Annotated in this window: 105 protein-coding genes and 1 tRNA gene (1 of these 106 running past the window's edge); 11 read left to right on the top strand and 95 right to left on the bottom strand. The window is 34.5% G+C overall.

Annotation, left to right across the window (positions count from 1 at the left end):
* From dprA to ylqF, 6 genes are all read right to left on the bottom strand, one after another.
* A protein-coding gene (gene dprA / locus HMPREF3267_RS01460) for a DNA-processing protein DprA (protein WP_002491838.1) crosses the window boundary here: on the bottom strand, nucleotides 1–686 show its 5' portion. 187 nt of this gene lie to the left of the window's left edge; only the first 686 of its 873 coding nucleotides appear in the window; its start codon is at nucleotides 684–686; its stop codon lies off the left edge, out of view.
* Nucleotides 687–1,287: 601 nt separating this feature from the next.
* Nucleotides 1,288–2,523, bottom strand: coding sequence for an aminoacyltransferase (locus HMPREF3267_RS01450; protein WP_062077553.1), 1,236 nt, complete (start codon nucleotides 2,521–2,523; stop codon nucleotides 1,288–1,290).
* A gap of 164 nt (nucleotides 2,524–2,687) precedes the next feature.
* Nucleotides 2,688–3,596: a succinate--CoA ligase subunit alpha gene (gene sucD, locus HMPREF3267_RS01445; protein ID WP_062077551.1), complete on the bottom strand. Its 909-nt coding sequence runs from the start codon at nucleotides 3,594–3,596 to the stop codon at nucleotides 2,688–2,690.
* A 21-nt stretch (nucleotides 3,597–3,617) separates the two neighbouring features.
* Nucleotides 3,618–4,784: an ADP-forming succinate--CoA ligase subunit beta gene (gene sucC / locus HMPREF3267_RS01440; protein WP_002478290.1), complete on the bottom strand. Its 1,167-nt coding sequence runs from the start codon at nucleotides 4,782–4,784 to the stop codon at nucleotides 3,618–3,620.
* A 110-nt stretch (nucleotides 4,785–4,894) separates the two neighbouring features.
* Complete coding sequence (locus tag HMPREF3267_RS01435) at nucleotides 4,895–5,662, bottom strand: ribonuclease HII (RefSeq protein WP_070823893.1); 768 nt, start codon at nucleotides 5,660–5,662, stop codon at nucleotides 4,895–4,897.
* Complete coding sequence (gene ylqF / locus HMPREF3267_RS01430) at nucleotides 5,646–6,530, bottom strand: ribosome biogenesis GTPase YlqF (RefSeq protein WP_002493074.1); 885 nt, start codon at nucleotides 6,528–6,530, stop codon at nucleotides 5,646–5,648. Before ylqF ends, HMPREF3267_RS01435 begins: the two co-directional genes overlap by 17 nt.
* Nucleotides 6,531–6,786: 256 nt before the next feature.
* Between ylqF and HMPREF3267_RS01425 the strand changes: the two genes are divergently transcribed.
* A complete protein-coding gene (locus tag HMPREF3267_RS01425; protein WP_062077549.1) occupies nucleotides 6,787–9,378 on the top strand; it encodes a YfhO family protein in 2,592 nt (863 codons plus the stop codon).
* Between the two features lie 4 nt (nucleotides 9,379–9,382).
* The gene (locus HMPREF3267_RS01420) at nucleotides 9,383–11,989 is read left to right on the top strand and encodes a YfhO family protein (RefSeq protein WP_081095636.1); all 2,607 of its coding nucleotides are present in this window, start codon (nucleotides 9,383–9,385) and stop codon (nucleotides 11,987–11,989) included.
* Nucleotides 11,990–12,235: 246 nt separating this feature from the next.
* Here HMPREF3267_RS01420 and rplS read toward each other — a convergent pair whose 3' ends face one another.
* The 21 genes from rplS to HMPREF3267_RS01315 form a co-directional block, all read right to left on the bottom strand.
* Nucleotides 12,236–12,586, bottom strand: a complete 351-nt coding sequence (rplS, locus tag HMPREF3267_RS01415) for a 50S ribosomal protein L19 (RefSeq protein WP_002459304.1) — start codon at nucleotides 12,584–12,586, stop codon at nucleotides 12,236–12,238.
* 105 nt (nucleotides 12,587–12,691) lie between these two features.
* Nucleotides 12,692–13,429, bottom strand: a complete 738-nt coding sequence (gene trmD / locus HMPREF3267_RS01410; RefSeq protein ID WP_062077545.1) for a tRNA (guanosine(37)-N1)-methyltransferase TrmD — start codon at nucleotides 13,427–13,429, stop codon at nucleotides 12,692–12,694.
* Nucleotides 13,429–13,929: a ribosome maturation factor RimM gene (gene rimM, locus HMPREF3267_RS01405; RefSeq protein ID WP_002478295.1), complete on the bottom strand. Its 501-nt coding sequence runs from the start codon at nucleotides 13,927–13,929 to the stop codon at nucleotides 13,429–13,431. Before rimM ends, trmD begins: the two co-directional genes overlap by 1 nt.
* 129 nt (nucleotides 13,930–14,058) lie before the next feature.
* Complete coding sequence (gene rpsP, locus HMPREF3267_RS01400) at nucleotides 14,059–14,334, bottom strand: 30S ribosomal protein S16 (RefSeq protein WP_002459307.1); 276 nt, start codon at nucleotides 14,332–14,334, stop codon at nucleotides 14,059–14,061.
* A 214-nt stretch (nucleotides 14,335–14,548) separates the two neighbouring features.
* Entirely contained in the window at nucleotides 14,549–14,809 is a 261-nt protein-coding gene (locus HMPREF3267_RS01395) for a hypothetical protein (protein ID WP_002459308.1), read from the bottom strand.
* A complete protein-coding gene (locus HMPREF3267_RS01390) occupies nucleotides 14,799–15,173 on the bottom strand; it encodes a hypothetical protein (RefSeq protein ID WP_062077543.1) in 375 nt (124 codons plus the stop codon). The genes HMPREF3267_RS01395 and HMPREF3267_RS01390 overlap by 11 nt, the downstream gene beginning before the upstream one ends.
* Complete coding sequence (locus HMPREF3267_RS01385; protein ID WP_062077541.1) at nucleotides 15,142–16,287, bottom strand: acetyl-CoA C-acyltransferase; 1,146 nt, start codon at nucleotides 16,285–16,287, stop codon at nucleotides 15,142–15,144. The genes HMPREF3267_RS01390 and HMPREF3267_RS01385 overlap by 32 nt, the downstream gene beginning before the upstream one ends.
* Nucleotides 16,284–17,660, bottom strand: coding sequence for an AMP-binding protein (locus HMPREF3267_RS01380; protein ID WP_062077539.1), 1,377 nt, complete (start codon nucleotides 17,658–17,660; stop codon nucleotides 16,284–16,286). Before HMPREF3267_RS01380 ends, HMPREF3267_RS01385 begins: the two co-directional genes overlap by 4 nt.
* A gap of 302 nt (nucleotides 17,661–17,962) precedes the next feature.
* The gene (gene ffh, locus HMPREF3267_RS01375; RefSeq protein WP_002459312.1) at nucleotides 17,963–19,330 is read right to left on the bottom strand and encodes a signal recognition particle protein; all 1,368 of its coding nucleotides are present in this window, start codon (nucleotides 19,328–19,330) and stop codon (nucleotides 17,963–17,965) included.
* Nucleotides 19,331–19,347: 17 nt separating this feature from the next.
* Nucleotides 19,348–19,680, bottom strand: a complete 333-nt coding sequence (locus HMPREF3267_RS01370) for a putative DNA-binding protein (RefSeq protein WP_002459313.1) — start codon at nucleotides 19,678–19,680, stop codon at nucleotides 19,348–19,350.
* Nucleotides 19,673–20,896 (bottom strand): signal recognition particle-docking protein FtsY, encoded by a 1,224-nt coding sequence (gene ftsY, locus HMPREF3267_RS01365; protein ID WP_002478299.1) that lies wholly within the window; start codon nucleotides 20,894–20,896, stop codon nucleotides 19,673–19,675. The genes HMPREF3267_RS01370 and ftsY overlap by 8 nt, the downstream gene beginning before the upstream one ends.
* Entirely contained in the window at nucleotides 20,893–24,462 is a 3,570-nt protein-coding gene (gene smc, locus HMPREF3267_RS01360; RefSeq protein WP_002478300.1) for a chromosome segregation protein SMC, read from the bottom strand. Before smc ends, ftsY begins: the two co-directional genes overlap by 4 nt.
* An 85-nt stretch (nucleotides 24,463–24,547) precedes the next feature.
* Nucleotides 24,548–25,255: a ribonuclease III gene (gene rnc / locus HMPREF3267_RS01355; RefSeq protein WP_207754609.1), complete on the bottom strand. Its 708-nt coding sequence runs from the start codon at nucleotides 25,253–25,255 to the stop codon at nucleotides 24,548–24,550.
* A 142-nt stretch (nucleotides 25,256–25,397) separates the two neighbouring features.
* Nucleotides 25,398–25,631 (bottom strand): acyl carrier protein, encoded by a 234-nt coding sequence (locus HMPREF3267_RS01350; protein WP_001830184.1) that lies wholly within the window; start codon nucleotides 25,629–25,631, stop codon nucleotides 25,398–25,400.
* 182 nt (nucleotides 25,632–25,813) lie between these two features.
* A complete protein-coding gene (fabG, locus tag HMPREF3267_RS01345; protein ID WP_002459317.1) occupies nucleotides 25,814–26,548 on the bottom strand; it encodes a 3-oxoacyl-[acyl-carrier-protein] reductase in 735 nt (244 codons plus the stop codon).
* The gene (gene fabD / locus HMPREF3267_RS01340) at nucleotides 26,541–27,467 is read right to left on the bottom strand and encodes an ACP S-malonyltransferase (protein ID WP_062077537.1); all 927 of its coding nucleotides are present in this window, start codon (nucleotides 27,465–27,467) and stop codon (nucleotides 26,541–26,543) included. The genes fabG and fabD overlap by 8 nt, the downstream gene beginning before the upstream one ends.
* Nucleotides 27,460–28,446, bottom strand: a complete 987-nt coding sequence (gene plsX, locus HMPREF3267_RS01335) for a phosphate acyltransferase PlsX (protein ID WP_062077536.1) — start codon at nucleotides 28,444–28,446, stop codon at nucleotides 27,460–27,462. Before plsX ends, fabD begins: the two co-directional genes overlap by 8 nt.
* A complete protein-coding gene (gene fapR, locus HMPREF3267_RS01330; RefSeq protein ID WP_002492927.1) occupies nucleotides 28,439–29,008 on the bottom strand; it encodes a transcription factor FapR in 570 nt (189 codons plus the stop codon). The genes plsX and fapR overlap by 8 nt, the downstream gene beginning before the upstream one ends.
* Before the next feature lie 115 nt (nucleotides 29,009–29,123).
* The gene (gene recG, locus HMPREF3267_RS01325; protein WP_062077534.1) at nucleotides 29,124–31,169 is read right to left on the bottom strand and encodes an ATP-dependent DNA helicase RecG; all 2,046 of its coding nucleotides are present in this window, start codon (nucleotides 31,167–31,169) and stop codon (nucleotides 29,124–29,126) included.
* Nucleotides 31,170–31,445: 276 nt separating this feature from the next.
* Nucleotides 31,446–33,101: a fatty acid kinase catalytic subunit FakA gene (gene fakA / locus HMPREF3267_RS01320; protein WP_002478304.1), complete on the bottom strand. Its 1,656-nt coding sequence runs from the start codon at nucleotides 33,099–33,101 to the stop codon at nucleotides 31,446–31,448.
* A gap of 13 nt (nucleotides 33,102–33,114) precedes the next feature.
* Nucleotides 33,115–33,489, bottom strand: a complete 375-nt coding sequence (locus HMPREF3267_RS01315; RefSeq protein WP_002459323.1) for an Asp23/Gls24 family envelope stress response protein — start codon at nucleotides 33,487–33,489, stop codon at nucleotides 33,115–33,117.
* 388 nt (nucleotides 33,490–33,877) lie between these two features.
* Here HMPREF3267_RS01315 and rpmB point away from each other — a divergent pair, with 388 nt between their 5' ends.
* A complete protein-coding gene (rpmB, locus tag HMPREF3267_RS01310; RefSeq protein WP_002459324.1) occupies nucleotides 33,878–34,066 on the top strand; it encodes a 50S ribosomal protein L28 in 189 nt (62 codons plus the stop codon).
* 137 nt (nucleotides 34,067–34,203) lie between these two features.
* Here rpmB and HMPREF3267_RS01305 read toward each other — a convergent pair whose 3' ends face one another.
* From HMPREF3267_RS01305 to gmk, 13 genes are all read right to left on the bottom strand, one after another.
* Entirely contained in the window at nucleotides 34,204–34,845 is a 642-nt protein-coding gene (locus HMPREF3267_RS01305; protein ID WP_062077532.1) for a thiamine diphosphokinase, read from the bottom strand.
* 6 nt (nucleotides 34,846–34,851) lie between these two features.
* Entirely contained in the window at nucleotides 34,852–35,496 is a 645-nt protein-coding gene (gene rpe, locus HMPREF3267_RS01300; RefSeq protein WP_062077530.1) for a ribulose-phosphate 3-epimerase, read from the bottom strand.
* Nucleotides 35,496–36,371: a ribosome small subunit-dependent GTPase A gene (rsgA, locus tag HMPREF3267_RS01295; protein WP_062077528.1), complete on the bottom strand. Its 876-nt coding sequence runs from the start codon at nucleotides 36,369–36,371 to the stop codon at nucleotides 35,496–35,498. The genes rpe and rsgA overlap by 1 nt, the downstream gene beginning before the upstream one ends.
* A gap of 183 nt (nucleotides 36,372–36,554) precedes the next feature.
* Nucleotides 36,555–38,558 (bottom strand): Stk1 family PASTA domain-containing Ser/Thr kinase, encoded by a 2,004-nt coding sequence (gene pknB / locus HMPREF3267_RS01290; protein ID WP_002459328.1) that lies wholly within the window; start codon nucleotides 38,556–38,558, stop codon nucleotides 36,555–36,557.
* Nucleotides 38,555–39,298 carry a Stp1/IreP family PP2C-type Ser/Thr phosphatase gene (locus HMPREF3267_RS01285; protein WP_062077526.1) on the bottom strand — a complete coding sequence of 248 codons (744 nt, stop codon included), beginning with the start codon at nucleotides 39,296–39,298 and terminating at the stop codon, nucleotides 38,555–38,557. Before HMPREF3267_RS01285 ends, pknB begins: the two co-directional genes overlap by 4 nt.
* A 6-nt stretch (nucleotides 39,299–39,304) precedes the next feature.
* Nucleotides 39,305–40,399 (bottom strand): dual-specificity RNA methyltransferase RlmN, encoded by a 1,095-nt coding sequence (gene rlmN, locus HMPREF3267_RS01280; RefSeq protein WP_002459330.1) that lies wholly within the window; start codon nucleotides 40,397–40,399, stop codon nucleotides 39,305–39,307.
* Nucleotides 40,400–40,401: 2 nt separating this feature from the next.
* Nucleotides 40,402–41,709, bottom strand: coding sequence for a 16S rRNA (cytosine(967)-C(5))-methyltransferase RsmB (rsmB, locus tag HMPREF3267_RS01275; protein ID WP_062077524.1), 1,308 nt, complete (start codon nucleotides 41,707–41,709; stop codon nucleotides 40,402–40,404).
* Nucleotides 41,706–42,638 (bottom strand): methionyl-tRNA formyltransferase, encoded by a 933-nt coding sequence (gene fmt / locus HMPREF3267_RS01270; RefSeq protein WP_002493087.1) that lies wholly within the window; start codon nucleotides 42,636–42,638, stop codon nucleotides 41,706–41,708. Before fmt ends, rsmB begins: the two co-directional genes overlap by 4 nt.
* Nucleotides 42,631–43,119, bottom strand: coding sequence for a peptide deformylase (locus HMPREF3267_RS01265; protein WP_037545894.1), 489 nt, complete (start codon nucleotides 43,117–43,119; stop codon nucleotides 42,631–42,633). The genes fmt and HMPREF3267_RS01265 overlap by 8 nt, the downstream gene beginning before the upstream one ends.
* A gap of 351 nt (nucleotides 43,120–43,470) precedes the next feature.
* Nucleotides 43,471–45,879: a primosomal protein N' gene (priA, locus tag HMPREF3267_RS01260; protein WP_002478314.1), complete on the bottom strand. Its 2,409-nt coding sequence runs from the start codon at nucleotides 45,877–45,879 to the stop codon at nucleotides 43,471–43,473.
* Nucleotides 45,879–47,078: a bifunctional phosphopantothenoylcysteine decarboxylase/phosphopantothenate--cysteine ligase CoaBC gene (gene coaBC, locus HMPREF3267_RS01255; protein WP_062077522.1), complete on the bottom strand. Its 1,200-nt coding sequence runs from the start codon at nucleotides 47,076–47,078 to the stop codon at nucleotides 45,879–45,881. Before coaBC ends, priA begins: the two co-directional genes overlap by 1 nt.
* A gap of 226 nt (nucleotides 47,079–47,304) precedes the next feature.
* The gene (gene rpoZ, locus HMPREF3267_RS01250; RefSeq protein ID WP_002459336.1) at nucleotides 47,305–47,517 is read right to left on the bottom strand and encodes a DNA-directed RNA polymerase subunit omega; all 213 of its coding nucleotides are present in this window, start codon (nucleotides 47,515–47,517) and stop codon (nucleotides 47,305–47,307) included.
* Nucleotides 47,517–48,140: a guanylate kinase gene (gene gmk / locus HMPREF3267_RS01245; RefSeq protein WP_002459337.1), complete on the bottom strand. Its 624-nt coding sequence runs from the start codon at nucleotides 48,138–48,140 to the stop codon at nucleotides 47,517–47,519. The genes rpoZ and gmk overlap by 1 nt, the downstream gene beginning before the upstream one ends.
* 159 nt (nucleotides 48,141–48,299) lie before the next feature.
* Between gmk and HMPREF3267_RS01240 the strand changes: the two genes are divergently transcribed.
* Complete coding sequence (locus tag HMPREF3267_RS01240; RefSeq protein WP_062077520.1) at nucleotides 48,300–49,997, top strand: Rqc2 family fibronectin-binding protein; 1,698 nt, start codon at nucleotides 48,300–48,302, stop codon at nucleotides 49,995–49,997.
* Between the two features lie 187 nt (nucleotides 49,998–50,184).
* Here HMPREF3267_RS01240 and HMPREF3267_RS01235 read toward each other — a convergent pair whose 3' ends face one another.
* The 30 genes from HMPREF3267_RS01235 to bshC form a co-directional block, all read right to left on the bottom strand.
* A complete protein-coding gene (locus HMPREF3267_RS01235; RefSeq protein WP_037545897.1) occupies nucleotides 50,185–50,607 on the bottom strand; it encodes a VOC family protein in 423 nt (140 codons plus the stop codon).
* Between the two features lie 330 nt (nucleotides 50,608–50,937).
* Entirely contained in the window at nucleotides 50,938–51,168 is a 231-nt protein-coding gene (locus HMPREF3267_RS01230) for a hypothetical protein (RefSeq protein WP_037545898.1), read from the bottom strand.
* 27 nt (nucleotides 51,169–51,195) lie between these two features.
* Nucleotides 51,196–51,807 (bottom strand): orotate phosphoribosyltransferase, encoded by a 612-nt coding sequence (gene pyrE / locus HMPREF3267_RS01225; protein ID WP_002459341.1) that lies wholly within the window; start codon nucleotides 51,805–51,807, stop codon nucleotides 51,196–51,198.
* Entirely contained in the window at nucleotides 51,808–52,500 is a 693-nt protein-coding gene (gene pyrF, locus HMPREF3267_RS01220) for an orotidine-5'-phosphate decarboxylase (protein ID WP_002459342.1), read from the bottom strand.
* 176 nt (nucleotides 52,501–52,676) lie between these two features.
* The gene (gene carB / locus HMPREF3267_RS01215; protein WP_002459343.1) at nucleotides 52,677–55,850 is read right to left on the bottom strand and encodes a carbamoyl-phosphate synthase large subunit; all 3,174 of its coding nucleotides are present in this window, start codon (nucleotides 55,848–55,850) and stop codon (nucleotides 52,677–52,679) included.
* The gene (locus HMPREF3267_RS01210; protein ID WP_002478321.1) at nucleotides 55,843–56,943 is read right to left on the bottom strand and encodes a carbamoyl phosphate synthase small subunit; all 1,101 of its coding nucleotides are present in this window, start codon (nucleotides 56,941–56,943) and stop codon (nucleotides 55,843–55,845) included. The genes carB and HMPREF3267_RS01210 overlap by 8 nt, the downstream gene beginning before the upstream one ends.
* A gap of 1 nt (nucleotide 56,944) precedes the next feature.
* Nucleotides 56,945–58,219: a dihydroorotase gene (locus tag HMPREF3267_RS01205; RefSeq protein ID WP_002459345.1), complete on the bottom strand. Its 1,275-nt coding sequence runs from the start codon at nucleotides 58,217–58,219 to the stop codon at nucleotides 56,945–56,947.
* Complete coding sequence (locus HMPREF3267_RS01200) at nucleotides 58,219–59,115, bottom strand: aspartate carbamoyltransferase catalytic subunit (RefSeq protein WP_062077518.1); 897 nt, start codon at nucleotides 59,113–59,115, stop codon at nucleotides 58,219–58,221. Before HMPREF3267_RS01200 ends, HMPREF3267_RS01205 begins: the two co-directional genes overlap by 1 nt.
* A gap of 23 nt (nucleotides 59,116–59,138) precedes the next feature.
* Nucleotides 59,139–60,449 carry a uracil-xanthine permease family protein gene (locus HMPREF3267_RS01195; RefSeq protein ID WP_070823894.1) on the bottom strand — a complete coding sequence of 437 codons (1,311 nt, stop codon included), beginning with the start codon at nucleotides 60,447–60,449 and terminating at the stop codon, nucleotides 59,139–59,141.
* Nucleotides 60,450–60,737: 288 nt separating this feature from the next.
* Entirely contained in the window at nucleotides 60,738–61,265 is a 528-nt protein-coding gene (pyrR, locus tag HMPREF3267_RS01190; protein WP_002459348.1) for a bifunctional pyr operon transcriptional regulator/uracil phosphoribosyltransferase PyrR, read from the bottom strand.
* A gap of 304 nt (nucleotides 61,266–61,569) precedes the next feature.
* A complete protein-coding gene (locus HMPREF3267_RS01185; RefSeq protein WP_002478324.1) occupies nucleotides 61,570–62,487 on the bottom strand; it encodes an RluA family pseudouridine synthase in 918 nt (305 codons plus the stop codon).
* Between the two features lie 13 nt (nucleotides 62,488–62,500).
* Nucleotides 62,501–62,974, bottom strand: a complete 474-nt coding sequence (gene lspA, locus HMPREF3267_RS01180; protein ID WP_002459350.1) for a signal peptidase II — start codon at nucleotides 62,972–62,974, stop codon at nucleotides 62,501–62,503.
* A 306-nt stretch (nucleotides 62,975–63,280) separates the two neighbouring features.
* The gene (locus tag HMPREF3267_RS01175) at nucleotides 63,281–64,078 is read right to left on the bottom strand and encodes a VOC family protein (RefSeq protein WP_002478325.1); all 798 of its coding nucleotides are present in this window, start codon (nucleotides 64,076–64,078) and stop codon (nucleotides 63,281–63,283) included.
* Nucleotides 64,079–64,453: 375 nt separating this feature from the next.
* A complete protein-coding gene (gene ileS, locus HMPREF3267_RS01170) occupies nucleotides 64,454–67,204 on the bottom strand; it encodes an isoleucine--tRNA ligase (RefSeq protein WP_062077517.1) in 2,751 nt (916 codons plus the stop codon).
* Nucleotides 67,205–67,432: 228 nt separating this feature from the next.
* Nucleotides 67,433–68,065, bottom strand: a complete 633-nt coding sequence (locus HMPREF3267_RS01165) for a DivIVA domain-containing protein (protein WP_062077515.1) — start codon at nucleotides 68,063–68,065, stop codon at nucleotides 67,433–67,435.
* A 23-nt stretch (nucleotides 68,066–68,088) separates the two neighbouring features.
* Nucleotides 68,089–68,883 carry a YlmH family RNA-binding protein gene (locus HMPREF3267_RS01160; RefSeq protein WP_002459355.1) on the bottom strand — a complete coding sequence of 265 codons (795 nt, stop codon included), beginning with the start codon at nucleotides 68,881–68,883 and terminating at the stop codon, nucleotides 68,089–68,091.
* Nucleotides 68,884–68,945: 62 nt separating this feature from the next.
* Entirely contained in the window at nucleotides 68,946–69,242 is a 297-nt protein-coding gene (locus tag HMPREF3267_RS01155; RefSeq protein WP_002459356.1) for a YggT family protein, read from the bottom strand.
* Between the two features lie 11 nt (nucleotides 69,243–69,253).
* Nucleotides 69,254–69,832, bottom strand: a complete 579-nt coding sequence (locus HMPREF3267_RS01150; RefSeq protein ID WP_002459357.1) for a cell division protein SepF — start codon at nucleotides 69,830–69,832, stop codon at nucleotides 69,254–69,256.
* Between the two features lie 13 nt (nucleotides 69,833–69,845).
* Nucleotides 69,846–70,514: a YggS family pyridoxal phosphate-dependent enzyme gene (locus HMPREF3267_RS01145; RefSeq protein WP_002478328.1), complete on the bottom strand. Its 669-nt coding sequence runs from the start codon at nucleotides 70,512–70,514 to the stop codon at nucleotides 69,846–69,848.
* A gap of 18 nt (nucleotides 70,515–70,532) precedes the next feature.
* Entirely contained in the window at nucleotides 70,533–71,324 is a 792-nt protein-coding gene (gene pgeF, locus HMPREF3267_RS01140) for a peptidoglycan editing factor PgeF (RefSeq protein ID WP_002459359.1), read from the bottom strand.
* Nucleotides 71,325–71,480: 156 nt separating this feature from the next.
* On the bottom strand, nucleotides 71,481–72,662 hold the full coding sequence (ftsZ, locus tag HMPREF3267_RS01135) for a cell division protein FtsZ (RefSeq protein WP_002459360.1): 1,182 nt from the start codon (nucleotides 72,660–72,662) through the stop codon (nucleotides 71,481–71,483).
* Nucleotides 72,663–72,691: 29 nt separating this feature from the next.
* Nucleotides 72,692–74,101 carry a cell division protein FtsA gene (ftsA, locus tag HMPREF3267_RS01130; RefSeq protein ID WP_002459361.1) on the bottom strand — a complete coding sequence of 470 codons (1,410 nt, stop codon included), beginning with the start codon at nucleotides 74,099–74,101 and terminating at the stop codon, nucleotides 72,692–72,694.
* Nucleotides 74,102–74,203: 102 nt separating this feature from the next.
* Nucleotides 74,204–75,478 carry a cell division protein FtsQ/DivIB gene (locus HMPREF3267_RS01125; protein WP_070823895.1) on the bottom strand — a complete coding sequence of 425 codons (1,275 nt, stop codon included), beginning with the start codon at nucleotides 75,476–75,478 and terminating at the stop codon, nucleotides 74,204–74,206.
* 15 nt (nucleotides 75,479–75,493) lie between these two features.
* A complete protein-coding gene (gene murD / locus HMPREF3267_RS01120; protein WP_002478330.1) occupies nucleotides 75,494–76,843 on the bottom strand; it encodes a UDP-N-acetylmuramoyl-L-alanine--D-glutamate ligase in 1,350 nt (449 codons plus the stop codon).
* Between the two features lies 1 nt (nucleotide 76,844).
* Nucleotides 76,845–77,810, bottom strand: coding sequence for a phospho-N-acetylmuramoyl-pentapeptide-transferase (mraY, locus tag HMPREF3267_RS01115; RefSeq protein ID WP_002493096.1), 966 nt, complete (start codon nucleotides 77,808–77,810; stop codon nucleotides 76,845–76,847).
* A gap of 359 nt (nucleotides 77,811–78,169) precedes the next feature.
* Nucleotides 78,170–80,464 (bottom strand): penicillin-binding protein, encoded by a 2,295-nt coding sequence (locus tag HMPREF3267_RS01110; RefSeq protein WP_070823897.1) that lies wholly within the window; start codon nucleotides 80,462–80,464, stop codon nucleotides 78,170–78,172.
* The gene (gene ftsL / locus HMPREF3267_RS01105) at nucleotides 80,445–80,846 is read right to left on the bottom strand and encodes a cell division protein FtsL (RefSeq protein WP_002459366.1); all 402 of its coding nucleotides are present in this window, start codon (nucleotides 80,844–80,846) and stop codon (nucleotides 80,445–80,447) included. Before ftsL ends, HMPREF3267_RS01110 begins: the two co-directional genes overlap by 20 nt.
* Nucleotides 80,847–80,859: 13 nt before the next feature.
* Entirely contained in the window at nucleotides 80,860–81,795 is a 936-nt protein-coding gene (gene rsmH, locus HMPREF3267_RS01100) for a 16S rRNA (cytosine(1402)-N(4))-methyltransferase RsmH (protein ID WP_002459367.1), read from the bottom strand.
* 14 nt (nucleotides 81,796–81,809) lie between these two features.
* Complete coding sequence (gene mraZ, locus HMPREF3267_RS01095) at nucleotides 81,810–82,241, bottom strand: division/cell wall cluster transcriptional repressor MraZ (RefSeq protein ID WP_002459368.1); 432 nt, start codon at nucleotides 82,239–82,241, stop codon at nucleotides 81,810–81,812.
* Nucleotides 82,242–82,384: 143 nt separating this feature from the next.
* The gene (gene bshC, locus HMPREF3267_RS01090; protein WP_002478334.1) at nucleotides 82,385–83,998 is read right to left on the bottom strand and encodes a bacillithiol biosynthesis cysteine-adding enzyme BshC; all 1,614 of its coding nucleotides are present in this window, start codon (nucleotides 83,996–83,998) and stop codon (nucleotides 82,385–82,387) included.
* A 173-nt stretch (nucleotides 83,999–84,171) separates the two neighbouring features.
* Between bshC and HMPREF3267_RS01085 the strand changes: the two genes are divergently transcribed.
* Complete coding sequence (locus tag HMPREF3267_RS01085; RefSeq protein WP_002478335.1) at nucleotides 84,172–84,618, top strand: N-acetyltransferase; 447 nt, start codon at nucleotides 84,172–84,174, stop codon at nucleotides 84,616–84,618.
* Between the two features lie 468 nt (nucleotides 84,619–85,086).
* Here HMPREF3267_RS01085 and HMPREF3267_RS01080 read toward each other — a convergent pair.
* Nucleotides 85,087–85,160 (bottom strand) — tRNA-Arg (locus HMPREF3267_RS01080).
* A gap of 246 nt (nucleotides 85,161–85,406) precedes the next feature.
* On the opposite strand from HMPREF3267_RS01080, the gene HMPREF3267_RS01075 reads away from it, so the two are divergent.
* A complete protein-coding gene (locus tag HMPREF3267_RS01075; RefSeq protein WP_062077511.1) occupies nucleotides 85,407–86,099 on the top strand; it encodes a YjjG family noncanonical pyrimidine nucleotidase in 693 nt (230 codons plus the stop codon).
* A 168-nt stretch (nucleotides 86,100–86,267) separates the two neighbouring features.
* Here the strand turns inward: HMPREF3267_RS01075 and HMPREF3267_RS01070 are convergent, their stop codons facing one another.
* The 12 genes from HMPREF3267_RS01070 to zapA all read right to left on the bottom strand — a co-directional run bounded on the left by HMPREF3267_RS01070 (nucleotide 86,268) and on the right by zapA (nucleotide 99,440).
* On the bottom strand, nucleotides 86,268–86,777 hold the full coding sequence (locus HMPREF3267_RS01070) for a YfcE family phosphodiesterase (protein WP_002459372.1): 510 nt from the start codon (nucleotides 86,775–86,777) through the stop codon (nucleotides 86,268–86,270).
* Nucleotides 86,777–87,358: an XTP/dITP diphosphatase gene (locus HMPREF3267_RS01065; RefSeq protein ID WP_002459373.1), complete on the bottom strand. Its 582-nt coding sequence runs from the start codon at nucleotides 87,356–87,358 to the stop codon at nucleotides 86,777–86,779. Before HMPREF3267_RS01065 ends, HMPREF3267_RS01070 begins: the two co-directional genes overlap by 1 nt.
* An 11-nt stretch (nucleotides 87,359–87,369) precedes the next feature.
* Entirely contained in the window at nucleotides 87,370–88,170 is an 801-nt protein-coding gene (racE, locus tag HMPREF3267_RS01060) for a glutamate racemase (protein ID WP_002478338.1), read from the bottom strand.
* A 399-nt stretch (nucleotides 88,171–88,569) separates the two neighbouring features.
* Nucleotides 88,570–89,406 carry a succinate dehydrogenase iron-sulfur subunit gene (sdhB, locus tag HMPREF3267_RS01055; protein WP_002459375.1) on the bottom strand — a complete coding sequence of 279 codons (837 nt, stop codon included), beginning with the start codon at nucleotides 89,404–89,406 and terminating at the stop codon, nucleotides 88,570–88,572.
* Nucleotides 89,406–91,172, bottom strand: a complete 1,767-nt coding sequence (sdhA, locus tag HMPREF3267_RS01050; protein ID WP_062077509.1) for a succinate dehydrogenase flavoprotein subunit — start codon at nucleotides 91,170–91,172, stop codon at nucleotides 89,406–89,408. The genes sdhB and sdhA overlap by 1 nt, the downstream gene beginning before the upstream one ends.
* Nucleotides 91,173–91,223: 51 nt before the next feature.
* Entirely contained in the window at nucleotides 91,224–91,838 is a 615-nt protein-coding gene (gene sdhC / locus HMPREF3267_RS01045) for a succinate dehydrogenase, cytochrome b556 subunit (RefSeq protein ID WP_002478339.1), read from the bottom strand.
* Nucleotides 91,839–92,182: 344 nt separating this feature from the next.
* Nucleotides 92,183–93,961: an excinuclease ABC subunit UvrC gene (gene uvrC, locus HMPREF3267_RS01040; protein WP_070823896.1), complete on the bottom strand. Its 1,779-nt coding sequence runs from the start codon at nucleotides 93,959–93,961 to the stop codon at nucleotides 92,183–92,185.
* Nucleotides 93,962–94,050: 89 nt separating this feature from the next.
* Complete coding sequence (gene trxA / locus HMPREF3267_RS01035) at nucleotides 94,051–94,365, bottom strand: thioredoxin (protein ID WP_002459379.1); 315 nt, start codon at nucleotides 94,363–94,365, stop codon at nucleotides 94,051–94,053.
* A gap of 162 nt (nucleotides 94,366–94,527) precedes the next feature.
* Nucleotides 94,528–96,879 carry an endonuclease MutS2 gene (locus HMPREF3267_RS01030; RefSeq protein WP_002478341.1) on the bottom strand — a complete coding sequence of 784 codons (2,352 nt, stop codon included), beginning with the start codon at nucleotides 96,877–96,879 and terminating at the stop codon, nucleotides 94,528–94,530.
* Between the two features lie 9 nt (nucleotides 96,880–96,888).
* A complete protein-coding gene (gene polX, locus HMPREF3267_RS01025; protein ID WP_062077507.1) occupies nucleotides 96,889–98,601 on the bottom strand; it encodes a DNA polymerase/3'-5' exonuclease PolX in 1,713 nt (570 codons plus the stop codon).
* A gap of 55 nt (nucleotides 98,602–98,656) precedes the next feature.
* Nucleotides 98,657–99,178 (bottom strand): CvpA family protein, encoded by a 522-nt coding sequence (locus HMPREF3267_RS01020; RefSeq protein WP_002478343.1) that lies wholly within the window; start codon nucleotides 99,176–99,178, stop codon nucleotides 98,657–98,659.
* 1 nt (nucleotide 99,179) lies between these two features.
* Nucleotides 99,180–99,440 (bottom strand): cell division protein ZapA, encoded by a 261-nt coding sequence (gene zapA / locus HMPREF3267_RS01015; RefSeq protein ID WP_002459383.1) that lies wholly within the window; start codon nucleotides 99,438–99,440, stop codon nucleotides 99,180–99,182.
* Between the two features lie 230 nt (nucleotides 99,441–99,670).
* On the opposite strand from zapA, the gene rnhC reads away from it, so the two are divergent.
* Nucleotides 99,671–100,603, top strand: coding sequence for a ribonuclease HIII (gene rnhC / locus HMPREF3267_RS01010; RefSeq protein WP_062077505.1), 933 nt, complete (start codon nucleotides 99,671–99,673; stop codon nucleotides 100,601–100,603).
* A gap of 543 nt (nucleotides 100,604–101,146) precedes the next feature.
* Here the strand turns inward: rnhC and pheT are convergent.
* From pheT to HMPREF3267_RS00985, 5 genes are all read right to left on the bottom strand, one after another.
* The gene (pheT, locus tag HMPREF3267_RS01005; protein WP_062077502.1) at nucleotides 101,147–103,549 is read right to left on the bottom strand and encodes a phenylalanine--tRNA ligase subunit beta; all 2,403 of its coding nucleotides are present in this window, start codon (nucleotides 103,547–103,549) and stop codon (nucleotides 101,147–101,149) included.
* Nucleotides 103,549–104,607: a phenylalanine--tRNA ligase subunit alpha gene (gene pheS, locus HMPREF3267_RS01000; RefSeq protein WP_062077500.1), complete on the bottom strand. Its 1,059-nt coding sequence runs from the start codon at nucleotides 104,605–104,607 to the stop codon at nucleotides 103,549–103,551. The genes pheT and pheS overlap by 1 nt, the downstream gene beginning before the upstream one ends.
* Nucleotides 104,608–104,998: 391 nt before the next feature.
* Complete coding sequence (locus HMPREF3267_RS00995) at nucleotides 104,999–105,739, bottom strand: TrmH family RNA methyltransferase (protein ID WP_062077499.1); 741 nt, start codon at nucleotides 105,737–105,739, stop codon at nucleotides 104,999–105,001.
* Between the two features lie 254 nt (nucleotides 105,740–105,993).
* Nucleotides 105,994–106,167 (bottom strand): 50S ribosomal protein L32, encoded by a 174-nt coding sequence (gene rpmF, locus HMPREF3267_RS00990; protein WP_002435373.1) that lies wholly within the window; start codon nucleotides 106,165–106,167, stop codon nucleotides 105,994–105,996.
* Between the two features lie 85 nt (nucleotides 106,168–106,252).
* Nucleotides 106,253–106,804, bottom strand: coding sequence for a YceD family protein (locus HMPREF3267_RS00985; RefSeq protein ID WP_002459389.1), 552 nt, complete (start codon nucleotides 106,802–106,804; stop codon nucleotides 106,253–106,255).
* A 126-nt stretch (nucleotides 106,805–106,930) separates the two neighbouring features.
* Here HMPREF3267_RS00985 and HMPREF3267_RS00980 point away from each other — a divergent pair, with 126 nt between their 5' ends.
* Nucleotides 106,931–108,064: a nucleotidyltransferase gene (locus tag HMPREF3267_RS00980; protein ID WP_062077497.1), complete on the top strand. Its 1,134-nt coding sequence runs from the start codon at nucleotides 106,931–106,933 to the stop codon at nucleotides 108,062–108,064.
* Between the two features lie 71 nt (nucleotides 108,065–108,135).
* Here the strand turns inward: HMPREF3267_RS00980 and coaD are convergent, their stop codons facing one another.
* Together coaD and rsmD are read right to left on the bottom strand one after the other, a co-directional pair.
* Nucleotides 108,136–108,618, bottom strand: a complete 483-nt coding sequence (coaD, locus tag HMPREF3267_RS00975; RefSeq protein WP_002459391.1) for a pantetheine-phosphate adenylyltransferase — start codon at nucleotides 108,616–108,618, stop codon at nucleotides 108,136–108,138.
* Nucleotides 108,611–109,162: a 16S rRNA (guanine(966)-N(2))-methyltransferase RsmD gene (rsmD, locus tag HMPREF3267_RS00970; RefSeq protein WP_002478348.1), complete on the bottom strand. Its 552-nt coding sequence runs from the start codon at nucleotides 109,160–109,162 to the stop codon at nucleotides 108,611–108,613. The genes coaD and rsmD overlap by 8 nt, the downstream gene beginning before the upstream one ends.
* Before the next feature lie 68 nt (nucleotides 109,163–109,230).
* On the opposite strand from rsmD, the gene HMPREF3267_RS00965 reads away from it, so the two are divergent.
* Entirely contained in the window at nucleotides 109,231–109,620 is a 390-nt protein-coding gene (locus HMPREF3267_RS00965; protein WP_002478349.1) for a DUF7147 family protein, read from the top strand.
* Nucleotides 109,621–109,636: 16 nt separating this feature from the next.
* Here HMPREF3267_RS00965 and HMPREF3267_RS00960 read toward each other — a convergent pair whose 3' ends face one another.
* Nucleotides 109,637–109,888 carry a YlbG family protein gene (locus tag HMPREF3267_RS00960; RefSeq protein WP_002459394.1) on the bottom strand — a complete coding sequence of 84 codons (252 nt, stop codon included), beginning with the start codon at nucleotides 109,886–109,888 and terminating at the stop codon, nucleotides 109,637–109,639.
* Between the two features lie 158 nt (nucleotides 109,889–110,046).
* Between HMPREF3267_RS00960 and HMPREF3267_RS00955 the strand changes: the two genes are divergently transcribed.
* Nucleotides 110,047–110,973, top strand: a complete 927-nt coding sequence (locus tag HMPREF3267_RS00955; RefSeq protein WP_062077496.1) for a glycerophosphodiester phosphodiesterase family protein — start codon at nucleotides 110,047–110,049, stop codon at nucleotides 110,971–110,973.
* Between the two features lie 87 nt (nucleotides 110,974–111,060).
* On the opposite strand, the gene HMPREF3267_RS00950 is transcribed toward HMPREF3267_RS00955, so the two are convergent.
* The 4 genes from HMPREF3267_RS00950 to cyoE form a co-directional block, all read right to left on the bottom strand.
* The gene (locus tag HMPREF3267_RS00950; protein WP_037545946.1) at nucleotides 111,061–111,495 is read right to left on the bottom strand and encodes a YlbF/YmcA family competence regulator; all 435 of its coding nucleotides are present in this window, start codon (nucleotides 111,493–111,495) and stop codon (nucleotides 111,061–111,063) included.
* 16 nt (nucleotides 111,496–111,511) lie between these two features.
* The gene (locus HMPREF3267_RS00945; RefSeq protein WP_037553653.1) at nucleotides 111,512–112,567 is read right to left on the bottom strand and encodes a CAP-associated domain-containing protein; all 1,056 of its coding nucleotides are present in this window, start codon (nucleotides 112,565–112,567) and stop codon (nucleotides 111,512–111,514) included.
* Between the two features lie 186 nt (nucleotides 112,568–112,753).
* The gene (locus HMPREF3267_RS00940) at nucleotides 112,754–113,215 is read right to left on the bottom strand and encodes a DUF420 domain-containing protein (RefSeq protein WP_002478353.1); all 462 of its coding nucleotides are present in this window, start codon (nucleotides 113,213–113,215) and stop codon (nucleotides 112,754–112,756) included.
* Nucleotides 113,216–113,240: 25 nt separating this feature from the next.
* A complete protein-coding gene (gene cyoE, locus HMPREF3267_RS00935; RefSeq protein ID WP_062077494.1) occupies nucleotides 113,241–114,152 on the bottom strand; it encodes a heme o synthase in 912 nt (303 codons plus the stop codon).
* A gap of 235 nt (nucleotides 114,153–114,387) precedes the next feature.
* Here cyoE and HMPREF3267_RS00930 point away from each other — a divergent pair, with 235 nt between their 5' ends.
* Nucleotides 114,388–115,299, top strand: coding sequence for a COX15/CtaA family protein (locus tag HMPREF3267_RS00930; RefSeq protein WP_002493108.1), 912 nt, complete (start codon nucleotides 114,388–114,390; stop codon nucleotides 115,297–115,299).
* Nucleotides 115,300–115,343: the final 44 nt, after the last annotated feature.

Raw genomic sequence — 115,343 nt, 5'->3', positions numbered from 1 at the left:
TCAGCTTCGGTAATCAGTACACCTTTAGAAATACCGCTTATTAAGCGATTTCGTTGTGGAAAATGATATTTCGTTACTGGTTCGAAAGGTAAATATTCACTGATTGATAAGTGATGAGCTTCAATTTTTTGACGTAAAATATATGTTTCTTTAGGATAATGTGTGAGATGTCCAAATCCAAGCACTGCGATTGTCGCATGATGGTGTTGTATAGCTAATTCGTGTGCCATGCTATCGGCTCCTTTGGCTAAACCTGAAACAATCGTGAAACGACGATTAAATTGGCTAAATAAAAAGTCTAAAGCTTTGTAGGAATAACTTGTGGCTTTACGAGAACCGACAACGGCTAATGTAGTGTTTGAATTAAGGAGTGAAATATCACCACGATAAAATAGGATTGGTGGAAAATCATAAATTTCTTTTAATAAGGTAGAATAACATTGGCTATTGATAGTGATAAATTTGACAGAGGCATCGTATAATGATGTTAAAATATAATCTTCAGAAATCCGTTTGTATTGTGCAGCTATGTCTCCGAACCATTTTTTAATTTCTGTCTTCGATAATAAATTAAGTAAATCATCCTCTGAAAATGATAAAAAGTTAGGATACGCATGTATAAGCCGTTGAAATTGAGGCGCTTGTATACCACTATAACGTAATTTTAATAAAACAATATCGTCCACTAGGCCACTTCCTTTTTTACTCATTATAACTTGCCAATGCAACAATCTATATCTCAATTGTTTAACAATTCTAGCTTTAATTTAATCTAATTGAAACGAGTAAAAATGCTTATTTCTATATCAGTTTGTTCTATATAAATGACTGATTGTGATGCATCTACATAAAATAAACAGTCTAAAAATAAAAGTAACAGATTAAAATTGTGATGCCAAAACCTTTTCTTCAATATTATCTCCACAATATAGTTAATATGATATGAAACATCATTTGAAAGTATTAAAATTGAAGTTTCTATTGGCAGCCTATATTGACTCTTATTCATAAAACACCTCATTCATTTAGTTTATAAATGAGACAAAAAGGCCTTATTTAAAGGGGCCCCAACAGAGAGGATTTCGAGAAGAAATTCGACAAACAAAGCAAGTTGGGGTTCGGCTATCTTCTATACAAGTCGATAATTCAAAGTCTTGTAAATAAAGAAGAACCTAAAACATAATGATTGTGCTTTAGGCTCTCAACTCCATATTGGCAGTAGTTGACCGGATTGAAAATGCGCTTATAATAAGCTTATTTTAATTCTAGTCCATTTTATAAATTATCCTATTTTCTTAAATAGAATTTATACAACCATGGTCGCAAAGGCTTAATGAAATCGCCAATATATTCCTCTACAAACGCATTAAAGCCTTTTTTAAATTGTTGCACACCATAATCCTCCGCCTGTGAACTAAAATCACCTGTTATACCATAAAAATTATAACGATGAATATGATGAGACTTGGCAAAACAAATCATATCCCATTGTAAACGATATGCCCCCATATATTGGTTGTATTTAGGATTTGAACCACTTAATAAATAATACATCTCATGATTGTTATAGACATATAATGCAGCTGCTAAATCAAGAATATTACCATCTTCCTGTTGTAAATCTTGAGTTTTAGCAATATTTTTATCGATACTTGCTAATTGTTGTGTTAACTGTTGATATTTTGTTTTACTTTTTTTAGAATTTGGATTAATTTCTAAAGTTTCTTTTACATCGTTTAATAATATTATTAACTTTTGTCGTTGTTTTTCAAGCCGCGTCAAATAATCAGCTAAATTGATATACGCTAATTTAATACATCCATTGTCATGATAAATCTTTTGCATTTCTTCAAAGTATGACTCTTCTCTGAAATTGAAGCCATGTTTTTCTTCAGCCATTTTAAACAATCGATAAAATCTATCCGTCTCTTCTATAGGTAAGGTAATGACTTCAACACCCATTTCAAAGGTTTTGTTAATATTACGTCTTGTTTGATAAGACATTTCTTTTAACAATTGATCTTCAGATTTTTGTTGTAAATTAAGTACTGAATGCCATCTAATTTGGCTCATATAGGAGTATCCAACGCTAAAACCTTGATGTTCATATCCTAAACGATGCATCGTATCAATCAACTTTTCATTGTTATACGTATGAATAATTTCCCCCTCTGCATTACGAATATTTTCTAAAATATAAGGGTCAATAAGAACAAATAAACCACGCTGTTTCTTTAGGTAGCGCGTAAGATGCTTAAAGAAAAATTTAACAAGCGATAAGTCATTATAATCCATCACAGGTCCACGATGACTATAAAAATATTTAAATATTTTGAGTACCCGTGCTTCTGTTAATAGACATGCGGCTATAACTTCCCCATAAATATTTTTCACACCAACGAGATGAACGCCTTTATGCTGCTGCTTACGATATTCATATAGTTGTATTGATTGAGTATAATGTGAAAAGTGTTTTGATACATAGGTATTAAACTCCTCACAAGTCAAAGTTGTAAAATTCATGCTGCACCTTCTTAATTATCGTTATATATATATATATATATATATTACTATATATTCAAAAATTAATACATATACATATTTAATTAAAAAATGCCCAACAAAAAAACAGATAGATGGCTTATTAGTCATCTATCTGCTAATCAAATATTATCTTTATTAGACAGTTATTTATCTATTGTTAATAATTGTTCATAAATGCCTGCTTCTTTAGCAGCTGCAATTAATGTTGTACCAATTTCAGATGGTGTATCAGCTGTTTTCACGCCACATCTATTTAATGTTTTAATTTTTTCAGCTGCAGTTCCTTTTCCTCCTGAAATAATTGCACCAGCATGTCCCATACGTTTTCCTGGAGGGGCCGTTTGACCACCAACAAAACCAACAACTGGTTTAGTCATATTTGCTTTAATCCATTCTGCTGCTTCTTCTTCCGCAGTACCACCGATTTCACCAATCATAACAACCGCTTTAGTTTCTTCATCATCATTAAATGCCTTAAGTACATCGATAAAGTTTGTTCCATTAACTGGGTCACCACCAATGCCTACAGCAGTTGTTTGACCAATACCTTCTTCAGTTAATTGATGAACTGCTTCGTAAGTTAATGTCCCAGACCGTGATACGACACCAACATGACCTTTTTTATGAATATAGCCTGGCATAATACCAATTTTACATTCATCAGCAGTAATAACGCCTGGACAGTTTGGTCCAACTAGACGCGTTTTTCTGCCTTCTAAATATCGTTTCACTTTGACCATATCCACTACAGGAATATGTTCCGTGATACAGATTACCATATCTAAATCGGCATCTGCTGCTTCTAAAATAGAGTCTGCTGCAAATGGAGCTGGTACGTATACTACAGATACGTTAGCACCTGTCTCTTGTTTAGCTTCAGCTACAGTGTTATATACTGGTACGCCTTCAACAACTTGTCCACCTTTACCTGGTGTTACCCCTGCGACAATTTGTGTACCATAATCAAGCATTTGTTTTGTATGGAAAAGGGCAGTAGACCCTGTAATACCTTGCACCATTACTTTAGTATTCTTATCTATAAATACACTCATCTTAGTGTTCCCATCCTTTCCTTACGCTTCTTTAACAAGCTTAACAATTTTTTGAGCACCTTCAGCCATAGTAGCTGCTGGCTCGATTGCTAAACCTGAATCATTTAAAATCTCTTTACCGCGTTCAACATTCGTACCTTCTAAGCGCACAACTAATGGTAAAGTTAATTCTACTTCTTTCACTGCTGCTACAATACCTTCTGCAATAACGTCACATTTCATAATTCCTCCGAAAATGTTTACAAAGATACCTTTAACATTGTCATCACCTAAGATAATTTTAAAAGCTTCAGTAACTTTTTCTTTCGTAGCACCGCCACCTACGTCTAGGAAGTTAGCTGGATTTCCACCAAAATGATTAATTGTATCCATTGTTGCCATTGCTAAACCAGCACCGTTAACCATACAACCGATATCTCCATCTAATGCGATGTATGATAAGTCATATTTAGATGCTTCGATTTCTTTTGGATCTTCTTCTTCTAAATCACGCAATTCTTGAATATCTTTATGTCTGAATAATGCATTATCATCAAAGTTAATTTTAGCATCTAAAGCTAATACTTCACCGTCTCCAGTTGTTACCAACGGGTTAATTTCCACAATAGAACAATCTTTTTCTACAAATACGTTATATAAAGAAATTAAAAATTTTGCAGCTTTGTTGATAGATTCTTTAGGAATATTAATATTAAATGCAATTCGACGCGCTTGGTAAGGCGATAAACCTACCACTGGGTCAATCGTTTCTTTAAAGATTTTTTCTGGTGTTGTTGCAGCTACTTCTTCAATTTCAGTACCGCCCTCTTCAGAAGCCATTAAAGTGATACGATCGGTTGCACGGTCAATAACAAAACCGACATAATACTCTTTTTGAATATCGCAACCTTGTTCTATATATAAGCGTTTCACTTCTTTACCTTCTGGACCAGTTTGATGCGTTACCAATTGTTTACCTAATAATTCATTTGCGTATGTTTCAACTTCAGAAAGTGATTTAGCAATTTTAACACCACCTGCTTTACCTCTACCCCCAGCGTGGATCTGTGCTTTAACCACATATACATCTGAATTTAATTCTTTCGCTTTTTCCACCGCTTCTTTAGCAGTAAATGCGACACGTCCTTCTGGAACAGCTACGCCCATAGAACGAAATATTTCTTTACCTTGATACTCGTGGATATTCATCTTCCATCCTCCTGTTTCTTAGGTTAAGTTCTACTCAATTATAAAAAATGAAAGCGCTATTGTAAACTGTAAGTCATTTACTTTTTGCAATTTATTTAAAATTCTAATAATTATAACATAGATTTAACTGGTTCAAAGGTTCTTCGGTGTATAGGTGTGACACCATATTGTTTTAAACCTGCTAAATGTGCTTTTGTACCATATCCTACATTTTTATCAAATCCATAATATGGATATACTTGTGCGTAGTCACGCATTAAATGATCACGATATTCTTTTGCCATAATACTCGCTGCAGCAATGGATACACTTTTGGCATCTCCTTTGATGATAGCTGTTTGTGAAATCGTACTATCTATTGACATTGCATCAATTAATAAATGTGTTGGACGAACTTGTAGTTGATTAATAGCACGTTGCATCGCTACTTGCGTTGCTCTATAGATGTTTAATTGATCAATTTCAGCTGCTGAAGCAATTCCATAGGCATAACCCCTAACATTAGCCATTAAATCTTGATTCAGCTGTGCTCTATTAACCGCCGAAACTTTCTTTGAATCATTTAATCCTAAATAATGATGATTTGCATTTAAAATAACCGCACATGCAACTACTGGCCCAGCTAATGGACCTCGACCTACTTCATCGATACCACATATTATAGCGTCTGGTTGTTGCTGCAATATTTCTTGTTCATACTTCATCATTCTTTGATAATTCTGCTCTAACTTTAACTCTTTTTCAAGTTGGCGCTGTCTAACACGAATTGCTTGCTTTACACCTTTACGTTCATCAAGGTGTAAAGCATGATTTGAAAGTGCTTCTAATGTTGTTACCTTATTTAACTGAGCTTTAGCTTCTTTAATCGTTATTTTCATGTGCAATATCCCTTTTCATTTCTGAATATAAATCAAAACAGTAGGTACCCATTTTGGCATTACGTAAATCATTAATGAGCAATTCAATTACCGCTTCATAATCAACCTCGTTCCCTTTTTGTAATAATCCTCGACGCCGTCCAATTGCATCAAACCATTCCAAAATTGCTGCGTCTTCTTCTACAGAAATATGATAATGTTGGCGCAGTGTTTCGATATCATGTTGGATAAGAAAATTAAGTCCGAAGATAGCTACATCATCTAAATGTACAATACTATCTTTGATTGCACCTGTTAAGCTGAGCTTTTTACCTACAAGTTCATCTTCAAATTTTGGCCATAAAATACCTGGTGTATCAAGTAATTGCAATACTTTTCCAACTTTAATCCATTGTTGTTGCTTTGTAACACCTGGTTTATTACCTGTTTGCGCAATATTTTTGCGCGCGAGTTTATTAATTAATGTCGATTTCCCTACATTAGGTATGCCTACAATCATTGCCCTTATTGCTCTTGGTTTAAGACCTTTAGCTTGTTCTTTCGCAAATTTATCTTTGGTTGCTTCGATCGCTGCTGCTTCAACACCTTTTAAATTTTTACCATGTTTTGCATCTACAGCAACTGGATAGAATCCTTGTTCAACAAAATAGTGTTCCCACTTTGACATTTCTTTTAAGTTAGTCATATCTTTTTTGTTTAAAATAACCACACGTGGCTTTTGTTTGATGACATCATCTATCATTGGATTTCTTGAGCTATATGGTATTCTTGCATCTACTAATTCAAACACCACATCTACTTTTTTTAGTTGTTCCGTCACTTCCCTTTTTGCTTTTGCCATGTGTCCTGGATACCATTGTATTGCCATCATTGTCACCTTACTTCCTATGTATTGTTAACTGTTTGATTATACTGTATATTCACAGTGCTTCCCAACATTGAGAAAGAATTTATGTCAACTATCACTTTTATTTTATAGAATTTAACTGTAATAGTAAAAATTTAATGTTATGTTTAAATGCATACTCCTAAGTACAAATACTTTTCATCGTAACCAGCATCCCCTACAATTTAAACAGAGTCACAAAATCACAATAACAAATTGACTTAATCGAGGCTAAGTTATGACAAAAAAGTTACTCATGATTATGCTATTTTTAACACTTGCTATTATTGGACATACATATATTCTTTACCGCTTCATTCACGATGGTATTTTGTTTACTGGTCCAAATGATGGCATAGAACAAATGATTCCAATGCAAATGTATCTATATGACAAATGGAGTCAAGGTCAATTTTTCTATGCTACTGACTTTGGTCTAGGAGGAGACTTTTTTAGCGATTTAAGTTACTATTTTTCAACTAATTTATTGTTCATTATAAATGCCATCATAATATATATTACTAACTTAATAGTATCGTTACCTACCGGAAATGTTACTTTTTGGACCATAAATGCAATTGTTATATCAATTGTCAAAGCTACAATTGCGATGCTTGTTACATATTTATTTAGTATGCGAATTGTTAAACATCGAGTGAACAGTAGTTTAATTGCTTTTCTCTTTGTTATGTCACCATTGTATTATCGTTTTACTGTCTATTGGCCATTCTTTAGTGATGTATTTATCGGATTACCTTTATTACTTTATGCAATCGAACACATGCTACAACAAAAAAAGATAGGTCTGTTAATTTTAGCCATTACCATCATCATGATAAATAACTTTTATTTCGCCTATTACTTTTTACTCATTGGTGCAGGTTATTTGCTTATTCGCATCACCTTTCCACATAAAGATGATAGGATGAAACGCATAACAGCTTTATGGTTATCTGTATTGTGCGCGTTTCTAGGTTTAGCTAATGCCTTATTTATGTTTTATTATAGTGCTCAAAGTTATATTAACAATCGCCGTATTCCGTATAAAGATCATGTTCCTGTATTCGAATCTTTAAATATTAATAATAATATCTTTATTGACAATTACTTAATCATCTTGTTATTTATCACGATACAAGCATTGCTAACATTTAAACTATATAAGCACTATTATTTTAGACTTTTTGCATTTTTAACGTGTATTACTATCCTTTTTAATTTTATGCCTATCGTAGATCAAATATTTAATGGTTTTTCGGCACCACAAAAACGTTGGCATTTTTTACTAGCGTTTAATTCTGCGATGGTTATCGGGCTGTTTATAAAATATTTTAGTACAATTCGTATAAAAACGTATATATGGACAAATATTGTAGCACAATTAGCTGTTTTTATTAGCGTCATTGTTTATCATCAATATGTCCCTTGGTTAGTTTTAGTGCCCATAGTTTCTTTGATTGGATTATTCACTCTAATCATAAAAGATGCTACATCACGTTTAATAATAAAGCAGATTTATGTATTTTCCATTATTTCATTAAGCATTCTTGTTTCTGCTGTTTTTATTAAAAATCAAATTTATTTTAAAGATCACGAACAGCGTGCGAATAATATGTATATCCATTCTAGCCTATACAATTCTGAGTTACAACGGCAGCTTTTATCATATATGACACATACAAAAGAGCCATGGGAGCGTATTGATTGGCGTGTCAATGAGCAAGATAATACACCTATGTATCAGAAGTTTAAAGGCTTAAGTCTGTATTCAAGTATTTTTCATCATAATATTTTAGATTTATATTATGATGACTTGAAAATTAATTTAGCCGAAGAATCATTAAGTCGTTATCAATCTACTAATGGACGTCAAAATATTGCAAGTTTATTCTCTGTTCGTTATATGATGTTAAAAGATTATCAAAATAATTTACCTGCCTATTTTCAAAAGATAAAATCAAGTGGACAATATGCCATATATGAAAATAAATTGAATTTACCTGCAGTGAAAGTGACCAACCATCTTTATAATGACCAGTCAATAAAAACTTCGATTGATAGAGAACATGCCATGTTAGATGGTGTCATTGTACATAATGGTGGAAACAATTATCATAAGCACAGTAAAAATTTATTAAATAAAGTTTCACAATCATCCCAACATATTCAATGCTTATCTAATAAACATATAAAAGTAAACAGCCAACAAGGTGGCACGATTAAATTACATTTACCCAAATCAATACGTCAACACTACACTGATTTTTATCTCACTATGTATATTAAACGTGGTCAACCCGATAGTAATTATAGTGTAGCTATCAATGGTTATGTTAATCACAGGTTGTATAATCAATCTACGTATCGCACAGGCGTCAACACACAATTGTATCGCACGCAACCTGATGAGAATGGTAATATTAGCATTCAGCTCACACCTTCTGGTACATTTGATATGAAGTTAATTTCGTTACATGGTGAAAATTATCATAAGTTAGTTCAGACGCATCGTCAAGCTAATTTTGACCATCGTTATCAAGATATTCACGATGGCGTTCGTATTACTTTAGCTCCACATTCACAAGGAATGGCGGTTGTTAATATACCTTATCGTAAAGGTATGATGGCGTATGTAGATGGTAAACGTATCAATCCAATCAGAGTAAACACCATGATGACAGGTATTCCTGTTAAGAAAAGTACAACTTCAATTATCATTAAATATTTACCACCACATTGGATAGTCATGCTGCTGTTATCATCAATAAGTATCCTTTGTAGCATAATGATCACACGTATTTTCACTAAAAAAAGGAAAGATGAGGAATAACGTGATGCAAAAAAGAACTGTTCAAGCGATGAAGACATTTGTAATGATCACTTTAATCTCATTTATAGCAACACTAATCATTTATTTTCCTTTTATTAAAGATTGGATAAGTAAGGGATATGTATTTAGTGGTGTTGGTGATGGTTTTAGACAAATGATGCCTTTTCAAATGTATTTATATGAACATTACACACAATTAAAAGGATTTTATGATCACTCATTTGGTTTGGGTGGCGATTATGTTAAAAGTCTTGCCTATTATTATTCGCTATCGCCAACAATGTGGTGTAACTTTATCATGATATGGTTGGGCGAACGCTTATTACATTGGAATCCTCATGTCATTGGATTTTGGCCATTCAATCAACTTATTGTTGCTTTAGGTCGTTCACTATTGACATTTATTTGTGCATTTTATTATTTTAGATATTTAAAATTAAAACAAGCACCCTTGATGATAGCCACGATTTTATATGGCGCATCAACTGTTGGTCTTTATTATAATTTCACGTGGTCATTTTATGGAGATTTATTAATTTTTTTACCACTCTCATTGTGGGGGATGGAAAGATTTTTTCAACGTGGTAAGATAGGCGTTTTTATCGTCGCAATAGCTATAACATTATTTTCTAATTTCTATTTTAGTTATTATCAAGCGATTGTTTTAGGAATATATTTCTTATTACGTATTATTTTTGAATATCGCTATGATATCGTTACACGTTGGCAAAAGTTTTATCTACTTATGTTTGGTACGATACTAGCACTATTTTCAAGTATCATTGGCTTTTATACGGGAGTATCATCCTTTTTAAATAATGACAGACAACAAAACTCTGATTTTAAAATCAGTCTGTTTACTGATTTAACACAGGATAATTATTATATTTTTTCTAATGGCTTTTACATCACAATTTCGATTATTGCACTTGTCGCTTTGTTGAGCTTCAAGTTGTATAAGCATTATTATTATAAATTATTCGCAATCATCACTTGGTTTTTATTAATCGGATCATTAACACAATATTTTGATAGCGCATTTAATGGCTTTTCATTGCCTCAAAGGCGTTGGGTATACTTCTTAGTGCTTTCAACAAGTGCTTTAATAGCTTTATATATCCAACATATATCAGAATTATCGATAAAACAGTATTGCTTTGCTGCTATTCCTGTATTTATCTTTGGCTTATGTCGATATCTATTTGCGGAACATTTTGTCAATTGGATGCTAATCTCACTCATACTTATTATTATCTTAGCCTTGTTAGTTTGGAGAAAAAAATGGCTTTATCATCCATTGGTTTTACTTGGTATCGTTGTCATCTTCTTTGTTCAACAAGTCGTGATGACAATTGAATCAAGTAAACGTACGATAGGTCCATACTCAACGACGATGTCAACGATCACAGATCCAAGTTATTATAATACGAAGCTTGCAAAAGTAATTCAGCAGATTAATCACAAAAATAACAATCCACTACATCGTATTGATTATATGTCATTCTATGCTTTAAACTCACCATTTATTTATCATTATAACGGCATATCCTTATATTCAAGTATTTTTGATGGAAGTATCTTAAACTACTATGATCATCTTATGCAAATCAATATGCCGGTTGATAAAAATAGTACATATCGTTATTTGAGTAATCGTGCGAATTTAGAAGCACTCTGGAATGTTCAAGATCGTTTTAGACATCCAAATGATCTCAATATACCCTATGGATTTAAAAAGATAGACACTATTAAAAACGGTAATGATACATTAATCCATTCTAAAAACACAATAAATTATCCTGCAACTCATGTAACAAATAAAGTATTTAATGCGTCAGATTTAAAATCACCGTTAGATAGAGAGCAAGCCATGTTACAAGGCATCGTCCCTAGCGATGGTTCAATTAAAGCAAACACAGCGTTTAAAGCTAATCAAAATTTAATAGATGAAGCAAAGCGGTCTACTCATAATGCAACTTGGCTAAATCATTCTCGTTTAAAAGTAGATAAAAATAACGGTGGCGTTACGTATACTTTACCTAAAAACGTAGCTAAAAAATATAAAGATTTATATGTTGAAATGGATGTTGAGTTGCTCACACCTGATAAAAATCATGAAGTTGGTGTAAATGAATATGTCCAAGATCGTAATGAATTAACTTACAAATATCGTCGCTTTGTTACACCGGTCACGATGCGTATAAAAGCGGCTGATAAGCTAAATATACATCTATCTCAAGGAACTTATCGCTTATCAGTTAAAGGAATATATGGCGAAGATTATTCGTCCATGCAACAATCAGCAAAAGACTTAAAAGCTGTTAGTGTAAAAGAAAATAAAAACGGTTATACGATTTCGAAATCAAAATCAACATCTGGCTATGTCGTTCTCCCTATGGTTTATGCAGATGGCATGAAGGCTACTGTGAATGGTCGCAACGAAGATGTTAAGAAAGTAAATGGTATTATGACAGCAATTCCAGTTAACAAAGGAGACACACATATCAGATTAACCTATACACCTCCACACTGGCATTTACTTTTCATCATGAGTATACTTGGAATATTTTTAAGTATTGCATTTCGTTTTTGGGTTAAAAGAAAAGTATAACAAACCGGGACAGAAAACCTAAAATTTATAAGGAGCGGCACAGATTCATAATCAAGTCTGTTCCGCTCCTTATTATAGGACTAAATATTAACATGTATCTGTGACTTTTTATTCTATGAGCACTTTTATAGCCTATTTCAAATTGAAAAACTTCCAGCCTCTGCAAACCATACATGAGGCTGGAAGTTCTTGTATATGACAAGCATTACACTAACCCTTGTCTTATCATTACCTTCGATATGCTGATTAACGAATTTCTTGGATTCTAGCAGCTTTACCACGTAAATTACGTAAGTAGTATAATTTAGCACGACGAACTTTACCACGACGTTTAACTTCGATTTTTTCGATTTTTGGCGTGTGTAATGGGAAAGTACGTTCCACACCAACACCTGAAGAAATTTTACGAACTGTAAATGTTTCAGAAATTCCTCCACCACGGCGTTTAATTACAACACCTTCGAAAACTTGGATACGTTCACGTGAACCTTCAATAATACGTACGTGTACACGTAAAGTGTCACCTGTACGGAATGAAGGTAAATCTGTACGTAATTGTGATTTTGTTACTGCTTCAATTAACTTATGATTACTCATTATAATTTCTCTCCTTCAACCTATGTTCTTGCCTAGACAAAAGTATAGCAGCGGATCATAGTGATTTTTAGTGTCTTTTCACACTTAAACTATGTTAGCACATGGTCAGCCTTTTTTCAATTGCTTTTTAAAGCTTTCTATTATTTCTTTATCTTGTTCACTTAGAGGATAAGCCGTTAATAAATCCGGACGCTTAAGATATGTGCGTATAAGTTTTTGTTTGTGTCTCCATTTTTCAATGTGTGCATGATTTCCTGATAATAATACGTCGGGTACAGTCATACCTTGAAATTCTCTTGGACGCGTGTATTGCGGGAATTCTAGTAAGCCATCTGAAAACGAGTCGTCTTGATGAGATTGTTGGTTACCAAGGACACCAGGAATTAAGCGCACAATAGCGTCCGTCATAGTCATAGCTGGTAGCTCACCACCTGTTAAGACATAATCACCCATAGAAATTTCATCTGTAACAAGATGTTCTCGAATACGTTCATCATATCCTTCGTAATGACCACAAATAAAGACAATATGCTCAGTCGAGCTTAGTTCTTGCGCAATCTTTTGTGTAAATGGACGCCCTTGAGGACACATCAGGATAACACGTGTCTCATCATTATGCTGAATATCTTTCATTGCATTGAACACAGGTTCTGGCTTCAGCACCATACCTTGCCCACCACCAAAAGGGTAGTCATCAACTTGATTATGTTTATTGACTGCATAATCTCTAAAATTAATTGTATTCACATTGATGATTCCTTTATCCTGTGCACGTTTTAAAATCGAATGGTTAAGCACGCCTTCAAACATTTCGGGGAATAACGTTAAATAATCAATTTTCATTAATCTAACAACCCTTCTAACGGTGTAATCATAATCGTTTTATTTTCAATATCAACATCTTTAACTACATCAGCAATATAAGGAATCATATATTCCTTATCGCCTTTTACTACCCAGACATCATTCGCACCGGTTTCAATAATATTTGTGACACGCCCAATAGGTATTTCTCCATTAAAAACCGTACATCCTATGATGTCAGAATAATAAAATTCATGCTCTGCTAATTCAATGCCTTCATGATCTCGCTCTTGATACAAATAGTCACCTTTATATGATTCAACATCATTGATATTATCAAATCCTTCAAATTTTAGCATGTGGAAGCCTTTATGAATACGATATGATGTCACTGTTAACTCAACATTGTCGTTATTGTGCTTTAAGGTTAATACTTCTCCTGGTTGAAAACGCGTATCTGTAAAATCAGAATGAGATTTTACTTTTACTTCGCCCTTAATACCATGCGTATTTACAATCTGTCCAACTTCAACTTGCATTATCTTCGCTCCCTCGGTCATTAAAGTTATGAATGCCGCTAACTATATACTTTTACCTTTTTAAAATAGGCCGAGACAGTTATGTTTGTCCCGGCCTTTATAAAATTCAGCAATTATAGTACAAGCTAATTATTTAGCGTGTTTTTGTTCGTCAAATTTTTTCATAATACCTTCTTTTGATAAAATATTATGAACTGTATCTGTTGGTTTTGCACCATCTTTTAACCATTTTAATGCTAATTCTTCATCGATTTTAACTTCTGGTGCATTAACATGTGCTGGATTGTAAGTACCGATTTGTTCGATAATACGTCCATCACGTGGTGCACGTGCATCTGCTACTACGATACGATAAAATGGATTTCTTTTAGAACCTAAACGTGTTAAACGAATTTTAACTGCCATTGATAAAACGCTCCTTTAAATTTCAATATTTATTTTCTACAAGAATAAATATTAACAGGTCTATTATACTTTGTAAAGAGTTTTTTCTTTACCAATTTTAACTCTGTAAATGTATCTCACTTTTTTGACCAATGTGCTATTAAAAGTGTTGTTATCATAAAGCTTAAATCATCTGTTAAATTTGAAGATAATATTATCTCAATGCCATCGCTTATTAAAGTCTATTATAAATGATTAATTTTAGTTCGTGTTGCTGATTGAATACTTTTACCGATTGCTGCTCTTTTTGTATATATAATTTTTCATTAATCTGAATAGGTCGTTGATATTTTACTTTGAAGGAAGACCATGTCAGTTGATAATTTTGAAAAATATATTCACAAACAAGTTGTCCTGGCACAATATGTGAGTGTAATGGATTTTTATCATGAACAAGCCTTAAATATGTGTGTACCATCTTTGAATCAAACTGCACCGCTACCACCTTCTTTAATAAAGGTTTGCTCAATTTCAACACATACCTCTTCTTGTATAATAAGCTGTAAACAAAACTGATATTTTGTAATATTCTTGATTTGACGTTGTGATATACACGTTAAATGTGCATGGTATGACTGATCGACAATTAACTCTTTATTTTTAGCCACACGAGTTTCAGTTAATATGATTTTATCGTTAAGAAACTGGCTAAATAAATCAAAATGAGGCCATAGTTGTGCACACATCAATACAGGTACTTTGCCGGTATATTGTTGTTGGAATAAAGCGCAATATGCACGTACATCCCCTTCAATAAATTGAATGGTTTTAAAAGTGTTCTCGTTGTAAGAGGGCCGCATTACCCATTCCTCCTCCAATGCCCATTGTAGCAATGCTCGTCATCTTATCTTCCATATTAAATAAGCGTGTTATTAGCGCTGCACCACTCGCTGCGTATGGATGACCAGTCGCTATCGCACCTCCCCAAATATTGAGTTTATCTATAGGTATATGTAATTGTTGCTGACAAGCTAATACCTGTGAACTAAATGCCTCATTAATTTCAAATGTATCAATATCATTTATAGAAAAAGGCGTTTGTGTTAATAATTGTTGGACAGCAGCAACTGGACCAATGCCTAGCATGGTTGGATCAACACCTTTTGTTACAGCTTGCTTAAAGACGAGTCCTTCGCTAAATCCAAATCGTTTTGCGAGTTGTTTCTCTAAGACCAATATCAAAGCTGCACCATCATTTTTCATACAACTATTTCCTACAGTTACCGTTCCTCCTGGCAAAAGTGGCTTAAATCGACTAAATTTAGCTGGTGTTAATCGTGGTTTTAAACTTTCATCTTGCGCAAAAGTTTGTCCTTTTGAGTGAATCGGAACAATCTCTTTCTTAATTTTACCGTTTTGATAAAAGGATGCAGTCTTCTGATGACTGCGAAAAGCAAATTCATCTTGTTCATCACGGCTTATATGATAATGTTGCGCTACATTTTCAGCCGCTTGAATCATTGAAACATCTTGATTATCAGGTGCAAAAGAAGCACGCTCATAAAATTGAGGTAAGTTAGTATCATAAACTGATTGAGGTCTTTTAATTTTCCAAGGCGCACGACTTGTACTTTCAACGCCACCAGCTAGATATACTGACCCTGCACCACATTGAATCATCCGACATGCATAAATGACACTTTCCAACCCCGAACCACATTGGCGATCCAATGTTAAACCAGGTATGCCGTATTCTAAATTTGCCGTCAACAATGATTTACGTGCCACATTACCTCCATTCCCTACTGTATTACCAATGATAACATCCTGAATATGACCACATATATTGGGATATTTATTCTGATAAAATTGAAATAGTGGAAGTAATAATTGTTCTGGTTCTAAATGTTTAAGTTGACCCGCATATTTACCAAATGCTGTGCGTTTGGCTGCAACAATAACGGCTTCTCTCATGTAGATAATTCCCCTTTTATGTATTTTTCTTGCATCATATGCCGTGCTATTTTACCGCTTTCTGTATAAGTCATTTCTTTAACACGTTGTACGATTGAAGGTATTTCATATCTTGTCACTTTTGAAATTAAATACTGTCGAATATCTTGGTAAGTTAATGCAACCTCTCCCGTATAAAGCAAAACTGCTACTTCACCAAATTTAGCATGCGGTCTACCAATGATGATTGCTTCATCTATATCCGGATGATTATGTAACAGCCGTTCAATACGTGCCGGATAAATATTGTTACCACCAATGATTAAACGTTCATTGTGCCGACTCATTAAATAGAGAAAGCCTTGTTTATCCACATAAGCAAAATCTCCCGTCTCTAGCCAATCAATATGATTGTAGTTTGTATGATCTATATAGCCACTGAAAGCCATTTTACTATTAATGGATAACATACCAATGCCTTGTTTATCTACGTGTGTCAACTTTATATCAACACTTTCACATATCTTTCCAACCGAATCTAATGGCGCATGACGGTTATAGTTATAACTGATAAAACTTGCTTCAGAAGTACCAAAGAATTCTACAACATGAACCGATGGCATTATATCTTGAATACGACGATAAAGTGATGTAGATAATTTTGCGCCACTGCTCAATATCGTGCCTATTGAAATATGCGACAAGTCATAAGTAAGGATTGTCGACAACATGGTAGGTACAACAAATAAGGCCATTGTTGACTGATTTGTGGATTCAAGTGATTGAATTAATTGCTTAGCATCAAAATCATCTTGCCCGCTAAAAGTACGCCCACTATAAAGTGCATACATACATGTGTAAAGTGTTAATGAGTGCTCTATTGGCCCAGGTGCCACTAAAACATCATGATTTTGACTGATGAGTGTTTCGTTCATTTTATAAGACGCTATCCAAGAAGGTTCATTTCTGTAATAAGCTTTTGGTAACCCTGTTGTCCCTGAAGTAAAACCAATGTGCAATAACTGATTAGGCTGTTGTATTAACGTATCATCATCATAGTATTCCGTTTTATGATAGCCTGAAGCATCAATAATCATATGAATATGACATTGAGTTGTTACATCAACAACCATAGACTGGTGCCATTGCGAATTCATCATTACTGGAATACCTCCAAGTTGATGCACCATAAAATAATGTACTATTCTCACCATTGACGATGGGTGCATTAAGCCTACTCTTTTATTATGTATCGAGTAAGGCATCTCACCACATGCTTGTATTATTTTATGATTAAGTTCTTTATATGTTAAATGATTATTATTTATGATTAATGCACGATTATGAGGTTGTGTTTTACTATATTGCGTTATTTTTGTCATTGTTTCAATCATTATCATCACCATATTGTTAACTATAAATAATTTCGTGTTTACAATTATACATGATGCTATTACTTTTTGGCTAAAAAAACATACTAAGATTACAAATGGGGACATAATTCCAAAATAAGCGCATAAAATGATTTGAAATTAAAAATCGTCTTTATGCTCCTATGATAGTAGTTAAAAGCACTGAACATTGTTTTAATAGCGGTTAATATAAAAAAAGCAGGCAATTTCTATTGAAAATTAATAGAAATTGCCTGCTTCAACTTGTTAACAATTATTTATGTTCCAGACTGATTTTAATCGGTTTAAAATGGTAAATTCATACCTTTTAGCATATTTTGCATTTGGCTACGTTTACCCTTTTTACCCTTGCCACCACCAGTAAATTGTTTCATCATTTTCTTCATATCATTAAATTGTTTCATTAAACGATTGACCTCTTGTAATGAACGTCCAGAACCTTTGGCAATTCGCTTTTTACGTGATACGTTTAACGTTGCAGGATTTGCTCTTTCCATTGGCGTCATGGATTGAATAATTGCTTTAATATGGTCAATTTGCTTATCGTCCATATTTAACTTATTCATACCTTTCATCTTGTTCATACCAGGAATCATTTTCATAATATCATCTAGCGGTCCTAAGTTTTTTACCTGATCTAATTGGTCTAAGAAATCCTCTAACGTAAATGAGGAATCACGCATTTTTTTCTCTAAATCTTTCGCTTTTTCTTGATCAACATCTTGCTGCGCTTTTTCTATTAAACTTAGAACATCACCCATACCTAAAATACGTGAAGCCATACGTTCAGGATGGAACAGCTCTAGTCCATCCATTTTTTCACTCATACCGACAAATTTAATTGGTTTTTGTGTCACTGAACGAATAGATAACGCTGCACCACCGCGTGTGTCCCCATCTAACTTTGTTAATGTCACACCAGTTACATCTAGCTGTTCATCAAATGATTGTGCTACATTAACTGCATCTTGACCTGTCATTGCATCGACAACTAACATGACTTCATCTGGTTTAGAAATCGCTTTAACTTCTTGTAATTCATTCATTAATGCTTCATCGATATGCAAACGACCAGCTGTATCGATAATGACAAAATCTAAATGTTCCTCTTTGGCATGTTTTAAAGCATTTTCAACAATTTGTTGTGGCTTAACTTGATCACCTTCACTGTATACTGGAACATCTAGTTGTTTACCCACTGTTTGTAACTGATCTATAGCAGCTGGACGATAAATGTCTCCTGCTACAAGCATTGGCTTTTTATTGTATTTTTTACGCATTAAAAGGGCTAATTTACCAGCAGTAGTTGTTTTACCTGCACCTTGTAAACCTACCATCATCACTACAGTTGGTGGTTTGTTTGCCATTTTAATCGTCGTATTTTCACCACCCATGAGCTGTGTTAACTCATCTTGGACTATTTTTATTACCTGTTGACCAGGCGTTAATGACTGCATGACATCTGAGCCTAATGCGCGTTCTGACACAGTATTAATAAATTGTTTTACAACCTTAAAGTTAACATCTGCTTCTAACAATGCGAGTCGTACTTCACGCATCATTGTTTTAATATCAGCTTCTGTTACTTTTCCTTTACCACGCATTTTTTGCATCGTGGCTTGCAATCGCTCGGACAATCCTTCGAATGCCATGATATTGCCCTCCTTATTTATTCTAGTTCTTCTAATTGTTCAATATAGTCTTTTACTTTATCTGGTTGATGTATGACTTGCTTCATTTGATAGTATAGTTGACGTCGTTGTTCAAATTTTTCATATAGTTTAAGCTTCTGCTCATAATCTTCTACTAGATCACCAGTTCTTCTTATATTATCATAAACTGCTTGCCTGCTCACTTCAAATGTATCCGCAATTTCGCTTAATGAAAAATCTTGTAAATAGAAGAGTTCCAAGTAATTGCGTTGTTTTTTGGTTAATAATGCTTGATAGAAATCAAATAAATAATTCATGCGTAACGTTTTGACTAAATCATAATCACTCATGGTTATTTCCCTCATTAGCTGCTGTTTCTTGTTGTTGCTCAGGTATTTCTTCATTTTGTTCAATCATATCGGCAAATAAACCATATACATAGCTTTCAGGATTGAAAGGTTGTAAATCGTCAAGTTGTTCACCTAGACCCACGTATTTCACTGGAATATGCAATTCATTTCTAATGGCTAAGACGATACCACCTTTAGCAGTACCATCAAGTTTCGTAAGCACAATACCTGATACATTTGTAACTTCTTTGAATGAACGGGCTTGTGATAACGCATTTTGTCCTGTCGTAGCATCCAGACATAGTAATGCTTCATGCGGTGCACCTGGCACAGCTCTACCAATAACACGTTTCATTTTATCTAATTCTTGCATCAAGTTCGCTTTGTTTTGTAAACGTCCAGCCGTATCACAAATTAAAATATCCACGCCTTTATTTTTCGCTGCATTAATAGCATCATACATGACAGCTGCAGGGTCTGAACCTTCACTTTGGCTTACAACATCAACGCCAACACGCTCTCCCCATACTTTAAGTTGTTGAATAGCGCCGGCTCTAAATGTATCTCCAGCAGCGAGCATTACTTTTTTGCCTTCCATTTTATAACGATATGCTAATTTACCAATAGTTGTTGTTTTACCAACACCATTAACACCAACCATTAAAATAACATTCAAGCGACCATCTTCGAGATTCATCACTTCTGATTGGTCATCCTCTTGATGATAAATTTCGACAATTTTTTCAACAATTACTTCTCTTAAATCAGCTGTGTCTTGAATATTACGTCGTTGTGCTTCCGTACGCAATTCATCAGTTAACTGCATTACCGTATTGAAACCAACGTCAGCAGTGATTAGCATTTCTTCTAAAGCTTCAAAGAAATCTTCATCTACTTTACGATAGCGTGCTATAAGATTATTTAATTGTTCTTGGAAATTTTGTCGTGACTTTTCAAGACCAGCTTTAAATTTAGCACCAATTTTTTGTGCCTCAATTTCTTCAAAGTCTTCAATTGATATTAAGCCATCTTCATCAAAATCAGCTTCGCTCAATTTTCTCGGTTTCTTTTTAGCTGGTTCTGAATCAGCTGGACTATCGGCCGATGTATCTGATGAGAGTTGTTGTTCCTCATCACTTTTATCTGTTAAATCTCTTTCTTTATCATCATTAGGCTTACTAGAAAACTTATCTTTTAATTTTTTAAAAAAACTCATTCTAGTTCCTCCTTCATTACTTCATCTATAGTGTTTAAGTTTACGCTAACTAAATTCGATACCCCAGATTCTTGCATCGTAACACCGTATAGTCTATCAGCATATTCCATCGTACCTTTACGATGTGTAATAACGATAAACTGTGTTTCATCTGATAATTCATTTAAATACCGGGCATAGCGAATAACATTAGCTTCATCAAGCGCTGCTTCAACCTCATCTAAAATAACAAAAGGTGCAGAACGAACTTTCAATATTGCAAAGAGTAAAGCAATCGCACTTAATGCACGTTCACCACCACTAAGTAAAGATAGATGTTGTAAATTCTTACCTGGCGGTTGCACAATAATATCTACACCTGCTGCTAAATAATCATCTTCGGTCAATTCTAACTTAGCATGTCCACCACCAAATAGCGATTTAAAGACGTTTGTAAAATGTGTTTGTACTTGATGGAATGTTGCTTTAAAGCGTCCTGCAACCTCTTGGTCCATTTCTGAAATAATTTGTTCCAGTGTTTCTTTAGCTTCTCTTAAATCGGTACGCTGCTCATTTAAAAAGGTATAGCGTTCATTGAGTTCCTCAAATTGTTCAATTGCATTGATATTGACATGTCCTAGTTCATCGATAGACATTTTTGTAAGTTTAACCTTTTTACGCAATGACTCAATCGGCTCTTCAGCTTTATATAAATCACGTGCACGCTCAACAGTCAATTGATACTGTTCATTAAGGTGTTCAATTGCGTGATTAATCAGCACATCAAGTTTAGATTGCTTTGCTTTAATATCTTGGTAATAACTCTCTATTGATAAAATATCTTGATGATAGCTTTGTAATTGCTGTTCGCTGTCTTCAATATTATTATTTAATAATTGTCGCTGTTCTTTAAGTTCCGTTAATTTATCGTTTAATATGGTTCTTTCTTGTTGTTTATCATTGATTTGAGCTTGTAATTTATCAAATACTTCTTGCCCCATCATTTCATCTGAATTAAATAATTTAATTTTGTCAGCAACATTGGTCATTTCTTTTGTTGTTTGTGCTTGTTGCTGTGTGAGACGTTCTAAAGCATCACGTTGCGTTTGAATGCGCTCTTTGATAACTGCAAGATCTGAACGTTTTTGGTTCAATGTTTGCTGTGTTTGAGTCGTTGATGCCTTATCTTCTTTTGTTAATTGCGTATAATGCTCAATGTCATTTTCTAATTGAGTTAACTTTGTTTGTATTGTCTGTAAACGCTGTTGTTTCTCTACTAAGGTTTGACGACTATTTTCACTTCGGTAGCCATCATTTTTCTCAAACTCAAATTCTTCATGTTCATCTTTTAAATGTTGTTCTTGTGTTGTTAAGCGGTCTAATGATAATTCGTAATTGTGTACTTGCGCTTTGAATTGATTAAACTGTTGACTTACTTCTAAATATTGATTACCTAACTGTTCAGTTTGCGATTTCTGTTGTTGTAACGCTTGTTCAAATTGTTGAGTTTGTCTTTCATATTCTTGTAGTTGTGCACGCATTTGACTTAATTCATCTTTTTGGGTCAATATGCTTTTCGTTTTACGAGCGCCTCCACCAGTCATAGAGCCGCCTGGGTTAACAATATCTCCCTCTAACGTCACAATACGCGTCCGATAATGAATTTGACGAGCCAAATCATTCGCGTGTTTTAAATTATCAATAATAATCGTGTTTCCTAATAAATTCTCAACAATATTGCGATATGATGCATGAACATTAACCGCATCTGCAGCAATATTCACAAACCCTTCTGCTTGTTGTGCAGTTTGTTTAATTTCTTGCGCAACTCGGCGAGGTTGTATCACATTCAGCGGTAAAAACGTTGCACGTCCTAAGTTACGTTGCTTCAAATATTGAATTGCATGACGCCCATCTTGTTCAGATGTCACAATAATATGTTGAAGTGAAGCACCTAGAGCCGTTTCTATCGCTTGAGTTAATTGCGAAGGTACTTGGATAACTTCGGCTACAGCACCATGGATTCCATCTAATGCTTTATCTTTCGCTTTTAGCACATGTTTGACCCCATTAAAGAAATAAGTATAATCCTCTTCTTGAATAGCTAAACTATCAATTCTTGACTTTAACTTATCTGTATAACGATAGGCTTGATATAATTGATTTTCTTGTTCTGTTTGACGTTTTTTAGCTTGGGTCATTTGTTGCTCAAGGCGTTTAATTTCATTTTCAGCATGGGTTAACTTTGATTTAGCTTGCTTATATGCTTTTGTAGTTTCTGCCACATCATTTTGTATTTCTTTTAATTGGTTAAACGCTTCTAGTAATCGTGAATCAAGACGTGATTTTTTAGCTTCATTTTCACTAATTGTATGTTCTAAAAAGCGAATATCATTGTTGACATCTGATTGTTCAGACATCAAAGCGTAGTAGTCGTTTTTGATGTTCTCTAATTTTTCATCATGTTGTTCATCCGAAGAATATAACTGACTCTCTAACGTTTGAATTATTGAATTTAACTCTTTTTGTTTCTTTTTTAGTGTTTCAAGTTGTTCCTTTGCTTGCTGTTCTTCTATCTTTAGCTTGTCTAATTGTTGTTGCAAATTGTCCTGTTCTTCTTCATAACGGGCATTGGTAGCCGACTGATTCTTTTTGCGCTCTTCAAGTACATTCAATTGACCAGAAAATTTTTCATAATCTTCAGTTGTCTGTACTAAATCTTTATTTAACTGTTCCAGTTGATTGTCTATATGTTGACGAGTACCTTTATATTTTTGTAATTGTTGTTTTACTTGTGCTTGACTGCTTTCCTTTTGAGCTTGTTGACTTTTTAGCTCGTTCAAGCGTCCATCCAACTGCTCATTGTCTTCAGTGTAAGTATCGATATCATAAACAGTAACGATGACATCGCTTTCTTTCATTTCTTTCGTCAATTGCAAATATTCTTTTGCGATGGCAGCTTCTTCTTTTAAAGGCTCAACGCGTCCCTCTAAATCATATAGAATATCTTCCACACGTGTGAGGTTATCTTCAGTTTGATCAAGTTTCTGAACTGACTCTGCCTTACGCTTTTTATACTTTAATACTCCTGCAGATTCTTCAAGAATTTGACGACGATCTATTGGTTTCGCGTTTAAAATTTCATCAACTCGACCTTGTGAAATAATGCTAAAAGCATCTTTACCTAACCCAGAATCTAAAAATAAATCTACAATATCCTTTAATCTAGCACGCTCATTATTTAAAAAATATTCACTTTCACCACTGCGATATAAACGTCGAGTGACAACGACTTCATCTGCATCTATTTGCAAATCTTTTTTGGCATTATCCAAATGTAGTTTTACTTCAGCAAAATTTTGTGCCTTACGATGTTCTGCACCAGAAAAAATAATATCTTCCATTTTAGAACCACGTAAAGATTTGGCTGATTGTTCACCCAACACCCATTTAATCGCATCGGTAATATTACTCTTACCGCTTCCATTTGGCCCTACGATAGCAGTGACGCCTTTATCAAACTGTACATTTGTATGTTCTGCAAATGATTTAAAGCCAATGGCATCTATTGATTTTAAATAAACCATGTTAATCTCCTCAATCTTTACCTCGTTGTTAAGTTATAAACATAAAGCTTGTTAACAGCTTATTTTAAACATTGTCGAAATGCCATTATTTATGTTGTCGCATAATATGATATGCGCGTTCAGCTGCTTTTTGTTCTGATTCTTTTTTAGTCTTTCCTTGACCATGTGCTATCGCTTGTTGTTCTAATATCACTTCAGATGTAAACAAACGGTGATGTGCTGGCCCTTCTTCTTTAACAAGACGATACATCACATCCCCTTTATTTTGACTATGAACAAATTCCTGGAACTGCGTTTTAAAATCTACAACTCCAATAAGTTCATCATCTTCTACATAAGGGAAAATTACTTTTTCAGCAAAATGCCAAACAGCTCCTAATCCTTGATCCAAATAAAGTGCACCGACAAATGCTTCAAAGGCATCAGAAATAAGTGAAGGGCGTGTGCGACCACCCGTTTTTTCTTCTCCTTTACCTAATAATATTAATTGGTTTAATTGAATTTTATTAGCAAATATTACAAGTGAGGGCTCACATACAATTGTTGCACGCATTTTTGTCAAATTGCCTTCCGGTAAGTTCGGATGTTTATCAAATAAATAACGTGAAACCGTCACTTCTAATACCGCATCTCCTAAAAATTCTAATCGTTCATTATGCTCCAAACGATTCATATTAAAATCATTAATAAAGCTAGAGTGAGAAAACGCTTGTTGGTACAATTTTATATTATCAAAATGGATACCTAATTCATTCATCTTTTGTTCAAACCGTTGTCTGAAATCTTTAATCATCTCATCTTTTTTTACGTTAGCCACACAGATACCTCCTAATTCAGTGTATAATAAAACACTTCACTCCCTATTTTAAGTGAATTAAATTAAAAACTAAAGAAAAAATCTGAGCCATCTCCTCGACGACCCAGATGTCATTTTATTATTTTTCAAGACTGTTAATATATTTAACAGCATCACCAACAGTGTTGATTTTTTCTGCTTCTTCATCTGGAATTTCAGTACCAAATTCGTCTTCTAATTCCATTACTAATTCAGCGATATCAAGTGAGTCAGCGCCTAAATCATCTTTAAAAGATGCGTCTTCTGTTACTTTATCAGCATCTACACCTAAACGGTCAACGATGATATCCTTTACTTTGTCGAAGTTTTCCACGTCGATTCACCTCCTTTAAAAAGTCCATTCATAGACTATTACATTTTCCCATTTTAAAAGCCAAAATACAAGCTAAAGTTTTATGGTAATTTTAAAATGCTGCTTGAATTTTAGACATAGTTAAATCTGGTTATTCTACTTAGCATGACGTAAATATTTTAAATGAACATGCGATATATACTTTACATATACATGCCGCCGTTAACATGAATGGTTTGACCTGTAATATATTTAGCTTTATCTGATGCTAAAAAGGCGACAGTATTAGCGATATCAGTATCTTGACCAAATCTAGCTAATGGTATTTGTTGTAGCATTTGTTCTTTAAGATCATCGTTAAGTGCGTCGGTCATATCTGACACAATAAATCCTGGGGCTACTGCGTTAACAGTAATGCCTCGTGAAGCAAGCTCACGTGCAGCAGATTTAGTCAAGCCGATCACACCTGCTTTAGTAGCAACATAATTCGCTTGTCCTGGATTTCCTACTGCTCCAACAACACTAGATAAATTGATAATTGCACCACTGCGTTGACGCAACATTTGTGGCGTCACTTTTTGAATACAATTGAATGTACCTTTTAAGTTGGTATCAATCACATCATCCCATTCTTGTTCTTTCATACGCATTAATAAATTATCTCTTGTAATACCAGCATTATTAACAAGCACATCAATCGCGCCAAATTGTGCTACAACTTCTTTTATCATCGCTTTTACTTCATCACCATTTGCTACATTTGCTTGTATCGCAAAAGCATCCACACCAAGTTCTTTTATTTCGGATACGACTTCCTCTGCTTTTTCTTTATTGCCAGCATAATTTACTGCAACATTGTAACCTTCACTTGCTAATTGTAATGCAATGCTTCGTCCAATTCCGCGAGAAGCACCTGTAACTAATGCACTTTTAGCCATTTTGATTCCATCCTTTCACATCTTCTATAGTTTGAATTGACGTTAATTTAACATCTCGGTTAATTTTTTTGATTAACCCTGATAGTACTTTTCCTGGTCCTATTTCAATAAAATGATCGACACCTTGTGCAAGCAACCATTCAATAGATTGAATAAATTGTACTGGTGAATATAATTGCTTAACCATATTTTCTTTAATCACTTGTGCATCTGTCTCACCCAGTGCATTCACATTTTGTACTACTGGGAATTTGGCATTCTGCCATTCAAATCGATCAATATATGTAGAAAATGCATCTTCAATGACCTGCATCATTGAAGAATGAAATGGTCCAGAAACAGCTAAAGGCATTACGCGTTTTGCTCCTAAAGCTTTTCCTTCTTCTACAAGCTTATCTATTAAAGTTTTATGGCCAGATACTACAATTTGTCCTGGACAATTAATGTTTGCTGGTTCGATGATTTCATCTTGTGTAGATAAGGTTTGGCATATGTGGTTTACCTCTTCATAGCTTAACCCCAAGACAGCTGCCATGCTACCTACACCATTAGGAAAAGCTTGAGCCATTAATAGACCACGTTTGCGCACAATTTTTACAGCATCCTCAAAGTCAAGTACGCCGGCTGCCACTAAACTAGCATATTCGCCTAGGCTATGTCCTAACGTATAATCTGCATCAATATGTTCTAATGCATGCAGTAATGCAATACTATGCGTAACAAGCGCGGGTTGCGTATATTCTGTTTGACTTAATTTTTGTTCTTGGTCTGTAAACATGGTTTCGAATAAATCAAAATCCATCACTTCTTGGGATTGATTAAGTATCTTCGTTGCAGCTTCATTATGTTGATATAAATCTTCAGCCATACCAACTTTTTGCGCACCTTGACCTGGAAAAATTATTGCTGTTTTACTCATCGTTTGCACCTACCGTTTCTCGCATTGTTTGCACAATATGTTGTTCCCCTGCAATTTTTGCTTGTCTAATTGCAGAGTAAAATGCTCTAGCATTTGATCCTCCATGTGCTTTGACTACCGTACCATCAAGGCCTAATAGCACCGAACCACCGTATTCGGCATAATCCATTTTTTTAGCAAAATGAGCTAAATCTTTCTTTAACACTAAAGCAGCTAATTTATTTTTAAAGCTACTTAATAATGTTTCTTTTAACATCTTGCCAATTGACTTTGCTGTACCTTCAATATTTTTTAATACCATGTTTCCGGTATAACCATCGGTAACAACAACATCTGTCCTGCCATCCATCAACGTCTTAGCCTCAATATTACCAGTAAAATTAAAACTACCATCATCTTGTAATAATGTATAAGATTTTTTCGTTAGGGTATTGCCTTTAGCTGCTTCTGTACCAATATTCAATAATGATACTTTAGGTTCAGCAATACCGCGTATTTTTTGTGCATAAATATTACCTAATTGTGCATATTGCAATAAATGTTCTGGCTTAGCATCAGCATTCGCGCCTACATCCAAGAACACAAATCCTTTACCATTTATTGTTGGCAAAGTAACAACAAGTGCTGGTCTTGCAACACCTTTAATACGTCCAACAATAAATAATCCCGCTGACATTAAAGCACCTGTATTACCAGCAGAAACACAACCATCTGCTTCGCCATTTTTCACTGCTTCAGCCATGCGGACCATAGAGCTATCTTTTTTTCGTTTAATTGCTCTTACAGGCTCATCTTCCATTTCAATTTTTTCCGTACAATGCCTAAATTCTATACGTTCATGATTGAGTGTATATTGTTGCTTATCCCCAAATAGAATGATTTCTAAATCTTTGAAATCTTTAATTGCTTGATCAACTGCTTCTAAAACAATACCAGGTGCATCGTCGCCACCCATCATATCAATTGCAATTTTAACCATTATATTCATCCTCGCTTATATAGAACATTTTAAAATGACCTTTAAAAACTAATATTTCTTTAACATATGATGTAACATCAATATGATAATAGTTTTCACTATGCTTTACCACTTTAGCGCGTGCTCTTACTGTATCATTTAATTTCACTTTCTCGACAAACGTTACATTACTTTCAGATGTTAATACAGTCGGTTTATGAATTAAAGCAACACATAATGAATTCGCTTGCGCAAATAAAATATGTCCTCGTGCGATATTATTCTTTGAAAAGACAGAATCTGAGGCAATATGAATGATTGATTCTGCCTCGATATTGGGATTCATCTTAATGATATCACCAAATATTTCATTTGCTTCTAGTGATTGTAAATGTTGATAATTTTGTTCAGCAACCAATTTAATTCGCTTGCGCAACTCTGGAATTTTGAGATGTGTACGATCTAGTCGTATCGTCTGTATACTGACGCTGAATTGCTCACAAAGTTCATGATCAGTGATAAAAGGGTTATGCTCAATCGCTTGTTGAATGGCGATGCGTCGTTCATTTTTTTTCAATTTCATGCCATCCCCCCCTTTTATTTAGTACCAAGTCTTAAACATCTTCACATATCATAACATTTTATATTTAAAAAGCTCAACAAATAACCTAAGTTGAGCTTAAAATTTGCATATGTCATTAGTCAAAACTTGTATGCAACAAATGGTCTTCTATAAAGCTGCGTAAATGATGATATGTTGCTGTAAAAAATTCACCGGATTGTATTAATTCAGATGCCTCATCTCGGGCAACTTCTAGCATGCGATAGTCTTCAACTACATTGGCAACCATGAAGTCAGGTAAACCACTTTGTTTGACACCGAAAAAGTCACCTGGACCTCGCATTTCTAAATCACGTTCACTTAGCTCAAATCCATCGTTCGTCTGTGTCATTATCGTCATGCGTTCAATACCAGTTTCAGTCTTTGGGGAAGCGATTAATACGCAATAACTTTGATGTTCACTACGACCCACACGACCACGCAATTGATGTAATGTCGACAATCCAAAACGATCGGCATCATAAATCATCATAAATGTCGCATTTGGGACATTCACGCCTACTTCAACGACGGTTGTTGATACTAGTATATCTATTTGATGACAACTAAATTGATTCATTACGTCGTCTTTATCTTCTGTTGATAATTTCCCGTGTAATAGTCCGACACGTTTAGCTCCATAATAGTGCTGCAGCGATTCATAAATAGCGACAACATTTTGCACATCTTCGAGATGTTCAGAACTCTCAATCAACGGACAAATCACATAAGCTTGGCGACCTTTTTGTAACTCTGAAGTCATTTGATGTAATACTTGTTCGTATTGCTCGTGTTTCGCCCAGCTTGTTTTAATAGGCTTTCGTCCTTTAGGCAACTGTTTAATAGAGGATACGTCCATCTCTCCAAAAACAGATATAGCTAATGTTCTTGGAATAGGTGTTGCAGTCATAAATAAGACATTAGTCATTGCACCTTTTTCTCTCAGTAATTGTCGTTGATTAACACCAAAACGGTGTTGTTCATCAGTGATTACTAATCCTATGTTATTAAACTGAACATCTTCTTGAATCAGAGCGTGTGTACCAATTACACAGTCAATCGTACCTTGTGCTAATTGCTCTAATAACAGCTGACGTTTCTTACCTTTAACCGAACCAGTTAACAGTGCAACATTCATACGTTCACCAAAAAGTTTAACTAAGCTTTCTGCATGTTGCTCAGCTAAAATTTCCGTTGGCACCATAAGTGCAGACTGATATCCAGCTGTTTTTAATGCATACATACAAATCGCAGCAACTACTGTCTTTCCTGATCCTACATCACCTTGCAATAAACGATGCATTCGAATAGGTGCTTTTAAATCTCTAAATATTTCATTCACACTTTGTTTTTGTGCATCTGTTAAATCAAAAGGCAACACATCTATAAAGTCTTTAACTTGCCTTAAATCATAATTAATTTCTATTGCATTATCTGCGGCCTTTTCTAATCGGTTCAACCACTGCATGCGCAACTCAAACATGAACAATTCCGTAAAGGCATATGTACGTCTTGCACGCAATAACGCAGCCTTATCTTTTGGGTGGTGTAAAATTTTAATTGTTGATTCGAGAGATTCTAGCTTATATTTTGCTTTTAGATCCTCAGAAAGCCATTCATGAATTGTCACATCACGAAGTGCTTCACGTATCATATCTCGCATATTTTTTTGTTTAATCCCATCTTTAATACGATAAATGGGTTCGAGTTTGTCCTGTTTACTGTTAGACTGATTAAAGAACATACGGTTACCATTTATTTCTTGCTTAGCACGATTCCATTTCCCTTTAACCGTAACTCGTTGATTTAAGGCGATTTTATTTTTTAAATAAGGTTGATTGAAAAACACACATTTAACAGCAATATTGTTAATCATTAAATGTATCGTTAATTTTGATTTATTACGTCCAAAAAATGCAACGGTTGGCATTGAATAAACTTCACCCTCAACTGTTACCATCGTTTGATCTTCAGCCATCGATAAATCAACTACTGTATTGTCTTCATAGCGTGTAGGTAAATACAACACTAAGTCACCAACTGAATATATATTTAGTTCATTTAATATTGCTATACGTTTAGGGCCTAGTCCTTTTATATGAGACAATGGATACGGGCTCTCTATTAAATTTACCTTAGTCATATCAATCACCTTATTATATCTAAATTATGACAAGCTTTATTTATATTCGATTCGTTTATTTTTCATATTATTCACTACACTTATGTTACCATCTTATGTTTTAAAATAGAAAGAGAGCGCACAGATAAAAATTCTGTAACACTCTCATCATATGAGTTGACTTATGGATACACATCGTACAAATAATACAAATCTCACTATATATCATTTAAATTGTCAACCGTTCACTAATAAATTATCTTCACATATCTGCAATTGAGAACAGATGGTTACAGACTACTCAACTGATAATAAATAGTTGTATATTGGTTGACCACCATCATGGAGTTCAACCTCTAAGTCTGGATAACTTTCCTCAAGCCATTCCGAAAGTTCATCTGTTACGGCTTGTGTTGCATCTTTCCCAGTTATAACCGTTAAAATTTCGCTATCATCTGTTAGCAATTGCTTTAATAAGCCTTGTAATGCAGCAAATTCATCGGCATCACTAATCACAATCTTATCTTCTGCTAAGCCCATAAATTCATCTTTTTTAATTTCAACACCATCAATTTTAGTGTCTCGAACTGCAAACGTTAATGAACCAGACTGAATAGTTTCAAGTGCCGTTTCCATGTGCGCCTTATTATCTTCTAATGACGAGCCTTCATCATATTGGAATAAAGCTGCGATGCCTTGAGGAATGGATTTGGTTGGAATTACGATTGCCTCAGCATCAACGATACTTGCTGCTTGTTCACTAGCCATTAGAATATTTTTATTATTTGGCAAAATAATAGCACGTTTACATTGTGACTGTTCGATTACTTTAACAATATCTTCTGTTGATGGATTCATCGTTTGTCCACCGCTAATAATGTGTGTTGCACCCATCGATTTAAATAATTCTGAAATGCCTTCACCCATAGAAATAGTAATAATTGCTGTTTCAACTGTTTCGTGCTTATCTTGTTTCTTTTGATTCCCACTAGCTTCTTTGCGAATTACTTCTCGATGTTGCTCACGCATGTTCTCTACTTTTAGCTTGATTAATTCACCATACTGTTGTCCATAGTTAAAAACGTCACCTGGCGTTTCGGTATGTACATGAACTTTTACAATTTCATCATCGTTAATGACAAGTAACGAATCGCCGAATTTACTCATATCACTTCTAAATTCTTGTTCATCGAACGGCTTTTTGTCTTTGCCAAAGCGCACCATCATTTCTGTGCAGTAACCATAAATAATATCTTCTGTATTAATTACACCATGGAAATCATGTTCCTCATTGACAAATGTTTCTGTATCTAATTTAGGTGCCTGAGCTTCAACTTGCTCACCTTTAAGTCCTTTTAAAAAGCCTTCATAAACACATAGTAAACCTTTGCCACCGCTGTCAACAACACCAACCTCTTTTAGTACTGCTAATAAATTAGGAGTGTTATCCAATGATTTTTTAGCTTCTTCAATTGTATGTGTCATAATTTCAATAATATCACTAGTCTCTTCCGCTTTTGCTACAGCACCCTTAGCAGCATCTTTAGCTACAGTTAAAATTGTCCCTTCAACCGGCTTCATCACTGCTTTATAAGCTGTATCTACCCCCGCTTGAAAACTAGCTGCAAATTGTTGTGCATCTATGACTTTAGCATCTTCGATATTTTTACAAAAACCTCTGAATAATTGAGACAAAATAACGCCTGAGTTTCCTCGTGCACCCATCAATAAACCTTTAGAAAACGTTTTGCCCAATTCTCCAATATTTTGAGAAAGATTATTTTCAACTTCTTCTCTTCCAGACGTTATCGTCAGATTCATATTTGTGCCTGTATCACCATCGGGTACAGGATAAACGTTTAATGAATCTACCAAATCTGCATTATTAGATAAATTTTGTGCCCCTTGTATAATCATATCGGCAAATAATTTACCATTTATTTCGCTAATCATTATGATTGTCCTCCTAAACCTTCTTGCCCTTAGTATTCACTCGTACACCTTGTACAAATATATTAATTGAATTTACCTTTACATTAAGTGCTTGCTCTAATGTATATTTCACTGTAGATTGAACATTATTAGCTACTTCAGAAATTTTCACACCATAGCTAACAATGATATACATATCAACATCTAAAATACCATTGTTTTCATGAACTACAATGCCTTTAGCGTAATTTTCATGACCTAATATTTCAGCAATTCCATCGCGCACTTGCTGTCTGGAAGCCATGCCTACAATTCCATAACTTTCTACGGCTTTACTACCGACCACAGATGCTATTACTTCATTTGAAATATCAATTTTGCCATATTCGTTTGAAATTTCTAATGTCATCTTAAAGTCCTCCTGATTATTGGTTAAATATAAAATGACGCATGCTGAGATGATGGCTAAACATTGTCTTATGACAAGCCATTACATCTCTTTCAACTTGAATTTAACTTGGTCGACAAACTCTGACCGATTCATCTTATTTACTTATTCATTTTGGAACTTTGCTATTTGCTTTAGCTATGTCCTCACATTCACTATACTTTAACTTATCTTTAAAAGTATCATACTATATAACTCCACAGCTAACAATTATATCACAAAAATTTGTAAACGATAGATAATAATGAAAATCAAACGAAATTTTCTTGCTTATATAGTGTGATTATGGTATCTTATTCAAGTATATAAGTATCTAAGTGTATTTATATTTATTAAAGGAGGTACTTTGATGGGTAAACAATGTTACGTAACTGGTCGTAAAGCATCAACAGGTAATCATCGTTCACACGCTTTAAATGCGAACAAACGCAGATGGAACGCTAACCTTCAAAAAGTTAGAATCCTTGTAGACGGAAAACCTAAAAAAGTTTGGGTTTCTGCACGTGCTTTAAAATCTGGTAAAGTTACTAGAGTTTAATAAATATAATGCACACATTAACATGATCATATGTGGTGACCATGTTAATTCACTAGTTTGATTATCTAGTCATAAAGGAGCACATCGTTTTAAGCCGATGTGCTCCTTTTATGTTTACTTTTATGTTTACTCTTATGTTAATCATTATCGCGACTTCTTATTTGCAATACTTGTCCTTGATGTATGTCGATCCATGCATATGGATGATTAATTTCATTTGAAATTGTTAAAGTCGAACCAATTTCTAATTGTCGTCGTTCTAAATTGTATTTAAAGCCTTCTAATGAAAGTACGACTTCACCGTTGACAGGTATAAATGAAATATACGGGAAATGTTCATCTTTAACTAATTTGTGTCGTCCCATTTCCAACAATTGAATGACATTTTGGGCATCAACCATTTTAATAGTAATTCCGTGGCGACGATAATGTTTTTTTAGTAATATCTGAAGTGCTCCCATAAAATGATCTAAACGTCCACCCGTAGCGCCATAGATAAAAATATCCGTATAGCCATATGCTACAGCTTGCTCCACTCCCAAAGCTAAATCCGTATCATCTTTCTCTGCTTTAACAGGATGAATATCTAATTTTTCAATTAATTGTTGTCGCTCATGCTCGCTAACTGAATCAAAATCTCCAACCGAATAAACTGGGTTTATTCCATGTTCGACCAATATAAGCGCACCACGGTCAATACCTGCCCACGCTTCATTACGATACTGTTCTAATACACCTACAGGTAAATGTCTATCCGCACAAAGCAAATTGATTTTCATGACGTCTCAACCTTTCAAATCTTGAGTTACAACTGCATAGTCATGATGTTTAAAGAAGTAAGAACCAGCGACAAACATTGATGCACCAGCTTCAGCACACAGTTTAATTGTTTGATCATTAATGCCACCATCGACTTCAATATCAAAATCATAGGAATTGATTGCTTTAAGTTCTGCCAATTGTTGAACTTTTGTAACACAACTTTGAATGAATTGTTGTCCACCAAATCCCGGGTTTACTGTCATCACTAAGACATAGTCAACAATACTTAACACCGGTTTTATCAGTTCTACTGGTGTACCTGGGTTAATTACAACACCTGCTTTAATATTTTGTAACTTAATGAGTTCAAGTGCACGATGAATATGTGGCGTTGCTTCAACATGAACAGAAATAAAATCGGCCCCAGCTTGAGCAAATTGTTCTATATAACGTTCAGGTTGCGCAATCATCAGATGTACGTCAATTGGTAAATTAGTCTCACGTCTCACAGCCTCTAATACTGGAAACCCAACCGAAATATTAGGCACAAATTGACCATCCATCACGTCAAAGTGAAGACCATCAACGCCTGCTTGTTCTAGTTTGTGAAGTTCTTGATTTAATTGGCTGAAATCAGCTGATAATAACGATGGATATAATTTTTTCACTAGTATCTTACCTTTCTGTCTGCAATTTCATTATAAAGTTGTAAATAATGATCATATCTAAATTGTGCAATTTTGCCTTCTGATAGTGCAGCTTTTACTTGGCATTGGGGCTCATTAATGTGATTACAATTTCTAAACTTACAATGTTCACCATACTGATTAAATTCTACAAAATAATGTTTGATTTCATCTTTCTCAATATGATTAAAATCTAAAGCACTAAATCCTGGTGTATCGGCAATATATCCTTGATTACGATCAAATAATTCAACATGTCGTGTTGTATGTTTACCGCGATTTAAAGATTTTGAGATATGATTTGTGGTTAATTGTAAATCGGGGCGATAGTGATTGATAAACGTCGTTTTTCCAACGCCAGACTGACCACTCAATACGATTAATCCTGATGGCCATTGTTGCATCATTGTTGCTTTATCATCATCTATACCAACAAATTGAGTCATATAACCTATTTGTTTATATATGTTTAATACTTCTTCAATATCTTTAATTTGTTGAGAATTTGCTAAATCTCTTTTTGTTACTAAAATAGATGGATGAAGTTGATAAGAATGTGCAATAACGATAAAACGGTCTAACAATTGTGTTGAAAATTCCGGTTCTACGGCACTCATCACGATAACTAAACCATCAATATTGCTAACTGGCGGACGTTTTAAAGCATTTTTACGCTCTCGAACATGCTGAATATAACCTTCCGTGTTATTTTGTACTTCAAAATCTACAATATCTCCAACCACTGGTGAAAATTTATTTTTTCTAAATAATCCGCGTGGCTTAGTATTAAACCGATCACCATTGACATCTACTTGATACACGCCACTTATTAATTTAACGATGCGTCCTGTTTTCAAACTGACACCTCTCAATTTTTATGATACGAGGTTATTATATCAAAATGCACCATATTAATATATCTGTAATTCACTTATTATATAATATTTTGTTGTCTAGACATTAAAAAAACGGATAAACAAAGTTAACATTATCTTTGTTTATCCGGTAATCATATAATGGTGACTCAACACTTAATGAAATTAATAATCCACATCTTTATCCAATACAATTTTATTGTCAACACGCACTGTATAGCCTGCCGTTGTTCCTTTTTTTATTTTCAAAGAAATCGTAGTGGTTTTATCATCTTTAATTTTAAAACTTCGTGCAACTTCTGACGCTTTATGGTCCTCATCACGAATGTAAATATCTACTGTTTGGCTTTCATCATCTTTTCCAGAGTATGGAATATCTACTGTTTCAGAATGGGTTTTAACATCATCTGAATCACCATCTTCATCATTTTTATCCTCGTCTGAATCTGTATCTTCGCCTTTTGAAACTTTCAATTGAATCGTCGAACCTTCATCTACTTCTTTATCTTTTGGTGATTGTGAAATGACGTTTCCTTTTTTGACACTATCACTTGCTTCTGTAGTTACTTTAACTTTTAAACCATCTTCTTCTAATTCTTTTTTCGCAGTTGAATAGGCTTTGCCCTCATAATCTTTAACAAATACTTGTCTAACACCTAGGGATTCAATTAGTTCAATATGATGATCATTAAGCCTAACCTTGCTGTCAGCTGGTAGATTTTGTTTTGCTATCAATCCTTTAGCCACTGTGCGACTGTAATCTTTTTTGATAGAGATATGATTCAAACCTAATGACTTTAATTTTTCTTGGGCTTTTGCCTTTGTCATTCCAACAACATAAGGCATTGTGACCTTTTCAGGACCTTTTGATAACACAATATCTACTGCATCACCTTGATTGATACGTGAACCTGCTTCTGGCTTAGAGTTAATGATTTGATTTTCCGCATACTTATCACTATAACTTCTAGATATATTGCCTAACTTCAAATGTTTCTCTTTGAGTAATTGTTCTGCTTCTTTTTCCGTTTTACCACTTAAATCTGGTGTTTCTTCATATTTATCTCCAAAGACACCCCATGCGATAAAACCAGCTAAACTAGCAATTAATAATATTATGATTAAAGCAATTAAAAATTTTTTCCCTTTTGACGATTTTTTCTTTTGAGGAACAAAAACATGCTCCTCTGCTGATTGAAATTGTCGTTGATTTACAATAGGTATTTGCATTGTTTGCGCAATTTTACCTTTATTGTCAGATTCTTTCATTTTACTTTTAATATCATTTTTATCGATAGCCAATGTTTTTACAGTTTCTTCTTCGTGTTGATATTTATCCTCATTTGCACGGCTATCGATAAGTGCACTACTCAAATCATCCATCATAGCTTGTATATTAATATAACGATCGCTTACATCTTTTTCCGTCGCTTTTAAGATAACATTGCTAAGTGCTTGAGGTACATCTTGTCTAATATCTGTAACGTTCGGAATTGCATCTTGGATATGTTTAATTGCAATACTAACTGCCGTTTCTCCATTAAAAGGTGGCTCACCAACTAACATTTCATACAATACGATGCCAATCGAATATATATCGGTTGATTCATCTGTTGGCTCACCTTTTGCTTGTTCTGGTGATAAATATTGCACGGTACCTAATACGTGATTTGTTTGAGTTAATGATGTCTCACTTAGCGCTTTTGCAATCCCAAAATCAAATATTTTTAGTGTTTTATTTTTATCGATTAAAATATTTTGGGGTTTAATATCACGATGAACAATTCTTTTATGATGCGCTTCCTGAATTCCATTCAATATTTGTTGCGTGAACTGAATTGCAGTATCAATGTTAAGTGGCCCGTGTGTATGTATATATTCAGATAACGTTGGTCCATCAATATATTCCATAATTAAATAGAAACAATCGTCTTCTTCATCAACATCATAAACATTGACGATATTTTCACTGAAAAGTTGCGTCGAGTTATTCACTTCACGCTCGAAACGGCGAAGAGTTTCTTCCTTTTCGTTTGGTGGAATAGAAATTGCCTTAATCGCTACTTGACGTTCAAGAATCATATCTTCAGCCAAGTAAACCATACTCATTCCGCCGCCACCAAGCTTATCAATCACTTTATAACGATCACTAATTATTTTTCCGATCATACTTTGTCACCTTCTATAGCTGCAAGAATTACACTTATGTTGTCTCTAGATTGATAATCAAGTGCTAATTGTATGAGCTTATTTCCTAACTGTTCTATAGTTAACTCTTCTAAAAGCGCATCCTTGATTACGTCATTTCTTATATAATCTGTCAATCCATCAGAGCATAATAATAAATAATTATAGTAATTGATTCGCTTAAAATAAATATCAGGTGTCACATGTTTATCTGTTCCCATTACACGTGTAATAATATTTTTTTGCGGATGATGAAATGCTTCTTCTTCAGTAATTTGACCTGTCATCACTAGATGATTAACAAATGAATGATCCTGTGTAAGCTGTTCTATCTCTCTTGAATTGACGACATATGCTCTTGAATCTCCAATGTTAGCAATAACGACTTTTTTCTCAAAAATCAAGGCACAGACACATGTCGTCCCCATGCCTCTATATCCTGGGTCTTCTTGTGCATAATAATATAATTCGAGATTAATTTGTTTTAATGTTGTACGCAACCACGTTTCAGCTTGAGACTCTTCAATCAAATTTTCTTGTTCAAAACGCGCTTGAAGTTCATTTGTTACAAACTGACTCGCTATTTCACCCGCTTGGTGACCACCCATACCATCACATAATACTAACAATTGCTGATGCGTTTTATTTAAAAATATACCACCAGCATCTTCATTTTTATCTCTATGTTGACCTGTATTAGTGAAAAATTGTGCGTTTAGCATTGTCTCTTACCTCGTTTCTACTTGTCGTTCCTTTGCTCTTAATTGACCACATGCAGCATCAATATCTGAACCTTGTTCTCGTCTTATTGTAGCATTTACACCCAATCTTTTTAATTCTTTTTCAAACTTAAAGATATCATCTTTTGATGTTTTTACATAATTTCGCTCTGGAACATGATTGACTGGGATTAAATTAACATGACAGTTTAGATTTTTAATTAGATGTGCTAATTCTCGTGCATGTTCAAGTTGATCATTGACGCCACCAAATAAGCCGTACTCAAATGTAATACGTCGGTTTGTTTTTTGTTGATAATAACGAATGGCTTCCATTAATTTATCAACATTATAAGCGCGATTGATTGGCATTAATTTAGAGCGTACATCATCTTTCGCAGCATGCAAGCTTACAGCAAAGTTAATTTGAATTTCTTCATCTGCAAAGTCATAAATGCGCGGCACAATTCCAGAGGTAGATACCGTAATGTGACGTGCACCAATGTTTAGACTATTATCATCATTAACTATTCGTAAAAAGTCCATCATTTCATCGTAGTTTTCGAATGGTTCACCAATGCCCATAATTACAATTTGTGATACTCGTTCCTCTGTTGCATCGAGCGCTTTTTGTACCGTAAGTACTTGTGACACTATTTCTCCAGCCTCTAAATTACGTTTTAAGCCACCTAAAGTAGACGCACAGAATGTACACCCAATGCGGCAGCCCACTTGTGTTGTTACGCATACAGAGTTGCCATAATCATGACGCATTAATACGGTTTCTATTGTATAACCATCTTGCAGTTCAAATAGAAATTTAATAGTGCCATCTTTACTTTCTTGTTTAACCACTGTCGTTAATGTCGTCATAACAAAATGATCTGCCAGTAGTTTACGCAAATCTTTGGATAAGTTAGTCATTTCTTCAAAAGAATTAACCCGCTTTTGATATAACCATTCATAGATTTGTTTCGCTCTAAATTTTTGTTGCCCCTGCTCAACTAGCCATTGTTGCATTTCATCAAAACGCAACGAATAAATCGATTGCTTATCAAAATCAGGTAAAAACTTATTCTTCTTCTTTTTTTGAGTGGTTATCATGCTTAACTTTCCTTTCTTTTTATCTTCGTGATAAAGAAGCCATCTGAATTAAAATCTTGTGGCAAAATTTGAAGGGTTTTGATTTGCTCACCTGTTTGTGGGTGTATCATTGGCTCAAATTCGAAATCTTTATTTTCCTTTAAAAAACTATAAATTACATTTTCATTTTCTAATTGTTCAATAGTACAAGTTGAATAAATAATTGTCCCACCAGGTTTTAAATGATGTTTTACATTATTTAAAATGTTTAATTGCAAGTCTACTAGTGCTTGTGTGCCTTCTTTGGATTGCGTATATTTAATTTCTGGCTTATGTCTCAGCACTCCTAAACCACTACATGGTGCATCCACCAAGATTTTATCATACATCTCTGTATATGGTTGAGTTGCATCATGTTGAAATGCATGTACGTTGTTTAAGCCTAATTTTTTGATATTATATTTTATTAAATTAATTTTATGTGCATGGATATCTGTAGCATCGACGCTCCCTGTTGGAGCTAAAATTTCTGCCATGTGACATGCTTTACCACCAGGCGCACTACAAGCATCTAACACTTTATCATGTGCTTGTAAATTTGCCAATTGTGCTACAAACATAGAACTTTTATCTTGTATGGATATTAAACCTTCTTTAAATGCACGTGCCTCAATAACGGGGCGTCCTTGTATATGCAAGCAACTTAATATATCAGAATCCTTTGTAACCGTGTACCCGTCTTGTTCTAATGCATCAATAATATCATTTATTGACGCTTTAACAATATTAGCCCTAACAGTCGTCTCTGTGGGTGTGAGCAATGCTTGGCCTATACGATGCGTTTGAGCTAGGCCATAATGAGTTACCCAATGATCAACAATCCATTTAGGCAAGCTATATGCAATTGACATTCGCTTCTTTTCATCAGTTATATCATCCACATTAGGTAAATCACTACGCATTATCTGACGTAAAATAGCATTAACAATATTACCGTTGTGTGGCCCACCTCTATGTTTAGCTATTTCAACAGCTTCATTGATAATCGCATGATTAGGTACTTTATCTAAATAAACATATTGATAGATGCTCATCCATAGTAATTGTCGCACCCAGCCTTTAATTTTCGTTTGTACAAAAGGTCTCAAGTAATAGTCTAGTGTGAATTTTCGTTTAATTGTTCCGTATACAAGTTCAGTGTATAACCCTTTATCAACAGCTGACAAGTCTTGAGAGCTAAGCACATCATTGATTTCTAAGTTACTATAAGCCCCTTCATTCAATATCGCATGGATACTATCTAGTGCATGGCGTCTTACAGATTGTGTCATATTAATTTCTTCCCAACTAAAGAGGTTTGAACACCACTTAAGTAATTTGAAACGGGCATACGTTTTTTACCAGCCAACTGCATATCCGTTATTGCAATAGCATCATCTGATTGCGTACCAACAATGATTGCTTGCTTTGTTGTTGCAATGATTGTTCCTGGTTCCCCAGCTTTATTTTTAATGATATGTGCAGCAAAAATTTTCATATTTTTATCATCCATTGTAGTATATGCAACCGGCCATGGTGCAAGTCCTCTAATATGGTTATGAATCTCTTGAGCGTTGCGCTGCCAATCAACACGTTCGTCGGCTCGACTAATATTTGAAGCAAATGTTGCCTTAGAATCATCTTGAGGAATACTCTGATTCTTTCCTTCTAAAATGTCCGGCAATGTTTTTTGTAATAAATCTGCACCTAAAATGCTTAATTTATCATGCATAGTACCAACGTTATCATCTTCAGTAATACCAATAGCTTGTTGCGCAATGATATTACCAGCATCAAGCTTTTTCACCATGTACATAATGGTTATACCCGTTTCTGTTTCACCATCAATAATGGCTTGATGGATTGGTGCGCCTCCTCGATATTTAGGTAATAAGGAGGCATGAACATTGATTGCACCATATTTAGGTTTTTCGAGTAATACTTCTGGCAATAACTGACCAAAAGCTGCAGTGACAATTAAATCACTATCCAACTGTAATAATGCTTCCAACTCTTCAGAACCTTTTAGCTTTTCTGGTTGATAAACTGCAATATCATGTTCGAGCGCCACTTTTTTTACAGGTGGTGGTGTCAGTACACGTTTTCTACCTACTGGACGATCAGGCTGAGTAACAATGGCAATCACTTCATGTTCCTTGATTAACATTTCTAATATTGTCGTTGAAAAATCTGGTGTGCCCATAAATATGACTTTACTCATTATCAAAATACGCCTCCACTTCTTTGTCAGTTAAAATTTTTTGTGCTTTATTTGTAAATGCTATGCCATTCATTTGGTCAATAATATGTTGCATCATGCGTGCCACATCATCATAAGCCGTTAATTCTAGAGTATTTCCCTGTACATCATAACTTTGAACCACAATCATCTGACTACGTGCTACTTCACCATAAATGCCGGGTAAACTAATAGAGCCTTCAAGATCAATGACCTGTTCGTCAGAAGCTTTTATAATAGTAGGATTGATAAGTTGTAATAAACCTTCCATTTCCATATCAACGATAGCCACTTGCTTATCTATCCCTATTTGAGAAGCGCATAAAGCTGAAGCTTCTTGTTGATATAACGTGTCTTCAATATCTAACAATAGTTGTGTTAATGATTTATCAAACTCAGTCACTCTTTGTGCTTTCCTTTTTAATAAAGGATGCGTCGATTTGATTAATGGTTTAACTGTCATGTATAGACTCCTCTTTAAAATTCATCATATCATTATAACTTATCTAACAAGAAATTGCGACCGCTGTTCAAATAACACCATCCATTTTAACATATGTCTTTAACCTGAAATGAATTATTTCTTAAATGCGTTGATTATTGTTCCACTTAAAACAAGCGAGCAGGACAGAATTCATTATGAATTCGTAGTCCCGCCCTGGAAAAGTTGACTAGGATTGAAAAAAAGCTTGATATAAGTGTATTTTCAATCCAATCAACTACTGTCAATATTTAGTTCATAACTTAAAACATCAATGATGTCACAGACTGTCAGGTTACTTCTGTTTTATAATTTAATATTCTTAAAATGTCATTACATCATGACTTGTGGATCGATATCTATTTTCAATGAGAGTTTATCTTTTATATATTGTTCATGATAGTAGTCATCTAAATATTGTAAAGCTGTTAATAGTTCTGGTTCTCGTTTGTATTTAACTAAAATTTGAAAACGATATTCATTATTTATTCGAGATAATGCTGCTGGAGAAGGGCCTAACACATATGATTTTGAGGTGAGATGTTGCAATAAAATATGATGAATATGCTTAGAAGCCTCCATTACTTTTTTCATCTCTTTATGTGAAATAGTGAAGTTAATTAAAAAATAATATGGTGGGTATTTACCTAATTTTCGATAAGTCATTTCTCGTTGATAAAATGTTAAATAATTATTTTGTTTAACATCTTGAATTGCATAATGCTCTGGATTATAGGTTTGAATGATAACTTGACCTTCTTTTTCATGGCGACCAGCACGGCCTGCAACTTGTGTTAATATTTGATATGTTCGTTCACTCGCTCTAAAATCAGGTAAATTAAGCATAGTATCAGCATTTAAAACACCAACTAAAGTAATGTTAGGATAGTCTAAGCCTTTGGCAATCATCTGCGTACCTAATAAAATGTCGCCTTTTCCTTGTTCAAAATCGCTTAGCAGTTTTTCGTGTGCACCTTTACGTGATGTCGTATCAACATCCATTCGTATGATACGTGCATCCGGAAATTCTTGCTGCAACAGTTCTTCAACTCTCTGAGTACCTGTTCCCATTTGTCTAATGTGTTCGCTTTCACAATTAGGACATTGATTAGAAGGCGTTTCTTCATAACCACAATAATGGCATTTCAACTGGTCAGTGGTTTTATGATAGGTTAATGAAATATCACAATTAGGACACTGAGGTACATGACCACAATCTCTACACAACATAAATGAAGCGTATCCTCTGCGATTTAAAAACAACACAATTTGCTCTTTTTTCTTTAATCGTGCATTCATTGCATCTCTCAAATCATTTGAAAACATAGAACGATTGCCACGTGACAATTCTTCTCGCATATCGATAATATCAATATTAGGAAGCGCTTGCTGATTGACTCTATGTGGTAATGAAAGCAACGTGTAAACCCCTTTTTCAGCACGTGCAAATGATTCCAAACATGGTGTTGCACTGCCTAAAATAATTGGACAGTTATGGTATTGACTTCTCCATTGAGCGATCTCACGTGCATGATACCGTGGATAGTCTTCTTGTTTATAGGTAGATTCATGTTCTTCATCGATGATAATTAATCCGAGTTCTTTAAAAGGGGCAAAAATACTTGAGCGTGCACCCACACTTACTCGAGCACGTCCATCTCGAATTTTTTGCCATTCATCATACTTTTCTCCTGTCGATAAACCTGAATGTAAGACAGCTACATCATCACCAAAACGTCGTTTAAAACGTAACACCATTTGCGGCGTTAAGGCAATCTCTGGCACGAGCATCATAGCTTGTTTACCTTTATTTAAAACTGCTTCAATAGTTTGTAAGTAGATTTCGGTTTTTCCTGAACCAGTGACGCCATGTAATAAAAAGGTACGGGCTTCGTCGCCATCGAGCGTTGTTTTCACAGTGTCAAACGCATGTTGCTGTTCTATAGTGAGTTTTTGTTTAACTTCTTGTTCAAACACGCGATCTGCAAATGGATCTCTATCAATTTCTGCATCATATTTTTCAACGTATCCCTTTTTAATTAGTGCATCGAGACTCGAATTTGAAAATCCCATATCGTTGATTTCTTTTAAAAAGACAATATGTTGCTGCTCATCTAATAAATATGCATACAAATCATATTGTTTTATATATTTTTCCAACTTCGCTAATACTTCGTCTGGATGGTATCCTTGGATAATTTTTACCGCACGCTGTGTTTTTTTCTTTAATTTTTGTGATAATAATGTAACCTCTCGTATGTCACCATTATTCAACAACTGCACCAATTCAGCTAAATCATTGTTTTTTTGTGCATCCTTATATAAGTAATGACCTTCTTTATTAAATTTTACGCGTAAACTTTCAGCAACTTCTTGTTCTTTCACAAGTTCAAATGCTTTTTGATATTTCGCTTTTATGGCACTTGGCAACATTGCTTCAAGCACCGAAATTCTTTTGGTAACATGATAATTACTCATCCATGCACTTAATTGTATTAATTCCGAAGTTAATTCTGGTTGAATATCTTGTACTTCTTTGATTTCCTTAAGCTTAGTTTCATCGATATCTTGATCTGGATGTGATTGTATATCCATAACATACCCTTGCACTGTTCTTGGTCCAAATGGCACAACAACTCTAACACCTACTTGAACAAATGCAGCTAATCGTTTGGGTATGACATAGTCAAATGTGAAATCAACACTCTTTGACGGTATATCAACAATAACCTTTGCTATCATTAATGCCACCTAGTTTCTAATTCATCTAAAATTCGTTGGGCTACGTCTATTTTTTTCCCTTTACTTATATCAATTTGTAAATGATTTTTAAAATGCATTGTTAACTCGTTATCATCCGAACTAAAACCAATCGATGTATCACCAACATTATTAGAAATAATTACATCTGCATTTTTACGTGTTAATTTTTCTTGTGCATAACGCTCGATATCTTGCGTTTCAGCAGCAAATCCCACTAAATATTGATGTGCTTTATGCTCACCTAAATATTTTAAAATATCCGGGGTGCGTTTAAAGACAACGGATAACTCACCATCTTGCTTCTTCACCTTATGGGGTTGAACCTCTTTAGGCGTATAGTCTGATACTGCTGCTGCCTTGAATACAATATCCTGGGTCTGATAACGTGCTGTCACTTCTTCAAACATTTCTTCAGCACTTTGAATATGCACAACTTCAATGCCTTGTGGGTCGTCTAGTTGTGTTGGTCCAGTGACTAATGTCACTATTGCACCGCGTTGCTTTAAGGCTTGTGCAAGTGCATAACCCATCTTGCCAGATGACCGATTTGATACAAAACGCACTGGATCTATAACTTCAACTGTAGGACCAGCTGTTACTAATGCGTGTTTACCTTTAAACGTACTTTGTTCTAGATGTTCTTGCTGATCAAAATAACGATTAATTACGTTTAAAATTTCCAGTGGTTCTTCCATACGACCTTTAGCAACATAACCACAAGCTAAAAATCCATCACCAGGTTGAATAAAGTGATACCCATCGTCTTCTAAAATGCTTATATTGTGAAGCGTGCGTGGATTCTCATACATATGTACATTCATCGCTGGTGCGATAAATTTTGGCGTCTTTGTTGCCAGCAATGTTGATGTCACCATATCATCTGCAATACCAGCACTTAACTTAGCAATCGTATTTGCTGTTGCCGGTGCCACAACAATAACATCTGCCCAATCTCCTAATGCTACATGTTGAATCTCTTCAGGGTGCGCTTCAATAAACGTGTTTGTATATACATGATGTCTACTAATTGCTTGAAACGCCAGTGGTGTAACAAATTGTTGTGCATGTTCAGTTAACATGACTTTCACTTCATAGCCAGCTTGTGTTAATTTGCTTGTTAAATCAATTGCTTTATATGCCGCAATGCCCCCTGTAACCGCTAATAATATATGCTTCATTGTTTGAACTCCTCTTTAATCTACTTAGCCATCCTTATTTATCTTCATTATACACAAATGTATGTAAGATGAAAAAAAGATAACACAGCAATAATTGTCAGCTTAACTAGTGCTAAAAAGATAAAACACACCTTTTAACCAATGCCTAAGTTGTAGTCTCATTGACTGCATTGTATTTAAAGGTGTGCTATTTGTATGACATCAATATGATTATGAATTAAAAGGATTATCCGCGATATTCTGCAGGAATTTCTGGTACGATTTTACCACTTGCAATTTCTTCAAGCGCTTTGCCAACAGGTTTAGCTGAATGATAATTTGCAAGCAATGCCGTATTCGCTTTTTCATCTAATTCTCGTGCACGTTTAGCTGCCGTAGTGGCAATCAGATATTTAGAATTAATTTTAGCTGTTAATTGATTTAACGGTGGGTTTAACATTATTTTTTGGCCTCCAATATCATTTTTCTATATTTTGCTTCAATACGCTCTCTCTTCAAATGCTCTGCTTCAACAATCGACTGGATTCGCTGTTTAGCCAAATTAACTTTATCATTGACTACAACGTAATCATACAAATTCATCATTTCTACTTCTTTACGTGCCTCACTTACACGTTTTTGAATCTTTTCATCGGATTCTGTACCACGACCTACTAATCTTTCTCTTAGATGTTCTAAACTTGGTGGCGCTAAAAATATAAAAAGTGCGTCCGGGAATTTCTTCCTTACTTGCTTAGCACCTTCAACTTCAATCTCTAAGAAAACATCATGTCCAGCTTCCATCGTATCTTTGACATATTGAACAGGTGTGCCATAGTAATTACCAACGTATTCAGCATATTCGATAAACTGATCTTGTTGTATTAATGTTTCAAATTCTTCTTTCGTCTTAAAAAAATAATCTACGCCATCGATTTCTCCATCACGTTTATCACGTGTTGTCATAGATATAGAGTACTTATATGATGTGGTTGGATCATCAAATATTTGCTTACGTACAGTTCCTTTTCCTACGCCCGATGGTCCGGAAAGAACTATGAGTAATCCTTTTTCATTATCCATGCCCTACGACCTTTCTATGCTATTCTTCTATTATTTTAATATGATATCACATTGTCATTAAAATTGTATAGCATATCTTAATTAAACTTCTTTCATGACGATAGTCGTCTATCATGTTAAAATATGATGAATGAATTAAGATGAAGGTGGCAAAAAATCATGGCATTTGATGGATTATTTACAAAGAAAATGGTAGAAGCATTACAATTTTTAGTGTCCGGACGTATTCATAAAGTGAATCAACCTGAAAATGATACCGTCATATTAGTAATTCGACAACAGCGACAAAATCATCAATTACTCATGTCGATTCATTCTAGCTTTTCAAGATTACAATTAACATATAAAAAGTATGACAATCCATTTAATCCACCAATGTTTGCAAGGGTATTCCGTAAACATTTAGAAGGTGGTATTATCAAAGCAATTCGCCAAATTGGCAACGATCGTCGTGTTGAAATTGACGTTGAAAGTAAAGATGAAATTGGCGATACCATCTACCGCACTATTATCTTAGAAATCATGGGTAAACACAGTAATCTTATCTTGACAGACCATGATGGAAAAATACTAGAAGGCTTAAAACATTTAACACCAAATACAAACCAATATCGTACTGTTATGCCAGGCTTTAAATATGAAGCACCACCAACTCAGCATAAGCTTAATCCTTTTGAGATTACTGGACAACAAACGTTAAAATATATTGATTTTAATGCAGGAAAAATTGCCAAACAATTACTTAATACCTTTGAAGGTTTTAGTCCATTAATTAGTAATGAAATCGTACAGCGACGTCAATTTATGACTAACGAAACGTTACCATTAGCCTATGATGAAGTCATGCAACAAACATATAATCAACCACAGCCTATTTTCCATAAAAATCATGAAACTGGTAAAGAAGATTTTTACTTTATGCCGTTGTTACAATTTTCAGATGATGTATCTGAATATGCATCTTTGCATGAATTATTAGATCGTTACTTTGATGCCAGAGGTGAACGTGATAGAGTAAAGCAACGTGCAAATGATTTAGTGCGTTTTGTGCAACAGCAATTAAACAAAAATGAACATAAGTTATCTAAATTAATTTCAGAATATGAGGGAGCTAAAGATAAAGAAACACAACGATTATTCGGAGAGCTTATTACAGCAAATATTTATCGAATTAAACAAGGTGATAAAACGGTAACTGCACTCAATTATTACACAGGAAACGACGTCACAATACCATTAAATCCAACTAAATCCCCTTCTGTAAATGCACAATATTATTATAAGCAATATCAGCGTATGAAGACACGCGAACATGAGTTAAAACATCAAATTCAACTAACGAAAGAAAATATTGCTTATTTTGAAACAATAGAGCAACAGCTACAACATATTACTGTTGATGAAATTGATGAAATTCGTGATGAACTAGCTGAACAAGGCTTTATGAAACAACGCAGACAACGCTATAAGAAAAAGCAGACAGCCATACGTTTACAAACATATTTATCCACGGATGGAGATACTATTCTTGTCGGCAAAAATAATAAACAAAATGATTACTTAACTAATAAAAAAGCGCATAAATCACATTTATGGTTTCATACAAAAGATATTCCAGGTTCTCATGTTGTGATTTTAAATGCGCATCCAAGTGAAACGACGATTAAAGAAGCGGCAATGTTAGCGGGTTACTTTTCAAAGGCGGGACTATCTGGCCAAATCCCTGTAGACTATACAGAAATAAAAAACGTGCATAAACCTTCAGGCGCTAAACCTGGATTTGTAACTTACGACAATCAAAAAACATTATATGCTACGCCTGATTACGATAAAATTCAAAGCATGAAACAATCTTAACATCAGTAGTTGCGAGTCTGGAACATAAATATATTTTTGGCTCTGAGTTCTATATTGGCAGTAGTTGACTGGATTGAAAATACGCTTATACCAAGCTTTTTTCAATCCTAGTCAATCTTGCCGGGTCGGGACTACAAATTCATTATGAATTCTGTCCCGCTCCCATAAACTTACAACACGTGCAAAACTAGCTTAAGTTTCTTTTTGTTGGAGGCTCCTGTGCGAGCTGAAAGCTAACGCCATACTTGTCTTGAACCCAAGCAAATTGTTTATATGGCGGCATTTCTGTTTTAGGCATGAGGATTGCGCCTTCTTTTTTTAGTCCATTGTATAGCCGTTCCATTTCGGCGTTGTCTTTTACTGTAACATATAGTGATATCGCTGGGTTCATTGGAAGTTCTTGGCCACTGTTTGCATCAATAGCCATAAAAACTTGACCATTTAATGTAAAGATGGAATGTTGAACTGTTCCAGGTTCTCCTGGACCATCTTCATCATATTTAACCATCGTTATAATCTCGCTATCATCAAATAATGACGTATATAAATTTATTGCTTCTTCTGCTTGATTATTATACATAAGAAATGTCGTAATTTTAGGGATTTCCATTTATCTTGTCCACCTTTAAGTTTATTTTTCTTTGCTCTTATTTTAATATATATACAAGTCATAAATAAATTAAACTTATGCTTTATTAAATTACGTAACTCTAGATGTTGACTAGATGTTGATTTTTATATAAAAAGGTAAAAATCAATTCTAAATGAAGGGAGTCTTATTAATGTCAATTGGAATTATTTCGCTATTAGCCTTTTTTATCGTTTTGTTTCTAGGATGGTTATGTGTCAAATTCTTTATTCGATAACTTAATCACTTTTATTAAAAATGCATGTCACATAAACGCGCACTTACCTGCTTATGTGACATGCATTTGTTTAATTATATATGACCCTTTTCTCTTAAATTAGCTTTGGCTTCTTTAAATATATCACTTGGACGTACAAAAACATCAATTTCTTGGTGTATGTCTTGACTTTGTGACGAGCGTCGTTCATATTCTTCAACATTTTGTGCAATCGGAGAGTTAAAGTCTTCTGGTCTTTGTAAAAATTCATTTACATGCTTAAGCTGATGATAAAAATCATTGCCTTGGTTACTATCATTAGACATTATTGTCCCCTCCTTTTATACACTATATTATGCTAAATTATCGCGCCAATCAACTAATGTTTTGATATCTTCTTCCTTAATTGCACCCATTTCACGTGCAACCTGAATTAACTCGTTGTAGTGGCTCAACGTGTAAAACGGCAATTTTTGTTCCTCAAACATTTCATCTGCTTTAGCTAAGCCATAAGTAAATATAGCAACAACACCTAATACTTCTGCACCAGCCTCTTCCAATGCTTGTACGGCATTGATAGAAGAACCACCTGTAGAGATTAAATCTTCAACAACAACAACCTTTTTCCCTTTGCTTGCAGCACCTTCAATTTGATTTTGTTTACCATGACTTTTACTTTTAGAGCGCACATAATTCATTGGTAGATTCATTGTTTCTGAAATATATGCAGCATGTGGAATACCTGCTGTAGCTGTACCAGAAATAACCTCAACCTCTTCAAAATGCGCTTGAATTAAATTAACTAATCCATCTCTAATTTGACGACGTACTTTTGGAAAACCTAACGTTACTCGATTATCACAATATATCGGAGATTTAATACCTGAACTCCAAGTAAATAACGCATCAGGTGATAATGAAACTGCTTCAATTTGTAATAAAGCTTTTGCAATCTCTTTTGCCATTTAACTTAACCAACTTTCTTTTATAGAATGATAACTTTCAACTGGGTGTTCACTTTGTGTAATTGGTCTACCCACAACAATATGAGTTGAGCCTAACTGCTTAGCGTCTTCTGGTGTTGTAATACGCTGTTGGTCGTCCGCTGTTACGCCTTTTGGTCGAATCCCTGGTGTCACTTTTAAGAAGTCAGCACCTAAATGTTCTGTAAGTAATCTGGCTTCTAGCGGTGAGCATACCACACCATCTAAGCCAGCTTGTTGTGTAAGCTGTGCATAGTTTAATACGGCCTCTTCAATTGATGTTTGAATATTTTGCTCTTGATGTAGCATCGCTTCAGTTGTAGAAGTTAGCTGTGTAACAGCAATTAGTTTAGTGTTTTGATTAAACACGCGTAACCCTTTCATTGCTTCTTGCATCATAAGTGTTCCACCTGCTGCATGCACGTTAACTAAGTCTACATCAAGCTTGGCTAAACCTTGCATCGCTTTATTAACGGTATGCGGTATATCATGCAATTTTAAGTCTAAAAAAATATCATGGCCTCGTGCTTTAATATCGCGAATAAACTGTGGTCCACTTTGATAAAATAATTCCATACCTACTTTTACAAATAATGGCTCGTTAAATTGATTTAAAAAGTCATTGACTTTGTCTGTAGACTCAAAGTCTAATGCAATAATTGGTAGATTTTTCATGTTAAATTTCCACCTCCAATTCTATCTTGAAATATGAGTCTGTTTTAGGATACAAACTAAATATTGGCAGTAGTTGACTGGATTGAAAACACACTTTTACCAAGTTTTTCTCAATCCTAGTTAACCTTGCCAGGGCGGGACTACGAACTCATAATACATTCTGTCCCGCTCCCTAATTACATATTTCTCATTGTAAAGGTCATGCTCTCTATCACATTTGTTAATGCATTTGCTGTATCTAATGATGTTAAGCAAGGCACACCATTTTCAACTGTTGTGCGACGGATTTGGAAGCCGTCTCGTTCTACTTCTTTACCTTTAGTCATGGTGTTAATAACAATTTGAACATCACCATTTTGAATGCGCGTCAACAAATCATTTTCTCCACCAATTTTACCAACTACTTCAGCTGGAATATGATGCTGAGCAAGTTTATCCGCTGTGCCTTTCGTCGCTAAAATTTTATATCCCACTTCATTTAAGCGCTGTGCGAGTTTAACTATTTCTTCTTTGTCTTTATCACTCACTGTCATGAGCACCGTTCCGTGATCTTTAACTTCAACACCACTGCCTGTCAAGCCTTTGAACAATGCTTTTTCAAGTGTTAAGTCTTTACCCATCACTTCACCTGTTGATTTCATTTCAGGTCCGAGTGTTACATCGACATTTTTTAGTTTATTAAAACTAAACACCGGTGCTTTAACAAAAACACCTTCACTATATGGTTGCACACCTGGTTGATAACCTAAATCTGCTAATTTCTCACCTATAATTGCACGCATTGCTAATTGTGCCATTTGTATATCCGTAATTTTACTTAAAAATGGCACCGTACGACTAGAACGCGGATTTACTTCTAATACGTAAACACCATCATGAGCTATCACAAACTGAATATTAATCAACCCTACAATATTTAACCCTTTGGCTAACTTGATTGTATAATCTTCTAACGTATCAAGTTCTTCTTGTGATAATGTTTGCGGTGGATAAACAGCGATTGAATCACCACTGTGCACGCCAGCACGCTCAATATGTTCCATAATACCTGGAATGATAACTGTATCGCCATCACTAATAGCATCGACTTCTATTTCTTTACCCGTCAAATATCTATCAACTAATACAGGATGTTCTGGACTAGCTTTTACCGCTTGTTCCATATAATTTTCTAATTCTTGATCATTGTCGACAATTTCCATAGCACGTCCACCTAGTACGTACGACGGTCTTACAACTACTGGATAACCAATTTCACGTGCATTATTTAAAGCTTCTTGTGGTGACGTAGCCGTTTTTCCTTTTGGTTGTGGCACATGAATATCTCTTAACAATGCTTCAAATTCTTTTCGATCTTCAGCTCTATTCAAGTCTTCTAGTGAAGTACCTAATATTTGAACACCATGCTTTGTTAATTTATCCGCTAGGTTAATTGCTGTTTGCCCACCAAATTGCACAACCACACCTTTAGGTTGTTCTAAATTAATGATATTCATTACATCTTCTTCTGTTAACGGTTCAAAATATAATTTATCTGAAATTGAAAAGTCTGTTGATACGGTTTCTGGATTATTATTAACAATAATTGCTTCATAACCTGCTTGCTGAATCGCCCATACAGCATGAACGGTTGCATAGTCGAATTCTACACCTTGGCCGATACGAATAGGCCCAGAACCAAGTACTAAGATCTTTTCTTTATCTGTTACAACTGATTCATTCTCAGTTTCATATGTTCCATAATAATATGGCGTTGATGATTCGAATTCTGCAGCACATGTATCTACCATTTTGTAAACTGGTTTAATTTGATGTGCCATGCGCAGTTGATAAACCGCTTCTGTTTCCATATCCCAACGATGGGCAATAACTCGGTCACTAAAGCCATAATCTTTAGCATATTTAAGATAATCTAAATCTCCAGGATGTGCTTTTAATTCATGCTCAATATTGATAATGTTTTGGAATTTATGTAAGAAGAAATAATCAATTTTAGTCATTTCATGTATTTCTTCTAATGTTGTACCCCGACGAATTGCTTCACCAATAAAGAATAAACGTTCGTCATCTTGATGACTAATTCGCTCTTTAATATAGTCTAAATCAAAACTTTCACCATTAGGTAGTCCAAGGTGATGCACCCCATACTCTAACGAGCGAATCGCTTTCAATAACGATTCTTCATACGTGCGCCCTATCGCCATCACTTCACCTGTAGCTTTCATTTGTGTACCTAATTCACGTTCACCTTTTTCAAATTTATCGAATGGAAAACGCGGAATTTTCGATATAACATAGTCTAATGTAGGTTCAAATGCTGCATAAGATGTGCCTGTAATAGGATTAAGCATTTCATCTAATGTTAATCCTACTGCAATTTTAGCGGCTAATTTCGCAATAGGATATCCCGTTGCTTTAGAAGCTAATGCTGATGAACGAGACACACGTGGATTAACTTCTATAATGTAGTAATTAAATGAATGCGGATCTAAAGCGAGTTGAACATTACAACCCCCTTCTATTCCTAAGGCTCTAATCACCTTCAGTGAGACATCACGCAACATTTGATATTCAACGTCTGATAATGTTTGACTTGGTGCTACAACAATAGAATCCCCAGTATGAATACCTACTGGATCAATGTTTTCCATATTACAAACCACGATAGCATTATCATTTTTATCGCGCATCACTTCGTATTCGATTTCTTTAAATCCTGCGATAGACTTTTCAATCAAACATTGCGTTGCTGGACTATAATGTAAACCATTGCTAACGACTTCTTTTAGTTCTTCATCATTGTGACAAATGCCGCCTCCGGTACCACCCATCGTAAATGCTGGTCGCACAATTAACGGATAACCAACCTGTTCTTTAAAACTAAACGCTTGTTCAACCGTATTAACGATATCACTTTCTGGTACTGGCACATCCAAATCATTCATCAAAGTGCGGAATAGTTCTCGATCTTCTGCTTGTTGAATTGACTTTAATTCTGTGCCTAACAATTTAACATTATTCGCCTCTAACACACCACTCTCATGAAGTTGAATTGCCATGTTTAATCCCGTTTGACCACCTAATGTTGGCAATAAAGCATCAGGTTGTTCTTTGCGAATAATACGCGCAATAAAATCATGTGTTAACGGTTCGATATATACTTTATCTGCAATTTCTTTATCAGTCATAATCGTAGCAGGGTTAGAATTAACTAGAATGACTCGGTAGCCTTCTTCTTTAAGTGCTAAACACGCTTGTGTACCTGCGTAGTCAAATTCTGCTGCTTGTCCAATGATAATTGGTCCTGAACCTATTACTAAAATCGTTTTGATATCGTCACGTTTAGGCATGAGTATTACGCTCCTTTTCTTTAAACTCATTAATCATTGCTATAAAATCATCAAACAAATAATTAGAATCACTTGGACCTGGTCTTGCTTCAGGGTGATACTGCACTGAAAAAGCTGGTAATGTTTTGTGACGTAAACCTTCAACCGTATCGTCATTTAGTGCAATATGTGTAATTTCTAAATCAGTTTGTGCTAATGAATCTTTGTCAATCGCATAGCCATGGTTTTGACTTGTAATATCTACTTTTCCAGTTCTCAAATCTTTAACTGGATGATTAGCACCTCGATGACCAAATTTCATTTTAAATGACGATGCCCCTTGTGATAATGCAAATAGTTGATGTCCTAAACAAATACCAAAAAATGGTATTTTCCCTAAAATTCCTTTTATCATGTTGATGGCAACTTCAACAACATCTGGATCACCTGGTCCATTTGATAGCATGACGCCATCCGGTGACATCGCTAAAATTTCTTCAGCAGTTGTATCGTAAGGAACCACAGTCACATTACATCCTCTTAAATTGAGTTCACGTACAATATTTTGTTTTTTCCCAAAGTCTAATAATACTACGCTAAGATTCGAACCAGTAGATACATATGGTGTCTTTGTTGATACTGTCATTACTTCGTCTCTCGGTAATTCCGTTGACTTTAATTTGTTAATAAGTTCATCAATATTTTCTCTGCAATCTGTAAACGCTGCGCGTAATACACCATGCTGACGAATTTTGCGTGTAATACTACGTGTATCTACGCCAGAAATTCCAGGTATCTTGTATTGAACAAGTACTTCGTGCAATGTTTTTTGCTGTCTAAAGTTACTTGGATGTGTACTAGCTTCTTTGACGACAACACCATTTAAAGTTGGTGTTAACGCTTCAAAGTCATCTCTATTAATTCCATAATTACCAATAAGTGGATAAGTAAAGGTAATAATTTGTCCAGTATATGACGGATCAGAAATCGTCTCTTGATAACCAGTCATAGCAGTGTTAAAGACGATTTCGCCTATTGATAGTTCATCAGAACCTAACTTATAACCTTCATAGAATGTTCCATCTTCTAATACAAGATAACGTCGTTCCAGCATATTACACTTCCTCCTTATATTTAACATCGCCTGCTACCATTGTTAACACAGGGTTCCCGTATACTTTATACCCTATAAATGGTGTGTTATCAGCTTTAGACAAGAAATCTTCTCCTCTGATTTCTCGCTCTTCATCAAGGTTGATGATTGTTAAGTCAGCAAAACTTCCTTCTTCTAATCGTCCGTATGGCAAATCAAAAGTTTGAGCTGGTTTAATAGTTAAATAATCAACTAATTGTTGTAATGACCAATCCCCATTTTTAACAAAATGTGTGTAAAGTAATGGAAAAGCTGTTTCACTACCAACGATACCAAATGGCGCTTTCGTCATTGGTTGTGCTTTTTCTTCTTTTGCATGAGGCGCATGATCTGTTGCAATACAATCAATTGTACCGTCTAACAAGCCTTCTAATAATGCCTCTCTATCTTCTTTACTTCTTAAAGGAGGATTCATTTTAAAAATCGCATTATCTCCAGGTACATCATCTTCTGTTAATAGCAAATGATGTGGCGTTACTTCTGCAGTTACATGAATGCCCGCTGCTTTAGCATCACGAATGGCTCTAACGCTCTCTTTTGTTGAGACATGACAAACGTGATAATGGCAATGAGCTGCTTCAGCTAATAGCACATCTCTCGCAATTTGAACGGCTTCACAAATATTGGGTATACCTGGTATGCCTAGTTCTTCACTCCGCTTACCTTGATGCATTGCACCACCGTATATTAAGCTATTATCTTCACAATGTGCAACAACCGCTTTATTAACTTTGGCAGCGGCCTGCATTGCTTCGTACATCATTGCAGATTCTTGAACACCTACCCCGTCATCAGTAAAAGCAAATGCACCATCTTGAGCTAACGCTTCAAAATCAACATGTTCTTTACCTGCTTGTCTCACTGTAATAGCAGCATAAGGTAAGACTCTAACTTGTGCAGTTTCTTTAATTAATTGTTTTAAATTATCAAAATGCGTCACTGAATCAGGCACTGGACGCGTATTGGGCATAGGACATACTGTTGTAAATCCACCGCGTGCGGCTGCCTTAGTTCCTGTTTCAATTGTCTCTTTATGTTCTCCACCCGGTTCTCTCAAATGAACATGAACGTCTACAAATCCTGGTGCTACAAATTGTCCATGAGCATCTATCACTTCAACGTTATCATCTATGTTAATCGTGTCATTGATTTCTTTAATGTATTGTCCATCGATTAAAATTGACTTTTGTTTAAGTTCGCCATTATCTAAGATTTGTGCATTTTTAATTAATTTCATTAGTGATTCTCCTTTTCCTTTAAAAGTTCATTAATGACTGCCATGCGTAAGTACATACCATTTTCCATTTGCTTAAAAATACGAGATTTAGGTGCTTCAACCAAAGATGTATCGATTTCAACACCACGATTTACTGGTGCCGGATGCATAATAATCGCACTATCTTTTAATCGTTCATATCTTGACTTTGTCAAACCAAATTGTTCATGATAATGCTGCGCTTCAAAAGATGTTTGTGACGCTGCTTCATGACGTTCATGTTGCACACGGAGCAACATCACGATATCTATTTCTTCAATCACATCATCGATATCAACATATGGTGCTGATAATGTATCATCAATCCATTGTGGTGGACTTGAGAAACAGACATGTGCACCTAGTTTAGTCAAACTATCATAATTGCTACGTGCAACTCTCGAGTTCTTAATATCACCACAGATGAGTATGTTTAAACCAGCAAAATCTTTAAATTCTTCATAAATGGTCATAATGTCTAATAAACTTTGAGTTGGATGTTGACCACTACCATCTCCTGCATTAGCTATTGGGATATTAATATCTGCAAGTTCTTTGTAATAAGCATTCTGCGGATGTCTGATAACTAATAAATCTACCCCTATATGCTCTAATGTCTTACATGTATCATATAAAGATTCACCTTTTTGAACTGATGAAGTTGCTGTTTCAAAGTTAACTAGTGATAAACCTAACTTTTGTTCTGCTACTTCAAAACTACATTTCGTGCGTGTTGAATTCTCGAAGAATAAATTAGCAACAAACTGTTGTTGATGCGCCTTATCAGGATAATGTCCAGCTTTATATTGACTCGCAGTTTCAATTAAATGATAAATTTCTTCAATACTTAATTCTTCCATAGACAGTAGATGCTTCATCATTCATCCTCCTTATACATTCATTATTTTATTTGCTGTGCTTTTTCTTTTGGTAAAATCAAATTAAGTATAATTCCAGATAAAGCGGCTAAAGCCATACCTTCTAATTGAAGATTGATGCCAATGTCCTTTAAATTAATCACTAAGTTTCCTATACCCACAACTAAGACAACAGAAGCAATCACAAGATTACGATTATCCGCGAAATTAACATTGCTCTCAACTAACATGCGTAAACCACTTGCAGCAATAATTCCGAATAATAGAATGGACACACCGCCCATAACTGGTGTCGGTATAGATGAAACTAAGGCCGTGAATTTACCTATAAATGCTAAAACAATTGCGATGACAGCTGCACCACCTATAACATAAATGCTATATATTTTCGTAATAGCTAGTACACCAATATTTTCACCATAGGTTGTACTTGGTGGTCCACCAATAATACTTGCAAACATAGTCGAAATACCATCACCAATAATTGATCGATGCAAACCTGGATCTTCGAAAAAGTTCTTCCCTACAATCTTATTTATTACTAATTGATGGCCAATATGTTCACTTACAGTTACAAAGACAACTGGTATTAAAACCAAGATAAGCCCTAAATGAATAGACGGCTCATAATCTCTAAACGGTAAATAGATATGAGGCACATCTAACCATTTAGCTTTAGCTATAGGTGCAAAATGTACAAGCCCCATAAATATTGCAACGATATATCCAACAATAATACCGCACAATACCGGAATTAATGATAAGAAACCTTTAAAGAAACCTTGAACAACAATCGTAACTAGCAAAGTGATAAGTGCTACGACTAAATAGCTCAAGCTATAACCTTTCATATGTGCTGAATCTTGATAAACAGCCATATTCACTGCAGTCGGCGCTAAACTTAAACCGATAACCATAATTACTGGTCCTACAACTACAGGCGGTAAAAGATGCATTAACCACCCTGTTCCACTTATTTTAATTAAAATACCAATGATAATGTACATCACACCACTCATAAATAATGCGACAAGCATATCACCTAAACTATGTGTACTTAATCCAGTAATAATTGGCGTAATAAACGCAAAACTAGATCCAAGACATGCTGGAATCTTAGCCTGTGTAATCAATATGTATAATAATGTCCCAATACCAGAAGCTAACAAGGCTGCTGATATAGGAAGTCCAGTCAAATAAGGAACCAATACTGTTGAGCCAAACATTGCAAATAAATGTTGCAAACTTAACAGTCCCCACTGAGCCGGTCTAGGCTTATCCTTTACATCTAACACGGGTTTAACCGTGCGTTCAAACATTTGTTCATTCTCCATATTTGTTCTTCCTTTCTTATAAAAAAAGCTCTTTACATTAATTAATGTAAAGAGACTAAAAATCAAATTTATAGCACATTCTTACTCAAGTCGTGCTCAAATGATTAAAATGAAGTATGGTATTATACACAATCGGTAACGGTTAAATCTATTTTGCAACTAAATACAGAAATACTTATCAAGGTTAACTTCTGATAATGTTGCGCTGCTTTCATTAATACAATCGGATTTTTGTGTATATTCATTTACTTCACCTTTTCCAGTCTCTCGTACTGCTTTAAAAGGCGGCTATGATATAACGACTGCCGTACGCGAATCTTTTTCTGCTAAAAATACTGAAACTGATTCGTTTTTGGAAGTCGGTATGTTTTTTCCAACAAAATCTGCGCGAATTGGCAATTCTCTATGTCCTCTATCGACAAGTGCAGCTAAGCCAATTTTGATTGGCCTTGAATGTTTAAGTATCGCATCAAGTGAAGCTCTAACAGTCCTACCCGTATATAGAACATCATCAATGATAATAACTACTTTACCAGTAATATCGACATCGATATCATAAGCAAGTTGCGAAGACGTTTGCTCAGTCAGTTCAATATCATCTCTAAATGATGTAACATCAATTGTTCCAGTAGGCACGAGTTGTTGCTCAATTTTTAATATACGTTCTTGAATGCGTTGTGCTAAAAATTCTCCACGCGTTTTGATGCCTAAAAGCACTAAATTGTCAGTGCCTTTATTATATTCTAAGATTTCATGTGCTATTCTTGTCACTGTACGTTGAACAGCTGCTTCATCCATAATAATACGTTCTGACACATTAACACCTCTTTTAAGAATTACAACACAAAAACCTCATGTCTTACAAGACATGAGGTTATCTATACAAAAGGTGTACAATATTTCTCAAGCAACTATAGTGAAATAGGCTATTTAAAATCGACAAATACACCATACATATATTAAACGTTATCATGCCTTTGAAGTCTCTCTGGACGTTCAATTAAAGACGTTGTTGGTTTTAAACTGTCCTTAGTTTACCGTTATTTTAGTAGCTTGTCAATCATGTTTTAATGCTACAGTTATCTCATTTTAAACCTCAAAGAAATGGTCACATCATACGCTACGCATCTCTCTTGCGAATGTCTTCAAGCAACTGTTCAAATGCATCAGGAAGTGCTGCTTGACGTTCAATATACTCCCCAGTTACCGGATGTTCAAAGCCAATTAAACCAGCATGCAAGGCTTGACCACCGATATCTAAAGTTTTTTTCGGGCCATATTTAGGATCTCCCACCAAAGGATAACCTATATACTTCATGTGTACTCGAATTTGATGTGTTCGGCCAGTTTCTAATTGACATTCTATCAACGTATAGTCCTTAAAGTGTTCTAATACATTGAAATGTGTCACAGCATCCTTTCCGTCATCTACAACATCCATAGACTGACGATCTTTTTTATTACGCCCAATCGGAGCATCAACTGTACCATAGTCATGAGGAATATTACCATGAACTAACGCAGTATATTTACGTTTAACCGATTTAGCTACAAGCTGATCAACTAGACTACGATGCGCAATATCATTTTTAGCAACCATTAACAATCCCGATGTGTCCTTATCAATTCGATGTACAATGCCGGGTCTGATTTCACCATTGATGCCCGATAAATCTTTGATTTGATACATCAAACCATTGACTAACGTACCGCTATAGTGACCTGGAGAAGGATGAACCACCATGCCTTTAGGTTTATATACAATAGCAACATCTTTATCTTCGTAGTAAATATCTAAATTTAAATTTTCTGGTTGAATATCTGCATCAACCACTTCCTTTTCGGTAATGACAATAGAATCATGTAACTTAACCTTATAATTTGCTTTAATTGCTTTCCCATTCACGATTACTAATTCATGTTTTATCCAATCCTGAATTTGACTTCTGGACCAGTCATGATTATAGTCAGACAGCAACTTATCTATGCGTTGTCCTGTGTGTCTAGTATCTGTAATTTCTATACTATGCGTTGTCATTAAATTAACCTCCCTATTCTTTTTTAGTGTCTTTAAGTAAAGCGATTATGATGAGTAACACACCTATAGTTAAGCTAGAATCCGCAACATTAAATATTGGAAAGTCATATCCAAAAATATTGGTGTCAATAAAATCTACAACTTCTCCATTAACGATACGATCTATAAAATTCCCTAATGCACCCGCAAAGAGTAGACTAATTGCTATTTGCATAAATAAATGATATTGTGCTTCTTTAATAAAAAAGAGGACAAGGATGGCTAAAATGATAATTGTTATAATATAGAAAAATACCATCTTCCCACTCAATATACCCCAAGCTGCACCATTATTGCGGTGTGATGTAATATTTAAAAATCCAGGAATTACCTCATATGAATCTCCAATAGACATTGATTTTACAATAAGCCATTTCGTTAATTGATCAAATATAACTAACGCTAATACAACCAATGTTGAAATGCCAACATAGAATTTCTTTTGCATCTATGTTCCTCCATTCGATACTTGTTTCTTTACAACACACTTCATTATAGCTTACTCAACCATATAAAAAAAGAGAGAGTGACATTCAGTCAGAGACCTGCCACACTCATCATACTTTATAAAATAAAGTGCAATGAATTCATGTTGTATATTCTTCTAAATGATTTAGCCTTTAATGCAAACAAAACCAAACATTTACTTTCATTAGCGAAACCTTTCATCATATCTTTATTTTCTATGACGACAACTATTGCTAGTAATATCATTAAAATGCTGGCGACGATTAGGATGATTTCTTTGTTCGTATCATGATTCTACTTTTATAAAATTAAAGCGAAATTGTAAACCATCTGGTCCTTTTAACCAAAGATGTGTTGTTTCTGGATAATAAAAATCAATCAATGCTAAACCATAAGTGTGTTCATTATCAACGCGCTTAACTCTAGATATCCAATGATTGAGTGCGATGTGATGGTGATAATACTGTGAAGCTAAAAAAAGAGACATCTTATCCAATTGGGCGCTTTTCTTTAAACCAAAGTAGGCTTTATAATATTGTTCAACTTCAGATAAGCGCGTTGTTTTTAGATGAATATTGCCGATTTTTGTATCTTTAGGTATACCCTGCCAGCCAACTTCTGTCGTGTAACTCAGTAATTTAGGAATATTCATAGCTTTAATATGCATTGAATGCAGATGCGTGCGATATAGCCAATCTTCAAGAGGATAATCAACATAAAATTTTAACATGTTGCCTTCTGGATCTTCGACAAAGAGTGATGTTGATGTACTTTGCTCCCCGCCATTCATCGGAATATCAAAATCACTAAATTGAACCATAAGATTTGCTAAATCGCTATTATGCGGCAATAATATCCCTATGTAAAATAACCCTGCCTCAGTTAGTTGAGGTTCACGTCCAGATGATATCTCTTGTAAGGTAAGGATATGATGAGATAAGCCTACATCATACTGCACACAATTAATAGAAGCAGTTACTACTTGAAATCCAATAACATCCTCATAAAAAGGCCGTAAAGCTGCTAAATTTTTTACATTTAATGTTATGCCATTAACAAAACGAGCTTCTGCTGAGTGAAACATAGGTCACGCTCCATTTTTATTGAATCTAAAATATATACAGTATATTTTACCTTTACAGTTTAAGTGTACATATTTAAAATTATTTTGGCTGTTTCCTACATTATATTATGAAACCTACAATGGGATATCAAGCATAAACTTAAATTTCAAATTTAACACGATGACATTGAAAGAAAAAAAGCAGCAGTGAAAATTAAAATCTGTGTAGACTTAATTAATCACTACTGCTTTTTATATAAGTTATTTACTGTTATATCAGTGTTATTTTATAATTTATTACTATTTAGTTATTGTAAAAACAATCCGTCTATGCCAAAGTTTTTACTTTTAAATCTAAATATTTTCAATTATCACAGCGTTATACTTCTATCATCTTTAAACTAACGTTTTTACAACTTCTTGACAACGTGGACAAAGATGATCTAATTCACCTACAGAACCTAAATGTTCACTATAATTCCAACATCTTTCACATTTATCGCCTTGTGCATGTTCAATACGAATATCTCCATGCTGATATGTTATACCATTATCAACTGAATCAACAACTTCAACTTGAGACACAATAAACAATTGATGCAAATCAGCAAATTGTGCTAAGAAGTCAGTAGCATTGTAGTTATCATTGTTTCCAATAATGACTTTCGCTTCTAATGATTTTCCAATGACTTTATCATTACGTGCCGCTTCTAATGCACGATTAACGTCATCACGTAAATACATAAATTGATTCCATTTATCAAGAAGCGCACGATCGACATCAACGACTTCAGGCATATCAGCTAAATGTACACTTTCTTCTTTAACATGTGGCGTATGTGACCAAACTTCTTCAGCAGTATGCACTAAGATTGGTGCTAATAATTTAGTCATATCCACTAAAATTTGATATAACACCGTTTGCATACTACGACGTTTATGTGAATTTTTCTCTTCGATATAAAGAATATCTTTACCATAATCTAAGTAAAAGTTACTTAGTTCAACATTGATGAAGTTTTGAACTTCTTGATAAATATTTAAATAATCGAAGTTATCATAGTGATGGATAGTACTTGCTGTAAATTCTCTTAAACGATTTAAGAGGTAGCGATCAACTTCAAGTAAATCTGATTCTAATACTGCATCTGTATCTGGATTAAAATCGTTCACGTTACCTAACATAAATCTTAATGTATTTCTAATTTTACGATAAACATCAGATGTTTGTTTCAAGATTTCATCGGAGATACGTACATCAGCTAAATAGTCCGTACTACTCACCCATAAACGTGCAATGTCAGCACCTTTTTGTTTTACAACTTGGTCTGGAACAATAACGTTACCAAGTGATTTACTCATTTTCTTACCTTCTCCGTCCATAACGAAACCATGAGATAATAAGAATTTATATGGCGCTTGACCTCTCGTAGCTACTGCTGTAGTGATTGAAGAGTTAAACCAACCACGATATTGGTCACTACCTTCAAAGTATAAGTCCGCAGGGAAACTGAGTTCTGGACGGTTTTCTAATACACCTCTATGAGATGAACCTGAATCAAACCAGACATCCATGATATCCGTTTCTTTCGTGAATTCACCGTTAGGACTACCAGGATGCGTAAATCCTTCAGGTAAGAGTTCCTTAGCTTCACGTTCAAACCAAACATTTGAGCCATATTGTTCAAATAAATCAGCAACATGATTAACTGTTTCTTTAGTCATAATAATATCGCCATTTTCCGCATAAAATACTGGTAAAGGTACACCCCAAACACGTTGACGTGAGATGACCCATTCACCACGGTCACGAATCATATTATAAATACGCGTTTTACCCCAGTTAACTTTAAATTCAGTTTCTTCTATAGCATCTAAAATATCTTGTCTTACTTTATTGATTGATGCGAACCACTGAGGTGTTGCTCGGAAAATAACTGGTTTTTTTGTACGCCAGTCATGTGGATAACTATGTGTAATAAAGCTTAATTTTAATAATGCATCTTTTTCAGTTAATAAATCAGTAACTGCTTTATTAGCTTTGTCATAAAACATACCTTCAAATTGACCGCCTTCTTCTGTGAAGACACCTTTATCGTTTAGCGGACTAATAACTGGCAAGCCGTATTTTTGTCCTACGATATAGTCATCTTCACCGTGTCCAGGAGCGGTATGAACACAACCTGTACCTGCATCTGTTGTAACATGGTTACCATTGATAACTAATGAGGCACGGTCTAAGAACGGATGTTGTGCTTCGACATATTCTAGTTCTTTACCCATAAACTCTTTCTCTAATTTGATGTGATTTTTATCCCAGTCTAATGCTTCAGCAACTTCGTCAGCTAATGCTTCGGCAATAATATATTTTTTGCCATTCACATTATACTGACCATATTTAAGTTCTGGATGAACTGTAATAGCAACGTTTGATGGAATTGTCCAAGGTGTAGTTGTCCAAATAATGAATTGTGCATCTTCATCAACAACGCCTTTTGAATCTTTGACATCAAATGCAACATAAATAGATGCTGAGCGTTTATCATGATATTCAATTTCTGCTTCAGCAAGTGATGATTCACTTGATGGTGACCAGTAGACTGGCTTTTTACCTTTATAGATTAGGCCTTTGTCAGCCATTTCACCGAATAGGCGAATTTGAGCTGCTTCGTATTCTGGTTTTAAAGTGATATAAGGATTATTGAAATCCCCACGAACCCCTAAACTTTTAAAATCTTTCTTTTGTAATTCTACTTGCTCAAGCGCAAATTCTTTACATTTTTCTCTGAATTCGGCAATTGACATTTTTTTGCGGTCTACACCTTTTTTAGTCAATGCTTGTTCTATAGGTAAGCCATGCGTGTCCCATCCTGGCACGAAAGGTGCATAATACCCTTGCATTGTTTTATATCGGACAATAAAATCTTTAATAATTTTATTTAAAGCATGTCCCATATGAAGATTACCATTTGCATATGGCGGACCATCATGAAGTATATATGTTTGATTACCTTTATTTTTAGCTAAAGCTTTTTGATATTGATTGTCAGCGTCCCATTTTTCTTGTATTTGAGGCTCTTTTTTCGGTAAACCTCCTCGCATTGGAAAATCTGTTTTAGGCATTAATAATGTTTCTTTATAATTCATACTATTACTCACTCCTTATAATTAAAAAAGAACTCTAAGTTCAATTAATAGGGACGGAAAATACCGCGGTACCACCCTGCTTAACTCAACTTAGAGCTCTCTCTTGTCATAATTCTTTTTTTATTAAATCAGTGATATAAGAAGTCATCGTTTGTCAGGCTTCCACCAACTCCTGACTCGCTTTAAAACGTGATATCCTTCTTACGTGTCTGACTTAAATATTATTCATTATTTAGGTGATGACTGATCAGTGTTATCTTGCGTTGTTTCATCTTCTGCTGATTGAGATGTATGATCTGGTTGCTGCTGTTCAGCTTTAAGTTGTCGTTCTTCTGCTGTTAAATCTTGATCATTTAAATGTTGCACGTTCTCTCGTGCAATTTGTTCAGCATCTAAATCATAGTTTAATAAGTAGTCCCAATCATCATTTTTTAATAAATCAAGCTGCGCCTCAACTAACATGCGGAAGCGTGATCTAAACACTTTAGATTGACGTTTCATATCTTCAGTTTGGAATGATAAGCGACGTGCCTTTTCGATAGCATCGTTAACAATTTGATCTGCTTTCGCTTGTGCTTGTGCCAACGTTGCTTCAGCTTGCTTTTCAGCTGCTGCTTTCGTTTGTTCACCTGCTTGTTGCGCTTGAACAAGTGCATCACTTACAGATTGATGAACACTTTGATAAGACTTAATATTAGTATCGCGCTCTTCTATCACTTTTTCAAGTTGTTTTTTATCTTCTTTAAGTCTTTCAATTTCATTGCTTAATTGTTTTAAATAATCACTCACTTCTTCAGGTTCAAGACCATTTTTTACACGAGTGAATTCTTTATTTATAATTTCATTAGGTGTAAAAGGCATGCTATATCCTCCTTCGATTTACACTATTTAAATAATGTTTGATACGTAATGTAGTATTTATCCTTTTTAGTTCTACCACCGATTTCCAACAATTGTGCACGCCCATAGCCTTGAATAGATAATAAGTCATTAGGCTCCAGCTGAAAATCCGATGCTTCAACAATTGTATGATTCACCTTGACGCGTTTTTTCTCAATCAATTGTTTCGCAATTGACCTTGATTTATGAATCATATCTTTTAATACAACGTCTAAGCGCATTGCGCTGACTGTAGTATGTTGAATTTTCCAATTCTCTTCTGATTGTATCATATCTTGTAATGGAATAGAATTAAGTTTTACTGTTGCGCCTTTAATTCGAGTTAATTCCATCATGATATATGATTCTAACTGTCTTGTCAAAACAAATTGAATACGTTGTGCAACATGTATATCTCCTACTTGCTCTCGTTCAATACCTAAAGACATTAATGTTCCCAGCACATGTTGATGTTGCAACGTAACAAATTTTTCCGGATAGTCAATCTCTAAACAACATAACTCAAAGTCTTCAACCCGCGGTTCATAATATGACGGGGCAATGATAGCTCGCTGTCTTTCTGCATAAAGCCCACCATTAAATGCGACTTGTATATCTTCATAACTTCCCACTATCACTGATAGTATATATTGTCCTCTTGGATCTAGAAAATTTGTTAATACCGGGGCATATTGTTGTGCTGCCTGATCGCATTTGTCAATTAATCGATCTATAAGCTCATGTTCTTCAGGTCGAAAATGCTGATAAATATCGATGATAAGTCCTCCTAAACGTACCAATAAAGTTCGATAACGTAATAAAACGAGGTTAAGTAGATTGTACTTCCCTCGTTTAACCGCAACTAATGCGTAGCTACATAAATAAGAATTGCTCTAAATATACTATCTAGTCCCCATTGGAATAAAATAAGTACAAAGAGTGCTACTAAAGATGAAATATCTATCATACCAAGAGGTGGAATGATTTTTCTGAAAGGTTCTAAATACGGTTCATAAATACTACTCAAAAAGCGGCCTACGACTGACTCACGTATATTAGGAACCCATGAAGTAAAGAAATAAATAATCATACCAAAATAATAAACAGTAACTAAAAATGATATGAAGTTAAATATCGTTGCTAACAAGCTAATGCTCATATTTAATCTCCTTATTCGTACGGTTGTTCCATATTTTCAATATGGTCTGTAATACTACCAGCCACTTCAACATTGTCCGGTGTGCATAAGAAGATATCTGTGCCCACGCGTTGGATATCGCCGCCAATAGCATAAACTGTTCCACTTAAAAAGTCTATAATACGTTTAGCTGATACTTTATCGATTCTTTGTAAATTAACTAATGTTGCGCGTCGATTTTTTAATTCGTCTGCAATATCTTGTGTATCAGAAAAGACACGTGGTTCAAATAAACACATTTTAGAACTTTCTTGTGACGAATAGTCTGATGATTGATCCATAGTAACGACGTTTTTAGAGCCTGATTTTGATAGTGTGTTCATTCGATAATTCCTTTCTTCATTATTTTGATTTCTTGAAGATCTTCTATTAGGTACTGATCTTAGTTCGCTTTGATTAGCTGAGAAATTCGAATTTGACTGTGTTGCTTGTGGTGTACGTGATTGTGATGGTTTTTGTGATTCTTTTTCACGATATTGTTCTGGTTCTTCGACAACTTCTTCTTCGTCAGTAAACTCGAAGAAATTATTAAATAAATCTTTAATTGCCACTGATGGCTCACTCCTATTCTCCTACCAATTTAGTTCCAATTCTTATATATGTTGCGCCTTCTTCAACTGCTACAGGGTAATCATTACTCATTCCCATAGATAATTCCGTACACGGTGCATAAGTTAATTGTCGTTGTTGTATGTCATCCCGTTTTAATCTTAATTTCTTAAATAATTCTTGAATATATTGTGTATCATCTGTAAATGGTGCCATTGTCATCAAGCCTACAATTTTAATATTCTCATAAGCTTTAATATCATCTATAAACTTGTCCACTTCATTTAAATGGATTCCATGTTTAGACGCTTCACCTGAAACATTAACTTGTAAAAAACAAGAAATAGTATGGTTCGCACGTTTGTTGATTTCTTTAGCCAAACTCATTCGATCTAGCGCATGGAAATAATCAACTTCATTGATGACATCTTTAACTTTCCTAGATTGCAATGAACCAATAAAATGCATAACAGCATCTTCTGGTAATGCAGCTTTCTTTTCTAAAAATCCTTCTAAGCGATTTTCACCAAAATGTCTCAAACCTGCATCGTATGCTTCTTTAGCTCGCTCTATTGTAACATATTTTGTAACTGCTATCACATTGATATGGCTATCTATTGTGCTTTTTTTCTTATGACTTTCAATTTCTTGTTGAATATGTGCTAAATTGGATTTCACATCCATATCTATTCATCGCCTTCCTTACTTGCGTCCGATAAAAGCTAACATTCTACCTGTATGCCCTTCTTCAAGTCGATATGAGAAAAAGAGATTTAAATCTTCAGACGTTGCATATTGTGTAATATAAATATTATTTTGAGGTACTCCCATAGATTGTAATAGTAATGCATTGGCTTTTTTCAAGTCAATGCCATGACGATTCGTTCCTCGTGTCTCAATATAACATTGACTATCAATCGGCAGCGTTTCAAACTTTTCTTTAATTTCATCATTGATTTCATAAGAATTAGACGTTGCAGGTCCTATAACAACTTGCAAGTCAGATAACGGAAATTTAATTTGATTTATCATTTCAATAACGATTTGACCATATGTTCCTCTCCAACCAGCATGCGCTAAACCTACAAAGTCATGAGATTCACTATAAAAGTATATCGGTACACAATCCGCATAACACATCGTCAGCAGTACATTTGAGTCATAAGTATATAGGCCATCAATACCATATAGCTTGTGACTAAGCGCATCGATATTTGTACCTTGGTCTCGTACGGTAACCTCAGCCACTTTGTTCTCGTGTGTTTGTATTGGAAATACCCAATGCGCTCTAGGGAAATCAATAGCTGCTGCTAATAGCTGCTGGTGCTTAGTCACATGTTCTGGCGCATCATCAATATAACGAGCCATATTAAATGCTCGTTCTGGATAAGGGCTGCTACCGCCTTCTCTTGTAGTAAAACCTAACGTTACATGTTCAAGTTTGTCATCTTCATATCGCAATAGATGTGGTTCTTTTTTAAATCTATCTTTCATATCAAGCACCTCAATTTAACCGTCTTCTTCGCAGTTATAAGCAACGTATACATTACAATTATATACTAAAATTACAGTGATTTTAAGATTAAAATAAAAAGTCATCAGACCGCTATGACCCGATGACTTTTTATGAATTTTGTATTTTACTTTAGATTAACGTCTTGTTCTTCTAGAACGTCTTTCTTCTCTATTTCTAATAAAGCTAGGAATGTCATCATCCTTAGTCGTTTGCGTACGCTCTGCTGAAGCTTCAGTGTTACGTGAAGAATGATTCGCCTTGAAAGAAGGCTCTTCTTTAGTTGTATTTGCTGTTCCAGGTGCACTTGAAGATGGCGCGCTTGAACCAAAGCCAGTGTTTGCTTTACGTCCTTGTGTTGACGGTTTATCTTCGAAACCTGTTGCAATAACTGTGACAACAATTTCATCTTGTAATTCTGGATTAATAACTGTACCGAAAATCATATTAACATCTTCGTCAGCAGCATCTTGAACAATATCTGCAGCTTCTTGTGCTTCGAATAATGATAATGATTCGCCACCAGTAATATTCATTAACACACCTTGAGCACCAACAATAGATGTTTCAAGTAATGGTGATGAAATTGCTTTTTTAGCAGCTTCAACAGCTCTATTTTCACCTGATGACACACCAATTCCCATTAATGCAGAGCCTTGGTTAGACATGATTGTTTTAACATCAGCAAAGTCTAAGTTAACTTCACCAGATACAGCGATTAAGTCAGAAATACCTTGTACACCTTGACGTAATACATTGTCTGCTTCTTTAAATGCTTCCATCATAGGTGTAGATTTATCTACGATATCTAATAAGCGATCGTTTGGAATAACGATTAATGTATCAACAGCTGCTTTCATTGCTTCAACACCAGCTGCTGCTTGAGTTGAACGCTTACGTCCTTCAAAGCCGAATGGACGAGTAACAACACCAACTGTTAATGCACCCATTTCTTTAGCTATTTTCGCTACAACTGGCGCAGCACCTGTACCAGTTCCGCCACCCATACCAGCAGTAACAAATACCATGTCTGCACCTTGAATGGCATCTTCAATTTGTTCACGAGATTCTTCAGCTGCTTTTTTCCCAATTTCAGGGTTTGCGCCAGCACCTAAACCACGTGTTAATTTTTCACCAATTTGAATTTTAGCTTCAGCTTTTGATAAGTTTAAAGCTTGTCCATCTGTATTAATAGCAATGAATTCCACATTGTTCATACCATGGTCAATCATACGATTTACCGCGTTATTTCCGCCGCCACCTACACCGATGACTTTTAGTGTCGCTAAATGATTAAATCCTTGTTCAAATTCTAACATTTAATTTTCCTCCTAGTTTTTATGGCCAATCATTCAAATAGAGATTTCATAAGTTTTTTAAATTTACTTTCTTCTTTATCAGATTTATCGTGCCCATCATGATGTTCTTCTTCAGAATTTTGATCTGTTGTATGGTCATCGTAATTTTCATGGTATTCTGGCTCATCTTTATTTTGTGTAGAATCATTTTTATTTGATTTACCTTTGAACCAGTTAAAACCAATTGATCTAGAAGTATTTTCTTTTTCTTCAGAAGCGATGACTTCTTCTTCAAATTCCTCATTATCTTGATAATTTATTGTAACATAATCTAATAATTCATCAAAAGTGATACTGCTAGAAATTGTAGAAATTGCAGATGTAAATTCAGGTTTTCTTATACCCATTTGTGATGGTGTATGTATTCTGATTTTTTCAGTTACTAATATAGTTAGTAAATCTTTCACACCTAATAAATTAGATGATCCACCTGTAACAACAAATCCGCCATTCACTCGTGTCAATTCTAAATTAATTAGAATATCAAATACGCAATTGAAAATGTCTTCCATTGTTGCTTGAATAATGTGACTTAAATCTTTTTGAGAATATTCTACCGTTTCTTCACTATCAACTTGATCTACAGTAAATACATCTTGATCTGAAGCGCTTTCTGCATAAGCATGTCCATATTGTTGCTTAATCTTTTCAGCCGTTTCATATGAAGTATTGAATGCTTCTGCAATATCACTGGTTATATCTCTACCAGCAAGTTTAATTGAAGCAGCATCAAGTAATTCACCACGTTCATAGAAAGCTACCTGTGTCAAATCTTCACCAATATCAATAACACATGTGCCTAGTTCCTTTTCCATTGCGGATAAAATGAAGCCGTAATTATAAGCATCAGAATAAACATCTAATACATCTACGCCACATGCTTCAACACATTTGATCATATTGATTAAAATTGATTTTTCAATTGCAATCACGCCTGCTTCAACTTTAAGAGAATGTCTTGCAATAATTTCTTTAGGATCTGAAACTTCGTTATTCCCGTCTAAGATAAATTTACTAGGAAATACGTTAATAATTTCCGTACCAGGGACATCATTTTTATCCCGAATACCATCTAAAACACTTTCAATGTGTGTGCCATTAATCTCAGTATCTTCATAAAATTCAATTTCATTAGTTTCATCGAACACTTCTGTTGAAACGATTGGCAATTTTAAAAACACTTCTTTAATATCTACACCAGAAGCAATAGAAGCCTTTTTGAGCGTATCTTTAATCGCTTGTTTCGCAATGTCAAAATCGTCAATCAGACCGTTTTTAATACCATTTGTGTAGGTTTGTCCTGTACCTATCACATTTATACCATTGTGAAATTTTTCGCCTACTATTATTTTTACGCTTGATGAACCAATATCTACACTAACGTAGTAATGTTCCTCCATAGATAGGCACCTCCTGACAAATTACTATTAAAATGCACTATGTTTAGTTTACAATACGTCGTTACACTTGTGAACTATAAAGACATAATATATCGGAATTTTTTAATTATTTTTTTTAGATTGTTCGTTTATTTTGTTAAGTACACTTTGTAATTCACTTTTTGCCTCATTTTCTTGCTGAGAGTTTTTTGTCACATCTTGTTCAGTTTGTGATTGTTGTGCTTCTTGATTTTTGTAAGGTATGAACGATGCTCCTACTGATAAATCAATGTATCCATCTGTTGTTAAGTTACCTGATTGATCACGTGACAACGATTGAGACATTTGTGGGTAGTACTTCATTTTATCTGCTATCGTTTTAATATTGCCGATCACTTGCATATCATCTTTCGTATACAATTTAATTCGATTTTGCTTATTCTTTTGTGGTTCGTATGTTACTTCAGCAATCATACTTCTAATTTTAGGAGACATTTCCGCTAAGGCGTGAACAATTTCTTGTTTTTTATCACCTTTAAAACCTTCAATGATAGGTCCTCGGTCTGTTAATTGCCCTTTATAGTTTTTTAATTCCGTATTCCCTTCTAATATTGGAATATAATCATCCTTATCTTTAATCATACCTACAACTTGATTTTCTTCTATTGTAACAGATAATGTATTCGGCAAATGTTTCTGTATATCAACATTTTTTATCAAAGGATTGTCTTTTAATTTGGCCTTAGCCTTACTATTACTAAATGTATACATTCTTTCGCCACTATTCGCATTTAATTGCTTATTTATTTCTGATGTTGATACATTATGATTACCTTTAATTGTTACATTTGCTATGCGACTAATTGGCGTAAACATATACAACAGAAAAAGTATGATGATAAGGATCAGCGCTGTTATAACAATGTATTGGATTGTCTTTTGACGTTTTCTACGCTGTCGTCTTTTTTGTTCTCTTAGTTCTTCAGGTGTAAGTGGCGGCGGTTTCTCAATATCTTCATTATCTTCTGTCACATCGCCGTCATCAGTATTATGTTGGATTGCTGTATCATCTTGTGCTGTACTGGATAAGTCTTCTTCAGATGGTTCATTTTGTTGCTCATGCAGATTGTTTTCTAAAGCACTGTTGTTTATTTCATCTTCTGTGTTTTGGATTTCCTCATTATTTTCATGTTGTGTAGCCGTGTTGATGTGATTTGAAGAATCATGATTGTCTATGTTTGATTGTGTTTTATCTTCTTGCTCCGTTGAAGTATCGAAGTTGTCTTTATCGCTAAATAAGCGGTTTCGTCTGCGCTTTGTACTAGATTTACGGAGCTGTCGTTCAAAATCGTTGGCATTGATATGTCTTATTTTACTATCTGATTTTTGTTCATCCATGTTTATTCACACCCTTTAATATGATGGTAAGTGTGCTTTAAAACTTTCAATAAATTTATCCCCTCGTTCTTCAAAGGTTTGATATTGATCCCAACTTGCACAAGCCGGAGAGAGTAATACGACATCATTTGGTTCTATCACATCTTGTACTTTATCGACTGCATCTGTAACATCTGTGGCTTTAATTACATATTTACCTTGACTCGTTCCTAATTTAACAAATTTCTCTTGTGTTTCGCCAAACACAACCATTACTCTGACATGTTTCATATAAGGAATTAGTTCATCAAAATCGTTACCTCTATCTAACCCACCACATAACCAAATGATAGGTTGGTTAAATGAATTAAGCGCGAATTGTGTTGCTAGTGTATTAGTAGCCTTTGAGTCATTGTAATATTTATTAGTTCGATTTGTACCAATATACTGCAGTCTATGTTCAATGCCTGAGAATGTAGTCAAACTATCAATGATAGCTTTAACAGGAACACCTGCCAATAATGATGCTAAGACTGCCGCCAAAATATTTTCCAAATTATGTTCACCAGGTAACACTAAATCATCAATATTTATAATTCGCACGCCTTTATAAATAATAAAGTTATCTTTAATATAAATGCCATCTACTTCTTGTTGTGTAGAAAAATAAAGTGTCTTAGCTTTTAATTGTTCTGATTCAATCAAATGGCGTTGGTGATAATTACAAATAAGATAATCATCTGCTGTTTGATTTTTATATATTTGCTTTTTAGCATTTTGATAATTTTCAAGTGTACCGTGATAGTCTAAATGCGCCGAATAAATATTTGTAATAATAGCGATGTGTGGACGATACTTATCTATGCCTAGTAATTGGAATGAAGACAATTCTGTAATTAAATATTCATCTGGGTGCGTATCTTGAGCGACTTTTGATGCAACATAACCAATGTTACCAGATAAGCGTCCAGTCAACCTGCTCTTACTAAACATATCACCTATAAGTGAAGTTGTCGTTGTTTTACCATTTGTACCAGTCACCGCGATAATGGGCGCTTCAGAAACTAGATAGCTTAATTCAACTTCAGTTACGATTTTCAAACCACGTTTTTGCGCTTCGATTAAAATAGGTAAATGATATGGAATTCCTGGATTTTTAACTATCATCGGGCTTTTATCTAATAATGACAGTGGATGTCCACCGCCAACGACTGTAACACCCATTGTTTCCAAGTCTTTTGCATGTGGATCTTGAGATAAATCTTTGCCATCATTAACAGTGACAATAGCTCCAAGTTTAGTCAACAATTTTGCTGCCTCATATCCACTTTTAGCTAAACCAAGAACAAGAACATCTTTATCTTCTAAACCTGTATAATTCTGCATGTTAATGCACTCCAATCCATAAGCCTATAAGTCCTGTAACCAAGCCAACAGTCCAAAAAACAGTAACGACTTTCCATTCGTTCCAACCACACAATTCAAAATGATGATGAATCGGACTCATCTTGAAAATACGCTTTCTAGTTAATTTATAAGAAGCTACTTGTAAAATAACTGATAATGTTTCAGCCACAAATACAAATCCAACAAACAGTAATGATAATTCTGCATTTAACATAATCGACAAGGTAGCAAATATACCACCAAGCGCTAAGCTGCCCGTATCCCCCATGAAGACTTTTGCGGGATTAAGATTAAATGGTAAGAAACCTAGTAATGCAAAAATCATGATAACACAAAATGTCCCTATGGCTGGAGAATCTAAGATAAAGCTCATAATCGCGTACATTGTGAATCCAATAATAGACAATCCAGTTGCTAAACCATCTAAGCCATCTGTTAAGTTAACTGCATTGGAAAAACCAACTTGCCAGAAGACAATGAAAATCACGTAGAAAATGGATAAAGGAATGTCCACTTCTGTAAAAGGTATGTGAATCGCAGTTGAAAAATGAATTAAATGGAATACATAACTTAATACAAAAAATATAACTGCAATACCTATTTGAGCCAAAAATTTCTGTTTGCTTGTTAAACCTTGATTGTTTTTCTTTACCACAATGATGTAATCATCAATAAAACCAATCAAACCGAAACCAATTGTTACAAATAATAACAAAATGATTGGATTGGATTTGTCGACGAAGAATACAGCAATGAGCGAAGTTATTATAATGCTAATTAAAAATGTCAATCCACCCATTGTTGGCGTTCCTGTCTTTTTCATATGACTCTCTGGACCCTCTTCTCGTATACTTTGTCCAAATTTCATTCTCTTTAAAGTTGGAATAAGTACAGGTACTAATACGAATGTGATAAGTAGCGCAATAATCGCAAATAAAAAAAGCATAATTTTCTCCTTTTTAACTAAGATACAAAATTTTATACACATCATTTTCACTTTATTATTTTAACAATATGACTAACACTTCACATCATTATTTAGATGTATTTTATGTTGCCATGTGATAAGTAATATTTCATCATTACTCAATGATCTAGCCAGATAATCACGAGGAGAAGAAGCTGACAAACATTGTTATTCTGAAAATTGTTCTACAATTTACTTATAGAACAGGCATAGGGGCTTCTAGCTCCTCCATATCTAGCTGCGCAGTTAAACATAAAGCGCAAAACTGTGTGATACGTGTTTATATCTTAATTTACAAATTAAATTTTTAGTTAACTCACATCATTAATTGAAGCAAGCTAATCTTCACTGTCTTTAGCTGCATTGTCTTGTTGATCTTTTGAATCCTCTTTTGACTTAGATGTATCTTTTTTATCTTGCTTTTGGTTATCGGTTGAATCATTCTTATCCGATGAAGTAGCTTGCTCTTCTGATTGACTGCCATCAGCATCTTTTGCTGAAAGCGTAAGCTCAATTTTATCGCTTTTTTTCAGCTTCGTACCATTTGAAATAGACTGGTCAGTAACAAAGCCGGTTCCTTTTGTGATGACTTTAATATTCGTTAAACTTTGGAATGCCAATACGTCATCTTTCGTCCAACCTTTCATATCTGGCATTGTAACATCTCCATCAGTAAGAAGAAGTACTTTACTATGTGGCAATAATTCACTTCCAGATTTGACAGATTGCGTTTTTACTTTTTGACCACTGCCAATAACGATTGGATTTAACGATTTATCTTGTAGTTTGGATTTCGCATCTTGAGTGGCATCACCCTCAACATTTGGAACTTTACTATATTTTGCTTTGTTTGTTTTGTCTTTTGAGCTGCCGACATTTAAATATTTAAGTGTGTTTTCCATAATTGGTTTAAAAGCTTTACTAACACCTAATTCATATGCTTCTTGGTCATTCTTTTGTGCAAGTTTCATGCCCGCATAAACAATGATACGTGGATTTTTCTTAGGTGCATCTCCAATAAAACTTACAAAGTATGGGTTAGGCCCTTTAACATAACCACCGCTTTTTTCATCCGCTACTTGCGCCGTTCCCGTTTTACCTTCGATATCATAGCCTTCTACACGATAATTCTGTGCATGACTTTTTTCACTGTTAACAACTTTATCAAGTTCAGTTTCTACTTTATTGGCTGTCTCTTCAGTTATTGGCTTACCTGCATAAGATTTTTCGCCTTTATAGAAGGTTTTTTTAGAAATAGGATTGTCTACTTTATTCACAAACCATGGTTTCAACATATTTCCCTTATTAAAAAAGGCTGATTGCGCTTGAATCATTTGTACAGGAGTTACAGTCGTTGATTGTCCAAATGCTGATGTTTTTTGTTGTAATTCATTAGACCATGCAATATTACCACTTGCTTCACCATCAAACATGCCGCCAGTCGTTTTACCAAAACCAAAGCGTTCATACCAAGATTTCATCTTATCTGCACCAACTAAATCTTGCAATTGCATCATAAGTGTATTTGAAGAATAAGTAAATCCTTGTGTCATAGGTATTCTACCCCAACCAACTCTATTCCAGTCAGATATTCTTGATCCCATAATATCCATGTGACCTGATTTATACTTTTCATTTGGTTTAAATTTACCTTCTTGAATGGCAGCTGCTAACCCATAAGTCTTAAATGTAGATCCTGGTTCATAAGTGTTTTGATATAAATCATTTGCCCATTTTTTTCCAAAATCTTTCCCCGTTTCAGGATTAAATGTAGGTCGTTGACTAAAAGCTAAAATCTCACCTGTTTTAGCATCCATTACAACGGCAAACAAATCTTTAGGTTGATAGCGTTCAACCATACCATCCAAGGCTTCTTCCACAAATACTTGTATATTGGAATCAATCGTTAAATGTACATCATCTCCACGTTTAGGTGAGCTTTCATGTTTCGTGTTTGGTGCAATGTACCCCCATATATCTTGTATATATGATAGTGCACCTTTTTTACCATTTAAATAACTATTAAATATCTTTTCAACACCCAGTGCACCATTCAGTTCACCCGTATCTGGATTCTTCTGTGCACGTCCAATTAAATGAGAGGCAAAATTTCCATTTGGATAGAACCGCTCTGTTTCTGGATATAGTGTAATGCCTGGTAAGTTCATTTTTTCAATTTTTTCTTTTTGTTGATACGTTAAATTTGTTCCCTTTTGACCAAACTCAACTTGAAACGCCTTTTTCTGATTTAATTTTTTCTCAATATCATCTGCCTTCATATCGATGACTTCTGCTAATTTTTTAGCAGTTTTCTTTTTATCTACGACGTGTCGAGGCTTTTTACTGTTTTCACTGGCCTTCTTATCAATCACTGCCGTTAATTTGAAACGCTCAACATCTTCAGCTAACACTTTCCCATTGCGATCATAAATTTTACCGCGTTCGGGTTGTTCTTGATTTTTAACAAGATACGTTTCATTTGCTCGTGTTAGTAAGTCTTGTCCAGAAGAATGTCCGGTCACCATGATATATGAGTATCTTAAAACCAATATAAAAAAGAGCAGTCCGAATAAACTAACAAGGAGGACTGCTCCTAATCTATTTTTTTTAATTTTAATTTTTCGCTTCGCCATCATTACGCACTACCTTTACATTATCATTCTTAAGGCTCATACCTTGTGCTTTTGCCTTATCGTAAATGCGTTCATAAGAAGAATTCTTTTTAATTTCAGATTTAAGTGCGCTGTTCTCACTTGTTTGCTTTTCAATCTTTTGATCTAAATCTGCAATCTTTCCTCGCGTATCATACGCATCCATTTTTAAAGATAGCACATAAATACTAATCAAGGCAATGACAGTAATCAATGATATGTATAAGACCTTTTCAAATCTAGTAAGTTGTACAACTACTTTTCTTTTTACAGTTTGTCTTCTTGGTTCTGCTTGTGGTTGTTGTTTAGGAATGCTTGTTTGAGAAACATCCTGATATGGTTGGTAAATTTTTTCTACAGCCATCGTCCATTACTCCTTATTTCAATATTTCTGCAACACGTAATTTGGCGCTACGTGCCCGATTGTTTTGATTTAAATCTTCTTCAGTAGCAGTGATAGGTTTCCGATTAACTCTTTTTAACTTTGGTGTGTATTCTTCTGGAATAATTGGTAAACCTCTAGGTACCTCTGGACCCTTCTCATATTCTTGGAAAATCTGTTTGCATAATCGATCTTCTAATGAATGGAAAGTAATTACTGAAATGCGTCCATTAACCTTTACAAGTTCAATTGCCTGTTCAATTGAATCTTCAAATGCTGACAATTCATCGTTGACGGCAATTCGAATGGCTTGGAACACCCTTTTAGCTGGGTGACCACCTTTTCGTCTCGCTTTGGCAGGTATCCCTTCTTTAATCACATCAACCAGTTGTAATGTCGTTTCTATAGGCTGTAATTCGCGATGTGCTTCAATGCGCCGTGCAATTTGTTTTGAAAATTTTTCTTCACCATAGCGATAGAATATTTTTACTAATGCTTCATATGACCATTCATTTACCACTTCATAAGCACTAAGCGTTTGTGTTCGATCCATACGCATATCTAATTTCGCATCATGGTGATAACTAAATCCTCTTTCCGGGACATCTAACTGTGGACTTGAAACACCCAAGTCATAGTAAATGCCATCTACTTTTTCAATATTTAGTTCTTTTAAAATGTGTGTGAGTTCTCGAAAGTTATTATGAACAAAGGTCACTTTATGTAGATGCGCTTTAAGCACTTCCTTTGCGTTATCTATTGCTGTTGTATCTTGATCAATAGCAATCAAATGACCTTCATCATTGAGCTGATTTAATAAATAAAGGGCATGTCCTGCGCCGCCTAGCGTACAATCTACGTATACACCATCAGGCTTTATATTTAAGTAATCTATGGTTTCGTTAAGCATAACGCTGACATGATGAAACACGTTTATTCCCCCATTTAAAAATCAAAATCTATTAAATCTTCAGCAATATCCTCGAAACTATCTTCTGATTCTTCATAGAAATCATTCCATGTTTCACGGTCCCAAATCTCGATTCGATTTGACACCCCTATTACTGTACATTCTTTTGTTAAGTTGGCGTATTTTCTCAAATTTTGAGGTATGTTAATACGTCCTTGTTTATCTAGTTCTACTTCAATCGCACCAGAGAAGAACATACGCATAAACTTACGTGCATCCTTTTTAGTCATTGGTAAGGTTTTCATTTTCTCTTCAATTTGTTGCCATTCTTCTAACGTGTAACCAAATAAACATTTATCAAGGCCTCGAGTGATAATAAAACGCTCATTGAGGTCATAACGAAACTTGGACGGAATAATCATTCGTCCTTTTGTATCTAATTGATGATCGTATTCTCCCATGAACATTTTTTCTCACCTCACCTTATTTATAATTTACCACATCTCACCACTATCCTCCACTAATTCTGTAAAATATCTTAAAATTTATAAAAAAAGACATAAAAAAACCGTTTCGTCAAAAAGACGAAACGGCTATAAACCTTGATATATCAAGGTTTTACAACAATATGATCAAAAGTGTAAGAAAGTGGTGGATAGGTGGAGGGGTTGAACACATCCATCCCAAAATCATTCATTATTTGTAATGGATTCCATATTCTTTCTTGGAGTCCTCCCATTGGATGGAGTGATTCACTGATTTCCTTAAAGTGTTTCATGCTAATCACATTTTCACGTTCAATATTTAATAAGTATCTTTGTTCTAAATAATTAAGTTGTTTATGGTGGATTTCATGATTTTTATCAACTAAGTTGCTATTATTTTGGTTATGTTGTACTTCTCGCTTTAATTTTTGATACATTTCTTCATGAATCTCTTTTAATTGTGAAACTTGATCTAAAAATGTTTGCGATGCTTGTTCACGTATAAATTTTTGACGCTTTTCTTCAATTCCATTAGTTAATACCTCAGCTATATCTAATTGGTATTGTTGTAAAAGTTTCTCTATTCTAGTATAGAGATAAGTTATTTTTATACGCGGTAATACAATAGGCATTTCCACATCTAACGTGTTAAATACTTCGCTTAATTCTGCCCAATATTTAATTTCACTTGGGCCACCTATAAACGCTACAGTATTGAAGAGCCATTCTTCCATTACTGGACGTGTAACAACATTATTTGAGAATTGCGCTGGATTTTGTTCAATCAAGTCTAATAATTCATCTTCACGATAAGTAACTTCTGATTTACTTAACTTATAAATACCATTTTCTTCCGTAAGTAATTGTCTCATATTATCCTGATGTAAAAATAAATGGACGTTTGTGTCAGTCACAATCATCTTTGATAGCTTATTGTTTTCAGTCTCACGTTGCTTTTGATGAAATGCTTTATTTATATCATTATGTTTGCGCAACATATCCTTTAAAATAGGACGTTCTAACTTTCTAAGTGGCTCATATTGCGCATCTATAAATAACACACCATACACTTTGAACACTTCATGTACAAGTGCTTTAAACATATTCGACCACGTGTCATAGCGTTCTATGATTTGTAAACACATATGATACAATTCAGCAGTATGTGTTGTTTCAGCTAATTCCTTGAAATATGCTTGCAGCGCATTTTTCATTTGAACTTTGTCCGGGACATATCGACTTACGTTACTTTCCGGTGGAGTCAAAGTATGATATTTAATCTTTTCCACAGAAGCCAATTGTTGATCATAAGCAAAAGTATGATTAACTTCATCAAAATCATGGTCTTCCCCAGCTATCCAGAATACTGGAACAACGCTACAATCATAGCGCTCTCGCAACTCATTAGATAACGTTATCAAAGAAAATATCTTGTGAAAAGTATATAAAGGTCCTCCAAACAAACCAGCTTGTTGACCACCAATGACAACTTTAGCCCCTGCTGCTAAGTTTTCAATATTTTTTTGCTGTTGCTCTGATAAAGTTAAATCCGACATATAGTCTTGAATAATTTGTGCAAGTTGTTGTTCTCTACCATTATTAGGCTTGTTCATCTTAACATCAAAACTTGTTTTCTTCATCGCATCATACTGGAAAAATGATGTTAGCGATGGATCACTGTTTTTTAATTTTGTCATGAATGAATCATTATCATGTAATTTAGTAATTAAACAGTCCATACATTTTCTCCTTCAGTATCGCTATTATGAATACAGTATAAAGATTATACAACACATTGACAATTTAACGGCTTACACTTTTTAAAATTTTCGGTGCTTCGTGTTTCAAAACTAAATGAATTACACATATTTTTTAGGGTATAGTAAAATAAAGATGCTAAGGGGGATATGTTATGGTAGAAATTAAACGATTAGAAATTAATTATAAAACAGATGAACTTTTTGAAGCTTTTCGAGAGTATGGCAATAAGGATTTATATATGGTCGATGAATTTCAAGGACAAATGATTGATGCAAGTTCTGAAACACCTTTCTATGGCATTTTTCACGGAGATAACTTGGTAGCGCGCATGGCACTATTGCGTAAAGGTGACGTGGAAGAACTTTATTTCCCAGATTACGATAATTACATACTACTGTGGAAATTAGAAGTGCTCCCCGAATATCAGCATCATGGCTATGGACGTGCACTCATTGACTTTGCTAAAGAGAAAGGTCTTCCAATCAAAGCTATTGGACGCAATCAATCAAAAGATTTCTTTACTAAATTAGGATTTGAAGACGTAAACGCTAAAAATCCAGAAGGCCATGACGTGTTAATATGGTCACCTAAAGGTTAAAATGATTAGTTTAGGACATCATTATGTTTTAGACTGTGAACGATATATTGGCAGTAGTTGACTGGATTGAAAATACGCGGACACCAAGTTTTTCCAACCCTAGTCAATCTTGCTGGAGCGGGACTACGAATTCGTAACGAATGCTGTCACGCTCCTTTTTTTGAATGTACTCACATTAAGCTTGAGGACAAAATACATATTGCTGATTAAATTATGTAATTGTGATTATTTATAATAACATTTATATAGTTTTAGCACTCCACATCGTAATCATTTATTTTTTAAATTAACCGAAATAGATGATAAAGTTATTTCAGCTATTGAACACTTTATTATTTTATAGTGGCACTAAAATATACCTAGCTATTCCGTGACATAAAGTTTTATTTTCTCTTTTTATATAAAATAAAAAATCCCGTGTTACCAATGTTACAAACTAACATGGTAAAACGAGATTAATACAAATAGCGTCCTGGGAGGGATTCGAACCCCCGACCGATGGCTTAGAAGGCCATTGCTCTATCCAGCTGAGCTACCAGGACAAATTTTTAACACAAGAATTATTATATCTAATTCGACGCTATTGCGCAATAGTTACTATCTAAAAAAAGGTTATATTTTTCACTATTAATGCTATTTTAATCCATTAACGCTCCTTTAATAACTTGACCCAGATAATGATTTTAAACTTAATATCAAGTTTCCTCACATTTATCCAACTTATTACCTTTTCAGCATATCTTCATGTTAAAATGCATTTAATTCTACTTTTTAAGGAGTATTTTAATATGAAATATACAACGTTGTTATTAGACTTTGACGATACATTAGTAGATTTTGATGATGCTGAAGAACAAGCCTTTTTCAATATGGCCCAAAATTACCAGTCATCTCCTACTTATGATGACTTCACTTTATTCAAAAAGATTAACCAAGCACACTGGGAAGCTTTTCAAAATAATCAACTTTCAAAAGAAGACGTGTTATCTCAACGCTTTATTAAATACTTTAAGCACCATAATATAACTGTTAATGGTCATGAAGCCGATGAGTGTTTTAGAGATGAATTGGCTAAAGCACCAGTTAAATATTTCAACGACACATTAGCTACATTAGCTCAATTACGTCAGCATTGTTCACTTTATATTGTGACTAATGGTGTCGCTATAACACAACAACGCCGTATTGCACAAACACCGTTCGATAATTTATTTGAGGGTATCTTTATTTCAGAACACACAGGTTATCAAAAGCCTATGTCTGGATTTTTTGATTATGTTTTTAATCACATTAAACCTACTGCGAGATCCACAGCAATGATTATTGGAGATTCTTTAACATCAGATATATTAGGTGGTCATAATGCTAACATTGCAACATGCTGGTTTAACTATAGAAACAAAACAAATTCAACAGCAATTAAACCTGACTTTGAGATTCGAACATTAGCCGAATTGTTGCCTATTATACAATCTACTTAATGTTTTAAAATATTGTTGCATCTATCAATAACAATTTGATAAGCCATACAAATATCTTTTTTAGTATGCAAGTAGTGATAATAGCATTGCTTTTATAGTTATTTTTGGCATAAAACCCGATAACCTATAAGCTGGAATGACATACAGCTCGAAGGTTATCGGATTTCTTTATATCTTTATGTGTATCGTGTCTAAAATTTCATTATTCCGATTGCGAAAATGCAAGACTGCACGCCTTTTATTATCATCAATTAATAGTTCTGCAAAAGTCTCTTCTTTTTGACTTCTAGATTGTGAGATACTACCAGGATTAATCACATGAACAGATCCAATCTGTTCATATTTAGCCACATGAGTATGTCCGTAAAAAGCAAATTGACAGCCTTCCTGAGCTGCTCTTTCTGCCAATTGTTGGCGTCCACGATTAACAGAATACAGATGGCCATGAGTATAGAACGCTTTAATATCATCAGATGAGATAAGTTCTTCATTTGGAAATTCTGGATAAAAATCGCAGTTCCCTTTAACACGTTGGAATAAACTTAGTTCCGTATCATGATATTCAAATTCTGAATCTCCCAAATGCAAAGCAACATCATAATCTTGATGCCAAGCGATAATTTGATATAAAATACCAGCTTCAGTATGATTATCACTTACAATAATCCATTTTGACATTATACATCACCCTTTAAGTATGCTTGAAGTTGTTTTATAGCTTCTCCTCTGTGACTAATTTGACTTTTTTCTGTTGCACTCAGTTCAGCCATTGTGCGTCCTTTTTCAGGTACATAAAAGACAGGATCATAACCAAAACCATTATCTCCTCTACGTTCATCAGTAATTCGACCAGATACCGTCCCTTTAAATGTCCGTGTTGGTTGATCTGGTTCACTCATACTAATCACACACACGAACTGAGCTTCACGTTGTGTGATATCAGTTAATTTAGATAATAATTTGTCTATGTTGTCATCATCATTTTTGTCTAAACCGGCATATCGTGCAGAGTACACCCCTGGCTCACCGTTAAGTGCAAAAACTTCCAAGCCACTATCATCAGCAATCACTCGTTTATTCAATCTTTTAGCTGCTGCTTCTGATTTTAAAATAGCATTTTCTTCAAAGGTTGTCCCTGTTTCTTCAACATCAAAGTCTTTCAACAATTCTGAAATACCGATAACATTATCATTTGGAAAAATCGCTTTAAAATCATTAATCTTTCCTTGGTTATTTGTAGCTATCACAATATCGGTCATCGTTTATCCCCCTAATTTGTTAATTTAATCTGTTCTACTTTTACTTTCATATGCAACCACTCAGCAATAATATTAGTAATATGCGTCGTATCACCTGTAGAAAAAAAGCGATGCTGTGGCTGGGCTGTATAGCTGGCGTGCTCATTACTAAATGTTAACAAAGCACTTACTTCCCTAGCTGTCTCTAGACCAGAAGAAATGACCGTTTTGTCTCCACCGAAATAATCATTCAACGGTTGATATAACAAGGGATAATGCGTACATCCTAATATGACAGTGTCCGCTATACTGTTTCGCCAGTGTTTTAATGTCTGATGAATAATAATACTCGTTATTGTTGGATCATTATAACGCATTTGTTCGACCAAAGGTACAAATCCTGGACAGGCCACACCTGTTACCTCAACATTAGGATTGATGCGTTTAATGTGATGTCGATAAGCTTCAGATTTAATAGTTCCCTCTGTTCCAAGTATAAGCACATGTTGATTTTTGGTCGTCATAATAGCAGTACGTGCACCTGGTTCAATAACGCCAATAACTGGAATAGACAGTATGTGTTGTAAATGCTCTAAAGCGACTGCAGTTGCCGTATTACAAGCAATAACCAGCATTTTAATGTCAAATTCCATTAATTTATTAGCTAGTTCAGTGGTGAAAGCTTTAACTTCGTCTCCAGGTCTTGGTCCATATGGACACCGTGCTATATCACCTAAATAATATATAGTCTCATTTGGTAACTGGCGTATAATTTCTTTAGCTACAGTTAATCCTCCAACTCCTGAATCTATAACACCAATGGGTTTATTCATATTTTTCATCCTCAATTAATTGCAATAGTATTTTTATTTTAGCACATTAAATATAGTGAAATCATCTAAGGCTATTTTAAAAATGATATCCCTACACATAAAACATCATTCTAATGTGAAAAACCATATTAATTAAAGTAGATGTAAACATAACAAAAATTGATAAAAATCTGTTGTACTTAACAGTAACATCTTTTGTTACACTTTAGCATCTATGTATCATCATTAAAATAAATGATATCCAAATAACTATTTTAAAGGATCATACACTGAAGCTTTGCGTTACGAAAAACACCTATCAAAGCTCGGCTATAAAATAAGCCCAAAAACGAAATCAATTGACTTCATTTTCAGGCTTATTTATTTTAGAAATCTATTTTTCTAAAGCTTGTACAGCGATTATTCCACTTTATGATCTGAACCAAAGAATGATTTGAACATATGGAACGTTGTTTCTCTGTTCATTGCTGCAATTGACGTTGTTAATGGGATACCTTTAGGACATGCATTTACACAGTTTTGAGAATTACCGCACTCTTGCAATCCACCTGTCCCCATTAATGCATCTAATCGTTCATCCTTTGTCATAGCACCTGTAGGATGTAAATCAAATAGACGAACTTGTGAGATGGCTTGTGCACCGACAAACTTATTATTAGGTGTTACATTCGGACAAACTTCTAAACACACACCACATGTCATACATTTTGACAGTTCATATGCTGTTTGTCGTTTTTTCTCCGGCATACGAGGTCCAGGACCTAAATCATAAGTTCCATCAATAGGAATCCAAGCTTTCATACGTTTTAAGTTGTCAAACATTCGTGTACGGTCAACTTGTAAGTCACGAATAACTGGAAACGTACTCATTGGTTCTAGACGAATAGGTTGCTCTAATTGATCAACGATGGCTGAACATGATTGTCTTGCACGACCATTAATTACCATCGAACATGCACCACAAACTTCTTCCAAACAATTCATGTCCCAAATAACGGGCGTTGTTTTCTTTCCTTCTGCATTTACTGGATTACGTCTAATTTCCATCAAACAGGCAATGACATTCATGTTGTCTTTATAAGGGATTTCAAACGCTTCATCGTATGGCTTAGAGTCTTGATTATCTTGACGTTTTATAATTAATTTAATTGTTTTTTGTTTTTCTTTTTGTGGTTGTTGATTACTGTCTGCATGTTGGTCTTTTGGAGTGTTATTTGCTGATAGTGTTTCAGTCATTATTTTTTACCTCCTTTAGACTTGCTAGTGTAATCACGTTTACGTGGTGGGATCAAGCTTACATCTACTGGCTCATAAGTAAATTTTGGTGCTTCACCTTTACCCATATACTCTGCTAATGTTGTTTTTAACCATTCTTCATCATTTCGTTCTGGAAATTCTGGTTTGTAATGCGCACCGCGTGATTCATTGCGATTATAAGCACCAATTGTGATAACACGTGCAAGTATAAGCATATTCCATAATTGACGAGTAAAGAACACGGCTTGGTTACTCCATGTCTGTGTATCTTCCATATCAATATTTTGATAGCGTTCCATGAGCTCAACAATTTTCTTATCGGTTTCCAATAATTTATCATTTTCTCTTACAACTGTAACATTAGCTGTCATAATTTCACCGAGTTCACGATGTAATTTATAGGCATTTTCTGTGCCACGCATATTAAGTAAATTATCGAATCTTTGTTGTTCTTCATCTACCCGTGCTTGATAAATTGAATCATCTAAATCAGCATAAGTTTTATCAATATTTCCAACATATTTTACCGCATTTGGTCCAGCGACAGTACCACCATAAATTGCAGATAATAATGAGTTTGCACCTAAACGGTTACCTCCATGTTGTGAAAAATCACATTCTCCTGCAGCAAATAAACCATCAATGTTGGTCATTTGATCGTAATCAACATAAAGTCCTCCCATTGAATAGTGAACTGCTGGGAAAATCTTCATTGGTACCTTACGAGGATCGTCACCAGTGAATTTTTCATAAATTTCAATGATACCACCTAATTTAACATCTAATTCATGTGGATCTTTATGAGACAGATCCAGATACACCATATTTTCACCATTAATACCTAATTTTTGATTGATACAAACATCAAAAATTTCACGCGTTGCAATATCACGAGGTACTAAGTTACCATAATCCGGATATTTTTCTTCTAAGAAGTACCAAGGCTTACCATCTTTATATGTCCATATACGACCGCCTTCACCACGTGCAGATTCACTCATTAAACGTAATTTGTCATCACCTGGAATCGCAGTCGGATGAATTTGAATAAATTCGCCATTTGCATATTTAGCACCTTGTTGATAAACAATTGAAGCTGCTGACCCAGTGTTAATCATAGAGTTCGTTGTTTTACCAAAAATAATGCCTGGACCACCCGTAGCCATAATGACCGCATCTGAACCGAAAGATTGAATTTCTGAAGTTGTCATATTTTGAGCTATAATTCCTCTAGCTGCATTATCTTCATCTTTAACAATTCCTAAAAATTCCCAGCCCTCATATTTTGTCACTAGTCCATCTACTTCAAAGGAACGTACTTGTTCATCTAACGCATACAATAGTTGTTGCCCTGTTGTTGCACCAGCAAATGCTGTTCGATGATACAATGTCCCACCGAAGCGTCTAAAGTCTAATAAACCTTCCTTTGTTCTGCTAAACATGACGCCCATGCGGTCTAATAAATGAATAATTTGTGGTGCAGCTTCAGTCATTGCTTTAACTGGTGGTTGATTTGCTAAAAAATCTCCACCATAAACGGTATCATCAAAATGAATCCACGGAGAATCTCCTTCACCTTTTGTATTTACCGCACCATTGATACCCCCTTGGGCACATACAGAGTGCGAACGTTTAACAGGTACTAATGAGAACAAATCCACATGAGCACCTTGTTCTGCAGCTTTAATTGTTGACATTAAACCGGCAAGTCCGCCTCCGACAACAATAATTTTCTTCTCTGCCATAGAATTGTCACTCCCCTAAATATTGAACTAAAACTTACGCTAAAACGAAATTTACATAAATGCTACAATTGCTGATACACCAATATAAGACAATATCAAAAAGACAATGAGTGATACCCAAGTGAAAACTTGTTGAGATTTTTTAGATTGTAAAATCCCCCATGTCACTAAAAATGACCAAATACCGTTAGCAAAGTGAAAAACGACTGCCACGATACAAATCATATAAATAATTGCCCACAAAGGGTGTTGTAATGTCTGATGCATCATATCATAATTAACTTCTTTACCGAAAAATGCCTTTTGTAAGCGCGTTTGCCATAAATGTACGAAAATAAAAATAAACGTAATTACACCCGTTACGCGTTGTAATGCAAACATCCAGTTTCTAAATATTGAATAATGCCCAATATTTTCCTTTGCTGTAAATGCGATATGAATACCATACAAACCATGATATAAAATTGGGATATAAATAAATAGAAACTCAACGATAATTAAAAACGGCAATGATTCCATAAACATAGATGCTTTATTAAATGCTTCAGCACCTTGAGTAGCTTGATGGTTTACCATCAAATGCACTACTAAAAATGCCCCGATTGGAATAATACCTAATAACGAATGAACACGTCTTAAGTAAAATTCGTTTTTTGTATGAGCCAAAAGAACTCCCCCCTGAAGAAACAATAATTAAAATTAGCTAATTTAAATGATGTGATACCACTAAGACATCCTATTTCTTGCTAATTGAAAAATAAAAATTTTAAGTTTTCAAATTTTTTTAAATACAATTTGCAAGTATTATAAAATGAACTGGATGGTGGATTTAGCATTTGTGTATTTTTCAATTAAAACATTATCAGGAACACTTAAATGATAATGTTTATCAATTAGAAAACGCTTCCACAAATCTATAAAAAAATTAGCTGTTTGTTAACTATATTGTAACATTTTTTACAACACTTTGGGACATGAGAATGATTCTCACGTCCCAAAATCTTAATTTTTTAATTATTTAATGCTTCTTTCAAACTTTTAGCTACTTTTTCAGGAAGGCCACAATTTTGCAATTCTGGTAAAGTTGCTTCTTTCATTTTCTTGATAGAACCAAAAGTACGCAATAATTTAGTTTTTCTTTTGCTACCTATACCATCAACGGTATCAAGTATAGAACGCATGCCTTGTTTCTGCCGTGTTTGTCGATGGAAAGTAATGGCAAAGCGGTGCACTTCATCTTGAATACGCTGTAAGAGATAAAATGCTTGACTATTTTTCTTCATAGGTACCACTTCAGCTTCTGGCCCATAAAGCAGTTCAGAGGTCTGATGTTTATCGTTTTTACGCAAACCAGCTATTGGAATGTCTAAGCCTAATTCATTTTCTAACACGTCTTTAACCCCTGACATGTGTCCTTTACCTCCATCTACAATAATAAGATCTGGTAAAGGAAGGCCTTCATTTAACACTCTTGTATATCGACGACGTACGACTTCTCTCATAGATTTATAATCATCTGGACCTTCTACTGTTTTTATTTTATATTTTCGATAGCCACGCTTATCTGGTTTACCATCAACAAATGACACCATAGCTGATACTGGATCAACACCTTGAATGTTTGAATTATCAAAAGCTTCAATACGTATTGGTGATTGAATGCCCATACGCTCACCTAACTCTTCAATTGCCTTCACAGTCCGTGATTCATCACGAGCAATTAATTCAAATTTATTATCAAGCGCTACCTCAGCATTATGATTTGCTAAATCAACCATTTCTTTTTTCGCTCCACGTGCCGGCTGCACAATTTTAGTATCAACGACAGAATGAATTAATTTAGCATCTAAGTGTTTTGGTATATGCACTTCTTTGGGCAATATATGTTGATTTAAACTATAAAACTGGCCAATAAAGGTATAAAATTCTTCTTCTTCCGTTTGTTGAATCGGAATCATAGTGGCATCCCGTTGAATCATATTACCTTGGCGAATAAAAAATACTTGAACACACATCCAGCCCTTAGACACGTGGTAACCAAACACATCACGAATCGTATTATCTGATGACATAATTTTTTGTTTCTTCGTTAAATTATGAATGTGTTGAATTAAATCTCTATATTCTTTAGCACGTTCGAAATCTAATTTTTCGCTTGCAGCCATCATTCTCTGTTCTAAATTTTGTAAAATGGTTTTATCTTCACCATTAAGAAAGTCAGATATCTCTTTTGTCATTTGGGCATATTGCTGTTGATCAACCTCATAAACACATGGACCTAGACATTGACCAATATGGTAGTACAAACATAATTTATCTGGCATCGTATCACATTTTCTAAATGGATAAATACGGTCTAATAGCTTCTTGGTTTCTTGTGCTGAATAAGCGTTAGGGTATGGTCCAAAATATTTACCTGTCCCTTTTTTAACTGTACGTGTTACCAATAAACGAGGATACTTTTCTTTAGTGATTTTAATAAAAGGATAACTCTTATCATCCTTTAATAATATATTATAACGCGGTTGATATTGTTTAATTAAATTTAATTCTAATAGGAGGGATTCTGTTTCACTAGATGTTACGATATATTCAAAGTCACGTATTTCCCCAACTAAACGCGTTGTTTTAGCATCATGAGCCCCTGTAAAATACGAACGTAAACGATTGCGTAAACGTTTAGCTTTACCGACATAAATTACCTGTTGTTGGCGATCTTTCATCAAATAACACCCTGGTTCAATAGGTACAACACTTAATTTTTCACGAATAGCTTGCTGATAACTCAACGTATCACACTCCCCCTTTCTCGATTATTACACACAAAAAGAAGAGGCAATTACATCAGATGTAATGCCCCGTCCCCATTTCTGTGTGATTATAAATGTTTATCCAATACTTCTGCTAAATTTTCTTTTGGTTGGAAACCTACAACTTTATCTACAGGTTCTCCATCTTTAAATACAATTAAAGTAGGAATACTCATTACTTCAAATTTAGCAGCAGTTGATGGGTTTTCATCAACATCTAATTTTAAAATATCAGCTTTACCTTCATAATCTCCTGCTAATTCTTCTAATACTGGAGCAATCATTTTACAAGGTCCACACCAAGTTGCCCAAAAGTCTACTAATTTAACGCCATCTTGAATATTTTCATCAAAGTTTGAATCCGTTACTTTTACGATTGCCATGACAGCCAATCCTCCTTAAATTTAAATGATGAGCAAATTATAACAGACAATATCATCTATTGCATTGCAATTGCTCACATTTTTCTTACATCACTCATATTAACCGCAATATATAGTTGAAGTAAAGTTTATTCTATCATTTTAGCAAATGAATAGTGATGATTATTTTAATTCTGCGACAGTTACACCAAAGCCACCTTCACTTGGCATACCACCCCTAAATGATTTTACACTTTTATGTCGTTTCAAATGTTGTTGAACACCTTTTTGTAAAGCGCCGGTGCCTTTGCCATGTATGATATAAACTTGTTCATAATTACTTAATACAGCTTGGTCTAAATATTGATCTAACTCAATTAACGCTTCTTCATAACGATATCCTCTTAAATCCAGTTCCGTTTTAATCGTTTGACGATGTTGGCGTTTAATCATTTTAGTCGGTTTTTCTTGTTTCTTTTTTGTTTTTTCCAAATCTTCAATCGGCAATTTCATTTTAATGATACCCATTTGAACTACCGCTTCATCATTTCCAACTAATTCTAACACTTCGCCCTTTTGTCCATATGATAAAACTTTAACTTCATCTCCGGCTACAATTTTATCGTATTTTTGCTTTTGAACTTGTTGTTTAATCGATTTCGCTTCATATTGATTATCAAGTTGCTTTTTCTTGTCTATCAATTCATGTTCCTTAACATCGGCCCCTTTTTGATCTCTTAGCGTTCGTAACTCTTTTAATATCTCATCTGCTTCTTTTGTAGCAGCTTTAACACGTTGATTTGCTTTATCTTTCGCATCTTCTATTAATTGTTTTTCGTATGCTTGAAATTGATTATATTGTTTTTCAAGATCATCGTGTGTTTGCTGTGCTTCTTTCAATAAATGATCAAGTTCTATACGCTGCGTATCTACACGTTTCGCATTTTTTTCAAGCGATTCTATCATTAAATTGATTTCTTGCTCATCTGTACCAATCATGGTTTTTGCTTTATTTATAATTGATAAGTTAAGACCTAATTTTTTAGATATATCAAATGCATTTGATCGGCCAGGAACACCCATTAATAATTTGTATGTGGGACTCAATGTATCAACATCAAACTCGACACTAGCATTCATGACACCTTCGCGGTTATAGCTATACGCTTTAAGTTCTGGGTAGTGTGTCGTTGCCATGACTAGCGCGCCAAGCGCTCTTGTATAATCAAGAATACTCATTGCTAATGCAGCGCCTTCACTAGGATCTGTTCCTGCTCCTAACTCGTCAAACAGTATTAAACTATGCTTATCTGCTTGTTGTAATATAGCGACAATATTTTTCATATGTGATGAAAATGTAGATAATGATTGTTCTATAGACTGCTCATCTCCAATATCACAAAAGACATCATGAAACACGCTTAACTGACTACCGTCTAATGTGGGAATTAACAACCCTGATTGTGCCATAATTATAATTAATCCTAATGTTTTAAGCGTGACTGTTTTCCCACCAGTATTTGGCCCCGTAATAATCACTGTTTCCACATCATCAGCAAATTCAATCGTATTTGCAACAACAGTTTCTTTATCTAACAATGGATGAAAGGCATTGGGCAAATAAATTGTACGCGCTTCATAAAATGTAGGCTTTGTTCCCTTTATTGCACTTGCATAACGTGCCTTAGCTGTTAAGAAATCCAAGTGACCCATAACTTCTTCAGCTACTAAACATTGTTCAGCTTGTTGCGCAACCATTGTTGTTAATATAGTTAAAATTCGTTCTCTTTCCACAGCCTCATCGTTGCGTAAGCGACTCACTTGATTGTTCATTTCTACAATAGATGATGGTTCAATATATAACGTTTGTCCAGATGCTGATTGGTCATGCACAATACCTTTAAAATCTTGGCGATATTCAGCTTTTACTGGTATAACATTACGTTCATTGCGCACAGTTACTATAGCATCCGATAGTTTCTTTTGATTAGATTGATTTTTAACAATACGATCTAGATTTTGTCTAATGCGTTGTGTCGTACTTGAAATTTTACTGCGAATGCCTTGTAATTCGTAACTCGCATGATCATATAAATCATGTGTATCACATTTATCATTAATTTCTTGAAATAAATCAGTTAATACAGGTAAGCGCATCATATTATCATGTAGCAAAGGATAATAGACTTGTTGTTCATCATCTTCAAGCAATTGATTATAAAATGTTTTAAATTGGTTTTGAACTTGAATGAGCCTTTTTAACTGATTTAATTCTGTAACATTCAATACACTACCAATCTTAGCGCGGTGAAGTAATGGAGAAACTTTTGATAATCCACTTAGACTTGGCATCCTATATTTATTATAAATTTGTGATATTTCATCAGTTTCATTCATTTGAAAAACAACAGTATCGTAATCAGTCGCAGGATGCAGTTGTAGTACTTTCTCCCGCCCCAAGTCACTAATTGTCTCATTAGCGATGAGTGCTTTAATTTTATTAAATTCTAAGACATCTAACGTTTTCTGTCTCATCAAATCCCTCTATTTCTTCATTTTAATATTGTTTGCAATGAATTTTTTAAAGTCTTCTCGCGATAAGGTATTGATGACTCTATCTTTAGTAACAAATCCTTTTTGCGCTGTTGCTACACCATATTTCATAAATTCCAAATGATCTGTATGGTGTGCATCAGTATTTATCGTCAACTTAACATTCGGATATTTTTTAACAATATCTGCATTTAAATCCAGTCGCTTTGGATTAGCATTGATTTCTAAAATTGTTTGAGTTTCTTCAGCAAGTTGCATTAATTGTTCAATATTAGGTTGATATCCTGGACGCTTCCCAATAATGCGCCCCGTTGGATGAGCAATGTGTCGTACATATGGATTTCGACATGCATGTTCTAGACGTTTCATGATATCTGCTTCAGATTGGTTAAAGCTTTGGTGTATCGCAGCAATAACATAGTCTAATTGTGCTAAAACATCATCATCATAATCCAGTGAACCATCTGGCAAAATATCCATTTCTGTGCCTGAATAAATATCAATTTCTTGATATTCTTGATTCAATTTTTTAATTTCTTCATTTTGTCGTAATAAACGTTCTACTTGCAGACCGTTGGCAACTTTTAGGCTTTGAGAATGGTCAGTAATAACCATAAAATGATATCCTTTAGCAATGTTAGCCTCAACCATATGTCGAATAGAAAATGCGCCATCACTATAAGTCGTATGCATATGGATATCACCATTGATATCATCTAAGGTAATAATATCACTTAAATCTCTTTCAAATTCACTGCCGTCTTCACGCATCGCCGGTGCAATCCAATTCACGTTAAAGTGTTTATAAATATCAGTTTCATTATTATATTGAATCAGTTGTCCATCTGACGTTTCAATTCCATATTCACTTACTTTTTCTCCCTGCGCTTTAGCAAGTTGTCGAATGCGAATATTATGTTCTTTTGAGCCAGTAAAATGTTGTAATGTATGATAAAATGCTGCTGGTTCAATGAGTCTAAAATCTACACCAATTGTTTCATCATCATATTCTATTTCTAAAGAGATTTTTGTTTGTCCCACAGCCACTTCTTTTACTTTGTTGGGAATATTTAATAATTGCGCTTGAACTTTGTCAGGCTCCGTCGTACTTATGATGAAATCTAAATCTTTACTCATTTCTTTATAGCGACGAAAACTCCCAGCTGATGAATAATTATCGATAGCAGTCAGCGTCTTAATATAAGCGACAATTTGCTCGTTCAACCCTCGCATCTGATCAATAGGATACCGTTCTTTTTTAGCACCTAACGCTTTGACAGCCTCTAAAATATTAGTTTCTGTTTTTTTAGCGAATCCTTTTAACTGACTTACTTGACCAGCTTCACATGCACGTTGCAAACTTTCTTTATCTTCAATGCCCAACTCTTGATATAGCTTTGCGATTTTCTTGCTACCTAAACCTTGAATTTTCAACAGTGGAATCAGACCTTCAGGCACACGTTTTTTCATATCAGATAAGACCTCTGACTCACCAGTTTGACGATATTCACTAATCACTTCGCCAACACCTTTACCAATTCCTTTTAGCTCCGTCACATCATCAATTTCTTCTAAAGGGCGTTCATCCATTTCCAAACTTTGCGCCGCTTTGCGATAAGCTGACACTTTAAAGGTATTTTCTCCATTCAACTCCATATAAGTAGCAATTTGCTCTAATAATTTAATAACATCTTTCTTTGTCATACCGTCACCTCATAAAAAGAAGACCAGGAAAAGAAATCCTGACCTTTATCAGATTTTATAAATTTAAAATATATGCTGAAACGATTGGTGTATGTAATAAAATTGCTTTACTAAGCCATGAATGAGCTAAACTCATCTGAACCCATTCATTAGGATAAAGCGCCAGCATATAAAGTAGAATTTGCACAGATATCAAGGCTGATAGCAATCCAAACAAGGCCCCTAACCAGCGACTCCAATTATATAATTTTTTGTACGTTACTATATTATCAAATGACACTACAAGAAGATACAAAATAATCTTGCTCAATATAGCAACTAGTGCAAAAGCTACAATTGCATCAAAGCGTTGCTGAACTTGACTAAAAGGCACAGCGTAAGTCATATCATAAGCTACAGTTTTCGGGAACGGTAAAAAAACTAATAATCTTTGTGCAATACCTTGATAATTGTTATGTGCAATCCACAAGGCAACCATCGTCGTCATAACGTGTAAACAATTTAACCACCATCCACGGCGATATCCCATAAGCATGACATAACCTACAAATAATAATACAATTAAATCTAGTATCATATTATAGCTCTCTACGTCTAAATTGATTCACTTCTTCTTGGAGGCGACGATTTTCTTCTTCTAATAGTACCTTTTCGTGCATAATATTGACGGCCGTTAATACAGACTTTCGTGTTGTATCAAGACCAGAAGTTTTTAGCGCCTTGATTCTCTCATCTACTAAATGAGCGACATAACGAATATGCTCAGGACTGTCTTCACCAACAATAGTATAATGTTGATCATTAATCGTTACATTAATTCTGTTTTTAAATTCACTCATAATTATGTCTCCTGACCTTTTTTATAAACTTCAGTTCTATTACATTTTTTCATCAGCTAGTTTCTATGTAATGTTATATTAAGTACATTATACATGACAGCATCTAAATTTGTAAGCCCATCCATCTGATTCAGTAAGTTATAGTGTTATACTAGAATATTACTACATCATTAATTTCATGATATGATATTGCTGGTTAATATTTTTTAAAGAAAGGATTTCTGACATCTATGGCAAATGTCGTCCAAAAACTAACAAACGAAGCAATAGAGCAGCTCTTAAATCAAATTGACTTTGAACAGCATAACTTACCACAAGGGATGCGTGCACGCACTAATTATAAACAGACAACCATTAATATCTATAACTCTGGCAAAGTCATGTTTCAAGGTAAACAAGCTGAAAATATTGCTCGAGAATTACTTCCAAATTATCACGATGCTGCCATGGCAGCAACAACTTCAAAGCAATCATCAACTCATACACTTCAATATGACAAATATGATTGTATTGGTAGCGATGAAGCCGGAAGTGGAGATTATTTTGGTCCTTTAACCGTATGTGCTGCTTATGTCACTCAATCACATGTTGCTATTTTAAAAACATTAGGTGTCGATGACTCAAAAAAACTAACTGATACTAAAATTATTGACTTGGCGGAGCAGTTAGTGACATTTATTCCACATTCATTGCTAACATTAGATAATATTAAATATAATGAGCGCCAAGCTTTAGGCTGGTCTCAAGTAAAAATGAAAGCCGTTCTTCATAATGAAGCTATTAAAAATGTTACTCAAAAAATTCATCCAGACAACATCGATTATATTGTGATTGACCAATTCGCTCAGCGTGAAGTTTATCAACATTATGCCTTAAGTGCATTACCATTTACAGAAAAAACAAAATTTGAAACAAAAGGAGAGTCAAAATCTCTAGCAATTGCAGCTGCCAGTATTATCTCTCGCTATGCATTTGTCAAATATATGGATCAACTCGCTCGCAAAATGCATTGCGAAATTCCTAAAGGTGCTGGTAATAAGGTTGATTTAGTTGCTGCTAAAATCATTGATAAGAGTGGAATTAACAAATTAGATAGTATTTCTAAAAAACATTTTAAAAACCGAGAAAAAGCACTGAAATTAGTAGAAAGAAAGCAAAATTAGTAAGCAATAACAATTTAAGACATAAATGTAATAGATTAAAATTGAAACGCCAAAATTTTTTTATTGGATATGGTTTCCACCATATTAATTGAAACTATTAAAATTAAAGTCTCTAGTGGTAACATCTATTGCTTCAAGTTATCGCTTATATAAGGCACCTCGTTCATTTCATTTAGTGAAGTCGACTAAACAATGTGAAAGTGCCTTATTTTTTAAACCATTTAACGGTAAAATTACATATTAATACGTAGTATTTATGGCGAGACTCCTGAGGGAACAGGACAAGCTGAAGACAGGTGCCCCAACAGATAGGCTTTCGAAAAGAAAGCCAACGGACAAAGCAATTTGGGGTGGGGCCCCAACAAAGAGAAATGTGAAAAGCATTTCGCCAAGCAAAGCAAGTTGGGGTGGCTGAGACGGCACCCTAGGAAAGCGAAGCCATTAAGTATTGTCAATAAAATAGCCAGTAAATGAGTTTTTGTAAGCTCATTTACTGGCTATTTTTTCTAGGATTTGTGTCCCAGTCTGTCTCTTTTCGCCAAATTATCTTATTACAGCGCCTTGTGCTTGTAAAGCTGCTAAAATTTTATCATGTACTTTTGTGACACGTTCATCTGTTAATGTATTTTCTGTATCTAAATAATTCAAGCGAATCGCAATAGATTTCTTACCTTCACCTAAATGTTCCCCTTCGTAAACATCAAATACTAATGAATCTTGAAGAATATCATCACCATTACTATGGATTGTTTCTAACAACACTGATGCTGGAACATCACTTGTGACCTCTAAGGCAATATCCCTAGTCACTCCAGGGAATTTAGGGATTGGTTTATAGTTAATGTAGCCAACTGCTACTTCCATTATAGTATGATAGTTTAATTCAAATACGTATGTGCGATTTAAATCATTCTCCGCAGCTAATTGTGGATGCAATTCGCCAATAAAACCAATATCTTTACCTTGTAAAGATATGATTGCTGTTCTACCAGGATGTAACCCACTAATTTCACCGGCTTTATAACTGAACTCGAGATTTAACTTTTCCGCGACACGATCTACAACGCCTTTGGCAATATAGAAGTCAACAGCTTCTTTTTTATTTTGCCATGTATTAACTACATACTCACCAGTTAATATGCCGCTCAAATATTCTACCTCCTCTGGTAATTTACCTTCATCATTACCGAAGAAAACGCGTCCTATTTCATACAATTTGACATCTTTATTTTTACGCGCCACATTATATGCAGCTGCTTCGATTAAATGTGGTAATAAGCTTTGACGTAAAGTGGAATGTGCTTCACTCATAGGCATTAATAAGCTAATTGTTGGACGTGTTTGTAAAGCAAAATCTTTCGCATGATCTTTTGAAACAAGTGAATACGTAATTGCTTGGTCTAAACCAGCACCTTCTAATGTTTCTTTTACTATACGCGTTTTATGCTGACGATCTGTTAATTCGCCACTTGTGACATCTTCAAAAACGGGCATTGTTGATGGGATGTTGTCGTATCCGTATATTCGTGCAACTTCTTCAATCAGATCTTCTTTAATCGTAATATCTTTACGGCGTGATGGTACATTGACTGTTAATTCGTCACCATTTTGTTGTGTTTTAAAGCCTAATTGTTCAAAAATAGCTTTTATTTCACCACAAGATAAGTTAAATCCAACTGTTTTGTTTACTTTTTCAGCAGTGATTTTAATTGGTGTCACAAATGAACCTAAATTACCCGCAGACACTCGGTCTTGTAATACGTTACCATCTGCATATGTTTGAAGTAAGTAACATGCTCTATCAACAGCTTCATCGACAAATTCAGTTGCAATACCTTTTTCAAAGCGACTAGAAGCTTCACTGCGCAAGTTTAAACGACGAGATGTATGACGAATAGAAACCGGATCAAAGATAGCGCCTTCTACTACAACATTTGTTGTTGTTGCTGTAACTTCAGAAAAATCTCCACCCATGACACCTGCTAAAGCGATTGGTTCTTTGCTATTTGAAATAACAATGTCACTATTTACTAAGGTACGCTCTGTATTATCTAAGGTAGTCATAGTTTCATTTTCATTTGCTTGGCGCACAATTATTTCTTTAGAGCCAATGTGATCTTGGTCAAACATGTGTAATGGTTGACCGTATTCTAATAAGACATAATTAGAAATATCTACAACGTTATTGATTGGACGAATACCTGCTTTAATTAAGCGCGCCTGCATCCAAATTGGAGATGGGGCTATTGTCACATTTTTAACTATTCTTGCACTGTAGTATGGCACTTTTTCAGGATTATCAATAGATACTGATAACTCATTTGATGTGGATTCAGAAATTTCATCACTTTGTGTATGAGGTTTCGTCATTTTAGTTTTATATAGCGCTGCTACTTCATATGCAGTACCAATCATGCTTAATGCATCAGCTCGATTCGGTGTTAAATCAAATTCCATCACTTGGTCATTTAAGTAAAGTGCTGTTAAAGCGTCAGTCCCAGGTTCAATTGGTTCAGTAAAAACGAAAATACCATTTTCATATGCTTTTGGAACAACATTACTGGAAATACCAATTTCTTGTAATGAACAAATCATTCCTTCTGAACGTTCACCACGTAACTTAGCGCGTTTAATTTTAATGCCACCAGGTAAGCGTCCACCAACTTTAGCGACGATAACGTGTTGTCCCGCTTCGACATTAGGTGCGCCACATACAATCTGCACAGCTTCTTCTTCACCAATATCTACTTGACAAATATTTAATTTGTCTGCATTAGGATGTTTCTCCTTAGATTGGATATATCCTACAACTAAGTTCTTAATATCTTTGGTATAGTCGATTATGTCATCTACTTCAATACCTGTGCGAGTAATACGCTCTGCTAAATCTTCAATAGCTACACCTGCATCAACATAATCTTTTAACCATTCATTTGAAATCAACATTACAATTCACCTCTATCTTCTACAGCTTTAAATTGATCAAGGAATCGTACATCATTAGTATAGAAATGACGAATATCTTCAATACCATATTTTAACATCGCGATACGATCTGGCCCCATACCAAAGGCAAAGCCAGAATATACATTTGAATCAAATCCAGCCATTTCAAGTACGTTTGGATGCACCATACCAGCACCTAAAATTTCAATCCAGCCTGTATGTTTACATACGTTACAGCCTTTACCTTTACATTTAAAACAAGATACATCAACTTCAACGGATGGTTCTGTGAATGGGAAGTAACTAGGGCGAAGACGAATTTCACGTTCTGCCCCAAATAACTTTTTAGCCAATAATTCTAATGTGCCTTTTAAGTCACTCATTTTAATATGTTTATCAACGACTAACCCTTCTATTTGAGTAAATTGATGACTATGTGTTGCGTCATCTGAGTCACGTCGATATACTTTACCAGGACAAATAATTTTTACTGGGCCTACACCATTACGTTTTTCCATCGTCCGTGCTTGAACTGGAGATGTATGAGTGCGCATTAAAATATCATCTGTAATGTAGAAACTATCTTGCATATCACGCGCAGGATGTGACTTAGGTAAGTTTAATGCTTCAAAATTATAATAATCTTGTTCAACTTCATAACCGTCAACAATTTCATAACCTAAACCTAAAAATAAGTCTTCAATTTCTTCAATCGTTCTTGTTAAAGGATGTTTAGAACCTATGTTGATTTTACGACTTGGTAATGTAACATCAATCTTTTCTTCAGCAAGTTGTTGGTTCAATTTTTCATGTTTTAATAATGCTTGTTTTTCTTCTAATTCATTTTGAATGGTTTGTCTTAATTCATTTACCTTTTGACCATAGGCAGGTTTTTCTTCATTAGGTAAATCTTTCATATTTTTCATTAGAGCACTAACTGAACCTTTTTTACCTAAATATTTAACTTTTACATCTTGTAATTCGCGTTCATTTTGAGCTTCATTAATATCAACTAATGCTTGTTGTTTTAATTCCGCCATTGAATCCATCTGAGTCATATAAATGACACCTCACACTTTTTATTTTTAAACTTAGTTTTCGAGCATAAAAAAAGACTTACCTCCCTATATCTTGGGACGAAAGTCTTCCGTGGTACCACCCAAATTTATGTCATTATAAAATAAGACGCTAAGCCTTACTTTATTTTACATACACTTGTTCTGCATTGTTAACGAAGATACGCGCTCCGACTTAAATCTCTTTAAGTAACCAAAAAGATGAAAGTAACTAATCGAAATTGGAATAAGTTTCAGTCACGCTTATTCTCCCTGCACAATTCGTTCTACTAGTTAAGGTCTTTTTATTGGTTTATCATTCAATTTTATGAGTACTTGTCATCACTATACTTTATTATATACATCTAAGTATAGCCGATTTTAAACAAACGGGTCAACCTTTCAAGTGGTAAAGTAAAATACTTCCAGCAATTGCAACATTTAAACTTTCTGCTTTGCCATAAATTGGAATAATTAAATTTTTCGTCGTATGTTCTAACAACGCGTTATTTACTCCATCCCCTTCATTACCAAGTAGCAGTGCAAATGTTTCTTGGGGTTCAAGATTTTTATATGACACAGCATTTTCTAGTGCAGTACCAAATACAGGACCTTCGAACTGCTTTATAAACCCTTGTAAGTCTGCAGTCACCACAGGTATATGGAAGACACTACCTTGACTAGCTCTAAGCACTTTATCCTGATACGCATCTGCTGTTCCCTTTTCCATAACAATAAGGTCTATACCGGCAGCATCTGCTGAACGAATTAATGTTCCTAAATTGCCAGGATCTTGAATGCGGTCAATGAGTAATACTTGTTTTGCATGTGTTACATCATAGTTTGGCTTTTCAATTACTGCAAAGAATCCTTGAGGTGTAATTGTACCTGATAATGCTTCTGCCACTTTCATATTAATTTGAAATGTTTCTTCTGAATAATCTATCAATGCTTGCTCTGTTCGCTCTGGTTCAATAATAAATAATTGTTTAATCGTCAGATTACTTTGATAAGCTTCTTCAATTAAATGAATACCTTCAATGAGTGCTTGTCCCGTTTTATCACGTTCACGTTTCTTTTTAAGTTTATTTGCATTTTTAATCTTATTATTTTGTGCAGATGTAATTTGTTCCATTAAAACTCTCCAATTTTATGTGATTATGGTTGTTATATGCTTCGTCCTATATATTAGCACAACGTTGATGAACATTCAGTTACATTAATATAAAGATTGTCATTTCAATCGTATCAAATTATTTTTAAACTACGTAGTGTGATTCTGCAGTCCATTCTTGTAATGTTTGTATAAAAACGCATAAAGAAACCCAATGATTTGTTGTCATCATTGGGTTTCTTTATTATTCATATTATTTTAGCACTATGCTAAAATTATTTGCTAACAACTTCTTCACCATTGTATGAACCACAATTTTTACATACACGGTGAGATAATTTGTATTCGCCACAACTTGGGCATTCAGTCATACCAGGCACTGAAATTTTGAAGTGTGTACGACGTTTGTTTTTTCTCGTTTTAGACGTTCTTCTTTTTGGTACTGCCATGATTTATCCTCCTTAATATTAAAGCCAGTTAATTCTAAATGTCAGATTAGTTCCTAATTATACTATAACAAGACGTAATCTGCTATTACTCTTTATCATATAATTGTTGTAATTTCTGAAGCCTAGGATCAACTTGCATTGTTTCCGAAGATTTATCTTCATCACCCTTTGCAAGTTCAATCAATTGATCTTCGTCAATAACTTCCCAGCCGTTACCTTCTGTTAACATCTGATTGCTGTTATCAGAATATGCACGCATGGGTTTCTCAATTATGACTAGCTCTTCCGCAATATCTTTAATGTTTATCATACCATCAGTGGCTAGATGATAATGTTCATCAAGCTCACTTTCATCGGCATAATCATTATATCCCTCTAAATCAAATACTTCCGAAGTTGTCACATCTAGTGGCACTTCAACTGGTTCCAATGTACGTGCACATGGCATCGTATATGTCCCAGTTACATGCATATCTGCAATCACTTCATTCGACTTAACATTAAGTTGACCTTCTACATGAATCTCAGACAAATCAATAAGACCTAGCGATTCCTTTAAGTGATCAAATTTCGCTGTTTCATTAAATTCAAAGGGCTGACCTTGATATTTTCTTAATTGTGTTATTGACCATTTCATATGGCTTCACCTCTAACAAGCACAAAATTTATTTTAACTTTCTCTACAAGAGTTGTCAAGATTTTTTCTTAACATCAAAGTATCTGTTACAATACTTATGATGAATACTGAAAGGACGAATTGCAAATGAAAAGTGTTGGACTTATAACGGAATATAACCCATTTCATAATGGTCACTTGTATCATGCCCGACAATCAAAAAAACTGTCCAATGCCGATGTCACCATTGCATTGATGAGCGGACAATTTGTAATGCGTGGCGAACCAGCAATATTCAATAAGTTTATTCGTGCCGAGATGGCCTTAGAAGGCGTCGATTTAGTTGTTGAACTTCCTATAATTGGCAGTCTATCTTCATCAGATTACTTTGCTAAATACGGTATATTGCTTGCCGATTATCTAGGCATAGATACGATTTCATTTGGTAGTGAAAGTGCCAATATTGAGGCGTTGACTAAAATAGCTCAAGATATTCAACAATTTGAAACAAATCCAAAGTATAGGGCTCAAATCAATAGCGGTAAAAGTTACCCACGTGTTTTAAGTGACCATTTTAATCAACATCACATTTTACAAACTCCAAATAATATTTTAGGACTTAGTTATTTAAAAGCTATTCATAATTTTGCACCAAACATTAATGCTATGACGATTGAACGCTTAGGTACATATCATCATCAATCATCAATTGATCACCAAACATTGGCAAGTGGTAGTGCAATTCGTCACGCTTTAAATTCAAATGACGCACTTTGGAAACAAGTTGTACCAAATCACATGTGGCATCTTTATGAGCAGCCACAAATGACAAAAGAAGCATTGTTTCCTTATATTCAATATGCTTTAATTACACAATCATCGGAAGACTTAGCACAAATATACACAATCAATGAAGGCTTAGAACATCGTTTACAATCATTGATAACTAAAGCACACAATTTAGATAGTTTCATAACCCTCGTTAAAACGAAACGCTATACATACACGCACATTCAACGTGCCTTAATGAACATCGTACTCAATATACGCCAACAAGATGTTCCTACTAATATAAAAGCAGCTCGTATTTTAGGCATGACTGACAAGGGTCAACAATATTTGAAGTATCTAAAAGCACAATTTCCAGAGCGAAATTATATCACAAATATAACAAAGAAAACTGCGCCCTTTTTCACGCAAGAAATTAAAGCTACGCAACTTTATAATTTATGTACCCATAGTACTCAAAATGATTTTAACACGCCTGTTATTCGAAAATAATAACGCTATACCGATGACAACCCCTTTTGAAAGCTCGTTAAATAGTACTTTCAGAAGGGGTTGTTTACATATTATTTAAATTTTTCTTTCAATGCAGTTGCTACGTTAGGTGGTACAAAATCACTTATATTTGCTTTATATTGTGCTACTTCCTTAACAACACTTGAACTAATGAAGGAATAATTTGTACTTGTCATCATGTACATCGTTTCAACATCACTATTAAGCTTTTTGTTCATAGATGTTAATCGCAATTCATATTCAAAATCACTAACCGCACGTAAGCCTCTAATAATTGTTTTAGCACCTATTTGATCACAAAAATCAACAAGTAATCCATCAAAATGATGGACCTGAACATTAGATAAATGTTTTACAGACTCCTCAATAAGTTCAATGCGTTCATTTACCGTAAATGTGCCAGCTTTATTACTATTTTTCAACACACAAACATGTAATTCATCAAATCGTCCCGCACTACGTTCAATAATATCTAAATGTCCGTACGTGATTGGATCAAAACTTCCTGGAATAACTGCCTTTGTCTTACCCATTTTTATCTCCTTTTTCTAACAGCAACGTGTCTGTTAAACCATAATGATAGCGTTTAAGCTCTTTGAATGATTGTATAGCAATATCTTCTTGATGACTAAACTCACAGATGATGATACCACTTTCTTTTAACAAATTAAATGTTTCAATTTGAATTAAAGCTTTATCTATAAGTCCTTTATTGTATGGCGGATCTAAAAAGATATAATCAAATTGAATATCCCTTTTATTTAAAGCTTTTAATGCTCTATCTGCATTATTTTTGTATACTTCAGCTTGTTCTGTTAAGTCTAATTGTTGTAAATTCGCTTGAATTACTTTGATTGCTTTAAAATTCTGATCAACAAAGATTACTTTATCCATTCCACGTGACAAACCTTCAATACCAAGCGCACCACTTCCAGCAAATAAATCTAGTCCAAGTCCACTTACATTGTGAAGACTATTAAAAATGCCTTCTTTAACTTTATCCATTGTTGGTCTCGTGTTTCGACCTTCTAAACTTTCAAGTGCTTTACTTTTATGTTTACCAGCTATCACGCGCATGTTAATACACTTCCATTTCATCTTGTGTTTTACTATAATTTGATTAAAAAAGGAGAATTACTTAACTAATGAAACAATCATTTATCGTTCTTGGAGAAGGGTTGACTGACCTGTTTGAATTTTTAACACTGATAGATTATGACCATGCTCGTGTAGATAAAATAATGTACTTCCACACGCCAGAATCTGAAAAGCAACGATCATCTATAGCACTCGTTATGCAACCTACTGAAGGCCATCATTTTCAAGCTATGTATATCATGCTTAATGCGATGTCTTATCCTTATCCAGAAAGTAACAAAAAGTTTCAGATGATTAATGAGAAAGCTGAACAATATAATATTCAAACGATTGGTGTTGATGTTCAGCCTATCGAAGCCTTTCACGATTTAGACCTATACTTTAAATATCTAATCAGCATTTTGCGTTTACAAAATTGGATACCACCACTCCAATGATATTTAAACTATTGAATTAAAGCGTTTCGTGCTTTTCTTTTTCATATGTTTTCTTTAAGTATTTATATGGCGAAGCATCAATGTGCCGAACGTATTTCATTTGCATCAGCTTATGCACAATTACATCTGCATCAACTTCATTAATATAAATAATGACATATCTTTCTTGCTTATTTGTATGAACAATATGTCCGTATTTTCGCAGCTGTCGCTCATGTTTAATGTGTTTTAAATAAACAGTCAAACTCGTTCTAGGTATTAAGTTCATTGTTTGTCATCACTCCATTTATTTATGCATTCATTATCATATCATGTCTTAATATTTTAGAAAATAACTTCGTCCTAATACGAAATAAAGTACCTTTACTGTTACCTAATATATAAATTTGATACGCTTATATTAATACCTTTGAGGAGGCACTATATATGTCAATAAAAAATAAACGTTTAATAAACTGGGGATTAGCTGGAATAGGTATTATGAGTGGCCTATTATTCTATAAACGACAACAATCCCAACAACAGCCAAAGACGATTCCACCATTCTTCCAAGGACGTTCACCTTATATTTTTGCACATCGAGGTGGCATGGCCGTAAGACCAGAGCAAACTCAACTTGCATTTGACCATGCTGTATCTTTTGATGTAGATGGTTTCGAAACAGACGTACGCCTTACTAAAGATGAAAAACTCATTGTTTTTCATGATGCTACAGTTGATCGCACCACAAATGGTTCAGGTAAAGTAAGCGAACATACTGTAGCTGAATTAAAAAAATTGGATGCGGGTTATCATTTTACAGATATAAATGGAACCACACCTTATCGTGGTCATGAGAAAACAGCTATTCTAACATTTGATGAATTACTAAAATTATATCCAAACATGCGAATTAACGTTGATTTAAAAGATCATCCAGGGAGCTATGAAGGATCTATTGCACCACAAAAGATGTTTGACGATATTTTAAATAATCAAGCGCAAGACCGTGTATTAGTTACAAGCTTCTATAGTGAACAAATTGACAGGTTCAATAAAATAGCGCAAAATTCAGTTGCAATTGGCGCTAGTCAAAAGGAAGTCGCAGAAGGATTTTTGAAGTTCTTTAGTGGCACTGCACGTAGCTTTCACCCACAAGCAAATACTTTCCAAATGCCAACACATTTCAAAGGCATACCATTAACTTCTCGTCGCTTTATCCAGTGGTTAAATACCCTTAATATTGTACCGGGATATTACGATATTAATAGCATTGATATGATGCATGATTTATATTTAAAAGGTGCACACACACTGGTAACAGATCGGCCTGATCTTGGAAAACAATTTAAGGATTCATTAACGATAAAATAAAATATCGTGAAAAACCTTCAAATGTTTGACTGCTATAGTCTCACTTGAAGGTTTTTACTATATATGTTAATTATAATCTAATTCTACTTATAACGAGCACTTGCATGAACCTCCTGATGCACAACCATGCTCATCCGTTTGGAAAAAGGGATTTCCTGCCTCAATTTTCACATTTGCAGATACTGCATGTGCGATTTTGCTTATAAGTTCATCTATTAAATTTTGTAACTTAACTTCCTTAACTTTATAGTCCATCACAACCGGAAGCATTTCATAAGCACGTTTGCGACGCCGTGTTTCTAACATTATAGTTTGATAGTCAGGATGGTATCGGCCAAAACGCATGACTTCATCATACATATGTTTATGTTTTAAGAAAGCTTCATACATTAGATGTGCTTCATCATCACGATTTAGCTTTAATTGAGCCTCTTTAAACTGATAATATATTTCTGAATCAGTAACCATATCTGATAACTTTTCGATTTCATCTAAAATATAACCCATTTCTTCTGTGTACATCTTTGGCTTACCTCCTTTATTTATCTTCCACAAAAATAAGTGAGTAGTAATTTTTCATAACTTCTCCACCCATTTCATTGTATTTTTTATTCAATAATCTTGAGCGATGTATATCCGAATTCATCCAACTATGGATGAGTGTTGGGACATCATCAAAATCATAACCAACATTTTGACTTGTCGTTTTAAATTCAATATTTTGATTCTCTAATTGATTTCGTAACGTATCTTCAGTAAATGCTACACTATCAGAATCTGTTGCATCATATAAGTTAATTGCGGCGATATGGGCAATATCATTATTAACACGCATCGGTTTAATTCCTTTTAGTTTACGTATTTCATTAGTTATTTCATAAAGTGTCATAAGCTGATTTGGGTTTTGCTCAAAAGGAATATCTGCAGAATGCTTGATGCGAGACTTCGATGATTGTTCATCATCTTCTAAACGATAAGGTTTAAAAAGTACAAGTGCCTCTTTATCTAAATAACGTATTCCCATAATATCATTCGTTTGTTGATCAACATAAACTTGAGCATAATTTTCACCATATTTTATCAATGTTTGAGTTTTCAAATCTTCATCTGATAATTCAAAATGATATGTCCTATTATTAACTTTAAATGTTGGATCAGGGTTAATACTCGTATTCTCAAAAATTCTAGCTGCACTATCATTAATTTTTAAAGGGGCAACATTGGCATTTTCACCCGTAGCATAAACCGATTTAATACGCTTATCTCTAACTAATACAACATAATAAGCATCTTGTTGTTTAAAAACATAGTTTTTATAATGATCACTATATCGATATGACCGATCTGCCTGTCCAAACTTTTTAGTTAAATAAGAGATGTCTTTTCCTATCCAAGTGCCAATCCCTTCTTTAGGCTTAGGATTTCCATCATCTTTTTGATTGTTTTGATGTGCACTTTGATCTGAACGACTCGTATTAGTAGATTTATTTGGATTTTCTAATACATCAAATTGTAATCGAGGTGAATAAAATAAATATATTAAAAATGTTACTAACAGCACGACACCTAATATTTTCAATAATAATTTGATTATCTTTCACCTCTTACTTAATAATATATTATAAAAATTGATACTTTAAACTACAAAACATTTTATATAAGTACTTCGGCTTTTATTGTACTTTAATTTAATCGTAATATTCAATTAAGTAGATAAAAAACTGGTAAAACAACAAGTTTCACCAGTTAATAGAGCCCCTATAGCCCAGTTGTATTGAGATTATAATCCTAACGTTGCCTTAATTACCGACGTCGTCTCCCCGCCTGGATATAATACATAAAGTAGTATATACACCGTAACACCTGTAATAGCTGTCAAAAACCAAATAACAGATGCTGTAGGACCAATTTTTCTATGAATATTAAATTTATCCTTAAAAGCAGTAATAATCTGTACTAAACCACCAATACCACCTAATGTAGCTAGGTTTATGTGGAAAAATAAAAAACCTTTATAAAATGGTCGCAATGAATCGGGACCACCAAAGTCCGTATTACCTATAAACACAGTACGTGTTGCATAAATAATAAAGAACGTTAATGCGAATACAGCGGCCCATAACATTGTTTTCTTATGAGCATTTACATGCCTATGCCAAATTTGCCACCAACCGATGGCAATTAAAATGGCACTAATTACAATACAACTCGTACTAATCGTAGGTAGAATAGGTACATTCATAAATTTCATCCTTGCCTTCAGTATTTTATATCATTTTAATTAATGAAACTACAACAACCATTACGAAAAATACTACTAAATAATTGAGCGAGTATATAAACATTTTTGTAGCCCATTTTGTTTGGTCTATATCCTTTTTAAATGTTGTCAAACCAATGAAAAACCATCCTAAATTTAATAAAGTAGCTAACACAATAAATGTAGTACCTAAATTAGTGAAGAAGAATGGTAAAGGCAATAAACAAACAAGCCAAAAGAACATGCTAACACGCGTTCTTTTGATACCTTTAACGGATGGTAACATTGGAATGTTGGCTAATGCATATTCATCCTTTCTTTTAATTGCTAAAGCGTAAAAATGAATTGGTTGCCAACAAAATACCACTAAAAATAGTCCGAAAGCAGCAAGACTTAATTGTCCGTCAATAGCTGCCCATCCAATTAATGGAGGTACTGCACCAGGAAAACTACCTACTACAGTATTCCACGTTGTATGACGTTTAGACCAAATAGAATAAAATGATACATAACCAACTATACCTACAAGACCTAGCACACCAGTTGGAATATTTAATAAAAATAAACAAGCTTCCCCCACTAACATCATTCCGAAGCTTAATAGCATTAAGTTTCTATCTGAAATTCTATCATTAACGGTCGGTCGGTTTTGTTTACTTGGCATAATACAATCTATATCTTGATCGTAGTAGTTGTTTATTGCACAAGCGCCCCCCATAATCAAAGTCGACCCTATTATCATTAATATAATTTGTGGAATCGATGATAGGAAGGAATGGCTAGTCATAACGACTGCAAGCCAAGCACCCGCAAATGCAGGAATCAAATTACCTTGAACAAGACCCATTTTAATTATTTGTTGTAATTCTTTGAAAGAAACGCGACTTGAAGTGTGTGATAAAGTCTGTTCTTTATTCATATGCCCCCTCCTTAAAATTTCCATATAGTACTATGATATATTAAATATAGTAAATTGACCAGTTGAATAAAAAATTATTTGTGACACTTTATCGACATTCAAAAACTCTCTTTTTGAAAACACTATGAATGATGTATAATTGAAATAATGGCTAGAATAGAAATATGGACATTAAATTATAGTCATCCGAGGTATAATTTAGGCTAACTATTATTTAATGATGGGGTGTATAAAATTGTTTAAACAAAAAAACCTTAAATGGTTATCCGTACTAGCTGCCATAATTATGGGGTTTGTACAATTAGGTGGGGCTTTAGTAACAAAAACTGGTTCTGAAGATGGTTGTGGTGCTTCATGGCCACTATGTCACGGTGCTTTATTACCAGAAAATTTACCAATCGCAACGATTATTGAATTAAGTCACCGAGCAATGTCAGGTTTATCTCTAATCATTGTTTTATGGCTTGTTATTACAGCATGGAAAAATATTGGTTATATCAAAGAAGTGAAGCCACTATGTATTATCAGTGTCGCTTTTTTACTTGTACAAGCATTAGTGGGCGCAGCAGCCGTTATTTGGCAACAAAATTCTTATGTTTTAGCATTACACTTTGGTATTTCTTTAATTAGTTTCTCATCTGTTTTTGTCTTAATGTTGATTGTTTTTGAAGTAGACCAAAAATACGAAGCTGATGAATTATATATCAAAAAACCACTAAGAACATTAACTTGGATTATGACGATTATCGTTTATCTTACAATTTATACTGGTGCTTTAGTACGTCATACCAAAGCAAGTCTAGCTTATGGAGCGTGGCCAGTTCCATTCGATCATATTATGCCACATGGTGAACAAGAATGGGTACAATTTGTTCATAGAGGTATGGCATTGATTGCTTTTACATGGATTTTAATTACCTTTATTCATGCCGTTAAGAATTATTCAGAAAATAGAACGGTTCGTTATGGTTACACTGCAGCATTTATACTTATTATTTTACAAGTTGTGACTGGTGCACTTTCAATCATTACACACGTTAATTTAATTATAGCTTTATTCCACGCATTGTTTATTACAATACTGTTTGGTATGATTGCATACTTTATTATGTTAATGCTTCGAACAATTCGCAGCTCACATTTATAATTTTAAATAAGGGTCTGGGACATTAAGTTCTTAAACAATGTAAA

The sequence above is a fragment of the Staphylococcus sp. HMSC62D11 genome (genome assembly GCF_001839145.1).
In the GTDB taxonomy this organism is placed as follows: Bacteria; Bacillota; Bacilli; order Staphylococcales; family Staphylococcaceae; genus Staphylococcus; species Staphylococcus lugdunensis.
Note: the sequence above shows the minus strand (reverse complement) of the source record. Positions and strands in the feature narration are given on the sequence as shown.

Excerpts from the sequence above, each read along its gene's own strand:
- HMPREF3267_RS01450 (WP_062077553.1), bottom strand. The coding sequence starts at position 2,523 with ATGAATTTTACAACTTTGACTTGTGAGGAGTTTAATACCTATGTATCA.
- sucD (WP_062077551.1), bottom strand. The coding sequence starts at position 3,596 with ATGAGTGTATTTATAGATAAGAATACTAAAGTAATGGTGCAAGGTATT.
- sucC (WP_002478290.1), bottom strand. The coding sequence starts at position 4,784 with ATGAATATCCACGAGTATCAAGGTAAAGAAATATTTCGTTCTATGGGC.
- HMPREF3267_RS01435 (WP_070823893.1), bottom strand. The coding sequence starts at position 5,662 with ATGAAAATAACGATTAAAGAAGCTAAAGCTCAGTTAAATAAGGTAACA.
- ylqF (WP_002493074.1), bottom strand. The coding sequence starts at position 6,530 with ATGGCAATACAATGGTATCCAGGACACATGGCAAAAGCAAAAAGGGAA.
- HMPREF3267_RS01425 (WP_062077549.1), top strand. The coding sequence starts at position 6,787 with ATGACAAAAAAGTTACTCATGATTATGCTATTTTTAACACTTGCTATT.
- HMPREF3267_RS01420 (WP_081095636.1), top strand. The coding sequence starts at position 9,383 with ATGCAAAAAAGAACTGTTCAAGCGATGAAGACATTTGTAATGATCACT.
- rplS (WP_002459304.1), bottom strand. The coding sequence starts at position 12,586 with ATGAGTAATCATAAGTTAATTGAAGCAGTAACAAAATCACAATTACGT.
- trmD (WP_062077545.1), bottom strand. The coding sequence starts at position 13,429 with ATGAAAATTGATTATTTAACGTTATTCCCCGAAATGTTTGAAGGCGTG.
- rimM (WP_002478295.1), bottom strand. The coding sequence starts at position 13,929 with ATGCAAGTTGAAGTTGGACAGATTGTAAATACGCATGGTATTAAGGGC.
- rpsP (WP_002459307.1), bottom strand. The coding sequence starts at position 14,334 with ATGGCAGTTAAAATTCGTTTAACACGTTTAGGTTCTAAAAGAAATCCA.
- HMPREF3267_RS01390 (WP_062077543.1), bottom strand. The coding sequence starts at position 15,173 with ATGCGGCCCTCTTACAACGAGAACACTTTTAAAACCATTCAATTTATT.
- HMPREF3267_RS01385 (WP_062077541.1), bottom strand. The coding sequence starts at position 16,287 with ATGAGAGAAGCCGTTATTGTTGCAGCCAAACGCACAGCATTTGGTAAA.
- HMPREF3267_RS01380 (WP_062077539.1), bottom strand. The coding sequence starts at position 17,660 with ATGATTGAAACAATGACAAAAATAACGCAATATAGTAAAACACAACCT.
- ffh (WP_002459312.1), bottom strand. The coding sequence starts at position 19,330 with ATGGCATTCGAAGGATTGTCCGAGCGATTGCAAGCCACGATGCAAAAA.
- HMPREF3267_RS01370 (WP_002459313.1), bottom strand. The coding sequence starts at position 19,680 with ATGAGTGATTATGATTTAGTCAAAACGTTACGCATGAATTATTTATTT.
- ftsY (WP_002478299.1), bottom strand. The coding sequence starts at position 20,896 with ATGAGTTTTTTTAAAAAATTAAAAGATAAGTTTTCTAGTAAGCCTAAT.
- smc (WP_002478300.1), bottom strand. The coding sequence starts at position 24,462 with ATGGTTTATTTAAAATCAATAGATGCCATTGGCTTTAAATCATTTGCA.
- rnc (WP_207754609.1), bottom strand. The coding sequence starts at position 25,255 with ATGATTAAAGATTTCAGACAACGGTTTGAACAAAAGATGAATGAATTA.
- fabG (WP_002459317.1), bottom strand. The coding sequence starts at position 26,548 with ATGGCTAAAAGTGCATTAGTTACAGGTGCTTCTCGCGGAATTGGACGA.
- fabD (WP_062077537.1), bottom strand. The coding sequence starts at position 27,467 with ATGAGTAAAACAGCAATAATTTTTCCAGGTCAAGGTGCGCAAAAAGTT.
- plsX (WP_062077536.1), bottom strand. The coding sequence starts at position 28,446 with ATGGTTAAAATTGCAATTGATATGATGGGTGGCGACGATGCACCTGGT.
- fapR (WP_002492927.1), bottom strand. The coding sequence starts at position 29,008 with ATGAAATTGAAAAAAAATGAACGACGCATCGCCATTCAACAAGCGATT.
- recG (WP_062077534.1), bottom strand. The coding sequence starts at position 31,169 with ATGACTAAGGTAAATTTAATAGAGAGCCCGTATCCATTGTCTCATATA.
- fakA (WP_002478304.1), bottom strand. The coding sequence starts at position 33,101 with ATGATTAGCGAAATAAATGGTAAATTATTTGCCGATATGATTATACAA.
- HMPREF3267_RS01315 (WP_002459323.1), bottom strand. The coding sequence starts at position 33,489 with ATGACATTAGAAATTTCAAACGAATATGGCAAAATTGATATTTCAAAT.
- rpmB (WP_002459324.1), top strand. The coding sequence starts at position 33,878 with ATGGGTAAACAATGTTACGTAACTGGTCGTAAAGCATCAACAGGTAAT.
- HMPREF3267_RS01305 (WP_062077532.1), bottom strand. The coding sequence starts at position 34,845 with ATGAAAATCAATTTGCTTTGTGCGGATAGACATTTACCTGTAGGTGTA.
- pknB (WP_002459328.1), bottom strand. The coding sequence starts at position 38,558 with ATGATCGGAAAAATAATTAGTGATCGTTATAAAGTGATTGATAAGCTT.
- HMPREF3267_RS01285 (WP_062077526.1), bottom strand. The coding sequence starts at position 39,298 with ATGCTAAACGCACAATTTTTCACTAATACAGGTCAACATAGAGATAAA.
- rlmN (WP_002459330.1), bottom strand. The coding sequence starts at position 40,399 with ATGATAACCACTCAAAAAAAGAAGAAGAATAAGTTTTTACCTGATTTT.
- rsmB (WP_062077524.1), bottom strand. The coding sequence starts at position 41,709 with ATGACACAATCTGTAAGACGCCATGCACTAGATAGTATCCATGCGATA.
- fmt (WP_002493087.1), bottom strand. The coding sequence starts at position 42,638 with ATGAGTAAAGTCATATTTATGGGCACACCAGATTTTTCAACGACAATA.
- HMPREF3267_RS01265 (WP_037545894.1), bottom strand. The coding sequence starts at position 43,119 with ATGACAGTTAAACCATTAATCAAATCGACGCATCCTTTATTAAAAAGG.
- priA (WP_002478314.1), bottom strand. The coding sequence starts at position 45,879 with ATGATAGCAAAGGTTATTGTTGATATACCGTCAAAGAGTGTTGATTTC.
- coaBC (WP_062077522.1), bottom strand. The coding sequence starts at position 47,078 with ATGAAGCATATATTATTAGCGGTTACAGGGGGCATTGCGGCATATAAA.
- rpoZ (WP_002459336.1), bottom strand. The coding sequence starts at position 47,517 with ATGTTAAACCCACCGTTAAATCAATTAACAGCTAAAATTAATTCTAAA.
- gmk (WP_002459337.1), bottom strand. The coding sequence starts at position 48,140 with ATGGATAATGAAAAAGGATTACTCATAGTTCTTTCCGGACCATCGGGC.
- HMPREF3267_RS01240 (WP_062077520.1), top strand. The coding sequence starts at position 48,300 with ATGGCATTTGATGGATTATTTACAAAGAAAATGGTAGAAGCATTACAA.
- HMPREF3267_RS01235 (WP_037545897.1), bottom strand. The coding sequence starts at position 50,607 with ATGGAAATCCCTAAAATTACGACATTTCTTATGTATAATAATCAAGCA.
- HMPREF3267_RS01230 (WP_037545898.1), bottom strand. The coding sequence starts at position 51,168 with ATGTCTAATGATAGTAACCAAGGCAATGATTTTTATCATCAGCTTAAG.
- pyrE (WP_002459341.1), bottom strand. The coding sequence starts at position 51,807 with ATGGCAAAAGAGATTGCAAAAGCTTTATTACAAATTGAAGCAGTTTCA.
- pyrF (WP_002459342.1), bottom strand. The coding sequence starts at position 52,500 with ATGAAAAATCTACCAATTATTGCATTAGACTTTGAGTCTACAGACAAA.
- carB (WP_002459343.1), bottom strand. The coding sequence starts at position 55,850 with ATGCCTAAACGTGACGATATCAAAACGATTTTAGTAATAGGTTCAGGA.
- HMPREF3267_RS01210 (WP_002478321.1), bottom strand. The coding sequence starts at position 56,943 with ATGCTGGAACGACGTTATCTTGTATTAGAAGATGGAACATTCTATGAA.
- HMPREF3267_RS01205 (WP_002459345.1), bottom strand. The coding sequence starts at position 58,219 with ATGAAATTAATTAAAAATGCACAAATCTTAGATAATGGCGAACTTAAA.
- HMPREF3267_RS01200 (WP_062077518.1), bottom strand. The coding sequence starts at position 59,115 with ATGAAGCATCTACTGTCTATGGAAGAATTAAGTATTGAAGAAATTTAT.
- HMPREF3267_RS01195 (WP_070823894.1), bottom strand. The coding sequence starts at position 60,449 with ATGGAGAATGAACAAATGTTTGAACGCACGGTTAAACCCGTGTTAGAT.
- HMPREF3267_RS01185 (WP_002478324.1), bottom strand. The coding sequence starts at position 62,487 with ATGACAACGCATAGTATAGAAATTACAGATACTAGACACACAGGACAA.
- lspA (WP_002459350.1), bottom strand. The coding sequence starts at position 62,974 with ATGCAAAAGAAATTCTATGTTGGCATTTCAACATTGGTTGTATTAGCG.
- HMPREF3267_RS01175 (WP_002478325.1), bottom strand. The coding sequence starts at position 64,078 with ATGTTTCACTCAGCAGAAGCTCGTTTTGTTAATGGCATAACATTAAAT.
- ileS (WP_062077517.1), bottom strand. The coding sequence starts at position 67,204 with ATGAATTATAAAGAAACATTATTAATGCCTAAAACAGATTTTCCAATG.
- HMPREF3267_RS01165 (WP_062077515.1), bottom strand. The coding sequence starts at position 68,065 with ATGCCTTTTACACCTAATGAAATTATAAATAAAGAATTCACTCGTGTA.
- HMPREF3267_RS01155 (WP_002459356.1), bottom strand. The coding sequence starts at position 69,242 with ATGAGCATTAGCTTGTTAGCAACGATATTTAACTTCATATCATTTTTA.
- HMPREF3267_RS01145 (WP_002478328.1), bottom strand. The coding sequence starts at position 70,514 with ATGGATGTGAAATCCAATTTAGCACATATTCAACAAGAAATTGAAAGT.
- pgeF (WP_002459359.1), bottom strand. The coding sequence starts at position 71,324 with ATGAAAGATAGATTTAAAAAAGAACCACATCTATTGCGATATGAAGAT.
- ftsZ (WP_002459360.1), bottom strand. The coding sequence starts at position 72,662 with ATGTTAGAATTTGAACAAGGATTTAATCATTTAGCGACACTAAAAGTC.
- ftsA (WP_002459361.1), bottom strand. The coding sequence starts at position 74,101 with ATGGAGGAACATTACTACGTTAGTGTAGATATTGGTTCATCAAGCGTA.
- HMPREF3267_RS01125 (WP_070823895.1), bottom strand. The coding sequence starts at position 75,478 with ATGGATGAACAAAAATCAGATAGTAAAATAAGACATATCAATGCCAAC.
- murD (WP_002478330.1), bottom strand. The coding sequence starts at position 76,843 with ATGCAGAATTATACAGGTTTAGAAGATAAAGATGTTCTTGTTCTTGGT.
- mraY (WP_002493096.1), bottom strand. The coding sequence starts at position 77,810 with ATGCTTTTTTTATTTGCGATTATTGCGCTACTTATCACATTCGTATTA.
- HMPREF3267_RS01110 (WP_070823897.1), bottom strand. The coding sequence starts at position 80,464 with ATGGCGAAGCGAAAAATTAAAATTAAAAAAAATAGATTAGGAGCAGTC.
- ftsL (WP_002459366.1), bottom strand. The coding sequence starts at position 80,846 with ATGGCTGTAGAAAAAATTTACCAACCATATCAGGATGTTTCTCAAACA.
- mraZ (WP_002459368.1), bottom strand. The coding sequence starts at position 82,241 with ATGTTCATGGGAGAATACGATCATCAATTAGATACAAAAGGACGAATG.
- bshC (WP_002478334.1), bottom strand. The coding sequence starts at position 83,998 with ATGGACTGTTTAATTACTAAATTACATGATAATGATTCATTCATGACA.
- HMPREF3267_RS01085 (WP_002478335.1), top strand. The coding sequence starts at position 84,172 with ATGGTAGAAATTAAACGATTAGAAATTAATTATAAAACAGATGAACTT.
- HMPREF3267_RS01075 (WP_062077511.1), top strand. The coding sequence starts at position 85,407 with ATGAAATATACAACGTTGTTATTAGACTTTGACGATACATTAGTAGAT.
- HMPREF3267_RS01070 (WP_002459372.1), bottom strand. The coding sequence starts at position 86,777 with ATGTCAAAATGGATTATTGTAAGTGATAATCATACTGAAGCTGGTATT.
- HMPREF3267_RS01065 (WP_002459373.1), bottom strand. The coding sequence starts at position 87,358 with ATGACCGATATTGTGATAGCTACAAATAACCAAGGAAAGATTAATGAT.
- racE (WP_002478338.1), bottom strand. The coding sequence starts at position 88,170 with ATGAATAAACCCATTGGTGTTATAGATTCAGGAGTTGGAGGATTAACT.
- sdhB (WP_002459375.1), bottom strand. The coding sequence starts at position 89,406 with ATGACTGAAACACTATCAGCAAATAACACTCCAAAAGACCAACATGCA.
- sdhA (WP_062077509.1), bottom strand. The coding sequence starts at position 91,172 with ATGGCAGAGAAGAAAATTATTGTTGTCGGAGGCGGACTTGCCGGTTTA.
- trxA (WP_002459379.1), bottom strand. The coding sequence starts at position 94,365 with ATGGCAATCGTAAAAGTAACGGATTCAAACTTTGATGAAAATATTCAA.
- HMPREF3267_RS01030 (WP_002478341.1), bottom strand. The coding sequence starts at position 96,879 with ATGAGACAGAAAACGTTAGATGTCTTAGAATTTAATAAAATTAAAGCA.
- polX (WP_062077507.1), bottom strand. The coding sequence starts at position 98,601 with ATGACAAAGAAAGATGTTATTAAATTATTAGAGCAAATTGCTACTTAT.
- HMPREF3267_RS01020 (WP_002478343.1), bottom strand. The coding sequence starts at position 99,178 with ATGATACTAGATTTAATTGTATTATTATTTGTAGGTTATGTCATGCTT.
- zapA (WP_002459383.1), bottom strand. The coding sequence starts at position 99,440 with ATGAGTGAATTTAAAAACAGAATTAATGTAACGATTAATGATCAACAT.
- rnhC (WP_062077505.1), top strand. The coding sequence starts at position 99,671 with ATGGCAAATGTCGTCCAAAAACTAACAAACGAAGCAATAGAGCAGCTC.
- pheT (WP_062077502.1), bottom strand. The coding sequence starts at position 103,549 with ATGTTGATTTCAAATGAATGGTTAAAAGATTATGTTGATGCAGGTGTA.
- pheS (WP_062077500.1), bottom strand. The coding sequence starts at position 104,607 with ATGACTCAGATGGATTCAATGGCGGAATTAAAACAACAAGCATTAGTT.
- HMPREF3267_RS00995 (WP_062077499.1), bottom strand. The coding sequence starts at position 105,739 with ATGGAACAAATTACATCTGCACAAAATAATAAGATTAAAAATGCAAAT.
- rpmF (WP_002435373.1), bottom strand. The coding sequence starts at position 106,167 with ATGGCAGTACCAAAAAGAAGAACGTCTAAAACGAGAAAAAACAAACGT.
- HMPREF3267_RS00985 (WP_002459389.1), bottom strand. The coding sequence starts at position 106,804 with ATGAAATGGTCAATAACACAATTAAGAAAATATCAAGGTCAGCCCTTT.
- HMPREF3267_RS00980 (WP_062077497.1), top strand. The coding sequence starts at position 106,931 with ATGAAAAGTGTTGGACTTATAACGGAATATAACCCATTTCATAATGGT.
- coaD (WP_002459391.1), bottom strand. The coding sequence starts at position 108,618 with ATGGGTAAGACAAAGGCAGTTATTCCAGGAAGTTTTGATCCAATCACG.
- rsmD (WP_002478348.1), bottom strand. The coding sequence starts at position 109,162 with ATGCGCGTGATAGCTGGTAAACATAAAAGTAAAGCACTTGAAAGTTTA.
- HMPREF3267_RS00965 (WP_002478349.1), top strand. The coding sequence starts at position 109,231 with ATGAAACAATCATTTATCGTTCTTGGAGAAGGGTTGACTGACCTGTTT.
- HMPREF3267_RS00960 (WP_002459394.1), bottom strand. The coding sequence starts at position 109,888 with ATGAACTTAATACCTAGAACGAGTTTGACTGTTTATTTAAAACACATT.
- HMPREF3267_RS00955 (WP_062077496.1), top strand. The coding sequence starts at position 110,047 with ATGTCAATAAAAAATAAACGTTTAATAAACTGGGGATTAGCTGGAATA.
- HMPREF3267_RS00950 (WP_037545946.1), bottom strand. The coding sequence starts at position 111,495 with ATGTACACAGAAGAAATGGGTTATATTTTAGATGAAATCGAAAAGTTA.
- HMPREF3267_RS00940 (WP_002478353.1), bottom strand. The coding sequence starts at position 113,215 with ATGAATGTACCTATTCTACCTACGATTAGTACGAGTTGTATTGTAATT.
- cyoE (WP_062077494.1), bottom strand. The coding sequence starts at position 114,152 with ATGAATAAAGAACAGACTTTATCACACACTTCAAGTCGCGTTTCTTTC.